General features: G+C 62.1%; 101 protein-coding genes, 1 tRNA gene, 5 pseudogenes and 1 riboswitch (1 of these 108 running past the window's edge). Of the genes and pseudogenes, 49 read left to right on the forward strand and 58 right to left on the reverse strand.

The window, feature by feature from the left end; translation table 11 throughout:
- Both EN807_RS00005 and fni read left to right on the forward strand, forming a co-directional pair.
- A partial coding sequence (locus EN807_RS00005) for a hypothetical protein (protein WP_135933419.1) occupies positions 1–779 on the forward strand: 779 nt, incomplete at its 5' end.
- Positions 780–864: 85 nt separating this feature from the next.
- Positions 865–1,995, forward strand: a complete 1,131-nt coding sequence (gene fni / locus EN807_RS00010) for a type 2 isopentenyl-diphosphate Delta-isomerase (protein ID WP_246683986.1) — start codon at positions 865–867, stop codon at positions 1,993–1,995.
- Between the two features lie 424 nt (positions 1,996–2,419).
- On the opposite strand, the gene EN807_RS00020 is transcribed toward fni, so the two are convergent.
- Together EN807_RS00020 and EN807_RS00025 are read right to left on the reverse strand one after the other, a co-directional pair.
- Positions 2,420–3,154: an RES family NAD+ phosphorylase gene (locus tag EN807_RS00020; protein WP_127211018.1), complete on the reverse strand. Its 735-nt coding sequence runs from the start codon at positions 3,152–3,154 to the stop codon at positions 2,420–2,422.
- Positions 3,135–3,521 (reverse strand): MbcA/ParS/Xre antitoxin family protein, encoded by a 387-nt coding sequence (locus EN807_RS00025; RefSeq protein ID WP_135933420.1) that lies wholly within the window; start codon positions 3,519–3,521, stop codon positions 3,135–3,137. The genes EN807_RS00020 and EN807_RS00025 overlap by 20 nt, the downstream gene beginning before the upstream one ends.
- A 148-nt stretch (positions 3,522–3,669) precedes the next feature.
- Here EN807_RS00025 and EN807_RS00030 point away from each other — a divergent pair, with 148 nt between their 5' ends.
- Genes EN807_RS00030 through EN807_RS00045 form a run of 4 tightly spaced genes read left to right on the forward strand, consistent with a single transcriptional unit; the run spans position 3,670 to position 6,641 of the window.
- Positions 3,670–4,386 carry a multiubiquitin domain-containing protein gene (locus tag EN807_RS00030; protein ID WP_127211020.1) on the forward strand — a complete coding sequence of 239 codons (717 nt, stop codon included), beginning with the start codon at positions 3,670–3,672 and terminating at the stop codon, positions 4,384–4,386.
- Positions 4,379–4,816, forward strand: coding sequence for a putative metal-binding protein (locus EN807_RS00035; protein WP_127211021.1), 438 nt, complete (start codon positions 4,379–4,381; stop codon positions 4,814–4,816). Before EN807_RS00030 ends, EN807_RS00035 begins: the two co-directional genes overlap by 8 nt.
- Positions 4,813–5,283 (forward strand): Mov34/MPN/PAD-1 family protein, encoded by a 471-nt coding sequence (locus EN807_RS00040; protein WP_135933421.1) that lies wholly within the window; start codon positions 4,813–4,815, stop codon positions 5,281–5,283. The genes EN807_RS00035 and EN807_RS00040 overlap by 4 nt, the downstream gene beginning before the upstream one ends.
- On the forward strand, positions 5,280–6,641 hold the full coding sequence (locus EN807_RS00045) for a ThiF family adenylyltransferase (protein WP_127211023.1): 1,362 nt from the start codon (positions 5,280–5,282) through the stop codon (positions 6,639–6,641). The genes EN807_RS00040 and EN807_RS00045 overlap by 4 nt, the downstream gene beginning before the upstream one ends.
- An 89-nt stretch (positions 6,642–6,730) precedes the next feature.
- Here EN807_RS00045 and EN807_RS00050 read toward each other — a convergent pair whose 3' ends face one another.
- On the reverse strand, positions 6,731–7,450 hold the full coding sequence (locus EN807_RS00050; RefSeq protein WP_127211024.1) for a hypothetical protein: 720 nt from the start codon (positions 7,448–7,450) through the stop codon (positions 6,731–6,733).
- Positions 7,451–7,960: 510 nt separating this feature from the next.
- Between EN807_RS00050 and EN807_RS00055 the strand changes: the two genes are divergently transcribed.
- Both EN807_RS00055 and EN807_RS00060 read left to right on the forward strand, forming a co-directional pair.
- Entirely contained in the window at positions 7,961–10,525 is a 2,565-nt protein-coding gene (locus tag EN807_RS00055) for a UvrD-helicase domain-containing protein (RefSeq protein WP_135933422.1), read from the forward strand.
- A gap of 1 nt (position 10,526) precedes the next feature.
- Positions 10,527–11,708 (forward strand): PD-(D/E)XK nuclease family protein, encoded by a 1,182-nt coding sequence (locus tag EN807_RS00060; protein WP_127209564.1) that lies wholly within the window; start codon positions 10,527–10,529, stop codon positions 11,706–11,708.
- 76 nt (positions 11,709–11,784) lie between these two features.
- On the opposite strand, the gene EN807_RS00065 is transcribed toward EN807_RS00060, so the two are convergent.
- The 9 genes from EN807_RS00065 to EN807_RS00105 form a co-directional block, all read right to left on the reverse strand.
- On the reverse strand, positions 11,785–12,585 hold the full coding sequence (locus EN807_RS00065; RefSeq protein WP_164759613.1) for an HAD family hydrolase: 801 nt from the start codon (positions 12,583–12,585) through the stop codon (positions 11,785–11,787).
- Positions 12,582–13,928, reverse strand: coding sequence for a VUT family protein (locus tag EN807_RS00070; RefSeq protein ID WP_246683987.1), 1,347 nt, complete (start codon positions 13,926–13,928; stop codon positions 12,582–12,584). Before EN807_RS00070 ends, EN807_RS00065 begins: the two co-directional genes overlap by 4 nt.
- A gap of 72 nt (positions 13,929–14,000) precedes the next feature.
- Positions 14,001–14,732, reverse strand: a complete 732-nt coding sequence (gene queC / locus EN807_RS00075) for a 7-cyano-7-deazaguanine synthase QueC (protein ID WP_127209561.1) — start codon at positions 14,730–14,732, stop codon at positions 14,001–14,003.
- Complete coding sequence (gene queD / locus EN807_RS00080) at positions 14,729–15,085, reverse strand: 6-carboxytetrahydropterin synthase QueD (protein ID WP_127209560.1); 357 nt, start codon at positions 15,083–15,085, stop codon at positions 14,729–14,731. Before queD ends, queC begins: the two co-directional genes overlap by 4 nt.
- 11 nt (positions 15,086–15,096) lie before the next feature.
- Positions 15,097–15,729, reverse strand: coding sequence for a 7-carboxy-7-deazaguanine synthase (queE, locus tag EN807_RS00085; RefSeq protein ID WP_127209559.1), 633 nt, complete (start codon positions 15,727–15,729; stop codon positions 15,097–15,099).
- A gap of 4 nt (positions 15,730–15,733) precedes the next feature.
- Positions 15,734–16,840: a DGQHR domain-containing protein DpdB gene (gene dbpB, locus EN807_RS00090; RefSeq protein WP_127209558.1), complete on the reverse strand. Its 1,107-nt coding sequence runs from the start codon at positions 16,838–16,840 to the stop codon at positions 15,734–15,736.
- Complete coding sequence (gene dpdA, locus EN807_RS00095; protein WP_127209557.1) at positions 16,837–18,126, reverse strand: tRNA-guanine transglycosylase DpdA; 1,290 nt, start codon at positions 18,124–18,126, stop codon at positions 16,837–16,839. The genes dbpB (EN807_RS00090) and dpdA overlap by 4 nt, the downstream gene beginning before the upstream one ends.
- A complete protein-coding gene (dbpB, locus tag EN807_RS00100; protein WP_206523286.1) occupies positions 18,123–19,250 on the reverse strand; it encodes a DGQHR domain-containing protein DpdB in 1,128 nt (375 codons plus the stop codon). Before dbpB (EN807_RS00100) ends, dpdA begins: the two co-directional genes overlap by 4 nt.
- Positions 19,247–20,029: a hypothetical protein gene (locus EN807_RS00105; protein WP_127209556.1), complete on the reverse strand. Its 783-nt coding sequence runs from the start codon at positions 20,027–20,029 to the stop codon at positions 19,247–19,249. Before EN807_RS00105 ends, dbpB (EN807_RS00100) begins: the two co-directional genes overlap by 4 nt.
- A 396-nt stretch (positions 20,030–20,425) precedes the next feature.
- On the opposite strand from EN807_RS00105, the gene EN807_RS00110 reads away from it, so the two are divergent.
- Both EN807_RS00110 and EN807_RS00115 read left to right on the forward strand, forming a co-directional pair.
- Positions 20,426–20,812 carry a hypothetical protein gene (locus tag EN807_RS00110; protein WP_127209555.1) on the forward strand — a complete coding sequence of 129 codons (387 nt, stop codon included), beginning with the start codon at positions 20,426–20,428 and terminating at the stop codon, positions 20,810–20,812.
- On the forward strand, positions 20,809–21,333 hold the full coding sequence (locus EN807_RS00115; RefSeq protein WP_135933424.1) for an RES domain-containing protein: 525 nt from the start codon (positions 20,809–20,811) through the stop codon (positions 21,331–21,333). The genes EN807_RS00110 and EN807_RS00115 overlap by 4 nt, the downstream gene beginning before the upstream one ends.
- A gap of 35 nt (positions 21,334–21,368) precedes the next feature.
- On the opposite strand, the pseudogene EN807_RS00120 reads toward EN807_RS00115, so the two are convergent.
- A pseudogene (locus EN807_RS00120) lies at positions 21,369–22,091 on the reverse strand (SMC-Scp complex subunit ScpB).
- A gap of 2 nt (positions 22,092–22,093) precedes the next feature.
- Positions 22,094–23,047: pseudogene (locus EN807_RS00125) on the reverse strand (DUF1403 family protein).
- A gap of 231 nt (positions 23,048–23,278) precedes the next feature.
- On the opposite strand from EN807_RS00125, the pseudogene EN807_RS00130 reads away from it, so the two are divergent.
- The 3 genes and pseudogenes from EN807_RS00130 to EN807_RS00140 form a co-directional block, all read left to right on the forward strand.
- A pseudogene (locus EN807_RS00130) lies at positions 23,279–23,743 on the forward strand (leucine zipper domain-containing protein); the annotation flags it as partial.
- Positions 23,744–24,061: 318 nt separating this feature from the next.
- Positions 24,062–24,646, forward strand: coding sequence for a class I SAM-dependent methyltransferase (locus EN807_RS00135; protein ID WP_135933425.1), 585 nt, complete (start codon positions 24,062–24,064; stop codon positions 24,644–24,646).
- A gap of 203 nt (positions 24,647–24,849) precedes the next feature.
- A complete protein-coding gene (locus tag EN807_RS00140; protein WP_127317571.1) occupies positions 24,850–25,290 on the forward strand; it encodes a hypothetical protein in 441 nt (146 codons plus the stop codon).
- Positions 25,291–25,669: 379 nt separating this feature from the next.
- Here the strand turns inward: EN807_RS00140 and EN807_RS00145 are convergent, their stop codons facing one another.
- Positions 25,670–25,987 (reverse strand): hypothetical protein, encoded by a 318-nt coding sequence (locus tag EN807_RS00145; RefSeq protein ID WP_135933426.1) that lies wholly within the window; start codon positions 25,985–25,987, stop codon positions 25,670–25,672.
- Between EN807_RS00145 and EN807_RS00150 the strand changes: the two genes are divergently transcribed.
- Positions 25,964–26,308: a hypothetical protein gene (locus tag EN807_RS00150; RefSeq protein ID WP_164783940.1), complete on the forward strand. Its 345-nt coding sequence runs from the start codon at positions 25,964–25,966 to the stop codon at positions 26,306–26,308. The genes EN807_RS00145 and EN807_RS00150 overlap by 24 nt on opposite strands.
- A 156-nt stretch (positions 26,309–26,464) precedes the next feature.
- On the opposite strand, the gene ggt is transcribed toward EN807_RS00150, so the two are convergent.
- From ggt to EN807_RS00165, 3 genes are all read right to left on the reverse strand, one after another.
- Complete coding sequence (gene ggt, locus EN807_RS00155; protein WP_135933427.1) at positions 26,465–28,198, reverse strand: gamma-glutamyltransferase; 1,734 nt, start codon at positions 28,196–28,198, stop codon at positions 26,465–26,467.
- Positions 28,199–28,599: 401 nt separating this feature from the next.
- Entirely contained in the window at positions 28,600–29,889 is a 1,290-nt protein-coding gene (gene rhaI, locus EN807_RS00160; RefSeq protein ID WP_135933428.1) for an L-rhamnose catabolism isomerase, read from the reverse strand.
- 12 nt (positions 29,890–29,901) lie between these two features.
- Positions 29,902–32,004, reverse strand: coding sequence for a bifunctional rhamnulose-1-phosphate aldolase/short-chain dehydrogenase (locus tag EN807_RS00165; RefSeq protein WP_135933429.1), 2,103 nt, complete (start codon positions 32,002–32,004; stop codon positions 29,902–29,904).
- Between the two features lie 213 nt (positions 32,005–32,217).
- On the opposite strand from EN807_RS00165, the gene EN807_RS00170 reads away from it, so the two are divergent.
- From EN807_RS00170 to EN807_RS00200, 7 genes are all read left to right on the forward strand, one after another.
- Entirely contained in the window at positions 32,218–33,027 is an 810-nt protein-coding gene (locus tag EN807_RS00170) for a DeoR/GlpR family DNA-binding transcription regulator (protein WP_127317576.1), read from the forward strand.
- Between the two features lie 45 nt (positions 33,028–33,072).
- The gene (gene rhaS, locus EN807_RS00175) at positions 33,073–34,068 is read left to right on the forward strand and encodes a rhamnose ABC transporter substrate-binding protein (RefSeq protein WP_127317577.1); all 996 of its coding nucleotides are present in this window, start codon (positions 33,073–33,075) and stop codon (positions 34,066–34,068) included.
- Positions 34,069–34,152: 84 nt separating this feature from the next.
- Positions 34,153–35,694 carry a sugar ABC transporter ATP-binding protein gene (locus EN807_RS00180; protein ID WP_135933430.1) on the forward strand — a complete coding sequence of 514 codons (1,542 nt, stop codon included), beginning with the start codon at positions 34,153–34,155 and terminating at the stop codon, positions 35,692–35,694.
- Positions 35,691–36,668 (forward strand): ABC transporter permease, encoded by a 978-nt coding sequence (locus EN807_RS00185; protein WP_135933431.1) that lies wholly within the window; start codon positions 35,691–35,693, stop codon positions 36,666–36,668. Before EN807_RS00180 ends, EN807_RS00185 begins: the two co-directional genes overlap by 4 nt.
- Positions 36,665–37,666 carry an ABC transporter permease gene (locus tag EN807_RS00190; protein WP_127317580.1) on the forward strand — a complete coding sequence of 334 codons (1,002 nt, stop codon included), beginning with the start codon at positions 36,665–36,667 and terminating at the stop codon, positions 37,664–37,666. The genes EN807_RS00185 and EN807_RS00190 overlap by 4 nt, the downstream gene beginning before the upstream one ends.
- The gene (gene rhaM / locus EN807_RS00195; protein ID WP_135933432.1) at positions 37,666–37,983 is read left to right on the forward strand and encodes an L-rhamnose mutarotase; all 318 of its coding nucleotides are present in this window, start codon (positions 37,666–37,668) and stop codon (positions 37,981–37,983) included. Before EN807_RS00190 ends, rhaM begins: the two co-directional genes overlap by 1 nt.
- Positions 37,980–39,350 (forward strand): FGGY-family carbohydrate kinase, encoded by a 1,371-nt coding sequence (locus EN807_RS00200; RefSeq protein ID WP_135933433.1) that lies wholly within the window; start codon positions 37,980–37,982, stop codon positions 39,348–39,350. Before rhaM ends, EN807_RS00200 begins: the two co-directional genes overlap by 4 nt.
- On the opposite strand, the gene EN807_RS00205 is transcribed toward EN807_RS00200, so the two are convergent.
- The 3 genes from EN807_RS00205 to galE form a co-directional block, all read right to left on the reverse strand.
- Entirely contained in the window at positions 39,351–41,177 is a 1,827-nt protein-coding gene (locus EN807_RS00205) for an alanine racemase (protein ID WP_135933434.1), read from the reverse strand.
- 3 nt (positions 41,178–41,180) lie between these two features.
- Positions 41,181–42,431 carry a D-amino acid dehydrogenase gene (locus EN807_RS00210; protein WP_135933435.1) on the reverse strand — a complete coding sequence of 417 codons (1,251 nt, stop codon included), beginning with the start codon at positions 42,429–42,431 and terminating at the stop codon, positions 41,181–41,183.
- 101 nt (positions 42,432–42,532) lie between these two features.
- Positions 42,533–43,528, reverse strand: coding sequence for a UDP-glucose 4-epimerase GalE (galE, locus tag EN807_RS00215; protein ID WP_135933436.1), 996 nt, complete (start codon positions 43,526–43,528; stop codon positions 42,533–42,535).
- A gap of 281 nt (positions 43,529–43,809) precedes the next feature.
- Here galE and hemA point away from each other — a divergent pair, with 281 nt between their 5' ends.
- A complete protein-coding gene (gene hemA, locus EN807_RS00220; protein ID WP_135933437.1) occupies positions 43,810–45,087 on the forward strand; it encodes a 5-aminolevulinate synthase in 1,278 nt (425 codons plus the stop codon).
- 33 nt (positions 45,088–45,120) lie between these two features.
- On the opposite strand, the gene EN807_RS00225 is transcribed toward hemA, so the two are convergent.
- Positions 45,121–46,287, reverse strand: coding sequence for a pyridoxal phosphate-dependent aminotransferase (locus tag EN807_RS00225; protein WP_135933438.1), 1,167 nt, complete (start codon positions 46,285–46,287; stop codon positions 45,121–45,123).
- A 111-nt stretch (positions 46,288–46,398) separates the two neighbouring features.
- A complete protein-coding gene (gene mscL, locus EN807_RS00230) occupies positions 46,399–46,821 on the reverse strand; it encodes a large conductance mechanosensitive channel protein MscL (protein WP_127317588.1) in 423 nt (140 codons plus the stop codon).
- Positions 46,822–47,057: 236 nt separating this feature from the next.
- Here mscL and EN807_RS00235 point away from each other — a divergent pair, with 236 nt between their 5' ends.
- A complete protein-coding gene (locus tag EN807_RS00235) occupies positions 47,058–50,546 on the forward strand; it encodes a PAS domain-containing hybrid sensor histidine kinase/response regulator (protein WP_135933439.1) in 3,489 nt (1,162 codons plus the stop codon).
- Between the two features lie 124 nt (positions 50,547–50,670).
- On the opposite strand, the gene EN807_RS00240 is transcribed toward EN807_RS00235, so the two are convergent.
- Together EN807_RS00240 and EN807_RS00245 are read right to left on the reverse strand one after the other, a co-directional pair.
- A complete protein-coding gene (locus EN807_RS00240; protein WP_135933440.1) occupies positions 50,671–51,330 on the reverse strand; it encodes a response regulator transcription factor in 660 nt (219 codons plus the stop codon).
- A 122-nt stretch (positions 51,331–51,452) separates the two neighbouring features.
- Positions 51,453–51,890, reverse strand: coding sequence for a hypothetical protein (locus EN807_RS00245; protein WP_065006116.1), 438 nt, complete (start codon positions 51,888–51,890; stop codon positions 51,453–51,455).
- Positions 51,891–52,057: 167 nt separating this feature from the next.
- Here EN807_RS00245 and EN807_RS00250 point away from each other — a divergent pair, with 167 nt between their 5' ends.
- Positions 52,058–52,408, forward strand: coding sequence for a DUF952 domain-containing protein (locus EN807_RS00250; RefSeq protein ID WP_065006117.1), 351 nt, complete (start codon positions 52,058–52,060; stop codon positions 52,406–52,408).
- Positions 52,405–53,481 (forward strand): quinone-dependent dihydroorotate dehydrogenase, encoded by a 1,077-nt coding sequence (locus EN807_RS00255; protein WP_135933441.1) that lies wholly within the window; start codon positions 52,405–52,407, stop codon positions 53,479–53,481. The genes EN807_RS00250 and EN807_RS00255 overlap by 4 nt, the downstream gene beginning before the upstream one ends.
- A gap of 13 nt (positions 53,482–53,494) precedes the next feature.
- Here the strand turns inward: EN807_RS00255 and EN807_RS00260 are convergent, their stop codons facing one another.
- Positions 53,495–54,847 carry an MATE family efflux transporter gene (locus EN807_RS00260; protein WP_189522310.1) on the reverse strand — a complete coding sequence of 451 codons (1,353 nt, stop codon included), beginning with the start codon at positions 54,845–54,847 and terminating at the stop codon, positions 53,495–53,497.
- 112 nt (positions 54,848–54,959) lie between these two features.
- Here EN807_RS00260 and EN807_RS00265 point away from each other — a divergent pair, with 112 nt between their 5' ends.
- On the forward strand, positions 54,960–55,862 hold the full coding sequence (locus tag EN807_RS00265; protein WP_135933442.1) for a histone deacetylase: 903 nt from the start codon (positions 54,960–54,962) through the stop codon (positions 55,860–55,862).
- A 92-nt stretch (positions 55,863–55,954) separates the two neighbouring features.
- Here EN807_RS00265 and EN807_RS00270 read toward each other — a convergent pair whose 3' ends face one another.
- A complete protein-coding gene (locus EN807_RS00270) occupies positions 55,955–56,218 on the reverse strand; it encodes a DUF6460 domain-containing protein (RefSeq protein ID WP_135933443.1) in 264 nt (87 codons plus the stop codon).
- 252 nt (positions 56,219–56,470) lie between these two features.
- Here EN807_RS00270 and EN807_RS00275 point away from each other — a divergent pair.
- The 6 genes from EN807_RS00275 to EN807_RS00300 all read left to right on the forward strand — a co-directional run bounded on the left by EN807_RS00275 (position 56,471) and on the right by EN807_RS00300 (position 60,117).
- Positions 56,471–56,544: transfer RNA gene (locus tag EN807_RS00275), tRNA-Gly, on the forward strand.
- A gap of 263 nt (positions 56,545–56,807) precedes the next feature.
- Positions 56,808–57,533 (forward strand): Crp/Fnr family transcriptional regulator, encoded by a 726-nt coding sequence (locus EN807_RS00280; protein ID WP_135933444.1) that lies wholly within the window; start codon positions 56,808–56,810, stop codon positions 57,531–57,533.
- 138 nt (positions 57,534–57,671) lie between these two features.
- Positions 57,672–57,875: a hypothetical protein gene (locus tag EN807_RS00285; RefSeq protein WP_135933445.1), complete on the forward strand. Its 204-nt coding sequence runs from the start codon at positions 57,672–57,674 to the stop codon at positions 57,873–57,875.
- A gap of 312 nt (positions 57,876–58,187) precedes the next feature.
- Complete coding sequence (locus tag EN807_RS00290; protein WP_135933446.1) at positions 58,188–58,856, forward strand: hypothetical protein; 669 nt, start codon at positions 58,188–58,190, stop codon at positions 58,854–58,856.
- Complete coding sequence (locus tag EN807_RS00295) at positions 58,853–59,248, forward strand: phage holin family protein (RefSeq protein WP_135933447.1); 396 nt, start codon at positions 58,853–58,855, stop codon at positions 59,246–59,248. The genes EN807_RS00290 and EN807_RS00295 overlap by 4 nt, the downstream gene beginning before the upstream one ends.
- Positions 59,245–60,117, forward strand: coding sequence for a hypothetical protein (locus EN807_RS00300; protein WP_135933448.1), 873 nt, complete (start codon positions 59,245–59,247; stop codon positions 60,115–60,117). Before EN807_RS00295 ends, EN807_RS00300 begins: the two co-directional genes overlap by 4 nt.
- A gap of 159 nt (positions 60,118–60,276) precedes the next feature.
- Here the strand turns inward: EN807_RS00300 and EN807_RS36300 are convergent, their stop codons facing one another.
- From EN807_RS36300 to EN807_RS00310, 3 genes and pseudogenes are all read right to left on the reverse strand, one after another.
- Positions 60,277–60,582 (reverse strand): L,D-transpeptidase, encoded by a 306-nt coding sequence (locus EN807_RS36300; protein ID WP_246683988.1) that lies wholly within the window; start codon positions 60,580–60,582, stop codon positions 60,277–60,279.
- 464 nt (positions 60,583–61,046) lie between these two features.
- Positions 61,047–61,280 (reverse strand): annotated as a pseudogene (locus tag EN807_RS36305) (hypothetical protein); the annotation flags it as partial.
- A 168-nt stretch (positions 61,281–61,448) separates the two neighbouring features.
- Positions 61,449–62,438, reverse strand: coding sequence for a LysR family transcriptional regulator (locus EN807_RS00310; RefSeq protein ID WP_127316418.1), 990 nt, complete (start codon positions 62,436–62,438; stop codon positions 61,449–61,451).
- A 315-nt stretch (positions 62,439–62,753) separates the two neighbouring features.
- Here EN807_RS00310 and chvE point away from each other — a divergent pair, with 315 nt between their 5' ends.
- From chvE to mmsB, 3 genes are all read left to right on the forward strand, one after another.
- Positions 62,754–63,818 carry a multiple monosaccharide ABC transporter substrate-binding protein gene (gene chvE / locus EN807_RS00315; protein ID WP_135933449.1) on the forward strand — a complete coding sequence of 355 codons (1,065 nt, stop codon included), beginning with the start codon at positions 62,754–62,756 and terminating at the stop codon, positions 63,816–63,818.
- A gap of 100 nt (positions 63,819–63,918) precedes the next feature.
- On the forward strand, positions 63,919–65,451 hold the full coding sequence (gene mmsA, locus EN807_RS00320; protein ID WP_135933450.1) for a multiple monosaccharide ABC transporter ATP-binding protein: 1,533 nt from the start codon (positions 63,919–63,921) through the stop codon (positions 65,449–65,451).
- Positions 65,448–66,740 (forward strand): multiple monosaccharide ABC transporter permease, encoded by a 1,293-nt coding sequence (mmsB, locus tag EN807_RS00325; protein ID WP_127316421.1) that lies wholly within the window; start codon positions 65,448–65,450, stop codon positions 66,738–66,740. The genes mmsA and mmsB overlap by 4 nt, the downstream gene beginning before the upstream one ends.
- Positions 66,741–66,860: 120 nt before the next feature.
- Here the strand turns inward: mmsB and EN807_RS35360 are convergent, their stop codons facing one another.
- Positions 66,861–67,031 carry a hypothetical protein gene (locus EN807_RS35360; protein WP_189522311.1) on the reverse strand — a complete coding sequence of 57 codons (171 nt, stop codon included), beginning with the start codon at positions 67,029–67,031 and terminating at the stop codon, positions 66,861–66,863.
- Between EN807_RS35360 and araD1 the strand changes: the two genes are divergently transcribed.
- Positions 67,030–68,022, forward strand: coding sequence for an AraD1 family protein (gene araD1 / locus EN807_RS00330; RefSeq protein ID WP_135933451.1), 993 nt, complete (start codon positions 67,030–67,032; stop codon positions 68,020–68,022). The two genes, EN807_RS35360 and araD1, sit on opposite strands and share 2 nt — an antisense overlap.
- Positions 68,023–68,192: 170 nt before the next feature.
- Here the strand turns inward: araD1 and EN807_RS00335 are convergent, their stop codons facing one another.
- Both EN807_RS00335 and EN807_RS00340 read right to left on the reverse strand, forming a co-directional pair.
- Positions 68,193–68,966, reverse strand: a complete 774-nt coding sequence (locus tag EN807_RS00335) for an ABC transporter substrate-binding protein (RefSeq protein WP_127316424.1) — start codon at positions 68,964–68,966, stop codon at positions 68,193–68,195.
- A 94-nt stretch (positions 68,967–69,060) separates the two neighbouring features.
- Positions 69,061–70,155 carry a 2'-deoxycytidine 5'-triphosphate deaminase gene (locus EN807_RS00340; protein ID WP_135933452.1) on the reverse strand — a complete coding sequence of 365 codons (1,095 nt, stop codon included), beginning with the start codon at positions 70,153–70,155 and terminating at the stop codon, positions 69,061–69,063.
- Positions 70,156–70,280: 125 nt separating this feature from the next.
- Positions 70,281–70,358: riboswitch (SAM riboswitch) on the forward strand.
- Between the two features lie 74 nt (positions 70,359–70,432).
- On the opposite strand from EN807_RS00340, the gene EN807_RS00345 reads away from it, so the two are divergent.
- Positions 70,433–71,623 carry an O-succinylhomoserine sulfhydrylase gene (locus EN807_RS00345; protein ID WP_135933453.1) on the forward strand — a complete coding sequence of 397 codons (1,191 nt, stop codon included), beginning with the start codon at positions 70,433–70,435 and terminating at the stop codon, positions 71,621–71,623.
- Positions 71,624–71,670: 47 nt separating this feature from the next.
- Here EN807_RS00345 and EN807_RS00350 read toward each other — a convergent pair whose 3' ends face one another.
- The gene (locus tag EN807_RS00350) at positions 71,671–72,825 is read right to left on the reverse strand and encodes a ceramide glucosyltransferase (RefSeq protein ID WP_135933454.1); all 1,155 of its coding nucleotides are present in this window, start codon (positions 72,823–72,825) and stop codon (positions 71,671–71,673) included.
- 226 nt (positions 72,826–73,051) lie between these two features.
- Here EN807_RS00350 and apaG point away from each other — a divergent pair, with 226 nt between their 5' ends.
- Complete coding sequence (gene apaG / locus EN807_RS00355; protein ID WP_065005838.1) at positions 73,052–73,444, forward strand: Co2+/Mg2+ efflux protein ApaG; 393 nt, start codon at positions 73,052–73,054, stop codon at positions 73,442–73,444.
- A 137-nt stretch (positions 73,445–73,581) separates the two neighbouring features.
- Here apaG and EN807_RS00360 read toward each other — a convergent pair whose 3' ends face one another.
- The 3 genes from EN807_RS00360 to EN807_RS00370 all read right to left on the reverse strand — a co-directional run bounded on the left by EN807_RS00360 (position 73,582) and on the right by EN807_RS00370 (position 76,838).
- Entirely contained in the window at positions 73,582–74,616 is a 1,035-nt protein-coding gene (locus EN807_RS00360; protein WP_135933455.1) for an Hsp33 family molecular chaperone, read from the reverse strand.
- A 93-nt stretch (positions 74,617–74,709) separates the two neighbouring features.
- Entirely contained in the window at positions 74,710–75,621 is a 912-nt protein-coding gene (argF, locus tag EN807_RS00365) for an ornithine carbamoyltransferase (protein ID WP_127316429.1), read from the reverse strand.
- Between the two features lie 17 nt (positions 75,622–75,638).
- Positions 75,639–76,838, reverse strand: coding sequence for an aspartate aminotransferase family protein (locus tag EN807_RS00370; protein ID WP_135933456.1), 1,200 nt, complete (start codon positions 76,836–76,838; stop codon positions 75,639–75,641).
- Between the two features lie 355 nt (positions 76,839–77,193).
- On the opposite strand from EN807_RS00370, the gene EN807_RS00375 reads away from it, so the two are divergent.
- The gene (locus EN807_RS00375) at positions 77,194–77,712 is read left to right on the forward strand and encodes a GcrA family cell cycle regulator (protein ID WP_127316431.1); all 519 of its coding nucleotides are present in this window, start codon (positions 77,194–77,196) and stop codon (positions 77,710–77,712) included.
- A 73-nt stretch (positions 77,713–77,785) separates the two neighbouring features.
- On the opposite strand, the gene EN807_RS00380 is transcribed toward EN807_RS00375, so the two are convergent.
- The 3 genes from EN807_RS00380 to EN807_RS00390 form a co-directional block, all read right to left on the reverse strand.
- Positions 77,786–78,793, reverse strand: a complete 1,008-nt coding sequence (locus tag EN807_RS00380) for a magnesium and cobalt transport protein CorA (protein WP_135933457.1) — start codon at positions 78,791–78,793, stop codon at positions 77,786–77,788.
- Positions 78,794–78,876: 83 nt separating this feature from the next.
- Entirely contained in the window at positions 78,877–79,599 is a 723-nt protein-coding gene (gene phoU, locus EN807_RS00385) for a phosphate signaling complex protein PhoU (RefSeq protein WP_127316433.1), read from the reverse strand.
- Between the two features lie 107 nt (positions 79,600–79,706).
- Complete coding sequence (locus EN807_RS00390; RefSeq protein ID WP_135933458.1) at positions 79,707–80,978, reverse strand: ATP-binding protein; 1,272 nt, start codon at positions 80,976–80,978, stop codon at positions 79,707–79,709.
- A gap of 234 nt (positions 80,979–81,212) precedes the next feature.
- Between EN807_RS00390 and ppk2 the strand changes: the two genes are divergently transcribed.
- A complete protein-coding gene (gene ppk2, locus EN807_RS00395) occupies positions 81,213–82,088 on the forward strand; it encodes a polyphosphate kinase 2 (RefSeq protein ID WP_135933459.1) in 876 nt (291 codons plus the stop codon).
- 70 nt (positions 82,089–82,158) lie between these two features.
- Here ppk2 and EN807_RS00400 read toward each other — a convergent pair whose 3' ends face one another.
- The 3 genes from EN807_RS00400 to EN807_RS00410 form a co-directional block, all read right to left on the reverse strand.
- Positions 82,159–82,905: an enoyl-CoA hydratase-related protein gene (locus EN807_RS00400; protein WP_127209413.1), complete on the reverse strand. Its 747-nt coding sequence runs from the start codon at positions 82,903–82,905 to the stop codon at positions 82,159–82,161.
- Between the two features lie 15 nt (positions 82,906–82,920).
- Positions 82,921–83,559 (reverse strand): acyl-homoserine-lactone synthase, encoded by a 639-nt coding sequence (locus tag EN807_RS00405; protein WP_077377404.1) that lies wholly within the window; start codon positions 83,557–83,559, stop codon positions 82,921–82,923.
- A gap of 97 nt (positions 83,560–83,656) precedes the next feature.
- Positions 83,657–84,388 carry a LuxR family transcriptional regulator gene (locus EN807_RS00410; RefSeq protein ID WP_095517049.1) on the reverse strand — a complete coding sequence of 244 codons (732 nt, stop codon included), beginning with the start codon at positions 84,386–84,388 and terminating at the stop codon, positions 83,657–83,659.
- A 289-nt stretch (positions 84,389–84,677) separates the two neighbouring features.
- Here EN807_RS00410 and EN807_RS00415 point away from each other — a divergent pair, with 289 nt between their 5' ends.
- Positions 84,678–85,496: a transporter substrate-binding domain-containing protein gene (locus EN807_RS00415; RefSeq protein ID WP_135935735.1), complete on the forward strand. Its 819-nt coding sequence runs from the start codon at positions 84,678–84,680 to the stop codon at positions 85,494–85,496.
- Between the two features lie 16 nt (positions 85,497–85,512).
- Here the strand turns inward: EN807_RS00415 and EN807_RS00420 are convergent, their stop codons facing one another.
- Entirely contained in the window at positions 85,513–85,923 is a 411-nt protein-coding gene (locus EN807_RS00420; protein WP_189522312.1) for a tellurite resistance TerB family protein, read from the reverse strand.
- A gap of 167 nt (positions 85,924–86,090) precedes the next feature.
- Here EN807_RS00420 and EN807_RS00425 point away from each other — a divergent pair, with 167 nt between their 5' ends.
- The gene (locus tag EN807_RS00425) at positions 86,091–87,740 is read left to right on the forward strand and encodes a lysine--tRNA ligase (RefSeq protein ID WP_135933460.1); all 1,650 of its coding nucleotides are present in this window, start codon (positions 86,091–86,093) and stop codon (positions 87,738–87,740) included.
- Here EN807_RS00425 and EN807_RS00430 read toward each other — a convergent pair.
- The 8 genes from EN807_RS00430 to EN807_RS00465 all read right to left on the reverse strand — a co-directional run bounded on the left by EN807_RS00430 (position 87,703) and on the right by EN807_RS00465 (position 97,014).
- A complete protein-coding gene (locus tag EN807_RS00430; RefSeq protein WP_135933461.1) occupies positions 87,703–88,551 on the reverse strand; it encodes a thermonuclease family protein in 849 nt (282 codons plus the stop codon). The two genes, EN807_RS00425 and EN807_RS00430, sit on opposite strands and share 38 nt — an antisense overlap.
- A gap of 9 nt (positions 88,552–88,560) precedes the next feature.
- A complete protein-coding gene (locus EN807_RS00435) occupies positions 88,561–89,211 on the reverse strand; it encodes a helix-turn-helix transcriptional regulator (protein ID WP_127209416.1) in 651 nt (216 codons plus the stop codon).
- 82 nt (positions 89,212–89,293) lie between these two features.
- Positions 89,294–91,513, reverse strand: a complete 2,220-nt coding sequence (locus EN807_RS00440; protein ID WP_135933462.1) for a 3-hydroxyacyl-CoA dehydrogenase NAD-binding domain-containing protein — start codon at positions 91,511–91,513, stop codon at positions 89,294–89,296.
- A 14-nt stretch (positions 91,514–91,527) separates the two neighbouring features.
- Positions 91,528–92,736 carry an acetyl-CoA C-acetyltransferase gene (locus tag EN807_RS00445; protein ID WP_135933463.1) on the reverse strand — a complete coding sequence of 403 codons (1,209 nt, stop codon included), beginning with the start codon at positions 92,734–92,736 and terminating at the stop codon, positions 91,528–91,530.
- 17 nt (positions 92,737–92,753) lie between these two features.
- Positions 92,754–93,209, reverse strand: a complete 456-nt coding sequence (locus EN807_RS00450; protein WP_135933464.1) for an OsmC family protein — start codon at positions 93,207–93,209, stop codon at positions 92,754–92,756.
- Between the two features lie 8 nt (positions 93,210–93,217).
- Complete coding sequence (locus EN807_RS00455) at positions 93,218–94,390, reverse strand: acyl-CoA dehydrogenase family protein (protein WP_135933465.1); 1,173 nt, start codon at positions 94,388–94,390, stop codon at positions 93,218–93,220.
- A gap of 54 nt (positions 94,391–94,444) precedes the next feature.
- Positions 94,445–96,241 (reverse strand): acyl-CoA dehydrogenase, encoded by a 1,797-nt coding sequence (locus EN807_RS00460; protein WP_135933466.1) that lies wholly within the window; start codon positions 96,239–96,241, stop codon positions 94,445–94,447.
- A 311-nt stretch (positions 96,242–96,552) separates the two neighbouring features.
- Entirely contained in the window at positions 96,553–97,014 is a 462-nt protein-coding gene (locus EN807_RS00465) for a MerR family DNA-binding transcriptional regulator (protein ID WP_127211562.1), read from the reverse strand.
- A gap of 472 nt (positions 97,015–97,486) precedes the next feature.
- On the opposite strand from EN807_RS00465, the gene EN807_RS00470 reads away from it, so the two are divergent.
- The 4 genes and pseudogenes from EN807_RS00470 (at position 97,487) to EN807_RS00485 (ending at position 104,682) form a co-directional block, all read left to right on the forward strand.
- Positions 97,487–101,410 (forward strand): SEL1-like repeat protein, encoded by a 3,924-nt coding sequence (locus EN807_RS00470; protein WP_135933467.1) that lies wholly within the window; start codon positions 97,487–97,489, stop codon positions 101,408–101,410.
- A gap of 192 nt (positions 101,411–101,602) precedes the next feature.
- Positions 101,603–102,526 (forward strand): sulfite exporter TauE/SafE family protein, encoded by a 924-nt coding sequence (locus EN807_RS00475; RefSeq protein WP_135933468.1) that lies wholly within the window; start codon positions 101,603–101,605, stop codon positions 102,524–102,526.
- A complete protein-coding gene (locus EN807_RS00480; protein WP_135933469.1) occupies positions 102,526–103,317 on the forward strand; it encodes a TIGR02186 family protein in 792 nt (263 codons plus the stop codon). Before EN807_RS00475 ends, EN807_RS00480 begins: the two co-directional genes overlap by 1 nt.
- A gap of 109 nt (positions 103,318–103,426) precedes the next feature.
- Positions 103,427–104,682, forward strand: a pseudogene (locus EN807_RS00485) (Hsp70 family protein).
- A gap of 6 nt (positions 104,683–104,688) precedes the next feature.
- Here EN807_RS00485 and EN807_RS00490 read toward each other — a convergent pair.
- Positions 104,689–105,591: a LysR substrate-binding domain-containing protein gene (locus EN807_RS00490; RefSeq protein WP_135933470.1), complete on the reverse strand. Its 903-nt coding sequence runs from the start codon at positions 105,589–105,591 to the stop codon at positions 104,689–104,691.
- 277 nt (positions 105,592–105,868) lie between these two features.
- Here EN807_RS00490 and EN807_RS00495 point away from each other — a divergent pair, with 277 nt between their 5' ends.
- From EN807_RS00495 to EN807_RS00505, 3 genes are read left to right on the forward strand one after another with little or no spacing between them, the layout of a single operon-like run.
- Positions 105,869–108,802 carry a molybdopterin oxidoreductase family protein gene (locus tag EN807_RS00495; RefSeq protein WP_135933471.1) on the forward strand — a complete coding sequence of 978 codons (2,934 nt, stop codon included), beginning with the start codon at positions 105,869–105,871 and terminating at the stop codon, positions 108,800–108,802.
- Positions 108,799–109,533, forward strand: a complete 735-nt coding sequence (locus EN807_RS00500; RefSeq protein ID WP_135933472.1) for a 4Fe-4S dicluster domain-containing protein — start codon at positions 108,799–108,801, stop codon at positions 109,531–109,533. Before EN807_RS00495 ends, EN807_RS00500 begins: the two co-directional genes overlap by 4 nt.
- A 15-nt stretch (positions 109,534–109,548) precedes the next feature.
- On the forward strand, positions 109,549–110,484 hold the full coding sequence (locus EN807_RS00505) for a DmsC/YnfH family molybdoenzyme membrane anchor subunit (RefSeq protein WP_135933473.1): 936 nt from the start codon (positions 109,549–109,551) through the stop codon (positions 110,482–110,484).
- Positions 110,485–110,490: 6 nt separating this feature from the next.
- Here EN807_RS00505 and pdeM read toward each other — a convergent pair whose 3' ends face one another.
- The 5 genes from pdeM to EN807_RS00530 form a co-directional block, all read right to left on the reverse strand.
- The gene (gene pdeM, locus EN807_RS00510; protein WP_135933474.1) at positions 110,491–111,207 is read right to left on the reverse strand and encodes a ligase-associated DNA damage response endonuclease PdeM; all 717 of its coding nucleotides are present in this window, start codon (positions 111,205–111,207) and stop codon (positions 110,491–110,493) included.
- Positions 111,204–113,726 carry a ligase-associated DNA damage response DEXH box helicase gene (locus EN807_RS00515; RefSeq protein WP_135933475.1) on the reverse strand — a complete coding sequence of 841 codons (2,523 nt, stop codon included), beginning with the start codon at positions 113,724–113,726 and terminating at the stop codon, positions 111,204–111,206. The genes pdeM and EN807_RS00515 overlap by 4 nt, the downstream gene beginning before the upstream one ends.
- Before the next feature lie 85 nt (positions 113,727–113,811).
- Entirely contained in the window at positions 113,812–114,672 is an 861-nt protein-coding gene (locus tag EN807_RS00520; RefSeq protein WP_135933476.1) for an NlpC/P60 family protein, read from the reverse strand.
- A 30-nt stretch (positions 114,673–114,702) separates the two neighbouring features.
- The gene (locus tag EN807_RS00525) at positions 114,703–115,053 is read right to left on the reverse strand and encodes a MarR family winged helix-turn-helix transcriptional regulator (protein ID WP_123146547.1); all 351 of its coding nucleotides are present in this window, start codon (positions 115,051–115,053) and stop codon (positions 114,703–114,705) included.
- A gap of 70 nt (positions 115,054–115,123) precedes the next feature.
- Positions 115,124–115,343, reverse strand: the 3' end of a protein-coding gene (locus EN807_RS00530; RefSeq protein WP_135933477.1) for a leucyl aminopeptidase family protein. It continues 1,145 nt past the right edge of the window; only the last 220 of its 1,365 coding nucleotides appear in the window; its start codon lies beyond the right edge, outside the window; its stop codon occupies positions 115,124–115,126.

The following is a 115,343-nucleotide window of genomic DNA, read 5'->3' on the forward strand; positions in this document are numbered from 1 at the left end:
CGAGCCTGCGCGACACCAGCGCCCGCACCGGCCGCGATCCGCAGGACGAAACGCTGATCGTGGCGTTCTATCGCGAACTGGCGCTGCTGTTCTGGCTCGACGATTGCAACGACCTTGGCCTGATCGCGCCGGAGCAGCTCGCCGCGGTGGAGCAGGCGCTGGGGAAGGGCGTGCCGTGCGCGCTCCCCGGATTCGAGGGCTGCGCTCAGCTGCGCGCTTCGCTGGCTGCGCTCGCCTACGATCGTCGCGACTATGCTCGGCTTCTCGAAGATACCCGGTGCTACTGCGCGGCGCTGCGCGCCGGACACGCGCAGGAGGCAGGGGCGGAACGCTGGTCCTACGCCGAGTACCTGCACAATGGCATCGATTCGATCGCTTACGCGAACGTGTTCTGTTGCCTGTCGTTGCTGTGGGGGCTGGACATGGCAACCTTGCGCGCGCGTCCGGCGTTTCGCCAAGTCCTGCGGCTCATCTCCGCGATAGGGCGCCTGCAGAACGATCTGCATGGACGCGACAAGGACAGGTCGGCCGGCGGGGCCGACAACGCGGCGATCCTGCTGCTGCAGCGCTATCCGGCTATGCCTGTGGTGGAGTTCCTCAACGACGAGCTGGCCGGCCATACGCGCATGCTGCACCGGGTGATGGCGCAAGAACGCTTTCCCGCGCCGTGGGGACCGTTGATCGAGGCCATGGCGGCCATCCGCGCGCAGTACTACCAGACCTCGACCAGCCGCTACCGCAGCGACGCTGCGGGGGGAGGCCAGCGTGCGCCGGCCTGAACGCGCGGGAGGCGGCGGCGTGCGCGCGCTGCCGTCGGTCCGATCCGACGCAACGCCGTCGCCCGATGCGACGGCTGGAGCGAGCATGAGCGACAGCGCCCTGAGCCGGCGCAAGAACGACCATCTGGACATCGTGCTGGATCGGCGAACGGCGCCGGCCACGGTCGCCGCCGGCTGGGAGTACATCCGTTTCGAACACTGCGCATTGCCCGAGTTGGACCTGACGCAGATCGACCTGCGCGCCTCGCTGCTGGGCAAGACCATGCGCGCGCCGCTGCTGATCAGCTCCATGACCGGCGGCATGCCACGCGCCGAGGCCATCAACCGGCATCTGAGCGAGGCAGCGCAAGCCTTGGGGATCGCCATGTGCGTCGGTTCGCAGCGCGTGAGCCTGCAATCCCGCAACTCCCAGGGGCTGACGCGCGCGCTGCGCCGCCTGGCCCCAGACATTCCCTTGCTGGCCAATATCGGCGCCGCGCAACTGCGCGAGGCCGACGGCCTGGACCTGGCGCGCCGGGCGGTGGATGCGCTGGAGGCCGATGGACTCATCGTCCATCTCAATCCGCTGCAGGAAGCGGTACAGCTGGAGGGCGACCGCGACTGGCGCGGCGTCCTGGCGCAGATCGCTCGCGCCGCGCGCAGCGTGGGCGTGCCGATAGTGGCCAAGGAGGTGGGGTCGGGCCTGTCCGCCACGGTGGCCTGTGCGCTCGTCGAGGCGGGCGTGGCGGTGATCGATGTCGCCGGCGCCGGCGGCACCAGTTGGGCCGCGGTGGAGGGCGAGCGCGCCCGCAATGCCGCCGACCGTGCAGTGGCGATGGCGTTCGCCGATTGGGGGATTCCGACCCCGGCCAGCGTGCAGGCGGTACGTCGGGCACTGCCCACGGTGAAGCTGATCGCGTCGGGCGGAATCCGCGACGGCGTCGACGTGGCCAAGGCCATCCGCCTGGGCGCGGACATCGCCGGGCAGGCGGCCAGCGTGCTGGGCGCGGCGACAGTGTCCACCGAGGCGGTTGTCGCGCATTTCGAGATCGTCATCCGCCAGTTGGCCGTCGCCTGCTTCTGCACCGGCTCGGCTGATCTGGCGGCGTTGCGTCAGGCGCGCTTGCTTGAGCCGGGCAAACCCTCAAGCACATTGGACCGCCTCCGCGCTCCGGACGCAGTTGACGTGGGCTCAGCCAGAGGCGTACCGGCATTCTGGAGGCCGAATAGGTCTTAGCGGAAACTCTGCTACGGTTCACGAATATGGAGCGTTTGGCAGAGCAGCGCAGCCAGCTAGCTCGGGTAGGAAGACGCCAGTGATATCATTCAAAGGCGCGATCAATGTTCTTCTCCGGATGCTCGGACTGTCGAAGTCCGAACCAGTGGAACCTCTGGGCGGGTGGCGGCCGGTCATCGGATTAGAGTGTTGGAAGAATGCTGGACGGCCGCCCCCTCTTATGTGGAAGGCATGTAACGCGCGGACGCGCGCCACCTTCAAAGCAGAGCTCACCTGTTCGAACGGTCATGGAGTGTCACTGCGTAGACACTCGATTGCTGCGGATGGAAGGGTGTTGCCGAGTGTCGTATGCCTGGCGCCTGGTTGCAGCTTCCACGATTTCGTACGGCTCAACGGCTGGTCGGCAGGCGCTCTGTGACTTTGCTTAGGCTGCGGCGAGAACGTCGTCTTCGCCTGCCAGCGCCGACGCCTCGATACGAACTCCCTCATTATCGAAGGCATAAAGGATCGAGATGCGCTTCCCGTCCCACACGTAGCGAAAGTGCACCGTCTGCCGAGATCGCTCCAAGACGTCTCCCGTCACTATGGCGAGGCAAATGCCGGCCGGCCGCTCGACGGGACGGAAGAGGATGCCCTGGGCGCCCTCCGGCATCTTGGCCCCGATCTCGCGCCGCCGCTTCTCGTCCAGCCCAGCAGGCAACCCTTCAATATCGCGAAGATCCCACAAGGTGCCGTTGACTGGGGTGCATAGCATCCGCATGTCAAGCCCGATTGACGCCTCCTCAGTCGCCTTTAGGAAGGTTTCCCGCTTTGCGACGGATACCGCCAAAGCCGTTTGCCGCTCAAATGCGATCTCAAGGCACGGCCGGTCCTCACCAAAGAACGTAGTGCCATCGGGGTTACCGTATGCGAACGGCGCAAGGTTCCAATTCTGGAGCCGCGGGTCCGCACTGGCGTCGCCCTGCGTCGCCTGTTTCAGCCGGTCGAGGGAGCGAAGTCTGGGGTTGGTGAGGTTCTCAAGAGAGACGATCTCGTCCTGCCGATCACTGTTGATCAACCCCTCATAGACGTTGACTGGAGGAAAGCGGGACGGGATGAGCCGGAACGCGTCTCCGGACCACTTCACCAAAGGAGCGTTCTCAAGCGCCACGCTGGGCATCGAGGTATCTCCTTACGCGAATGATGCCCGACATGCCCTCAAGCATAACGTCGAGAGCGCTAGCGCCGTCAAAGTACCGGTTCTTTGCACGCACCCAAGCCTCACCACGCTCGTCCTGCGTGAAAAGGATGCGCAAAGATTTCCAGATCCCGAGCATGTGGGAGACTCGCTCCCGGGTGTCGGGGGGCGGCGTTCCGCCCTCCTTCTTCCACTTGAAGAAGGTCGATCTCCCCGGGGATCCGAGTAAGGTGATCTGTTCTTCGGTCGAAAGGTGCCACTTCTCTGCGACGGCGAAAAACGCCTCTAGCTCGACCGGAATCGTAGGTTGCCCAGCGCCCTGCCGGGCGGCGGGTGCTTCAACATGCATCAAACTCCTCCTGTCTAAAAATGGACTTGACTGGCAGACCGGTCCCGATATAGACCAGTCCACATCGGGACTCGAATCAAAGAATAGTCCAAACAAGTCTGACGTCAAGAGTCTGGCTGCAAGAGCCCCGGCCATACGGAGAATAGCGATGAACAAAGTAGTGGAAATGGAAGGCCGCACTCGCGGCGTTAACTACCCGGTCAATGGAATCGACGTGGAGTTCTCGGACAACGTCATTACCGGCCGCGAAGCACTCACGCATTCGGGCAACGTGCCCGCGAGCGAGCACCAACTCATCTTGGTCCGCGATCGCCGAACCCATCTGATCGGCACCGACGACGACATTGACCTCAAGAAGGAAAGGGGCGGCATCCTGCGCGCCTTCCTATCGGACCGCACCTATGGCTTCACCGTCGATGAAGTTGGTCAGGTATGGGGCACCGACGATATCGAGGTTGATGAATTCCTGTCGATCTGGCCTCCCCTCGACGGGCACCATTGGGTTCTCGAGCGCGAGGAGGAGCCGGACACGGTGCTTCGCCACGGCGGGTTGCTGTCGTTCGGTGAAAACGGCGTCGAGGATGTCGTCTCCCGCAAAGACGCGCATCCCGACAAGGTGCTCGTAACGGTAGTTACCACGGCGGGCACCTTCCCCGCCGAGGGAGCTAAGCGCTACCCGGCCTCAACTCCGATCACTCAGGTGCTCGCCGATGCGGCGCGCAAACTCCATCTCACCGGCACTGAGGGTTGGGTCGTCACAGTCGCCGGTCACGACGTAAGCCCGACGCAGACCCTCGCCGAGGCTGGTTTGGTCGGGCAGGTCGCGCTTGAATGGGGTGCGCGCGAGGGAGGCGGCGGTGCTTGAAGCGCTTTCCCGTGCGGCGTTCGACCGCGACATAGGGCGCATCGATCCACGATCCGCCCAAATGTACCGCTGGTCGATTCTTGAGTCGAGCTTCCCAATCCTGGACGTTCTTTTTGACCATAACACGGCCGCGCCGCTGAGGCTCCGCCTGAACTGTACCGAATGGGACGAGCTTCCCCCCGCAATCGAGCTTCTCGACAGCAAGGGAAGGCACTTGGATACGGCACCGCCGAATGGTGGTGGCGTATTCAACGGAGGCCCACATCCGAATACCGGGCGGCCGTTTGTCTGCATGCGGGGTGCGCGCGAGTATCACGTGCACTCCAGCCACACGACCGACCTCTGGGACAACTACCGCGGTGTGTCCGGAATGGACCTCGGCGGCATCGTGCTCCAGCTCTGGCGGGCATGGAAGAGGAGCGTCGGATGAGCGCCGTAATATGCACGCGCGAGATGTTGCGTACGACCATCAACATTCTCAGGCGCGGCGGAGAATGCCGCCATGAGCGAGTTGTACTGTGGCTATCGACCGCTGCCGTGCGCACGCCGGCTTCTATCATCGAGGTATACGAACCTGAGCAGATTGCGGACATCGACTACTTCAAACTGCCGCCGGCCTCTATGCAGGCCCTCATGGATCATCTCAGGTCTACTCGGCGACGGATCGTAGCGCAGATCCACACCCATCCAGGTCGCGCCTACCATTCCGATGTCGACGCCAAGTGGGCGATCATCCGGCACGTGGGTGCGCTTTCGCTCGTCCTCCCCCACTTTGCCGCAACGACCACCCCGGAGAACTTCCTGACGGAGGTCATGACGTACGAGTACTCGCCGGCCGGAGGTTGGGACCACTGCTCGAACTCGGGCCTCGATGCTCGTCTGATGGTAACGGCATGAGCACCGCCGCTCAGCAGAACGCACTAATGCTGGCCGCCCACATAGGCGTCAACGAGGTCGAAGCCAGCGAGCGGCTGAAGCGTACTGTACTCGTAACCACCGAACCCGGGTGGAAGTCGGCTTGGGCTTATGAGGTCGGTCAGCTCCTTGGGCGCACGGTCGAGGCCAAGTTCGATCTCGATGACACGGCGCCCGATTTGGAGTTGATCATAGGCTCTAGCGCTCCTCGCACAGGAGCCAGGCGCCTTTACGCGGACCTTGGCGCAATCGATGCAGCCATCTCCCTTTTGCCCACGGAGCGGCATTTCGATAAGCCTCATGGTCTCCATGCCGCGGCTGCTGCCTGTGCGGCTGCTGCGGCTGCGGTGTATGTCGTTATCGACGATACCGCGCTACCCGCAGTACGGCTGCCTATGCGCCTCGATTATGCGCAACTTGGGATTCCAAAGGGGGCGCTGTCTGGGTCGATTGAGCTGCAGGACGCAGTCATGGCCGGCGCTGGCGCTGTAGCGCACGGGTTCCTTCGCGCCGCGCGGCATCTGAACGTCCGTGGCGATTTGGCAATCGTCGACCCCAAAGTGGTTCAGGCCGGCATTTTGAATCGCTGCATGTACCTTCGGGACGAGGACGTAGGGAGGGACAAGGCCGTGGCGCTCGCTGAGCGCGCCCAGTCCGAGTTTCCCAATCTGGCAATTCGGCCGTACGTAACCGATTTCAAGGCACTTGTCCGCGATCTTCGTCATCCCCCGCAAACGGCCTTCGTAACTGTCGACAGTCGGCTCGCGCGTCGGTCAATCCAACTTGAGGTGCCTCACCGCATTATCGACGCCTCTACCACCGATGTGCGTGGTGTGGTGGTCCACTCGAACGTCCTGCCAACAGATCACGCATGCCTGGCCTGCATCTACCGGCATGTCCCAGAGGAGTTTGCGCGCGAACGGTCAATCGCGGAGGGTCTTGGGGTCGATATCGCGGATGTGCGTGTCGGTCTGATTACCGAGGACATCGCGCATCGGATAGTGAGAACGCATCCCTCATTCACCGCGGCGGAGCTAATCGGCATCGCGTTCGACACCTTGTTTCGCCAGATCTGTGCCGAGCAGGCGCTGGCGACACCCGAAGGCCGGCAGGTGCTAGCACCGTTTGCGTTCGTCTCCGCCTGGGCCGGCGTACTGATGGCAGTTGAGATGCTCAGGTCGTTTGCGGGAGCAGCCACCACGAACTATTGGTCGATCGATCCATGGAACCTGCCAATCGCACGGGGACGAACGCTGCGCCCGCGGCACCCCGACTGCCAATTCTGTTCAAGGCCAGAGTACGAACCGGTCATTCGGAAGCTTTGGGGTGAGCTGGGCTGAAGTGCGTTGGTCGTTTGCCATTGTGGCTGCCTGCGCTTCGCACAACCTAAGGCCAATAGGCGAGCATTGGCGGGAAAAGATAATCGCACCTAGAAGGCCACCGTAATCCTGTGATCCGCGGCTTCTTGAAGGACTTGTTTGTTAACGAGGTCGCTAATCGCACGTTCGACCGATTCTTCTTGGTACTCTCCCTTCAGGCTTTCAACGATCATACGTCGGTCTGGAATAACGGGTCCTATGGCCTCTTCGTATCGGCCTTCCTCCAAAGCTACCGGGTCGTTGACCCTTGTCTTTGCAGCCAGGACGCAAACCTGTTGAAAAACAGCCTTTTCCACGGGGTCATGTATCTTAACGAAATGTGCCGATAGCCTCCGCACGAGTTCCGCAACTGAAATCGCTAGGCCTCCGCCCAGCAGCGCGGCAGATGGGGCGCTCGCAACCAAGACAGCAATGCCTGCAACACCAAACATGCTGTCTAAAATGGCAGGTGAGACGCGAAAAACTGCGTTATGACTAATCCGCACATGCATCAGCAGACGGCCGTTGAAGCGGGCGGGAGGTTCCTGGAGCGCCTTCGACTCGAAATTTTCTGTCAGTGTCTCATGGAAGCCGGCCATCGCTTCTAAAACTCGTGGCCCATGAGGAACCTGAGCCGTTGCGAAAGAGGGATCGGCCCGCACGAGCTTCGCGTGGGCTTCGCCAGGCAACCGGTGTAAATCGGTATCGAACTGCCAATTGTTGGTCGCGACCAACTGCAAGGCATCCGCGTAGGCGATAATTGGACGCCGATCAGTAAATTGGTTTTCCATATCCCGCCCCAGTTGAGATCTAGGATAATGCCATAGGCACCAATCCTCGCAAGGCTCGGGGATTCACCGGACGCAACTCTAATCCCCCAAATCGTCAGCAGATGTAGCCTGTTGAACCGGTCACCGAAGGGTTTTGGCAGCGCTTCCTCAACATGCAGCCACCAAATGAGTGTCAGGCACCAAGCAAGTGCTTGGAGATTAAGACTCGGGCTACCCTTATCTAAACGAATCAAGCACATAATGGTCACGGCAAGCTATGAAGTCGTTTGTCGCGATTTGGGTCGGTGATTGCTTGGGTTCAAAATCCGCCAGAAGTTCTGAAAGCGCTGAGAGAGACGCGATACTTTTTGGGGATTCTTGACGCATGCGCTTTGTGCATGCCCCAACTGGGCACTGAAAAGTCGACGTTTTTCTAGTTCATCGCGGGCAGGGGCGTGACTATGGGCAAATTTGCAACTGCAGTTATCGCAGCGTCTTGGGTCCGAGAACTAGTGGCTCCGGCCGAGGTCTATGACCTTGCCGCGCGCGGCGTTGCAAAAATTTCGCCTTCGAGCGCCCCATCAACGTTTGCAAGCCACGGTAAGGCTATGGTGTGCGATTTGCAGCAAGGCCTCGCGTACGTTTGGGTCGGAGGACACGGTTTTGCTTGAGTTCCGTACCGCACCCGCCCTTGAGGAGTTTGCTGCCGTTGTTTCGGCAGCGCTGTCCACCCACCAGCCGAATAGGAGGCAACGGGATGCGATTGAGGCTGGGCCCCGCGTGCCCCTGTTGGTCGTAGCAGGGCCAGGCACGGGAAAGACGACTACGCTCGTGCTGCGCGCCCTGCGGTTCACTTTCGTGGATGGCATCGCGCCCGAGGACATCTTGATCACGACTTTCACGGAGAAGGCCGGGCGAGAGATACGCTCCCGATTAATTGAATGGGGGACTAGTTTGCGCGCCTACCTGATCGCAAAGGCGCGAGACGCGGGCGACGAGGAGCATGTGCGCCACCTCACCAAGGTAGATGTGAACCGATACATAGCCGGCACGCTGGACAGCATCTGCGAGGATGCGGTGCGGGACATGCGCGAGCCAAACGAGGCCCCGCCTGTCATCCTCGAACCATCGGCCGCTCGAGCAGTCCTTTATCGCAGAGGCGAAGTTTGGTCGGAACTCCAGAAGCTAGGGGACCCCTTTAAGGCTTATCTCGGACGCTACGGGTTCTCCGGCGACCCCACGCGGAACAACGGCGAAGCGACTGAGATCGTCCGGACGATAATCGATCGCCTAGTGCAAGACCGAGTGAACCTGAGCAGCTATGCCGCTCCCCACACCGACAAAGTGTTCAGACAGGCCATTCTCCGAATTAAAGAGCGTTACGAATCACATCTATCGAGGACCAACCAAATGGACTTCGCGCTGCTCGAGCAGCGCTTCCTGGATCGTCTGGTCGCAGGCAGGCTTCCCCGCAGCATGCAGTCACTTCACATGCTTCTGGTCGACGAGTACCAAGATACCAACCCGTTACAAGAGGCGATTTATTTCGAGTTGGTGCTCCGCACAGGTTGCTCGATGACCGTTGTGGGTGATGACGACCAGTCGCTGTATCGCTTCCGAGGCGCCACTATCGAACTGTTCCGCGACTTTCGGGAGCGAGCCAGCGCCGAATTGGGATGCGGGGAACCGCAACTTGTGTGTTTGGAAGAGAACTATCGGTCGTCCGAGCAGATCGTGGAATTCTTCTCCCAGCATATCGGGAACGATCCGGACTTTGAGCCGGCACGGGTCATTCTTCCGTCCCCGCTTCAGCGGCGGGTAGTGTCAACTTCCGGCCATGCCGGTATTGGTGTGATTGGCATGTTTCGGGACGATCCGGCGACGCTGGCAGCGGATCTAGCCGACTTTTTGCACCGGGTCTTCCGACAGGGTGGTCGCATACCGCTCTCCAACGAAGACACGCTCCTTGAGCCCATCCTACCCGCAGATCCGGGTGGCGACCTGGGCGATGCTGTCTTGCTCGCCTCAACTGTGAATGAGCGGGGACGCCCCTTCCGAGGGCAGCCAGGGAAGGAACGCTTACCACTCCACCTTCGCCAAGAGCTTGAGACGCGCGGGCTGAAGGTCTTCAACCCTCGTGGGCTGGCCCTTCGCGATATTCCCATTGTGCAGCAATTCCTCGGCTTGGTGCTCGAATGCATAGATCCAGCCCCCAGCCCCGGATCCCGCGGCGTCGGGCAGCAGGCTGCGTTCCTCACCAATGACGCCCACGATTTTATGGACCAATGGCGCGTCGCCGCTCAGAGTATGCTGACCTTCAATTCGCGGGGTCCTCGTGGGGATTTGCTGTCAGACAAAGTTGATCGCTGGCGCCGCTTTGCAGTGCACGGTCGCGACAGTGAATCCGAATGGCCTGTGCTGGATATCTGCTACTCCTTCCTCCCCTGGTTCTCTCGTTTCCAAGACGACCCAGAAGCGCAGGTCTACTTGGAGGCGATCACTCGAACGGTGGCCGCAGCATCGACTTTCTCTGGTTACAAAGCGGCAATCCAGCGCGACGAGCCGCATCGCACTCGCTCAATAAACGGCGCGATACGCGACGTTCTCAACCCTATAGCCGAAAATCTCGTGGCGGTGGATGAGGAGATCATGCCGAGTGTGCCTCGAGACCGGCTCAACATCATGACCATCCATCAAGCGAAGGGGCTTGAGTTTCCCTTGGTGATCGTCGACGTATCGTCGGACTTCAAGACCAATCACCGTACGCAACGTTTTAAACGATTTCCCGATGAGGAAAGTTCTGTCGTTCTGTTGGAAGACGACCTCGCCGCCGTAACCCCGGTGGGGCCTGCTCGTCAACGCAGAAGCGGAATGCAACGAACCTTCGAGGACCTCATCCGGCTCTACTACGTAGCTTATAGTCGACCGCAGAGCCTCCTTATGTTGGTTGGTTGTCAGCAGGGCTTACAATTCCGAACCAGCATAAAAAATGTTGCCAAGTTCTGGCGGCGAGACGAAAGTTGGGCTTGGGTAAGCGACCCGCGGCTTCGACCGCCGCCCGTCGATGCCGATCTTCTTCCATTCATCAGGATTTGACATGCATCTCGCGCGCAAGCGTCCAGACCGGATCGTCCCGGAGTACTCACTGACGGGCGATCTCCTCTCGTTCCGTAGGTGTGCCCGGCAGTACCGGTATCAGAATGGGAGTGCGCTCCCACCCTCTCGGCCTGTGCAGCTCTGGTATGGCGAGTTCATGCACGGTCTATTGGAGAACGTGTACCGGCTTTGGGAGAGCCGGGGTGGCCTACCCTTCCCCATCCCCTACACCCAGCTGGCGCTGAGTGACCCCATCGAGCCGCCGAAGCCGGGCTTGCCCGATTTCGATTTGCGATACCTCGGTTGGCCGGTTGAGGAGTCGCTGTTCAATCAGAATAAGCGTGCCCGCAGTAGAAAAGCGCGGCTCGCCGCGTATCGGCGCGCCGAGGCTGCCGTCAACATGCTTGGACCCCACCTCTTTCCACTCATCGCCGAAGCTGAGGAGCGAGTCATTGGCACACGGGACATTCCCGGCTCACTCACCAGCCAACAGCGCGCCGAAAAATACGCTCTCACCGGCGTCATTGACGTGCTTACCGAGCTCGAACTCGGCACCGCAGACTCCGACAATTTGATACGTCGCGCGGTTCAAGCTGCATGCCCTGATCTGAACGGCGAGTTCGAGGTCATCGTCGACTACAAGGGCACTCGCAGGCCGGATACCGGAACGGCCGAATGGACCGACGGCGAGTGGCAGGTGCAGACCTATGCCTGGCTTCGCCACGAACAGCGGCGGAGCCGAAGAGTCGCAGCTGGTATTCTCGTCTACATCAACGAGCTTGCGCCGGGCGAAGGCGATATCCTGGCACTGCGGGCAGCCCTCCGTGCAAGTCGAACGGATGTCGCCGCAGTCCGCGATAGCGACAAGCGCATGCTGGAAAATTGGCGACCTGGCGCTCGAGCTGATTTCAGTCCCGAGTTCCTTTTCAGCCGCGCCGTCCGGGTAATTCCTATCAACGATGCGAGCATCACCGTCGCCACCGGGGCGTTCGACCAAACGGTCGCCAGCATTGAGACGTGCGTTCAACTGGAAGAGACGGCTGTCAGCATCCTCCAGACCTGGGTAGATGACTGCAAGGACGCAAAGACGTGTGCTGCATGTGACTTCCGTTATTTTTGCGAAGGCTATCAGCGCACAGGCAACAAGATCGGTGAAGAAGACACCGTGCAGGATGAGATTTGAGCGCAGGTCAGCGGTGGCCCGAGCTGTCACTCACGCAAAGCGTGCGTGAAGCTGCTCCTATGTAGGTGTCGATTTCCTATGGCCGGCCTAGGCTAGAGCCTGCTTGCTGATTGGTGGCCAGAATGATGTCTGCCCCTTGGTCAAACTGCTCGACGCGGTAGTCCGGTCCAACCGCGGCTTCATCAGGTTCCCATTGCGGTCGAAAACGGCTTGGAATGTAGATGGTGACAAGCCCCGCAGCCTTCGCGGGCGCGATGTCGCGCTGGAGTTGATCGCCGATCATGAACGCCGGCAATCGCACGCGCGCAAGTTTCTGGACACGTTGAAACAATCGTTCGGACTTAGGCGCCTCGACTACCCTATCGAAAAACTGGTTTAATCCGTGCTGATCTGCCGTCTGGATGACGCGATTCCTAGCACCTTCCGTTAGTACCAGGATCAGCACCCCCCCATCAAATAGACGCTGGAGACCGTTGCGTACCCCCGGAAGAAGGTCCGGGATTCGTCGGATGTACTGAACAAATTCTCGTTCAATCTGTTCAACCAAAGAGGGATCAATGCCGCTCGACGTCGACCGTTCTGCCCAAGCTCTCTTGGCCGCGGTGCCAGCTTCGTCGCCTCGAAGGGCAAAAGCGATCCCAATCGCTAACAGGCGGGGCGGATAGCGAAGGCCCAAATGATGTTGTTCCGCTAGTGCCTGATCGACTCCGCGCACAAACGAGAGGCGATCCGAGCGAGCCGTGGAGTGCCCAACAGCTCTCTCGACGCTTTCCAGCAAATTCAACTGCGCCACAGCAAATACGCCGTCGGTATCCCACAGCGTATTGTCTGCATCGACGAACGCGATACGTCGTCCGTCATGCTCCTCCTCGGTCACTGCGTTTGGCCCGATTTTTCCGGCGTCGGCGTCCGGATTGGAGTCGCTGTCTTATCCAACGGTGGCACCAGCGCAAAGGTGGTCGCGTACGCCAAGAGCCAGAACAAGAGCACCCGCGTTGCTATAGCCAGTATCGCCTGGGCGGGCACAAGGTATCGCACTTTGTCAGCGACTTTTGCGGCGATCAGGTAGCTCTCCACGACGTAATTCTGAAAGTAGCGAAGCTTGACATTGCCGGCTAACTTGGTCCGATCGTCGGTGGCGACGAACGAGCTTGCCCACTCATCCGGCAGAACCCCCAGTATTCCAGTGTAAAACAAGAACGACTTCGCGCGACCACCCTGTGATGTCTTGGGGTAGCGAAACCGGGCGCGGATGGCGTGAAATGTAACCATAGCTCCACAGATCGACGACAATGCGAAGGCGGCGAAGCCGAGATAGGCGACACAAACGAGCGCCAGGTGCCACCAAGGGACCTCAGGTTTCGCCAGTAACGACTGGAGCGGATACAGGTCGACCAACTTCCCGAAGAGAAGGCCGGACATTGCGCTCAGAAATGTAATAATGGTGAGCAAGCGTGTGGCTTTGCCGTCTTGGTAGTCGGTGAGCGCTTTGACTTCGTCAAGACTCTCACGCGCACGGCTGAGTAGGCCGTCCAAATCGTCACTGTTGGGCGCGAGATCCGTGAGCGCGGTCGTTGCCTTCTGGATCAACTCGGCGTCGCCAACTGTCGTCCACGAACCATCGGCTTGTTGTACGCGGGGAAAGTAGGCGATAGATCGTCTGGTGAGTGCATGCCAGATTGCACACCACGCACTGATTTCTGTTTCCTCGCCGGCCGTCGTCTCCCATGGAGGCTGGAGTCCCAGTTGCCGGTCACGAGCGCGTAAGCACGCGAGGACAGGTACTGAAATCAGCACCATCAACGTCTTGCCTACGATCTGTCCGGGCAGAAATTGAAGGGACCCGAACGCCAACGTAAGAAAAACAACGCTATCTACTACCAAGCCAACAACGCTACTGGCAACGACCGCCCGTATAAGGCCGCGACGCTGCAGCGGAGTGAACACCAGCAAATCAGCTGTTTCCGACAACAGAAAAGCGGCAACGGAAGCCACTACGAGGGCCGGTGGCGCGAAAGTCGTCGAAAGCGCCGCGCCGGCAACGATAGCCGCCACCGCCCACCACAATCCCAGACGCCTTTGAACCAAATCCCGGAGCACCAGAGCGAGCCCGACGAATAGAACGCCGCTCGGGGCAGTCAGGCCCGGCGCGACGGGTATGACGCACGGACCGCTTGGCAAGCACTCGGTACCAACATGGCCGATAAAGTAGTTGGCCAACGGGATGCAGGCCGCGAAACCAGCTAGGAAAAGTCCCCCCTCAACGTACCGTCTTTGATCTGAATTTGTCACTCAGGTATCCCCCTCCATATCAACTCGCTCAGCCTTAAACCGATCGAAGCCGCTTGCTCGTAACTCGCAAGCCGGACAACTTCCACAGCCATAGCCCCAGGGATGGCGATGATTGCGCGCTCCGAGGTAGCACGTGTGGCTCTCCTCGAGGATCAACTCGACTAGCTCGTTGCCGCCCAGTTCTGCTGACAACCGCCACGTCGCGGCTTTATCTATCCACATGAGTGGTGTCTCGAGAACGAAGCGCCGTTCCATACCAAGGTTGAGCGCAACTTGCACCGCCTTGATGGTGTCATCTCGACAGTCGGGATAACCCGAATAGTCTGTCTCACACATGCCGCCAACGATGTGCTTGAGGCCTCGCCGGTACGCCAATGCGGCCGCAAACGTAAGGAAAACGATATTCCGGCCTGGAACGAAGGTATTCGGCAAGCTCGAAGCTGAGACCTCGATCGACATCTCCCGAGTCAATGCCGTTTCGGAGACTTGGCCGAGCACAGACAGGTCGAGCGTGTGATCGTCGCCGAGCCGTTCTGCCCACACCGGCTTTAGCGCCTTAATGCCCCTGCGTAGCTGCACCCTCTGGTCCAGTTCGACACGGTGACGCTGGCCGTAGTCGAAGCCCAGCGTCTCGACACGCGCAAAGCGATCGAGCGCCCAAGCAAGGCAGGTAGTCGAATCCTGTCCACCGGAGAACAGAACAAGCGCGCCTTCGTCGGTTGATGACTTCATGATCCGTCGTACTCCGCCCAGCAAAATGGCGTCTCGAACACCTTAACTTGCGTGAGATTTCCCAAACTCGGTTTCAGTCTGTCCCAGATCCATATGGAGATCAGCTCCGCGGTCGGGTTTTCGAGATCTTTCACCTCGTTGAGCGTGTGGTGATCCAATTGCCGTAGTACGGGCTCAAAAGCCGCCTCGACATCGAAGAAATCGACGACGAACCCAGTCACAGGATCGACGGGTCCCTGCAGCGTCAACTCAACACGATACGAATGGCCATGCATGCGATGGCAGCGATGGGTTGACGGCACATTGGGCAGCCGGTGTGCAGCCTCGAAAGTGAAGCCCTGAACAATTTTCATGCGATCTCTCTTTACGGGATGCCGAGCAATTTGTGGGTCTGCAGGCTCAGGCGCCACTGGGGATTTGCGAGACAATAGGCGATCGCCGCCTGGACATTTGCATCTCTCTTTGCTCCGTCCATGGCCTGCAGAAAGAAATGACTGAATGCGAGCCCCGAGAAGACCTCGGGGTCAAGCCCGTCTTGGGGATAGACAAGCTTCAACTCGTCACCGCCGACGAGCGTGAGCGGCGCGCCGGCCTTCGGACTTACACAAACCCAGTCCAGCGACGAAGGCAGCTGCAACGTGCCATTGGTCTCGAGAGCTATCTCAAATCCCTGTCGGCGCACGGCTTCCACCAAGGATGCATCCAACTGCAGCAGCGGTTCGCCGCCCGTAAACACGACATACCGGTGACGCTCTCCGGACCCCCACGTATTCGCGATCGCACGTGCCAAATCTTCCGCATCGACGAACCGGCCGCCGCCAAGACCGTCCATGCCGACAAAATCGGTATCGCAAAACCGGCAGACCGCGGATGCTCGATCCCGCTCACGCCCCGACCAGAGATTGCATCCCGCGAATCTACAGAATACGGCTGCGCGCCCCGTTCTTGCCCCCTCCCCTTGGAGGGTCATGAATATCTCTTTGATAGCGTATGTCATGGTACTAACCGGTCGTCTCGATCAGACCGATGACGCCAGCTCGAGAGCTTCTGCGTATTTTTACGTCGGAACGAACAATGCCGATGAGGTACTGCGCGAGAGTAACGATGTCGCGGTTGACATTTTGAATTGCCTTCCAATGTCGTCGATCTCCGCCGCCGAAATCCCATTTGCCGGATGTCCAAGCGGTTTTCCCCACCAAGCATCGGAGACCCTTAGAGAAGTCTTCTCCAGTTCGTGCACCGTCTAAAAGCGCCAACACCTCCATTACATAGCCCATCGCCATAATGCCTGCGCCATGAACCAGGCGGGAGGATTTGGGTGCGTGCCCACGCCATTCGTCCCGGAACACGGTCTGCACGGCGCGGTAAAACTCGCTGATGAGATCGAAACACTGATCATGCCCGTTCCTTCGACGTAAAAGTTCGCGCATCACACCATCGCTGGCCGAATTGATGACCACTCGCTGGATTGCCGTATCGCGAATTATTCCGTCGGGATTCGTATGCTGATGTATCAACCCGCGCAGAGAGGATCGCTCGTCATAGTTCAACCGAGCAGCGAGGTCCGCGGCCAAAGAACGATCGCTAAGGCGACGCGGCAAACCCTCGACCGTCGGCAGCAGTTCATAAATCAGCGACTTCGGGAGCGGGCGAGTATTGTTGATAAGCACGAACTGCCGGCGGAGCTCCTCGTCGTCGGCGCAGACGACGGCCGAGACAAGGACCTGAAAGTCCTTACCTTCAACCTGGGACAACGCAGTCAGACGCTGTTGACCGTCCACGACCAGTCCGAGCGGGCCATGGTCAATGTCGATCTCAACGGTACAAGGTCCCTCTTTGAGAGGACCGTTGACGGTGATGCCGCTTGTGAAGGCAACGACTATTGGATTTGGGAGGATCGCGTCAGCCTTCTCCAAGTAGTCGCGGATTTCCCTAATATGACCTGCAATTTGCGGACGTTGGAACCCGCGCAACTGCCCAGTGGCGTCCCGCGCCACCCGGTCGATCGTTGCAAATTGCATTAGTTCGGACGCCCTCGCAGCGAAGGAAAGCACCGTGTGCGTTTCGCTCTGACGTGCTCTGATGGCCGGGTAGGTTAGGATGGTCATTGAATTCGCTCGTTGATGGGAAGGCGTGCAACCAACTGCTCGTAAACCCCGAGGTTGTGAATGCCGCGCCGCTTGTTTCGATTGCTGGCTCGAAAGATGATGACTTCAATGGACAGCGCCTGACAGATCGGACAGGCGCAACGCGTCCAGGGCCGATCAGTCAGGGTTCGGCGATATCGCGCTCGTAGTTGGTCAATGGACTGCACGCCCGGCAAATGCTCCAAAGGGGCACCCATTACGGCTGGCACCGCGTAGGCGAGTACAGCCTCCAGAACCTCGTCCAGCGCGGCCTCCTCCCGGTCGAAAGCCCGGAGTGCTGCGAGTGCAGTCCGCTCCATCGTGACGAGACGCTCCTGGTTCAGTGCCCCGCGCTTCGCCAATCGCTGGAGCTTGGGGTTCTCCACGGCCTGGGGGACGCGAATAGCAGTATAGTAGGTTAGCTTTCCGTCCGATCCGGGAAGGTAGTAATTCACCTTCGCGTCCTTAAATGCCCGGATCAGCGGCGACGTGGTATCGAAGCTGGTGACCCCGAACGGCACGAACGTTTCGATCTCATCGGCCTTGGCGAATCCTAGGATATGCAAGCGCACGGTAGCAGGGATTGCTTCTCGAATTTCGCGCAGGCATGCCTTGATCTGAGGTGACTTAAGAGGAACGGTTCCCCCCACCGCCAGATAGTCATAACCCATCGCCACGAGGCGACGGGCAGCATCTGCCATACTGCCGGGCGACCACCCTTGGATCACCCCGAGCGCGGTAAACCGATTGGACATCTGTCGCGTCGCTCGAAGAAAGGCTTCGGCATTCTCTAAGGTAATGTCGAGCCGCCTCCGCGCCTCCTCAGTCCCGCCGGACGTGCCGACAAGGTCCTGGTCGAAATCGAAGATGATGTGATCGACCGAGCAGCCATGCGTAAATCTTCCATCATCGTAAAATTCAGCAGTGTCCTCTGGCGTGTAAGGTGGCAACTCTTCCTTGTGATAGGTGAAGGCGCCGCAATCACCAAAAATCGGCAAATGAGCGAATTCAGGCGTGTCCAATCGAAGGAACGTTCGCGCGCCTACCCGACGGAAACGCATGGCCTGCGCCTCGGTGTATTTCCCGCCAACCGCAGCTCCACCGACGATGCCGCGTGAAACCAATACCCCGTCGTAAGGGGCATATCCCATGATCTCGTGCGGATAAACATCGTCCCAATACGGTGTGCGGCCTGCAGCATAGCGATCGCGGATGAAGTCATATCGCGGATCGACGTGGTCGAGGCTGTCTGCAAAGATGAATTTCATCGCGACGGCCGGGACAGCTCTCGATCCTTTCGGATCAGGTAATCCGCGAGCTTCGCGATGTGTTGCGGCGTGCCTTGCACCTCATTCCAGCGCCAACCAAGCTCTTCCCAAACCCCCTCTGTCCAGCAACAGTATGGCGCCAGCCGGCGCAGCGACTCGCGGACCTCCACCTCAGGCGTTGCCGAACTGTCGGCGCGCAACATGATGGGGTCCATTAAGGCCCCCATCACCCGTATGCCGGCAGAGTGCATAAGCCTGCTCTCAGTTGACGGTCGCCCCCAGGCTTCCGGGAAAATTTCGCGAACAGCCGTCCAATAGAGGACTAACGCGTTAAACATCGCATCCGGCTCGCTATCTTCGCCACCGCGTTTGTATGGGCTGAGTGCGCCCATGGGCGGCTTTAGGTTCTGCTTTATGGCGTCGACTATTGCTGTGTCAGTCACGACCGCGGCTGTGCCTTCAAGGTCCGAAGGGCGCTTGATCAGGCGAAGGAAAGGCGACTTCTGCTGCCTGTTCAATAGATTGCAAAGTTCACTCGGGAGCTTGTTAGCGGCGAGATCTCGAGGCAACAGCGTCCCAACTTCAGGGAGCAGTTCGTTAATTAGACGCGGATCGAGCGGTTTAACCTTGTTGACGAGAATGAATTGTTCGCGATGCAATTGAACGTCCCTCGATACAAATCCAACAACAGGCACGGGGATGCGGCTATTCTTAGCTTGCGCCAGCGCCAGTGAGCGTTGCTGCCCATCGACGATCCAAGCTGCACGATCGCCTTCCTCTCGAACCGGGATCGACAGGGTGCCGGTGTTGGCGAGTTCGATCAGACCCTTCGGCTTCGGTCCGCGAGACGGCTCGAATTCTACGTCAAGCGATAGTGCAAGAGTGATCGCGTTGGGAAACAAGACGGGGCCACCACTGTCGAGGAACTCGACAATCTCTTTGACGTGAGCGCGGATCTCTTTGCGTTGGAAGCCCTTCAACTCGTTCTCGTCGCGGCGGATGCGGCTAATGTCTGCCACGCGCGACAAATCTGATCCGTACAGGAAGAAGGCGTACACATCGATACCCTCGCCCTGCTGAGTCTTTACGGCGCGCACCACGAGCGACTCTACGCGGTCCATCATGGTGCCTCCTGCTCACTCTTAACCTCGGCGACCAATCGAGCGAACCGCCCCTGCTCGCAGGCGATACCGACTTCGTCGCGCAACAGTCGAAGCAGCCGCGTGGATTGTCCGCGAGTGCTGGCCCAGTGAAGACGTAGCAGCATCGCAATCTCTTTGTCCGACACTCGCGCTCGAAGTGGCCGCGGTCGCGGCAGACTTCCAGCGAGCCGCCGCTCTACATCCGCCTGGTGTTCGAATGCGGAACCATACGGTCGTGCCTTCAGCACCACCTCGATAAAGTGGCGCGCAGCCCGAGAGGCAAAGTCTGCGCGCGTTCCTGGGTTCGGACTGTTACGGCCATCGAACCGATCGTCATAGGGCATTTGGGCGGCAGCTATATCGTCAGAAACGCCGCTTACATCAGAACCGCTAATGATCCGGATCCGGGGCTTGAGCGCACTGGGGAGTGCGGTCAGATCATCCGCTATCATCGTCAGATATGCCCTGGGCAACGCTATCACGACCAGCCCTGTTTCGGCGCGAAGGCGGTCAAACAGCGAGCGTCGCCCCTCAACTAAATGCATCCACCAAGCTTTGGCGCTTGCGCGTGGATCCGACTTTGCAGTGACATCGTTAGGCGAACCCGCCGTGATGGTTAAGTTATAGGACGGCAGTAAGTCGTCGCCGTCGACGACGCCCAACCCGGCCGATACAATCACGGGCGCCGCCCCGATCACACGGGCTGCCTGCATGGCTTCCTGAAAGCCTCGTCCGCAATAGAGCCGCGAAGCAGGCGCCATTGGAGCGGCACTCCGGACACGCCGAAGCCACTCGTTGCTCACTTCCCTTATCCGTCCCGGCCCAAGGTCGCGCGCGCAAAGCTGAGCGAGCGGGGCAATCCGCTTCCGCAGCGTGCAGGCGGTCACAATAAGGGTCATTAGATTGCGGCACCAAGTTGCTGGATGACGTCTGACTCGCCTTATTGCGACCCCGCTCGCCGAGCCGCATTAATAACTGCGGAATCTACATCGACGCAAGTAGAGAAACTGCACCGGTTAAAAAAAGGCTTCCGCAGTATCTAGGCGCACGATCGCTGGCGGGCCAGGCAGTGCGCTGGAATGGCCCCTGGCTCTGTTCACTTGCTATGCCTAGAAATGTGCATATATTGTGCGTATGAGAGAGGTCGGAGATTTGTCATGACCCAGGCACAGCTCGCACATTCCACTGTGATCTCAGGCTTTGTCGACAGCCTGCAGGAGCCGCGCACACCTTATATCTCACCGAAGCGCCTGTCGCAGGCGCTTGGCGTGAAGGTGGCCAACCTGGCGCAATTGACTGGCGTCCACCGCAACACGCTCCGCAACCCGTCATCGGAGCGCCTGCAGGGCCGGCTGCGCGAGATGGTCAAGGTGATCTCGGCGGCGACGGAGCTCACCGGGGACGTCGACAAGGCAATCTACTGGTATCGCAATGAGCCGATCGCCGACTATGGCCATCGCACTGCGGCCGAACTCGTCGCCGACGGCCAAGTCGAAGCAGTCCTGGCCTTCATCCGGGATCTCGAGAACGGGGCGCGCGGGTGAAGGTCACCCGCGTCGGGCCGGACGAGATCTTCCTTCGCTATCTGACACCCAAATGGGCCTTCCTGCCCACCAGCGGTGCAGGCGCAGCGATCGACGGCCGTCGTTTCAACCGGCCAGGCGTCGAAGCGCTTTACTTATCCCTCGCCCCTCAGACAGCGTTGGAGGAATACAAGCAGGGCGCCAGCATCACCCCGCCGGCCACCCTTGCCGCCTACAAGATCACGCTTTCCGAGGTCGCCGATCTTTCGCAGGGGTTCGACCCAAATGCCTGGGATAGTGCCTGGAAGGAATGGGATTGTGCCTGGCGCCAGATCACTCGCATCGACAGGAAGATACCTTCATCGTGGAAGCTTGCGGACCTGGTCATCACGACCGGGCTTCGCGGTATCCTGTTTCCCTCGCTGCGCCACGCCGGCGGCACTAATCTGGTGATCTTTCCGGCCAACCTTGTCGAAGGCGATCACGTCGCGGTCCATGATCCAGATCGGCGGCTGCCGCACGACCAGTCACCCTGGCCGTAAACCTCCGACCGGAGCGTGGCAACGCGCCAATCCATTTAGGCCGTCTCGTCTCCAACGACATCGACCCTTTCTTCTTCCTCTTCGCCGTCCGCTTCCCTGCTTGCCAGCCCAACCGGAATATCGCCGGCCAGCAGCTTTCCTTCGACAGCAGCCCGGCGTCCTCGAGCGCCTCGAAATCCGGCAGCTGGCGTAGCGTATCGAGCCCGAACTGCGACAGAAAGTTTTTGGTCGTCACATAGGTATAGGGCGCCCCCGGCTGCGGGCTGCGGGGTCCCGACGCGATCAGCTCTTGCGCGCGCAGCACGCCGATCAGGTCGCGCGACACCTCCTTCGCGAAGAAGCTCGACAACTCGCCCCGGGTGATCGGTTGGAAATAGGCAATGCACATAAGGACAGGCGCCTCCGCCTGCGACAGCTCTTTTTCCCCTTTGCCGCCCTTGCTGGCCGAAGGCGGCGTGTATGACGTCGCCAAAAACCTTTTTGGTTCGGTGCTGCCAGCCGCCGGCGACCGAAACCAACTCGTAGGGCCGGCCGGCGAGCTCGGCGCGAATGTCGTCGATGATCAGCTCTAGATTGCAGTTCTTCCCCACCACCCGCGCGAGGACACTACGTGTCACCGGTTCGCTGGCGGCAAAGATCACCGCTTCGACGCGGCCCATCCATTCGCGCCAGCGGAGCTCGGCCGGAAGGTGCTCCAGCTCGGTATCCAGCAAGGCCGGCTGAGCGTTTGGCTTCCGGCGGGCAGACGCTTCGCTCATCCCTACAACCCAAACAGCCTAAAGGTGGTGCGGCCCGACAACTCGCGCACGGCATCGAGTTGCTGCAGGCGCTCGAACAGGCGCCGCGATGCAAAGCGCGACAGGTTCTTCGTCGCCAGCGATCCGGAGACGGCGTCTTCACTGAGCAGCAGAAAGATTACGTCGCCGGCGCCTTTGGCGCGCAGTTTTGGCGCCACCGCCAGGAGTTTTTCGGCCCGGCGCGACAGCTCGGCGGCCAACCGACAGGCGTCCGCGGCGGCCGCAACGAGCGCGACGCAAACCGCCCGCTCAAAGTTCTTGTCCCCGGGCCGGATGCGCCGGCCACCGCTGGCCTCGGTGCGGAAGGATGGTCCAAAAACCTGCGCCATCAGGAGCGGCAGGGGCCGCTGCCAGCCCAGGCGTTGCGCCAGTACCAGGTCGGCGAGCCACCAGGCAAAAAGCTCGGAGTCAGGGCGCATGGTGACGACGTGACCGGCGATCGCCGCGGCGTCGAACGGCGCCGGCCGCTGCGATCCCGCCAGATTTTCGATCTCCGTGGAAAGCGCGGCGAGCGCTGGACCATCCCAATGGAGCCCGAGCTGGTCGACGATCTTTTCGAACCGATCGGCGCTGGCGGCGGGCGGCTGCACGGCCAGCTGCCGCCAGGCGCCAAAGACAGCGCCGGCGGGACCGGGATCAGAACCTGAGGACGCAAATGCCAAGCATCGCGCAAGCCCGCCGCGTCCTCGGCGCGGCCGGCGAGCCGCATGCTGGCGGCGGCACAGCGGAGCGCCAGCCGCTGCCGCCAAGCCCCGGCCCAGAAAGGCTGAGCGCGCGAGCGTGTCGAGGGCACCCAGGGCGGCGCCGGCCCGGAAGGCGGCGTCGCCGTCGCTCGGCGCGCCGGCGGTTGTGATCGCCCAAGCCGGAACGGAGGGCGGTGCAGAGGAGCTAGCGGTCGCGGGATCGAGGCGAATCATGATTTGGAGCGTAAAGTGCCGGTGCGCTTTTTACTATGATTTTTGTGCCAAAACGCACAGCCTGTCGGCGCGATAAAACGAATGATAATGTTGCCTTATCAATCATTTGTCTTTTTTCAATATTTGCTTCGCTATTAAGTTAGCTAGCTGTGAGCTTTCAGGAGGTTGTCCATTCGGCCCTGACCGATAAAGCTGAGGTTGTCGAAGCTTCAGTGATTCTCGGAGGACCGAATGAACATCCACAAGAATGCCCGTCTGACGCCGCTGCGTCGAGAGGAGATGGCCCGCGACGTTGTTGAAGGCCGTCTTTCCAAAGCCGATGCGGCGCGGACATACGGAGTGACGGCGAAGGTGGTGGCGCGCTGGGTGGAGCGCTTTCGGGCCGAGGGAAGCGCCGGCATGATCGACCGTTCCTCGCGGCCGAAGACAAGCCCGAAGCAAACCGAAGCGGCGGTGGCGGACGCGATCGCAGCGCTGCGCCGGCAGCGCCTGACCGGCAAGCACATCGCCATGCAAACCGGCGTGTCCGAGGCGACGGTGAGCCGGGTGCTGGCACGCGCCGGCCTGTCGCGGCTGAAAGACCTGGAACCGGCCGAGCCGGTGCGCCGCTATGAGCGCGAGCATCCCGGTGAGCTCATCCATCTCGATATCAAGAAGCTGGGCCGGATCGGCTCTGTGGGGCACCGCATCACCGGGCGATATCCTGGCGCCGTCAACCGCCGCGATCAGATATCGGAAAATTGGAGGCAGCGGACCTGCGATTTGCTCAACGCTCCGCTTCTGAGATAAGGTTAAGTTGCAATGGCATTGAGCGAATAGCGCGATATCCGGGAACCGAACCAATCCACAGAAATATTTTGTTGGTATTTTTGTTGGCTATCCCTGCTCTTGCGTGGGTCCCAACTATTTGGAAACAAAGCCAGATTTCCTTCGCTTTGATTCCGCCTCTGGGCACCATTTTCCATGGCAATTGCATAACGGTCCGACAGACGTTTCGTTGGACTTTGCCGGAAAATGCACGAGAGAGCAGATAAAATTCGACTTGGTCCAGGACACGGAAGGATAGTCGTGCCTTTTTGGAAATCGCACAAGAAATATAGCGCAGGAACGTGGGACGATCGGCTCGATGGATTATTCTCATGCGGGGTAAACTACTCCGGTAAGACGATCCTAGACGTGGGCTGCAATATGGGCATCGTCGCTTATGAAATCGCCAAACGCAGACCGGCCTACATCCACGGCATTGACATTCTAAAGCCACACACCCGCGTGGCGCGTTCTATCTTTCTAGGATCGAACGTAGAAAGTCGATTTGACACCATGAGTCTTGGGAGTCGAAAGCTTCAATCTGTTCTAAATGACTGTTACGATATCGTTCTTCTTCTCGCTGTGTACCAGCATGTCCGCAGGGGGTTGGGTCAGGAGGAGGCCGATCGCATCTTCATCGACATCATCAACCGCGCACAGACCATTGTGGCGCGAGTTCCCGACGAAGACGACGTCCGTCTTCAGTCTCTAATCGAGGGTGCGGGGTTTACCTTATCTGATCGCCACAAGTCGCCACGCGGCAGTACAGTTCTGGCTTATCATCGTCACTAGACCGGGCGGATGGCGATTGCCTGCGCGACTCACGCACCAGACGAATTTCCCGCGCGTATCGGCAAAATCACGTGACCTGAGCACATCATGGCGGCTTCGGCCCGCGAAACGTCTTTGCGCGCGTTGGGCGGATGACGGATTTGATTTGCTTGGTGATCCTCCATCCTTAGGGCAAACTGCCTGCCGGGGCTCTAGGAGGCGAAATGAGAGCACGCGCAGCAACGGTTGGGGATCTGGAAGCTCTTTTCCGTGATCTGTCCCAGCGGATATCGGACGAATACGCCGCGGCCGGCAAGGACAGCAAGATCGCCTACGACAATCTGATGATGAACTTGAAAGAAGGTCGGGCTCACGCGCTTGTCCAGGGCGAAAAGACCGTGGCGATCATCGCGTGGCACGAGCATAGCGACGCTGCCGATACGCTGTTCGCCGCACAGGAGGATTTCTTCAGTGCCGCGACCGTTCGCTTCTGCAAGCGGCACATTCGCCATATCCAGGCGCTCGCCGGCAACCTCCCCATTCATTCGCGCAGCTGGCTCCAGAGACCGGACGTCGCAAAATGGTTTCGGATAATCGGCTATGTCGAGCGAGGCCAGGAGAATGGCGCCAACCTGTTCGAACTGCCGCCGGCTCCGGCCGCATAAGAAATCCAGGCTTGTTGCAAAACGCTTCCTTTGAGTTCCGGCGGTGCCGCGCTCACGACGGTGTGCCAAAAAGGCCCGCCGCTCCATTTGCGAAGCGGCGAGGCCCCATATTTGGGACAACTTCCAGGCTGTTGCCCGGCATTGCCTACCGTGCAATTCAGGTGCCAGACGACTGACCCATAATGGGTCACCACAGCGGGAAGCGCGAACCATCCTTCCGCGATCACACCACTGCCAATACCGCGCAATTCCTGTTATTTTTCCTTGCGGCGGACCTGATTTCCGCCTGGCCGGCGCCCATCAGGCAACCTACCCCAACGCCCCCCCAAAGTGGCGCCGGCCAACTTCGCCGCTGACCCAACCTTCGCCACCGACAACGTCAAGCACGCCGTTGCGAGGGCGAGGCCTGCGCGCGATCGTCGTCAGGCCCGATACTCAGGGGCAGCGTTTCGAAGCCGACTCCAGAGAGGCGGACTTTCAAGTCGGAACGCCCGGCTGCGATTCCAATCCGACAGATCGCCTGGAATGACAGGACGATCCGACATAAATCCAAAAAACCGGTAGCAAGCTGCGGCCAGAAAGTGTTGAAGACGGTGCCGATCGCATTGAACGCGGCGCGATCCAGTTGCGCTCGGCAAGGCTTGATGATTTGTTGCCGCTTCAAGGAGAATGAATGATGCGCGAGCCTGTCGGTCAAGACGAATATGGGTCGGCCAACCCCTTCGACCCGGACGACCTGACGACGTTGAACGTGATGGGTCCGGGTGTGGCCAGCAACGATTTCGAGAAATACGCGGTCGCCGTGATCATCGTGTTCGGCGCCCTCATCGTTGGCGGCTTGATGGCCGCATGCCTGGCCCTGGGGCATCGCAACGGCTTCCTGTACGCGCTTGGCGGCGCCACTGCGGCGTGGATAGCCGGAAATGCGCTTCTGCTCGATCGGCCGCGTATCTATGCCTTGTTCGTCGGCATCGCGGCGGTGATGCTGATTGCGTCCACCATAACGCTGGTCATCTGATGGTCTGCCGATATTCAGGTGATGCCGGCCTGCGAATGGCGGTCTCCTGCGCTTCCGGTACTCGCGTACCGAAAGTTCGCTCCGTTCCGGTTCTCGGAAACCGCTATTCTCGGCTCGGCCTGACCTGAATCTCAACAGACCCGACGCGCACGAAATTTAATATCCGATCGCCTCGCCGGATGCGGCGCGGCTGTCGATAGCGCCGTTGTAGCGGGCGCCGCCGCCCTTCTCGATCTCGGCCAGGCTCTTGCCGCCGACCAGGATGCCGGCCGCCTGGCCCCAGGTCGCCTCGGTGACATCGAGGTGGTAGCCCATGCCGGCAAGCAGCTTTTCGGTATCGGGCGACAGGCCGAACGGTTCGATATAGACCGTGTCTGGCAGCCACTGGTGGTGGATGCGCGGCGCGTCGATCGCCTCCTGGATGTTCATGCCGTGATCGACGACGTTGACGATCGCTTCCAGCGTGATGGTGATGATGCGCGAGCCGCCGGGGCTGCCGATGACCATGAACGGCTTGCCGTCTTTGGCGACGATGGTCGGGCTCATCGACGACAGCGGCGTCTTCCTCGGCTCGATCGCATTCGCCTCGCCCTGGACGAGGCCGTAGAGATTGGGCACGCCCGGTTTCTGGGTGAAATCGTCCATCTCGTTGTTGAGCAGGATGCCGGTGCCGTCTGCGACGACGCCGGCGCCGAACGAACCGTTCAGCGTATAGGTTACCGCGACGGCGTTGCCGTCATTGTCGACGATCGAATAATGTGTCGTCTCCTGGCTCTCGCCAAAACCCTTCGGCATCAAATCCTGCGACACGCCGGCCCGGAACGGATCGATCTTTTCGCGGATTTCTTTTGCATAGGCCTTGTCGAGCAGCTTTTCGACCGGATTGTCGACGAAGTCGGGATCGCCGAGCGCCGAATTGCGGTCGACATAGGCATGGCGCATTGCCTCGACCATGACTTTGACGGTTTCGGCAGAACCCGCGCCGAGATAGGACAGCGGGTAGAGTTCCAGCACGTTGAGGATCTCGCAGATGATGACACCGCCCGAGCTCGGCGGCGGCGACGAGGTGATCTCATAGCCGCGGTAGTTGCAGGTCACCGGCTCGAGCTCGCGGACCGCGTAGTTCTCGAAATCCGCCTTGGCCAGAATGCCGCCCTTCTCCCCGCTCGCCTTGACGATGCCGTCGGCGATCGGTCCTTTGTAGAAGGCATCGCGACCTTGCTCCGAAATGGCTGAGAGCGAGGCGGCGAGATCGGCCTGAACAAGGCGCTCTCCGATGGCATAAGGCCTGCCGTCCGGCTTCAGGAAGATGGCAGCCGCCGCTGGGTCCCTGGCCAGCCGCTCGGCGCCGCCTTCGAGCGAGGCGACGTCGCCCTGCTCCAGCACGAAGCCGTCCTTGGCATAGCCGATCGCCGGCGCCATCAGGTCCCGCCTCGTCAGCGTGCCGTATTTCTCCCGTGCGGTCTCGAAGCCGGCCACCGAGCCCGGCACGCCGACTGCAAGATAGCCGTCCAGGCTGGCGCCCTTCACCGGCTTGCCGTCCTTGTCGAGATACATGGTCTTCGTGGAGGCGAGCGGCGCCCGCTCGCGGAAATCGAGGAAGGTCGAGCGGCCGTCCTTGAAGCGAATGGTCATGAAGCCGCCACCGCCGATATTGCCGGCATTCGGATAGACCACAGCCAGCGCATAGCCGACGGCGACCGCCGCATCGACGGCATTGCCGCCCTTTTTCAGCATCTCGACGCCGACTCGCGATGCCAGATGCTGGGCGGTCACCACCATGCCATGCTCGCCCTTCGCCGGCTGCGGCGAGGCGGCGAATGCGGCCACCAGCGGCGCAAAGGTCAAGGTAAGGGAAAGACTGATTGCGATTAGGGTGCGGCGGTGCATGGCCGTTCTCCGAGGGGTGGGGTGCGCCTAGAACAGCCGCTTGGTGAAGTTGAGTCTACTGACAATAATGAAGATTCGGCGAAGCTTGCACCTTCCACGAACTCTCACGACCTGGGTTCCTCGCCCGCCGCGAAGCGGGGGAGAGGTGGCCGCGAAGTGGCCGGAGAGGGGGCTTCGTAGAGGGGTCCCCTCTCGGTCTCGGCTTCGCCGAGCCACCTCTCCCCACTTTCGTGGGGCGAGGAACCCAAGCTGAAATGAAGCCGCGATCCTTCGCGCCCTCCCTTCCTGCTTGGCACAGCCGTTTTGTTCTGCTTTGTGCCGGCGATTATGCTATTAATTTATTTATGGTGCTGATTTGCGCCGCGACCCGCCGCTGGCGGGTTTTTCGTTTCAGGCCGATATCAAACAATCCCGCCGCCGCCGCTCGCAACCGCCGGCCGTTCCGCCGCGACCTTCGCCCGATAGCCGGCCGCCCGGTAGGCGGCGACCGGATCGATGGCGCCGCCCGTGTTCAGCCGCGCCATGGCCAGGATCGGCTCGACATCGGTGCGATAGGCGGCTTTCAGCGTTTGCGTCGCCATCAGCGCGTCGTTGGCGTCCTGATAGCCTTCCAGCGCCTTGCGATCGACCAGCAGCGCCTGCGCATAGGCGCGCTGCACCTCGACCGCGGACAGCATCAGGCTTTCGATCGGATCGGTGACGTTGTGGCTCTGGTCGAGCATGTGAGCCGGATCAAAGCCTTCGGCACCGGAAAGCTCGGCATCGACCAGCTCGTTGAAGACGAGGAACAGCCGGTAAGGATCGATCGAGCCGGCGTCGAGATCGTCGTCGCCATATTTCGAATCGTTGAAATGGAAGCCGCCGAGTTTCTTGAACTGGATCAGCCGCGACACGATCATCTCGATGTTGACGTTGGGCGCATGATGGCCGAGGTCGACCAGGCAAAACGCCTTGTCGCCGAGTTCGGTGGCAATCATGTAGTTGGTGCCCCAATCCTGCACGACCGTCGAATAGAAGGCCGGCTCGTACATCTTGTGCTCGGTGAACAGCTTCCAGTCGTCCGGCAATCCCGTGTAGATCTCCTTCATCGCGTCGAGATAGCGTTCGAACGCCTTGGCGAAATTGACCTGGCCGGGAAAGTTCGAGCCGTCGCCGATCCATACGGTCAGTGCCTTCGATCCCAGCGTCTTGCCGATCTCGATGCATTCGAGATTGTGCTCGATCGCCTGCCGGCGCGTTGCGGCATCGGCATGCGACAGCGAGCCGAACTTGTAGGAAAGTCGTTGGTCCCTGGCGTCGGAGAACGTGTTCGAATTCATGGCGTCGAAGCCGAGGCCGAAGCGGGAGGCGGCCTGCTTCAGCCGGTTCGGATCCGCCTTGTCCCACGGAATGTGCAGCGAGACGGTCGGCGTCGCCTGCGTCAACTGCCGGATGACGGCGCAGTCCTCGATCTTGTCGAAGATATCGCGCGGCTCGCCGGCGCCGGGAAAGCGGGCAAAGCGGGTGCCGCCGGTGCCGACGCCCCAGGACGGGATTGCCACGGCGAATTTTTCGACCTTGTCGCGGATAGCGTCGATGGCGATGCCGCGGCGGTCGAGGCGCTCGCCGAGCGAATCGTAGTCGCGCTTGAGGTCGGCCTCGCGCGCGGCGTTGTCCTTGTCGACGATGTCGGCGGAGATGATCTGTTCCATCGCCGCCTCCGCTCAGCGCGTGAACGACTGGGCGTTGCCCGCGTCGACATTGACGATGTTGCCGGTCGACTTGGCCGACATGTCGGACGCGAAGAAATAGATCGCCTCGGCGATGTCTTCGGGGAACACCGAACGCTTCAGCATCGAGCGCGAACGGTAATGCTCCTCGAGGTCGTCGGCCGACATCTTGTAGGCGGCGGCGCGCTGTTCCTTCCACTCGCCGGTCCAGATCTTCGAGCCGCGCAGCACGGCGTCGGGATTAACGACATTGACCCTGATCTGGGCTTCCGCGCCTTCCAGCGCCAGACAGCGCGCCAGATGGATTTCGGCAGCCTTGGCCGTGCAATAGGCGGCGGCATTGGGCGATGCGGCAAGACCGTTCTTGGAGGCGACGAAGACGACGTTGCCGCCGATCTTCTGAGCCCGGAACAGCCGGAATGCTTCCCGCGAAACCAGGAAATAGCCGGTCGACAAGATGTCCATGTTCTTGTTCCACAGCGCCAGCGTCGTCTCCTCGATCGGCGACGAGGTTGCCAGGCCGGCATTCGACACCAGTATATCGATGCCGCCGAACTCGACCGCCGTCTCGGCGAAGCCGGAGATCACCTGGTCCTCTGACGTGACATTGATGACCAGCGGCCGCACGAAATCCTTGCCATAGGCTTTCGCCAGCTCGTCATTGGCACTGGCAAGGGCGGTCTCGTCGATGTCGGCCAGCACGACGCAGGCGCCTTCGCGCAGCAGCCGGTTGGCCGTCGCCCGGCCGATGCCGCCGGCGCCGCCGGTGACCAGCGCGATCTGGCCGGCTAGAGCCTTCGGCTTCGGCAGGCGCTGCAGCTTTGCCTCTTCGAGCAGCCAGTACTCGATGTCGAAGGCTTCCTGCTCGGGCAGCCCGACATAGGTCGACACCGTCGAGGCGCCGCGCATGACATTGATGGCGTTGACGTAGAATTCGCCCGATATGCGCGCCGTCGCCTTGTCGCCGGCGAAGGTGAACATGCCGACGCCGGGCATCAGATAGACCACGGCGTTCGGATCACGCACCGGTGGCGAATCCACGTGCTTGCAGCGGTCGTAATAAGCCTGATAGCCAACGCGATACTCCGCCACATCGTCGGCGAGACGGGCGATGACGGCATCGACGTCAGAATTCTTGGGATCGAATTCGATGACCAGCGGCCGGATCTTGGTGCGCAGGAAATGGTCCGGGCAGGATGTGCCGAGCGCTGCCAGTGGGCGCAAATCCCTGGAATTGACGAATTCGAGCACGGCGGGCGAATCGTCGAAATGGCCAAGCTTGTGACTTTTCTCCGAGATCAGGCCGCGAATTCTCGGCATCAGCTTTGCCGCCACGGCGCGACGCCTCGGCGCGTCGAGCGATTTGACGACTTCGCCACCGAAGATCGGCTTGCCTTCAGACTTGCGCTCGAACCAGTCGATCGCCTGGTTGATCACCGAGATCGTCGTCTCGTAGCATTCCCGAGGCGTCTCGCCCCAGGTGAACAGGCCATGGCTTGCCAGGACGACGCCCTTGGCCTCAGGGTTTTCAACGCAGAATTTTTCCAGCCACAGGCCGAGTTCGAAGCCCGGACGCTTCCATGGCAGCCAGCCGATCGCGTCGCCGAAGATCTCTTTGGTCAGCGCCTTCGAATCCTTGGCGGCGGCAATGGCGATAATGGCGTCGGGATGCATGTGGTCGACATGGGGCTTCGGCACGAAGGCGTGCAGCGGCGTATCGATCGAAGCCGCGCGCGGATTGAGGTTGAAGGTGCAATGAGGCAGATAGCCGACCATCTCGTCTTCGTGCTCGAGGCCGCGATAGTGGCCCTTCAATGCGCGTAGCTTGTCCATGTAGAGCGTAGCGAAACCGTCGAGCTTGATCGAGGCGCTGTCGCCGCCCGAGCCCTTCACCCACAGCACTTCCACGCTCTCGCCGGTGAGCGGATCCTTTTGCCAGATCTTGGAAGAGGTGTTGCCGCCGCCATAGTTGGTGACGCGCTTATCGGAGCCAAGAACATTCGAGCGATAGACGAGACGTTCCGGCTCGCTCATCGCTTGGGCTTTCGCCTCATCCCAAAGATTGGCGAGGCGCGTGCCGGAGCGCTTGTCGAGCATAGGTAATCCTCCCGTGACGTGAGACGCGCAAATGGTGCGGTCAATTGCGACCACATAGCGGGTCAGCTTTGGCCGAATTTCCACGGAAGAAGCGGCATTGTCAATCACAAATGATCAAGATTGATCATACTGCACTGCACAATGAAATTATGTGATCGGAAATGATTGACACTGCGCGTTTTGGGTGCCTAGATGCTCAGGCAGGGAGGAACCATGCACGAGAAAGAACGCCACAGGATCATTTTGTCCGCCGTCCAGGAAAAGCCTGTGGTGACGGTGCAGGAAATGGTCGACCTGACGGACTCGTCCGAGGCGACGATCCGGCGCGACATCGCCGCATTGCATGTGCAAAAGCGCCTGCGCCGCGTGCGCGGCGGCGCCGAAGCGATCACGCCACCGCAGTTCATCGGCCTTGCCGGCCGGCCTTTTTCCGTCAACGAGACGATCAACGCTTCGCAGAAACGGGCGATCGCGCGGGACGCCGTGGAACTATGCAAGGACGGCGAGCCGATCATCATCAATGGCGGCACCACCACTTTCCAGATGGTGCATTTCCTGAGCGGCCGCCGCATGCCGATCTTCACCAATTCCTTTCCGATCGCCGAGCACCTGCTCAAGCACTCCAAGAACACGGTGATGCTGTCGGGCGGCACCATCTACCGCGAGCAGAACATAATCCTGTCGCCCTTCGAGAATGACGTGACGCGCAATTTCTATGCGCGCCGCATGTTCATGGGCGCGCAAGGGCTCGGGCCACTCGGCTTGATGGAAGGCGATCCGCTGCTGATCCAGGCCGAGCAGAAACTGATCGATCAGGCCGACGAACTGGTGGTGCTGGTCGACTCGTCGAAGTTCCGCAAACGCTCGAGCCTGATCCTGTGCGGCCTGTCGCGCATCGCGACCGTCATCACCGACGACGGCATTGAAGATCGCGAGGCCAAGATGTTGGAGGCCGCCGGCGTGACGCTGGTCGTCGCTCGCACAACGCTGGGCAGTAAGGAAGAATCTTCGCTGCAGGCCTGAGGCTCGCAGCGGCGATGGAATGCAACGCTCAAGGGAGGATATTCGATGAGCTTTCTGAAGAAACTGATGGTTACGGCGGCGTTCTCCGCCGCCATGTTCGTGAATGCCGCCTATGCCGAGAACGTCAAGATCGCACTGGTGGTGAAGTCGCTCGGCAACGGCTTCTTCGATGCCGCCAACAAGGGCGCCGAAGAGGCGGCCAAGGAACTCGGTGACGTCGATATTATCTACACCGGCCCGACCAAGGCGACCGCCGAAGCGCAGATCGAGGTGATCAATTCGCTGATCGCCCAGAAGGTCAACGCCATCGCCATTTCGGCCAATGACGCCGACGCGCTGGTGCCGGCGCTGAAGAAGGCGATGGATCGCGGCATCACCGTCATCTCGTGGGATTCAGGCGTCGCTCCGGAAGGTCGCCAGCTCCACCTCAACCCCTCGGACACAAACCTGATCGGCGAGACCATCATCAAGCTTGCCGCCGACTACCTGCCGGAAGGCGGCGATGTCGCCATCTTGTCGGCTTCGTCGACGGCAACCAACCAGAACGCCTGGATCGACGCGGCCAAGAAGGTGCTGCCGGAGAAATTCCCCAAGATCAACCTTGTCGCCACCGTCTATGGCGACGACGACTCGGCCAAGAGCACGGACGAGGCCAAGGGCCTTTTGAAGTCCTATCCGGACCTCAAGGCGATCATCGCACCGACCACGGTCGGCGTCGTTGCCGCCGCTCAGGTGGTGACCGACCAAGGCCTGATCGGCAAGGTCAACGTCACCGGCCTGGCGTTGCCGTCGGAGTTCAAGAAGTTCATCGACAACGGTGCCAGCCAAGCGGTCGCGCTGTGGAACCCGATCGACCTCGGCTACTCGGCCGTCTACCTCGCCCATGATTTGGCGGTGAAGAAGGAAGAAGCCAAGCCGGGTGCGACGCTGTCGATCGGCCGCGTCGGCAAGGTCACGCTCGACGATACCAATTCGGCTGCGATGGCTCCGCCCTTCAAGTTCGACAAGTCGAACATCGAAGAATTCTCCAAGATCTATTGATCCGGGAGCCCCTCAAGCCGGCGCGGCGGGACCTTAGATCCCGCCGCGTCCTCAAACGGACCTGCTGCAGGGCTTGATACGACTATGGACACGACAGCCCAACTCAACCCGACGACCGAGCGGCCTCTGGCTCCGACCCCGCGGCTGACCCTGTCCGGAATCTCGAAGAGTTTTCCCGGCGTGCGCGCGCTGCATGATGTCAGCCTGTCGCTCTATCCCGGCCAAGTGACCGCGCTGATCGGCGAGAACGGCGCCGGCAAGTCGACGCTGGTCAAAATCATGACCGGCATCTACCAGCCCGACGCGGGCACCATCAGCATCGATGGCCAGGCCGTCACTTTGCCCAGCGCGCATGCCGCCTTCGGGCACGGCATCACTGCCATCCACCAGGAAACCGTGCTGTTCGACGACCTGACGGTGGCCGAGAACATCTTTCTCGGCCATGCGCCGCGGTCGCGCTTCGGCACCATCGACTGGCGTACCATGCGCAAGAATGCCCTTGAAGTGTTGAACACCATGGGTGCCGGCCACATCGACGCCGACGCGCGGCTGAAGGATCTCGGTATCGCCAACAAGCACCTCGTCGCAGTCGCCCGCGCCATGTCGATCGATGCCCAGATCGTCATCATGGACGAGCCGACCGCAGCGCTGTCGCTGAAGGAGATCGAGGAGCTCTTTTTGCTCATCGAATTCCTGAAGAGCGAAGGCAGGGCGATCCTGTTCATCAGCCACAAGTTCGACGAGATCTACCGCATTGCCGACCGCTATACGGTGTTCCGCGACGGCGAAATGGTCGGCGAAGGCCTGATCAGGGATGCCGGCCAGAGCCAGATCGTGCGCATGATGGTCGGCCGCGCCGTCGATCACATCTTCCCGCAGCGCAAGGCCGAGATCGGCGCGCCGGTGCTCACTGTCTCCGGCCTGTCGCACCCGACCGAGTTCGACGACATCGGTTTCGAGCTGCACAGAGGCGAAATCCTCGGCTTCTACGGCCTCGTCGGCGCCGGCCGCAGCGAGGTCATGCAGGCGATATCAGGCATCACCCGCACCAGCAGCGGCACAATCACGCTGGAAGGCAAACAGATCGTACCGAAATCGGCAGCGGATTCGATCGACGCCGGCATCGTCTATGTGCCGGAAGAGCGCGGCAAGCAAGGCGTGGTGATCGGCCTGCCGATCTTCCAGAATATCTCGCTGCCCTCGCTCAAGCGCACGTCCAAGTCAGGTATGTTGCAACTGGCGGAGGAGTTCGCGCTGGCCCGCTCCTACACCGAGCGGCTCGATTTGCGCGCCTCTTCGCTCAGCCAGGATGTCGGTACGCTGTCGGGCGGCAACCAGCAGAAGATCGTCATCGCCAAATGGCTGGCGACAGCCCCCAAGGTGATCATCCTCGACGAGCCGACCAAAGGCATTGACATCGGCTCCAAGGCCGCGGTGCACGGCTTCATGGCCGAGCTCGTCGCGCAAGGCCTGTCGGTTATCATGGTGTCGTCCGAACTGCCCGAAATACTCGGCATGTCCGACCGCGTCGTCGTCATGCGCGAGGGGCGCATTGCTTCGTTCTACGACAACAAGGAACTCGACGCCGAAACGCTGGTCAAGGCGGCAGCGGGGATCGCAGCATGAAAGCTCTTCTCAAATATCGCGAACTCTGGCTTCTCGCCGCCATCGTCGTGCTGATCGGGCTGATCTCGATGCGCTTTCCGGGCTTTGCCAATCCGGCCAATCTGCGCCAGGTGTTCAACGACACCTCGATCCTGATGATCCTGGCGCTGGGTCAGATGGTTGTCATCCTGACCCGCTCGATCGACCTGTCGATGGCGTCCAATCTCTGCTTCACCGGCATGGTGGTGGCGATGCTGAACGCCGCGCATCCGGCAATCCCGATCCCGCTGCTGATCGTCATCGCGCTTCTGGTCGGACTGGTGCTCGGCGCGATCAACGGCCTGCTGGTGTGGCGGCTGAACATTCCCTCGATCGTGGTGACGCTCGGCACGCTGACCATCTACCGCGGCGCCACCTTCGTCATTTCAGGCGGCGCCTGGGTCAATGCCGACCAGATGAGTCCTGATTTCATCGGCCTGCAGCGCGCGGCCTTCCTTGGCATCCCGGTCCTGTCGTGGATCGCCATACTGGTCATCGCCTTGTTCTTCCTCGTGATGACGCGCACCGCGCTCGGTCGCTCGATCTACGCCATCGGCGTCAATCCGACGGCGTCGGTCTATGCCGGCATCGATGTCGGCCGCACCAAGTTCACCGTCTTCTGCATCTCGGGGATGGCCGCCGGTCTCTGCGGTTATCTCTGGATTTCGCGCTACGTCATCGCCTCGGTCGAGGTCGCCAATGGCTACGAGCTCAACATCATCGCCGCCTGCGTCATCGGCGGCATCTCGATCGCCGGCGGCATCGGCTCGGTCGGCGGCGCAGTGCTCGGTGCGCTGTTCCTCGGCATCATCTCCAATGCGCTGCCGGTCATCAACATCTCGCCCTTCTGGCAGATGGCGATTTCGGGCAGCGCCATCATCCTGGCCGTGGTGCTCAATGCGCGCGGCGAACGCCGGCAAGGCCGCATCATCCTCAAAAAGGCGGAAGCGGCATGACCGACACCCCAGCCCCACGCCACATTCCCGACCGGCTCGACAAGCCGCTCAACGCGGCGATCTTCTCATGGGAGGCGCTGCTGGTCGCGGTGGCGGTCGCCATCTTTGCCGTCAACAGCTTCGCCTCGCCCTATTTCCTCGACGCGTGGTCGCTGTCTGACCTGACCTTCAACTTCACCGAGAAGGCGCTGATCGCGCTTGCCATGGCGCTGCTGATCATTTCCGGCGAGATCGACCTGTCGGTCGCCGCCATCATTGCGCTGGCCTCGACGATGATGGGCATGGCGGTGCAGGCCGGCGCTGGCACGCCGGTGCTGGTGGCGATCGGCATCGTGGTCGGGCTTGGCTGCGGCGCCTTTAACGGGCTGCTCGTCACCAGGCTGGGATTGCCGTCGATTGTCGTCACCATCGGCACGATGAGCCTGTTTCGCGGCATCGCCTTCATCGTCCTCGGCGACCAGGCCTACAAGGGCTATCCCCCGAGCTTCGCCTTCTTCGGCCAAGGCTATGTCTGGTGGGTGGTGTCGTTCGAACTGACGCTGCTCCTCGTCGCGGCGGTCGTCTACTGGTTCCTACTGCACCGGACGAGCTTCGGCCGCCGCGTCTTCGCCATCGGCAACAACCCGGTTGCGGCGCAGTTTTCCGGCGTGCGCGTCGGCCGCATCAAGTTCATCCTGTTCTGCCTGACCGGCTTGATGGCCGGCATCGCCTCGGTGCTGATCACCTCGCGGCTCGGCTCGACCCGGCCGTCGATCGCGCAAGGCTACGAATTGGAAGTCATCACCATGGTGGTGCTTGGTGGCGTCAGCATCCTGGGCGGCGCCGGCAGCATTCTGGGTGTCGTGCTCGCCGCCTTCATCATGGGGCTGGTGACTTTTGGCTTGGGGCTGCTCAACGTGCCCGGCATCGTCATGTCGATCTTCATCGGCCTGCTGCTGATCATCGTCATCGCGCTGCCGATCGTCTGGCGGCGGGTGCGGCGGGAACGCTTCACCTGATGGCCGAAAAATACGCGTTCAAGATGAAGCTCATTCCGGGCATGAAGGCCGAATACAAAAGGCGCCATGACGACATCTGGCCGTCGCTGGTGGCGCTGTTGAAGCAGGCCGGCGTTTTCGATTATTCGATCCATCTCGACGACGAGACCAACACCTTGTTCGGCGTGCTGTGGCGGCGTGACGACCACGGCATGGACGAATTGCCGAAGCACCCTGTGATGCAGCGCTGGTGGGCCGAGATGGCCGCCATCATGGAAACCAAGCCTGATAACGAGCCGGTGGCGGTGCCGCTGGAAACCATGTTCCATATGGAATGACCCACCACGTCGCCGTCATCGATATCGGCAAAACCAATGCCAAGGTAGCGCTGGTCGATCTCGACGACATGCGCGAATTCGCGCTGCGCCGCATGGCGAATGCGCCCGTTGCCGACGGTTCCTACCCGCACCACGATGTCGAGCTTCTGTGGTCGTTCATTCTCGACAGCCTCGCCGGGATCAAGCGAGAACAGCGCATCGACGCGATATCGATCACCACGCATGGCGCGACGGGCGTGCTGTTGGGCGCTGCCGGCGAGCTGGCGCTGCCGGTGCTCGACTATGAATTCACCGGGCCCGACGCCCTTGCCCAGGACTATGACGCGATCCGTCCGGCCTTCGCCGAGACGGGCACGCCGCGCCTGCCGGTAGGCCTCAATCTCGGCGCGCAGTTCTTCTGGCAGCAGAGGAACTTCCCGGCGGAGTTCGCCGAGGCCGCCGCCATTCTGATGTATCCGCAATACTGGGCTTTTCGCCTCACCGGCGTCGCCGCCAACGAGGTGACCTCGCTCGGCTGCCACACCGATCTGTGGAACCCATGGAAAGCGGATTTTTCGTCACTGGTCGACCGGATGCAATGGCGCGGCCTGATGGCGCCGGTGCGGCCGGCCAAGGACCGCCTTGGCCCAATCTTGCCCGCCCTTGTCAAGGTAACCGGGCTCGATCCGCAGACGCCGGTGTTTTGCGGCCTGCATGATTCCAATGCCTCGCTGCTGCCGCATCTCCTGTCCGACAGACCGCCCTTCTCGGTCGTCTCGACCGGCACCTGGGTGGTGTCGATGGCCGTCGGCGGCAACAAGATCGCGCTCGACCCGGCGCGCGACACGCTGGTCAACGTCAATGCGCTCGGTGATCCGGTGCCATCGGCGCGCTTCATGGGGGGTCGCGAATTTTCACAGCTGACGGAAGGCCAATCGGAAGGCTGGACCGAAGAGGATGTCGCCACAGTGCTCGCTGCGAAGACATCCCTGCTGCCTTCGACCCAACAAGGTTCGGGGCCGTTCCCGCATCACACCGCCGCATGGCTCGACGCCGACGGCATCAACAACGGTCAGCGCTTTGCCGCCATCTCTTTCTACCTGGCGCTGATGACCGCGACCTGCCTCGATCTGATCGGTGCCGACGGTCCGATCATCGTCGAGGGCCCGTTCGCCCGCAACCGGCTTTTCACGCAGATGCTGGCTGCAGCGACGGCGCGTGCCGTCATTGCGTCCGAGGTTGCGACCGGCACCAGCATCGGCGCTGCCTTGCTGACGTCGGACCACAGAACGGTCCAAGGCAAAGGCGAAAGGATGGAACCGCCGGCCGACCCAGCCTGGGCGATTTATGCGCGCTCATGGCGCGCGGCTGTCGACGCGCGGGGCTGATCACAAAATCCGCTTGCCGAAAGCCGACATGACGAAGTTGACGGTGTCTATCGCAATCCGCGGTTCCAAACCTGATGTCAGGCCGGAAACATCCATCGACAACAGCCCGCCGGACAGCGCGATGGCCTCCATCGCCTGATGCGTTTCGCGCACCGTGATGCCGCCGGAGCCAGCCGCCCAGCCGGCGAATTCGGTCACCTCAGGCGAATAGCTGACATGGAAGCCTTGCGTGCCGGAGGTGGCGATGCGGATCGCCTCATGCATCAGGTCGCGCATGCCCATGGCGTCGATGTCGGTCATGGTGAAGGCGGAGACGCGCGAATCCTTCAGTACCCGGGCTTCGGCCGGATCGGCATGGCGCAGCCCGACGATGACGACGTTTTCCGGCGACAGTTGCGGCTGCAGCGCGCCGGGCTTGTGATCGAGTCCGAGCGCGCGCGCCAGCACCGAACGTTCCGGCAGGTCGATGCCGTCTTCGTCCTCGGGCATCAGCGCGGCGATGGAATCGATCCAGATCAGGCCAAACGAGTGTGTCGCCCGCGCGGTCATCGTCAGCGCCTTATGGGCGATGCGCCGGTCACTCCCGGCGGTGAGCCGGACCAGGCCGGATGGGGGTCGCTCGATATCGGCCAGCTCGACGACATCGAAATTCATCGCCTCCAGCCGGGCGCCGGTCGCTTCCCTGGCGAGGATGCCGGCGGCCGCCGGTTCGGCTGATATCGACACCATCTTGCGGCCGGAGAAATCCTCGACATCGTGCATCGGGGCCTTTTCGACATATTCCGAGGTCATCGCCAACAGCATGGCGCCGTAGCTCATGCGGAAGGCTACACGGTCGCCGACGGCGGGTGGCGGGTCGGCGTCGGTTACATCGAGGAGCAGATGATCGCTGGAGGCGCCGAGCACCCGCACGCCCTTGGCAATCGGCGTCAAACCTTCGATCAAAACGTCCTCGCGGCCGATATTGGCGATGGCGCGCAACCTGTCGCCCTCGTCGGGAAACACCGGCTGGTTGCCGAAAGCGTCGTAGCCGGATTGGCCGATCGGCCGCGACGGCTTCAGCTTGACCTCGATGATGTCGCTTGTCAGGCGGCAGGCATCGGGTTCCAGTTCGGCCCACGGCGTCTCGCGGAAGGTTTCGACGCCACCCTGCAGGATTGCTTCGCCGACCCGCAGATTGTTGATGCCGGCGGGCAGCCTGCCTTCGAGCAGCAGCGTCAGCGACGATGACGCCCCGCCTGATATCCAGTCGAGCCTTGCGCCGGACAGACGCTCGGCCTTGTAGGCATGGGCGACAAGTTGCCCGAGATTTTCCTCCGTCGGCATGATGGCGCCGAAGCAGCCGAGATTGGTGCCGATGCCGGCGATGCGCACGCCCTTGAGTGCCAGTATCTGCTCGACAGTGGGCACGAGATCGTTCGGCCAGATGCCTTCCCTGAGGTCGCCAAGATCGATCATCAGCATGATGTCGTGGACGCGGCCCATGCGCTCGGCGATACGCGACAGCTCGCGGATGGTGGCGAGTTCGGATTGCAAGCTGATGTCGACGGTGCGGACCACCTCCTCGACACGCGCCATCGGCGGGCTGCGCAGCAGCATGATCGGCGCATTGATGCCGCTGTCGCGTAGCCGGCGGATGTTTTCGAAGCGCGATTCGGCGACGCCAGCGACGCCGCCGCGCAGCATGGCGCGCGCTACCTGCGGCATGCCGCAGGTTCCCTTGGTGACGCCGAATACCTTGATGCCGGACAGGGCGCAGCGGTCGACGATCGTGCGTGCATTGCGCTCTATGCGGCCAAGGTCGATGGCGACTTGCGGTCCGGACATGATCTAGCCCTTGTAGACCAGACCTTGCGGGTCGATCTCCGGCCTGCGACCGGCGACCACATCGGCAAGGAATTTTCCGGAACCGCAGGCCATTGTCCAGCCGACATGGCCGTGGCCGGTGTCGAGGTAGAGATTCTGGTAGCGCGCCCGGCCGATGACCGGCACCGAGTTTGGCATCATCGGCCGCAAGCCGGCCCAGAGCTCGGCCTTGTTCTCGTCGAAGGCACCCGGGAACAGATCGTTGCCAGTCCTGAACATGGCGGCGAAATCGCTCGGCTTGTGGGTGCGGTCGAAGCCGGTGAACTCGGCTGTCGAAGCGAGCCGCAGCCGGTTGCCGAGCCTGGAATAGCCGATGAGCTGATCCTCGTCGGCGCCGCCCATGGTCGGCCCCTTGCGCTCGTCCTCCAGCGGCACGGTCGCGGTGTAGCCCTTGACCGGATAGACCGGCAGATCGATGCCGTAGCGGCGACCGAGCAGGCCGCTTTCAGGTCCCATTGATATGACCACGGCGTCGCCAGCGACCGGGCCGGCCGAGGTCATCACGGCGCGCACCCGATCGCCTTCGATGTCGAGGCCCTCGACCGTCGTGCCATAGAGAAATTGGACGCCGAGTTTCTCGGCGGCATAGGCAGCGAGGTTCTGCGTGAATTGGCTGGAATCGCCGGTCTGGTCGATCGGCGAATAGACGCCGCCGGCTATCTTATCCTTGGCCCCGGCAAGCCCGGGCTCTAGCTCGACCAGCCGGTCGCGGCCGACGATCTCGATCGGCAGACCGTGCTCGGCGAGATAGCGGTAATTGTCGGTGCCGGTATCAAGACTCTGCTGCGAGCGGAAGAAATAGAGAATGCCCTTCTTGCGCTCGTCATAGTGAATGCCGGTGTCCGCGGAGATGGCATTGATGCAGTCGCGCGAATAGAGCGCCAGGCGCAGCTTGATATCGGTGTTGGCGCGCAGGCGCGCTCGCGTGCACTGGCGCAGGAAGCGCAGGCTCCAGGCGAAGAAATAAGGATCGAAGCGCAGCCGCACCTTGATGCCGAGATCGTGGTTGTAAAGCGCGCGCAGGAACGTCTTCAGCGCAGCGGGCGAGGCCCAGGCGGTGGCGTCGCCCGGCGACACCAGCCCGGCATTCGATTGGCTGGTGCCGCGCGCCGCCATCGGATGGCGCTCGATGACGGTCACCTCGTAGCCGTCGCTCGCCAGATAATAGGCGGCCGCCGTGCCGACCACACCGGCTCCGAGCACCAATATTCTCATGCCGCCCCCCAAAGTCACACGCGGCCAAATGCGCCTACGCTGCGCCGCACAGCTCCTTCAATAGCGCTTCTGCGTGAAGCTTTCGAGCTAAGAACTTGGTCTCAGCCCCGCGACGAATTCTTGCCGGTCAGAATGCGCTCCCAGGCCAGCGCGTGGGCGACGATCAGGTCGAGGTCGTCGCGCTGCGGCGTCCAGCCGAGTTCGCGGCGCGCCAGCTCCGAATTGGCGACTACCGCCGCGGCGTCGCCCGGACGGCGCTCGCCCATCCGCACCTCGAAATCATGACCAAAGACGCGCCGCACGCTGTCGATCACCTCGAGCACCGAATAGCCGTGGCTGTAGCCGCAATTGGCGACGAGACTTGTCCCGCCGGCGCGCAGCCGTTCCAGCGCCAGCCGATGCGCCACCGCCAGATCGCTGACATGGATATAGTCGCGCATGCAGGTGCCGTCTGGCGTCGGATAGTCGGTGCCGAACACCTGCATAAGGGGTCGCTTGCCGAGCGCCGTCTCGCAGGCGACCTTGATCAGATGCGTGGCGCCAGGCGTCGATTGGCCGGTGCGACCCTTCGGGTCGGCGCCGGCGACGTTGAAGTAGCGCAGGGCCGTATAGCGCAAACCATAGGCAATTGCGGCGTCGCGCAGCATCCATTCGCTCATCAGCTTGGACAGGCCGTAGGGCGATTCCGGTGCAAGGCGGGCATCTTCACGCACCGGCTCCAGCCCGGCGCCGCCATAGACGGCGGCGGTCGAGGAGAAGATGAAATTAGGCACGCCTTCTCGCACTGCGGTCTCGATCAGCGTGCGCGTCTTGCAGGTGTTGTTCTCGTAATAACCGAGCGGGTCGGCAACCGATTCGGGAACCACGATGGAGCCGGCAAAATGGATGATCGCGTCGACCTTGTTGTCGCGGATGATCGAGCCGACCAGCTCCTTGTCGGCGACATCGCCGACAACGAGCTTCGCCTCCGGCGCCACCGCCCACTCGAAACCGGTCGAAAGCCGGTCGAGGACGACAACGCTGTCGCCCGCGTCCAGCAGCTCCCAGACCATATGGCTGCCGATATAGCCGGCACCGCCTGTCACCAAAACCGTCATCCGCGTCCTCGCTGCTCAAGATTTATCGGAAACTGTCTCAACACCCGCCTTAATGGAAAGCCTGCCGCTAGGCCATTAGTACATGACCATCAGTATCTGAGGTAACCAGTCTCATCGACGCATGGCATCGTCCTGAAACAAAATTGATCCACATCAAGGGAATAGGCCATGATCCGTGGTCGTTAGGAACAGGCTTGGGGCGTGGCATTTTGACCAAAAAGGCCAAGTGGACGTCGAATGGGGCAATGATTATGATCCCACGCAAAAATTGGGAAGCCGAAATGAACTATCAGCGGTTCTTCGAAGACGCGATCGACCAGCTCCATGCAGAGCGTCGCTACCGCATCTTCGCCGACCTCGAGCGCATCGTAGGCAAATTCCCGCGCGCCATCTGGCGCGCCAACGGCCGCGCCCAGGAAATCACCGTCTGGTGCTCCAACGACTATCTCGGCATGGGCCAGCATCCAGACGTCATCGCTGCGCTGCAGAACGCCGCCGGCAAGATGGGATCTGGCGCCGGTGGCACCCGCAACATCTCCGGCACCAGCAATCCGCTGGTCGAGCTCGAACTGGAACTGGCCGACCTGCACGACAAGGAAGCTGCACTCGTCTTCACCTCGGGCTTTGTCTCCAACGAAGCCTCGATCTCGACCATTGCGCGGCTTCTGCCCAACTGCCTGATTGTCTCGGACGAGTTGAACCACGCCTCGATGATCGAGGGCGTGCGGCGTTCGGGCGCCGAGAAGAAGATCTTTCGCCACAACGACGTTGCGCATCTTGAAAGCCTGCTGCAGGCGGCTGGCCGCGAACGCGCCAAGCTGATCGTCTTCGAGAGCGTCTATTCGATGGATGGTGACATCGCGCCGATCAAGCAGGTCGTCGATCTTGCCGAGCGCTACAATGCTATGACCTATATCGACGAGGTCCATGCCGTCGGCATGTACGGATCGCGCGGCGGCGGCATCACCGAGCGCGAAGGGCTGGCAGACCGTATCGACATCATCGAAGGCACGCTGGCCAAGGCGTTCGGCACGCTCGGCGGCTATATCACCGGCACAAATGCGGTGATCGATGCCGTGCGCTCCTATGCGCCGGGCTTCATTTTCACCACGGCGCTGCCGCCGGCCATCGCCGCCGCGGCGACCACGTCGATCCGCCATCTGAAGCGCTCGCAGGCCGAACGCGACGCACAGCAGCGCCAGGCGACGCGGACCAAGCAGATTCTTACCGCCGCCGGCCTGCCGGTGATGGACTCCGCTACCCACATCGTGCCGCTGCTCGTCGGCGATCCCGAACTCTGCAAGATGGCCAGCGACCGCCTGCTCGGCGTCCACGGCATCTACATCCAGCCGATCAACTACCCGACCGTGCCGCGCGGCACCGAACGGCTGCGCATTACGCCGACGCCGTTCCATTCGGATCACCTGATCGCGGAACTTCAGGATGCGCTGGTCGAGACTTGGGATGCTTTGGGTATCTCTTACGGTTCTGCGGGCCGGCCTTCGGTGAGGGAAAGCGACCGCGTCATTCCGTTGCTGGTGCCGAAGTCCGGCGGCTGATCCCCGAGTTTCAACTCGGGGATCGAAGGCAACTCACATACTCGTCATCCATTTCGCCAGCCGGTGCGCCGCTTCATCGAGCTGGTCGAGGCGGCGGTGGAAGCACAGCCTGAGGAAGGCCTCGCCGCCGGGACCGAATGCGGTTCCGGGCGCCAGGCCGACATTGGCGCGGTCAACGATATCGAAGGCGGCGGCGCGTGAATCGGTGATGCCGTCGACTGTGAAGAACAGATAGAACGCTCCCTGCGGCACGGTGAAGCGTGCCCTGCCGGTCGCAGCCAGGATGCCGCAGACCAGGTCACGCGCCGCCCTCGCCCGCTCCACCTGCTCGACGATGAAGGCATCGCCTTCGTCGAGGGCGACGAGCGCGCCGCGCTGCATGAACTGGGCAACGCCGGAGGTCGAATACTGAACCAGGTTCTCGAACACCTGCTGCAGCGAGGGATGGGTCTTGATCCAGCCGACCCGCCAGCCGGTCATCGCCCAGTTCTTGGAAAAACTGTTGACGAACAGAATGCGATCTTCGTCGGCCATGATGTCGATGAAGGACGGCGCGCGACTATCGCCGTAGTGAAACAGCGAATAGATCTCGTCGGCGATAATCCACAGGCCCCTTTCGCGGGCGAGGTCGAGGATCGCCTGCAGCGTCTCCCTGTCGGCGGTCCAGCCGGTCGGATTGGACGGTGTGTTGACGAACAGCGCCTTTGTCCTTGGTGTGATCGCCGCCGCGATCTTGCCGACATCGCAGGACCAGCCATTGCCGGACTGGTCGAGCGTGACAGCGACCGGGACGGCGCCCGCCACGCCGGCGGCTGCGGCGAAATTCGGCCAGGCCGGCGATAGATAGACGAGTTCGTCCCCCTTCCCGGCGACTGCGTCGAGCGCCAGCTGGATGGCATGCATGCCCGAACCGGTGACGATGAATTCTTCCTCGGCGAAGCTCTTGCCGAAATGCCTGACGTAATAGCGGGCGAGCGCCTGCCGCAGCTCAGGGATGCCTTTCTGCCAGGTATAGAAGGTCTCGCCGCCCGCCAGCGCCCGGGCAGCGGCATCGGTGATGAAGGCGGGCGTCGGCAGGTCGCCCTCGCCGGCCCAGAGCGGGATCATGCCGTCGCGGTCGCGGCCGCGGTTCATGACGGCGACAATGCCGCTTTCCGGCGCGGCCCGGGCCTCGGCGCGCAAATTCTCGATCAAGGTCATGGATAGATCCGTTTTCGTCTTCTGGACTGCTAGCGTGTTTTAAGACAGGCGAAAACAGAAAACCCCGGCCGAAAACGACCGGGGTTTTGGTCCAGAGATCTTGCTCCTGCGCTATTTCCTGGCGAGGAGATCGCGAATTTCGGTGAGCAGCGCCACATCGGGCGGCGGCGGAGCGGCAGGCGCAGCTGGCTTCTCACGCTCCAGCCGCTTGCGCAGATTGTTCACGGCCTTGACCATCAGGAAGATAATGAAGGCGAGGATGATGAAATTCAACGCGACGGTGATGAAACTGCCATAGGCGAAGACTGCGCCTTGCTTCTTGGCGTCCGCCAGCGACGTGGCGTTGACGGCTGAGGACAACGGCAGGAAATAGTTGTTGAAATCGAGCCCGCCCAAAATAGCACCGATGATCGGCATGATGATGTCGTTGACCAGGGAATCGACGATTCTGCCGAAGGCGGCGCCGATGATGACGCCGACGGCCAGGTCCATGACATTGCCCCGCGAAATGAATTCCTGGAATTCTTTCAGCATGCGACCCTCCTTGTCCTGACGGGCCGTGCTGCCGCCTCTGCCCGCTTCGGTCGGCCCCACTGGCACAATAGCAAACACCTACGGTTGCAGCATTGGCAAAAGACCGATTTCCACCGGCCAAAATTTCCCGGAGCCGAGCCATCCTGCGCCGAAAGCCGCGATGGACTTGATCGCCAAGCTGTGATTGCGTCTCTTCAGGCCGAATGCAAAATCGGCAAAGGGAGGATTTTCAGGCCGTGCAGGGCTGGTTCATCGTCATCATCGCGATCGCCTATGTGACGTTGCTGTTCGTCATCGCCAGCCTCGGCGACCGGCGCTCAACGACATCCGGACCCGACCGGGCCCGGCCCTTCATCTATGCGCTCAGCCTGGCGATCTACTGCACCTCCTGGACCTTCTTCGGTTCGGTCGGCCTTTCCTCCGAGCGCGGCCTTGAATTCCTCGGAATTTATATTGGCCCGGTTCTGGTGTTCGTATTCGGCTTTCCGCTGCTTCGGCGCATCGTCAGGCTGGCCAAGACAGAGAAGATCACTTCGATCGCCGACTTCCTCGGCGCCCGCTACGGCAAGAGTTTTGCCGTAGCAGCGATCGCCACGCTGATCGCGACGATCGGCGCGGTGCCTTACATAGCGCTGCAGTTGAAGGCGATTTCCGGCTCGGTCAGCCTGATGGTCGAGCATTATACCGGCTCGCCGCCTTCCTTCGATCCTTTCGTCAGCGACATCTCGCTGGTCGTCGCCATGCTGCTTGCGCTGTTTGCGGTGCTGTTCGGCACGCGCCATGCCGACGCCACCGAACACCAGGATGGACTGGTGCTGGCGGTAGCGGTCGAAAGCGTGGTCAAGCTCGCCGCCTTCCTGGCGATCGGCCTGATGGTGACCTTCCTGATCTTCGGCGGCCCAGGCGATATGGTCGACAAGCTCGCCCAGAATGCGCAAGTGCGGCAAGCGATGGGCTATAGCACGTCGCTCGCCACCTGGCTGGTCCTGACATGTTTGAGCGGTTTCGCCATCATCATGCTGCCGCGCCAGTTCTACGTCACCATCGTCGAGAACCGCAGCGAGGCCGAACTGCGCACCGCGACGTGGGTGTTTCCGCTCTATCTGGTGGCGATCAACCTTTTCGTGCTGCCGATCGCGCTCGCCGGCCTGGCGCTGGTCGGCACCAGAACCAGCAGCGACCTCTATGTCCTGTCGCTGCCGCTGCTCAGCGGTCACGACGTGTTGGCCATGGCGGCGTTCATCGGCGGCCTGTCGGCGGCGACCGCGATGGTGATCGTCGAAAGCGTCGCGCTGTCGATCATGATCTCCAACGACCTCGTCATTCCGCTGTTTGTGCGTCGCCTGCTCAAGACCACGACGTCCGAGAACGAGGACTGGTCAGCGCTCATCCTCAACGTGCGACGGGCGGCGATCTTCATCATGCTGTTCATCGCCTTCCTCTACTATCGCGAGAGCACCGACAGCGCACGGCTCTCCTCTATCGGCCTGATGTCCTTCGCCGCGATCGCGCAGTTCACGCCAGCCTTGATCGGCGGACTGATCTGGCGGGGCGCCAATGCCAGGGGGGCGGCACTCGGCATGGTCGCCGGCATCGTCGTCTGGAGCTATACGCTGCTGCTTCCTTCGCTCGCCGCGTCCGATACCGGCATCGTCGTCCACGGCCTGTTCGGTTTCGAAGCGCTGCGGCCGCAAGCGCTGTTCGGCACTGTCGCCGAGCCGCTGAACCATGGTGTCCTGTGGAGCCTGTCGGTCAACTCGCTGTTCTTCGTCTTCGGCTCACTGTCCCGCGCGTCGGTGCCGCTGGAGCGCATCCAGGCGTCGATCTTCGTGCCGCGCGAGGCGAGCCCGATGCCGAGCCTGCGCCGCTTCCGCACCACCGTCACCGTCAACGACCTCAAGGATACCATCGCGCGCTACCTCGGCGTCGAACGCACGGAACGGTCCTTTCAGTCGTTCGAAATGAGTAACGGCGCTTCGCTGCACGGCAACGAGCAGGCCAGCATGGACGTCATCCGCTTCTCCGAGCAGCTTCTGGCAAGTGCCGTCGGCTCCTCCTCGGCGCGGCTGATCCTGTCGCTGCTGCTACGCCGCAACGATCGCGAATCCAAGGACGCCTTCCGCCTGCTCGACGACGCCACCGAGGCGCTGCAGCACAACCGCGACCTGCTGCAGATCGCGCTCGACCAGATGGAACAGGGCATCACCGTCTTCGACAGGGATTTCCGGCTGATCTGCTGGAACCGCCAATATCGGGCGCTGTTCGACCTGCCCGACGATATGGGCCAGGTCGGCGTCTCGCTCGACCGCATCCTGCGTCACCTGGCCGAGCGCGGCGACATTCCGGCCGACCAGCGGGTGGCGATGCTAAACCGCCTAACCAGTTTCGTCAGCCCGTGGCAGATGGAGCTGAAGACCAGCGGCCGTATCCTGGAATTGCGCTCCAACCCGATGCCAGACGGCGGCATCGTCGCCACCTATGCCGACATTTCCGGACGCGTCGAGCAGGATCTGGCGCTGAAGCGCGCCAATGAAACGCTCGAACAGCGCGTCAAGAATCGCACCGTCGAACTGACCCGCGTCAACGAGGAGCTGGCCCAGGCGCAGATGCTGGCGGAGGAGGCCAATCTCGGCAAGACGCGCTTCCTCGCGGCCGCCGGCCATGACATCCTGCAACCGCTGAACGCTGCTCGTCTTTATTGCTCGTCGCTGATCGAAAAGGCCAGCAAGGGACCTGCGGGCAAGGCTGCGATCAACATCGAATCCTCGCTGGAATCGGTCGAGACTATTCTCGGTGCGGTGCTCGACATTTCCCGTCTTGATGCCGGCGCGATGAAACCGGACGATACGGCCTTCAGTCTGGACGAACTGCTGCGCCAGATCGGCAACGACTTTCAGCCGCTTGCCGCCGAGAAGAAACTCAGCCTGAGGATCATGCCATCGTCGCTCAGCGTGACGACCGACCGCAATCTGTTGCGCCGCCTGATCCAAAATCTCGTATCCAATGCCATCAAATACACCCGCCATGGCCGCATCCTGGTCGGCGTGCGGCGTCGCGGCGAACTGGCCGAGATCCAGGTGATCGATACCGGCATCGGCATTGCCACCGACAAGCTGAACACGGTCTTTCACGAATTTACCCGGCTCGACGAGGGTGCACGCGAAGCCGACGGCCTCGGGCTCGGCCTTTCCATCGTCGACCGCATCGCTCGCGTCTTGCGCCTCGAACTCCGGATCTTTTCAAGCCCGGGCAAGGGCACGCGCTTTTCCGTCATCCTGCCGGTCGCGGCAGTGCAGCAGCCGCGGCGCGAGGTCGAGGCGAAGGCGCCGGTCCGCACTGCTGCATCGCTTGCCGGACTCCGAGTGCTCTGTATCGACAACGACGCCCGCATCCTCGACGGCATGCGGCTGCTGCTCGAAGGCTGGGGCTGCAGCGTCGACACGTTTGCCGGCTCGGGGGATCTCGAGGGGTCCGTCATGCATCGCCCCGACATCGTGCTTGCCGACTACCATCTCGACGGCGAGACCGGCCTTGACGCGATCGTCAAACTGCGTGCGATCCACGGCCAGGACATGCCGGCCGTGCTGGTCACCGCCGACCGCTCGAGCGAGGTGCGCGCCACCGCCGGCAGGCTCGACGTACCGGTGATCAATAAGCCGCTCAAACCAGCGGTGCTGCGCTCGATGATGGCGAGGGTCAGGCCGCTGGCGTCCGCGGCCGAGTAACGGTCATAATCTTTCTGTTGACCAGGAAGCTAGAGCGGGATGCGTTCAATTGAACGGGCATCCCGCTCTTTAGCCGCATTTCTGCAACGCCGAGTGATTCCACTTGGCTGCAAAATGCTCTAGCTCAGCTGGCTGCCTGCAGCGGGTCGCTGCCGATCTTGGAGAGCAGGATCACCGCCTGGGTGCGGCTGTCGACGCCAAGCTTCTGCAAAATGGCCGAGACATGCGCCTTGATCGTCGCTTCGGAGACACCGAGTTCGTAGGCGATCTGCTTGTTGAGCAGCCCTTCGCCCAGCATGCCGAGCACGCGCGTCTGCTGCGGCGTCAGCGTCTGCAGCCGCTTGATCAGATCGGAGATCTCGGGATCGCGCTCGACGCCGAGATCGATGCCCGTGGGCGCAGCGATGTCGCCTGCAAGCACCGACTGCACGGCGCTGCGGATTTCCTCCATGCTGGCCGATTTGGAGATGAAACCCGAAGCGCCGAGATCAAGCGCGCGCCGGATGGTCACCGGATCGTCATGCGCCGACACCACCACCAGCGGCACCGTCGGGTGGATGCCGCGCAGCGAGATCAGACCGGAAAGGCCGCTCGCGCCCGGCATGGACAGGTCGAGCAGCACCAGATCGACGTCTTCATTGGCCACGACCAGCGCCTTGGCGCTTTCGAAATCGCCGGCCTCGTAAATGCCGGCGACATCGCCGATGCCGGCAAGCGCCTCTCTCAGCGCGCCGCGAAAAAGCGGATGATCGTCAGCGATGACGAAAGTGTAGCCTGACGGCACATGACCCTCCCCGAATCCCACTGATTGTCTGCTTCTTACGGGATCAGTCGAACGATTATGCGACGATATCAGCCGTTTTCAAGCGGCAAGCCTATGCGCCGGGTTCGCACGGTGAATGGTGCTCAGGTTTTTTGCGAATTGGGCTTGGCGCTATCCTCGCCGCTGTCCTTTTCCATGTCCTTGACGATACCCATGAAGCTGCGCAGGAAGCGCTCCATGTAGCTCATCGTCTTGTTGAAATCCTCCTCGCTGGGCAATGTCGACTCAAAGCGGGCCGCAAGCGAGTTCTCGAGCTTGACGACGCGCTGGTCGAGCGCCTTCACCGAATTCTGCAGCCGGTCGATCTCGTCCTGGAAGGCGGCGCGTTCATCGGCCGCCATCTTGCAGACGAGCTGGCCGGAACGCTCCTCGCAGATCGACATCGCACCGGTCTGCGTGTCCATGCGGACATAGCCGGTGGCCGACTTTTCCAGCCGGTAGCGGTCGGTCTCCTCGGAAAAGGCTGATGCCGCGACGAATGAGACGAGTGCTGCGGGAATCAAGACGTGCTGCGGACGCATATTGTCCTCCATAGGCCAGTAAGCGCAATTTATCGCATGTTTGCGCCGGAAATGGGGAAGAACCCTGGCCTTTACCTTACGCAGATTCTTGTCGGAAAACCGTGTGACACTTTTCCGGAACCTGCTTGCCTCTTCCCCGTATGGTTGGTTCGGACTATAGCGCAACCATGTCTCAGATTATCTACAAGATAGTACCTGAACCGTTGTGGCGCGAGGCCGAAAGAAATGGCCGCTTCACCGGCGCGCCGATCGATGTCGCCGATGGCTTCATTCATTTTTCCACCGCCGGCCAGGCCAGGGAAACGGCGGCAAAACATTTTGCCGGCCAGACCGGGCTGCTGCTGGTCGCCATCGATGGCGCCAAACTGGGTGATTTGCTGAAATACGAGGTCTCGCGCGGCGGCGCGCTGTTCCCGCATCTTTACGGCCCGCTCGACCTCAAGGCCGTCGTCTGGGTGCAACCGTTGCCGCTCGGCACCGGCGGCCTGCACCAGTTCCCAACGCTGGAGGCCGAATGAGCGTGCTCGACCGGCTCGGCCAGAGGTTCCTGTTCGCATTCGATCCGGAAGCCGCGCACGGCCTGTCGATCGCCGCGCTGAAATGCGGGCTGCCGGTCGCCCGGCGCCCCGTGCGCGACGACAGGCTGAAAGTCAGCGTCTTCGGCATCGATTTCCCCAATCCGCTCGGCATGGCTGCCGGCTACGACAAGAACGCCGAGGTTCCCGATGCGCTGCTTGGCCTCGGCTTTGGCTTTGCCGAGATCGGCACGATCACACCGCTGCCGCAGGCCGGCAACCCGAAGCCGCGCATTTTCCGGCTGACATCGGACGAAGCGGTGATCAACCGGCTGGGCTTCAACAATGAGGGTCACCAGGCTGCCGAAGAACGGCTTGCTGCCCGTAAGGGCCGCGCCGGCATCGTCGGCATCAATATCGGTGCCAACAAAGACAGCACCGACCGCGTCAGTGACTATGAACGCGGCATTGTCAGGTTTGCGCCATACGCCAGCTACCTGACGGTCAACATCTCCTCGCCGAACACGCCGGGTCTGCGCAACATGCAGGCCCGTGAACAGCTTGGCGAGCTCCTGTCGCGCGTAATGGCCGCACGTACGGCAGCTGCAGCGCAGCCGCCCATCTTTCTCAAGATCGCGCCGGACCTCGTTGAGGCCGAGCTGGAGGATATCGCCGCCGAGGTCACCGAGAAGGCAATAGACGGCGTCATCGTTTCCAACACCACGATTGCGCGGCCGCGGCTGCGCAGCGCCGGTTTCGCCGGCGAGACCGGTGGGCTTTCGGGAAAACCGTTGTTCGAGCGCTCGACCATCGTGCTGGCAAAGATGCGCAAACTGCTTGGCCCGGACCGCGCCATGATCGGCGTCGGCGGCGTCGATTCCATTGAGACGGCGCTGGAGAAGATCCGCGCCGGCGCCGATCTCGTCCAGCTCTACACCGGCATGATCTATGCCGGGCCTACGCTGCCGGGCCGCATTCTTTCTGGAATGGTCCGGTTCGCGGACATGCAACGGCTCAAGTCGCTGCGCGAGTTGCGCGATACCAGCCTCGATCAATGGGCGTCCAAGCCGCTCTAACCCGAAGTACGCTCTAAAAGGCTGCCCGCATCCGCACGCGCAAAATGGCAAGCAGGCTGAAGCCGCGCACCAGCAGGAAGACGTGCAGCGCCGCCCACAGGCCGTGATTGCCGAAGGCCGGCGCCAGGATGAGCAAGGCGGCGCTGAAGACGAGGAACGAAAAGAGCATCATGTTGCGCATGTCGCGCGACCAGGTCGCGCCGATGAAGACGCCATCCATCTGAAACGCCAGCACGCCGCTGAGCGCGGTGAACGCCGCCCAGGCCACATAGTTGTCGGCAACGGCGCGAACGTCTTGTGACGTCGTGATCAGGGCGACCAGATCAGTACCGCCCAGCAAAAGGACTAGCGTCGCCGTGGCCGCCAGCCCGAAGCCCCAGAACACGGTCAGCCGCACCGCATGCCGGAATTGCATCGTGGCACGCGCGCCCACGGCACGCCCGGCGAGCTGTTCGGCCGCCGTGGCGAAACCGTCGAGGAAATAGCCGGCGATGAGGAAGAAGTTCATCAGCACCGCGTTGGCGGCCAACGTCACCGTGCCGAATTGTGCGCCCTGGCGGGTGAACAGCGCGAAAGCGGCGAGCAGCGAGAATGAGCGGATCATGATGTCACGGTTGAGCGACATCATGCGCAGGAATGCCGACAGGTCGAGGATACGATGGCGCGGCAGCCGGGGCGCTGCCCAGAAACGCCGGCCGATGATCGCCAGGCCAAGCAGCATGGCGACGAATTCACCGGTGACGGTCGCCCAGGCGACGCCGGCGACGCCCCAGCCGAGCTCCAGCCCCAGCAGGATGCAGAGCGCAATGTTGATGCCGTTCAGCACCAATTGCAGCATCAGTCCCAGCCCGCCCTCGCCGCGCCCGAGCACATAGCCGAGGATGGCGTAGTTGATCAGCGAGAACGGTGCGGCGAGCAATCTGATGCGGATATAGACGGCCATCGCCTCGCTGACGCGCGCCTCGGCGCTTATGAACCATTGTCCGGCGATGGCGACCTGTGGCGCAAGGGCGGCAAGCACAATTCCGGCGACGACCGCGATCAGCACGGCGCGCCAGAACACCGCCTGTTCCTCCAGTTCGTCGCCGCGTCCGAGCGCCTGGGCGACGAGGCCTGTGGTGCCGGAACGCAGGAAATTGAAGGAGGTGAAGACGACGTCGAAGACCAGGGCGCCCGCCGCCAGACCACCGAGAAGGGCAGCGTCGCCCAACTGCCCGACCACGGCCGTGTCGACGACGCCGAGCAGCGGCGTCGTCAGATAGGCAAGCGTCATCGGCACTGCGATGGCGAGCACCGAGCGATTTGTGACGACGAAAGACCGGCCGTTGGCCGCTGCTGACACCTGATCCAGTACCCGCTTCTCCATCGTGGCTTGATCGAACAGCCGATGTGGCCCAGTTTCCGGACGCCGCGCAACCACTCATCCCGCCACGGCCAACCGAAACCCGCCTCTGGCGCACCCGCCGTAAACCACCCAAATGCCCCTGCAGATCGTTCATCATCCCGACTACGACGCCGGCTTCGCAGTCAACCATCGCTTCCCCATGAGCAAATACAAGCTGCTGATGGAAGCCTTGGGCGCGCGCGGACTGACCGGCCCCGCCGCTCTCAACGTGCCCGAACCGGCGCCGGCATCATGGCTGAAGCTTGCCCATGCCGCCGGTTATGTCGACCAGGTGCTGGCCTGCGAAGTGCCTGAAAAAATCGAGCGCGAGATCGGCTTTCCGGTGGGCCCGCGCGTCTCGCTCAGGGCGCAACTCGCGACGGGCGGCACCGTGCTGGCAGCGCGGCTGGCGTTGCTGAACGGCATCGCCTGCAATACCGCCGGCGGCAGCCATCATGCGCGGCGCGCGCAAGGCGCCGGCTTCTGCACCTTCAACGATGTTGCCGTGGCTTCACTGGTGCTGCTTGCCGAAGCTGCCGCCGGCAACATCCTTATCGTCGATCTCGACGTGCATCAGGGCGACGGCACGGCGGACATTGTTGGCGAGGAGCGGCGCGTGTTCACCTTCTCGATGCATGGCGACCGCAACTATCCGACGCGAAAGATCGCTTCCGACCTCGACATCGCTCTGCCCGATGGCGCCGGCGATGCGGCCTATCTCGAAAGGTTGGGCGGCGTCCTGCCGGAACTCACCGCCAAGGCGCGCTGGGACATCGTTTTCTACAATGCCGGGGTCGACGTTCATGCCGAGGACCGGCTTGGCAGGTTGTCGCTGTCGAACGAGGGGCTGCGCGCCCGCGACGACATGGTGATCCGCCATTTCCGCGCGCTCGGCATCCCGGTCTGCGGCGTTATCGGCGGCGGCTATTCGACTGATGTGGCGGCCCTCGCCGCGCGCCATTCCATCCTGTTCGAAGTGGCGTCAGGCTTCGCCTGACGGCCTTCTAGGATTTCCCTGCCGAACCACAGGTCAGCGGAGCAAAAGCCGGTCCACTTTTGCTACACTGACCTTCGGCTCGGGGTCATGCTCTACTTCCGATAGTTGGCGATCCTGAGCAGGATGAAGGCCGGAATGACGATCGCCGCGCCCAGCAGGATATAGCCAAGGAAACGGTCAATGGCGCGGAAGCCCAGATTCCAGAGATCGACGAAGAAATTCCGGATACCGTAGAGCACATCCATCGGCGACCAGCCGAATGCGTTCATGACTAGGCCGACGAGGAACGATACCACCAGCAGCTTCAGGAACACCCGGAGCGGCGAATCGCCGAGAAAGCGCGTCAGTGCGGACAAAGCGTGTCTCCAGATTCGGTTGCCCCGGTTCGGGTACAGGTCCAGAAATACGCACTTGCCGCGCTGGCATCAAGGCGGGTCGCTGACTCCCAGTTGCTCCGCATGGCGGGTTGGCCGGATTGTCTGCTCGCCAACTTATGTTGCAACGCCGGCGCCCTTGCCACGACGGAGTAACAGTCGGATGGCTGGAAGGCACGAGTGCACGCTTAGCGATTGCCCGAACGCCGGCTTGCGTGGTAACGAGGCTGCTGCGCGGGTATGATGTAATGGTAGCTTGTCAGCTTCCCAAGCTGAACGCGCGGGTTCGATTCCCGCTACCCGCTCCACCTTGCCCTGTAAGGAATTGAGATTGCTGATGATCTGCGAGCGGTAGACGTCGAACTTGGCCTCGTAAATCCAGTCGTCACCTGGGGCGCCTTGGCTACCAAGGTAGGCATCATAGGCGGGAATGAAGTCGAGCCGGTCGGCGCCGGCACTCACAGGCCACATGATCGGTTCTAGGTCGGCGGTATAATAGAACATAACGTGATTCTAATAAGAGGCGGCAACAAAAGATGCTGATCCGCGTTGCTGGTCAAAAGGCACCGCGATGATCGGCAAAAACCTCTTGATTCGCATGCTCGACCGCCGCGACACCCTGCCGCCAGACGAGATCGCGATTATTGAGGCTCTTCCGGTCCGGCCGGTAACTTTCGGACCGGATGAGGAGATCGTCAGGGAGGGTTCCCGCCCCACCGAAAGCTGTCTTGTCGCGAATGGTTTCGCAGTTCGAAACCAGGCTATTCGGGAAGGAAGGCGTCAAATAACGGCAATTCACGTGCCGGGAGACTTTGTCGATCTGCATAGTTTACTGCTAAAAGTGATGGATCACAGCGTGAGCGCCCTGGGTTCGTGCGATGTAGTTTTCATCCGACACAAAGACCTGCTCACAGCAATGGGTGGAAGTCCACATCTCGCCCGGATGCTCTGGCTTTCGACGACTATCGATGGCTCAATCCAAAGGACTTGGATAACCTGCCTCGGGCGTCGCTCCGCCAAACAGCATCTCGCACATATAATCTGCGAGTTGTATGTCCGGTTAGAGATAGTTGGTTTGGCCTCTGACCAGACGTTCGCGATTCCACTGACGCAAGCGGAATTGGGCGACGTGCTTGGTCTATCTGTAGTTCACGTGAACCGGACGCTACAGGAACTTCGAGCGAAGGACCTGGTTAGCTGGAAAGACAGGAGGATTGTTATCCTGGATTTCCAGCGATTGGCCTTACTGGCCGACTTTGATGCGACCTACCTAAATCTCTTCCATGAACCGCGGTGACTGCCTCGGCCAGGACGCGTCAACGCGCTAATGCGGCATCAAGACTTCTCGTCAACTAAACAATGTGAATGAGCCCTCGCTCCGGATCGATTACAGCTGGGTTCAATTGACACGGTTGACGTCAAAGAAGGATTGCACATGCGTGAACTCGAAAATCTCATCGAACATTACGTAGATATTCGCAGGCGGCGCCATAGTTTCATATCGACGGGCCTTGCCGTTAAGGCGCTCAAACAGATTGTTCCGGCATGTTCTGTCTCTGATTCCGACCTAGCGAACATGATTGCCAATCGTGCAATAGACTACAACCTTCCTGTGAGCTTTGACCTTAATGAGAGCTAGACGTGGTGCTTTATTATACTAGCCTAACCTGATCTCTTGAAATTCGATGCGCAGAGGCGGGCCAATCTCCGCACGGCCGGATAGGTCCGCGTCTCGGCACACGGCGCGTGGGAATTTCCAAGTGACTCGACGGGCTCGCCGGTTGCTCCGTTCTCGCTAATTTAGTTGGAAGTGATGGAACCTGTTTGCCCCCGGCAAGTTCGGTAGGCAATGGAGGAGATTGCCACCATGAACAATGTCATTTATCTCATCGGCCTTGTCGTCGTCGTGCTTGCGATCCTCTCCTTCCTCGGATTCCATTAGGAGAATACCATGCAGCGCGAAGACGATCAGGGCCGCAAGCCGGCCGATTTCGAAGCAGCCAAAAGCGAACTGTCCGAGCGGTTCCAGCAGGAAACGCAGTCCGCCACAGAGGCGCTACAGGACGCTCGCGACGAACTCACCAGGAAGGCGGGCGACTATGCTGCTGAAGCCAAGCAGGCGTTGTTCGACAAGGCCGAGGGTACACAGCGCGATATCAGCTCCAACCTAAGGGCCTTTAGCGGAGCATTGCGAGCAGCAAGCGAGCATCTGGCCAATAATGATCAACGGACCGCTTCGAAGTTCACCCTCGATGCCGCCGGCTCACTTGAGCGCCTTTCATCTTCGTTGAAGGACAAACCATTCGAAGATGTTCTTGGCGAGATGCGGTCGTTCGGCCGTGAAAATTCAGGCGCGCTGATCGCCGGTTCAGTATTGGCAGGCCTGGCGCTGGGGCGGTTTATCAAGAGCTCGCCACCATCTGCCCGGACCGAGACACCGAGTCGATCGCAAACAGACGGGGGTTCACAGACGGTTTCGAACTCGGATGAGTCCGCTATGCGTTCGGCTGAGGCAGCTGACCCGACGCCGCCCCGCTTCAACCAGCCCAGAAACGACAGGGCCGGCGATGACTTGGCTGGTGACGACTGGGCCGGCGCAAGCCTGGAGCAGAACCCATGACCAACAATCAGGAAAGTCGCGGCCTCGCAACCCTCGTCACCGATCTGGCACAGCAGGTCACAACCCTGCTTCAAACCGAAAGTAGGCTGTTGCGGGCCGAAATGTCGGAAAAAATCAGCAAGGCCGGCGCAGGCGCCGCCGAGGTTCTGGCCGGCGCCATATGCCTTCTCGCAGCCTTGATGGTGCTCTTGCAAGCACTCGTAATCGCCCTGGCGAGCGCCGGCCTGGGAGCGGGATGGTCCTCGCTGCTGGTCGGGATCGTCGTAGCGATACTGGGAATCATTCTCTTGCGATCTGGGACGAAAAGCATGGCTCCTTCCGAGCTGACGCCCGATCGCACACAAGACCAACTCAAGCGCGACGCGCGCGTGATCAAGGATCAAATAAAATGAGCGACAAATCCGCAGCCGAGCTCGAGCGCGATGCCGACATCGCCCGAGCCAAAGTAGCAGACACCGCCGATTCGATCCGCAGCAAGATGACACCGGGTCAATTGATTGACGAATTTACGGGAATGTTCGCCGGCGGCGAGGGATCGGCCATGCTTGGCAACCTCAAGTCGCAGGTCAGGGACAACCCGTTGCCGCTGACATTGATTGGAGCCGGCCTGGCCTGGCTGATGCTCGGCAACGGCCCGTCGGCAACCAACTCAGCTGCCGCTGGTTATCGGAGAGGCACGGCTTCTGACGCTTTCTCCGACCTGCGCGGCGATGATTTCAGCGAGGGTAGCGAAGGGTCCGGAATCGGGGCGATGCTCTCCGATACCGCCGGTTCGGTTACATCAGCAGCAAGTAGCGCCGCCGAAGCTGCGGCAAACGCAGCAACGGGCGCCAAGGAGAGGATGACAAACACCGCCGGCCAGCTCGGCTCAAGCGCCAGCCAGATAGCGGCTCGGACGCGCCAATCGGCACAAGACCTCTTCGAGCGCGAGCCGTTGGCTATCGCTGTAGTCGGCCTTGCGCTGGGCACTGCCATCGGGGTGATGCTGCCCCACACAGCCACAGAGGACGAGCAACTTGGCGCCTACCGCGACAAAATTCGCGACAGCGCAGCGGAGGTTTTCGAAACGGGCCTGGAGCAAGCAAAGCAAGTTGCCGCCGAGGCTTACGAAACGGTCAAGGAAGAGGCCGACCGGCAAGTTGGAGATACCGACACGTTAGCAGGCAAGGTCGGCAAAGTTGTGGAATCGACCGCAAAGCGAACCGAGGAAGCCGTTCGCGATCGTTTGCCGGGCTCGTCGGACGGGTCTTCTACCGCCTGATGGCATCGCCACCGGCCTGAATTGACGGGCCTGGTCCAAAGAACTCTGATGTTCAATGGATCTGGACCCAATCCCTTTTGCCTTGGGATCTCGGGGGGTCCGAATTCTCTGCGACTCTCCACAGGAATGGCCGGCGGAGCAGGTCTGCTGGCCATTTTGCTACGGAGCAAACTCGTCGACGGTGTGGGCGGTCTCGTTCTTGAACTCGACTTTCGTGCCCGGCTGCACCATGGAGCCGAGATCTTCGGCATCCCAATTCGTCAGTCGGATGCAGCCATGTGAGAAGGTCGTGCCGATCTTGCCCGGTACGGGCGTGCCGTGGATGCCGTAGCTTTCGATGGAGAGATCGATCCAGACCGATCCCACCGGATTGTTCGGCCCGGCAGCGATGGTGAAGGGCCGCTTGGTCTTGACTCCCTTGAAAGCGAAATCCGGATCGTAGTGATAGGTTGGGTTGCGCACCACGCGCTTGACCTCCGCCGTGCCGCTTGGCGCCGGGTTTCATCGCTGCCAATAGAGGCCGGGTAGACTGCGAGCCATTTGCCGGAAGGGTCGAGCACGCGCACCAGGCGAGCGCCCTTGTCGACCTCAATGCGGGCAACGCCAGCGGGAGGATCGCCCCGGCCAATATCAGGCACCACCAAGGTCGTGCCGGCCTTCCTGAAGCCGATGCCCGGATTGAGCATCCTGAGCAACTGTTCGCTGATATGGAAGCGCTCCGCCAGCCTCTCCGCCGCGGTGCGATAGCCGAGCCGCCGCAGACGGGCCATCCTATCCATGCGAGCCGGAATACGCCTGGTGAAGGGTCCGCGCACATCCTTGCGCGTTACCTCATAGGTGACCAGCACCGGGTCGGTGGAGGTCGCCATGAGCTTGCTCCAGGTCTCCGGGGTGAGCTTGCCATCGGGAGGGAGTCCGTTCGCCGCCTGAAAGGCGCCGACTGCCTTGGCGAAGTTCGCTGAAAGGTTACCGTCAATCAGCCCAGGCGAGAAGCGGGCGCGATCCAAGAGAATCTGCGCCTTCAGCACGGTCGGATCGACACCCTTCGGTTCGCCGGCGGCGAACTGGGCCTGATTGACGGTGGCTAGGTCCAGCTTGGCCGCCCCCGTCCCGCCGCATGCCAGGGCAAGCGTCGCGGCGAAGACGAGGAGAAACCTTATCATCGATAGCCTCGCTGGGACTGCAACAAGAGCCCGCCTCTATGACGCGGCACGGCCCTGTGTGGTTCCTTCGCTCCAGCGATATTCTGAATTGAAGCGACATGACCGAAGAGCCGTGTAGCTGCGATAGCTGTCCAACGGATTGGCGATGGATTGCTTGATTTAACGCCGTCAGCCTACCTCTCTCAAAATAAAGTCGTGCAGCATCTTGGCCGCCGGCGACAGCACGCGATTTTTTACGGTGATCAGACTGTAAGGCCTGACCTCGATGTCGAATTCGGTCTGGACGACGTCGATGGCGCCGGCCAGCCCCTCGGGGTTCTGGATGAATTTCGCCACCTGGATCGACACCGGCGCGATGGCGTCCGACTGCGCGACCATGACCAGGGTCAGCAGCAGCGAACTGGTGTTGAGGATGCGGTCCGGCAGCGCGATGTTGCGGTTCAGGAAATTGCTTTCCATCGCCTGGCGCAACGGCGAGCCGCCCGACTGGAAAACCCAGTCGTAGGCGGCGGTCTCCTCCAGCCGCACCGCCTTGCCCTTAGCAAGCGGGTGGCCGCGGCGCACGATCAGGCAGGCTTTTTCGACACCGATGACGCGAGCCTCGAACAGCCGTGGATTGAGATCGTCGGGGATGCGCGCGATGATGAAATCGTGACGCGTGGCGATCAGCTCGCGCGCCAGCACATTGGAGGTCTCGACCTGCATGGTGATCTCGATGCGCGGATAGATGCGCCGGATTTCGCGGATCGCCGGCACGGCGAGCTCGATCGCAGGGGCCGTCACCGCGCCGAGGAATACCGAGCCGCCCTTGCCCGCCTTGAGCTCGGATATCTCGCGGTCGACTTCACGCATCTCAAGCAGGATCGAACGTGCGCGCCTCGCCAATGCCTTGCCATAAGGCGTCAGCGTGATGCCGCGCGGCAGCCTTTCGCACAGCTTGACATCGAGCACCGCCTCCATCTCGGCGATCATCCGCGAGGCGGCGGGCTGCGAAATGTTCATGACCTGGGCTGCCGCGCTGACCCGGCCATGGTCATCGAGGGCTGCGATCATACGCATGTGGCGCAGGCTGAGGCCGCTGCGCAGCAGGGTTTCTCCGTCGCCGGGGGGTTCTTCGTAACTGGCTGAAAGTCCACCAGGATTCCGCAGCGCTGCCATGATCTTTGTTTGCTCCCCACTCATCGCCGGTCGGCAATCCGGCCAAGTCTTCGTCGGCTTTCAATATACCAGTTTCGGTATAGCAACCATCAAAGATCGCATTTGACAGTTATGGCAAAGAGCCACACCCTTTGCGCGTCCTGAAGCTTGACCGTCGCCAGCGAGAAAAATCGCATCGACTGGAACCAGAGTCTCAGGGCCGATTGGGAGGATACCGGAGATCGATATGGCGGCAGCGGCGCGTTTTGGCGCTCCTGCACGATCGCGCGGCCCACGAAACCCAGGGTGCGCGTCCATCAACCAGGGAGAGTTAATGTGAAGATCATCAAGACACTGGCCGCCGTCGCGGCCCTTAGCATCGCGGCCATGACGGTCCCGGCGCAGGCAGGCGAAGGCCTCATCGGCGTGCTGATGCCCACCAAGACCTCGCAGCGCTGGATCAACGACGGCGACGCCGTCAAGTCCCAGCTCGAGGCTCTGGGCTACACTGTCGATCTGCAGTATGCGCAGGACGACATCCCCAATCAGCTCAGCCAGCTGGAAAACGAAATCACCAAGGGCCCGAAGGCACTGATCATCGCCTCGATCGACGGCACCACGATGTCGGACGCGCTGCAGAAGGCGGCTGACGCCGGCGTCGTCGTCGTCGCCTATGACCGGCTGATCAAGAAGACCCCGAATGTCGACTACTACACCACGTTCGACAATTTCGGCGTCGGCGTCATCCAGGCCAAATCGCTGCTCAAGGGCCTCGGCTATCCCGAGAACAAGGGTCCGTTCAACGTCGAGCTGTTCGGCGGTTCGCCGGACGACAACAACGCCTTCTTCTTCTACGACGGCGCGATGTCCGTTCTGCAGCCGCTGATCGACGACAAGACCCTCGTGGTGAAGTCCGGCCAGATGGGCATGGACAAGGTCGGCACGCTCCGCTGGCTGGCAGCGACCGCCCAGGCCCGCATGGACAATCTGCTGTCCGCCAACTACTCGGATGGCAGCCGCGTCGATGGCGTGCTCTCGCCGTATGACGGTCTGTCGCGCGGCATCATCGCCTCGTTGCGCGCAGTCGGTTACGGCACGGCCGATCAGCCCTGGCCAATCGTCACCGGCCAGGATGCCGAAACCGCTTCGGTCAAGGCGATCATCGCCGGCGAGCAGTACTCGACGGTGTTCAAGGACACCCGCGAACTCGCCAAGGCGACGGTCGAGCTCGTCGACAAGGTGCTCTCAGGCGGCAAGCCGGAAGGCCTCGACACCACGACCTACAACAACGACGTCAAGGTCGTCCCCTCGATCCTGCTGACGCCGCATGAAGTCGACAAGTCGAACTACCAGGCGCTGGTGGTCGATTCCGGCTACATCAAGGCCGAAGAGCTGAAGTAACCGCAGTTTTAAAACCCGGGGTCCTGCGTAGCGCAGGACCCCTTTTCGATAGCGAGTGACCCCGGTACTGTTACCGGACCTCGGAGGAGTGGTATTCCTGATGGCCTCGACGATTTTGGAGATGCGTGACATCACCAAGACGTTTCCCGGCGTCAAGGCGCTGTCGAATGTCAACCTCAGCGTCGAGGAAGGCGAGATCCACGCCGTTGTCGGCGAGAACGGCGCCGGCAAATCGACGCTGATGAAAGTGCTGTCGGGCGTGTATCCATCCGGCACTTATGAAGGCGAAATCATCTATCGCGGCGATGAGTGCCATTTCAAAGGCATCCACGACAGCGAGCGCCGCGGCATCGTCATCATCCACCAGGAACTCGCGCTGGTTCCGATGCTGTCGATCGCCGAAAACATCTTTCTCGGCAACGAGCACGCCAGATACGGTGTCATCGACTGGAACGCCAACGGGACGCGCACCAGCGCTCTGCTCAAGAAGGTGGGCCTTAAGGAAGACCCCAAGACGCTGATTACCAATATCGGCGTCGGCAAGCAGCAATTGGTCGAGATCGCCAAGGCGCTCAGCAAGGAAGTGCAGCTGCTGATCCTCGACGAACCGACGGCGAGCCTGTCCGAAAAGGACAGCCAGGCGCTGCTCGACTTGCTGCTCGAATTCAAGCGGCAGGGCATCACCTCGATCCTGATCTCGCACAAGCTCAACGAAATCAACCGGGTCGCCGACAAGGTCACGATCATCCGCGACGGGCGGACCATCGAGACGCTGCCTAAGAAAGACATTTCGGAAGACCGCATCATCACCTCGATGGTCGGCCGCTCGCTGGACGACCGTTATCCGTCGCGCGAGCCCGAGATCGGTGAGATCGTGCTCCAGGTGAGGAACTGGTCGGTCTATCACCCGATCCATGCCGAGCGGCAAGTGATCAAGGGCATCGACATCGACGTCCGCAAGGGCGAGGTGGTGGGTATCGCCGGGCTGATGGGCGCCGGACGCACCGAATTCGCGATGAGCCTGTTCGGCCGCTCCTATGGCCGCCGCATCACGGGCGAGGTGCTGCTCAAGGGCAAGCCCATCGATGTCTCCTCCGTCAGCAAGGCAGTGGAACACGGCATCGCTTACGTCACCGAGGACCGCAAGACCTACGGTCTCAACCTGATCGATCATATCAAGCACAACATCACGCTGGCCAATCTTCCCGGCGTATCGCGCCATAGCGTGATCGACGACATGCGCGAGCTCGCCGTCGCCAACGACTACAAGGCCAAAACCAACATCCGCTCGTCCAGCGTTTATCAGATGACCGGCAACCTATCGGGCGGCAATCAGCAGAAGGTGGTGCTGTCGAAGTGGCTGTTCGCCAATCCGGAGGTGCTGATCCTCGACGAGCCGACGCGCGGCATCGACGTCGGCGCCAAGTATGAAATCTACACGATCATCGCGCGTCTCGCCTCGGAGGGTAAGGCGATCATCGTCATCTCGTCGGAGATGCCCGAACTGCTCGGCATCACCGACCGCATCTATGTCATGAACGAAGGACGTATCGTCGGCGAAATGGTGGCGAGCGATGCCAGCCAGGAAAAGATTATGCGCGCCATCGTTCGCGGAGAAGGAAAAGCATCATGAGCACCGAAAGCGCTCCCGTCCCGAAAAGCGGCGTCGCCGAAGATGTGCAGCAGGGCCCGCGCGTTGCCGTCTCGGCGCTGGTCACCAACCTGCGCGAATACGGCCTGATCCTGGCGCTTATCGCCATCATGGTATTCTTCCAGTACACGACGTCCGGAACGCTGTTCAAGCCGGTGAACTTGAGTAACCTGGTGCAGCAGAACAGCTTCATCATCGTGATGGCGCTGGGCATGCTGCTGGTGATCGTCTCCGGCCATATCGATCTCAGCGTCGGGTCCGTCGCCGGTTTCATCGGTGCGCTGGCGGCGATGATGATGGTCATCTGGCCTCTCGGCCCTTTCAGCAATCCGCTGGTGGTGTCGATCATCTGCCTGATCATCGGCGGCGCGATCGGCGCGGGACAAGGCTACTGGATCGCTTATCACCGAATACCGAGCTTCATCGTCACGCTTGCGGGGATGCTGATCTTCCGCGGCATCTGCCAAGCGCTGCTGGGTGGCGGGTCTTCCGTGGGGCCGCTTCCAGCCGGCTTCAAGGCGCTCAGTTCCGGCTTCATTCCAGACGTGATCGGCTCGTTGACGCTGATCCCGCCGGTCGTGAACGCCGCCGGCAAGACCATCGTCGGCAGCGGGCTGACGCTGCACATGACGACGATCGTGATCGGCCTCGTTGCCGTGCTCGCCTATGCCTATTTCGGGCTCAGGGCACGGCGCAGCCGCGAGCGGCATGGCTACGAAGCCGAACCCTTCACGCTGTTCGTCGTCAAGACCCTGGTGACCAGCGCTCTGGCGCTTTTTCTGGTCTACCAATTCGCCACCTACAGAGGTCTGCCAATCGTTCTCGTAGTGATGGGCGTGCTGATCTCGCTGTTCGTCTTCGTTACCAAACGCATGACGGTCGGCCGCCGTATCTACGCAATGGGCGGCAATGCCAAGGCGGCTCAGCTATCGGGTATCAAGACCGAGCGGCTGACCCTGATGGTGTTCATCAATATGGGCGTGCTCTCGGCGCTCGGCGGGCTGATCATTGCGGCGCGCCTTGGCCAGGCGGTGCCGGCGGCCGGCCTCGGCAGCGAACTCGACGTCATCGCCGCTGTGTTCATCGGCGGCGCTTCGGCGATGGGCGGCGTCGGTCAAGTTATAGGCGCGGTGGTGGGCGGTTTCATCATGGGCGTCATGAACAACGGCATGTCGATCATGGGCGTCAATGTCGATTGGCAACAGGTGGTCAAAGGCCTGGTGCTGCTCGGCGCCGTGGTCTTCGACGTCTACAACAAGAACAAGGCTTGAGGGCGAGGGGACTCATGCATGTCGCCAAACGTGTGCAGCGTGTTGGGACAACGGCATGCATAAAAACAAGGATTAAAGCGGGCCTCTTTTCAAACGCGGCGCGCTTGTAGGAGGCACGGGTCACATCGCGGCGCTGCCGGGCGGCGCAAAGAAGTCCCCCAAGGGGACCGGGCCCGCGAGCGCAATCCGGACGAAGAGTTCACCAGTGGCGCGGATACCATCCGAGCCGCGCTGGTCAAGGTTTGCCAACCCGGCAGCCAGGCCAAAGGCAATTGAGAGAGGGTACATCATGCTGATCTCCCAGATCCTCGACGACGCAGAGACCATTCGCGTCGTTGCCCGCAACGGCGGCAAGACTCGGATCATCAACGGCGCCCGCAGCGTCTATTCGCTGGCGATGGAGGCCGCGCGCACCGGCACCGGACTTGTCGCCCTGATTGAGCGCAAGGGCTTCGGTGAAGCGCTCGACCTCGATGCCGCCTACAAGAAGGGGCGGCTGTTGTCGCCAATCAACCATCCCGACCCGGCGCATCTCCATCTCACCGGCACAGGGCTGACGCATCTCGGCTCCGCGGCGACCCGCGATTCCATGCACAAGAAGCTCAGCACCGACGGCGAAGAGCAGCTCACCGATTCCATGAAGATGTTCCGCATGGGCCTGGAGGGTGGCAAGCCCGCCAAGGGCCAGACGGGCGTGCAGCCGGAATGGTTCTACAAGGGCAACGGCACCATGGCGGTGGCGCCCGGTGCGGCACTTTTATCGCCCGCTTTCGCCCAGGATGCAGGCGAGGAGCCGGAAGTCGCCGGCATCTATGTAATCGGCGACGACGGCGTCCCGTTCCGCGTCGGCTTCACACTGTCAAACGAGTTTTCCGACCACGTCACCGAGCGCGTGAACTATCTTTTCCTCGCCCATTCCAAGCTGCGCAACGCTTCGTTCGGGCCGGAGATCCTGATCGGCGACCTGCCCTCCGACGTCAGGGGTAACTCGCGCATCCTTCGCGACGGCAAGCTGTTGTGGGAAAAGCCGTTCCTGTCGGGCGAGGCGAACATGTCGCACACCATCGCCAATCTCGAACATCACCACTTCAAGTATTCGGCCTTCCGCCAGCCGGGAGACGTTCATGTGCACATGTTCGGCACGGCAACACTGTCCTTCGCCGACGGCATCAGGACCGAAGCCGGCGACGTCTTCGAGATCGAGGCCAAGGATTTCGGCCTGCCGCTGCGCAACCCGCTTGAGATCGAGCAACCGGTGAAGGTCGCCGTGAAGGCGCTTTGATTGTGTGATCTCCCCCTTGAGGGGGACATGTCGCCGAAGGCGACAGAGGGGGTCGTCTCACATAAATCGCCAACGCCGTCTCTCGTGGCGGAACGGCGTTGGCGCTTTACGCGCAGCGACCCTCTCTGGCCTGCTGGCCATCTCCCCCTCAAGGGGGGAGATTGGCAGCCTCAATAAATATCGAAATCGAAATATTTGGCCTGGATCTTCTTGTAGGTGCCATCTGCGACGATCGCATCGATCGCGGCGTTGAGTTTCTCGCGCAGCGCATTGTCTTCCTTGCGCACGGCGATACCGGCTTCGGTCTCGGTGCCCTTGACGTCGCCGACCATCTTGCAGCAGCCGTCGCTCGACTTCTTCATCCAGTCCATCAGCACGAATTTGTCCGAAAGGACGGCATCGAGACGGCCGTTCATCAGGTCGGCGACCGCCTCCTCCTGGGTCGGATAGAGCTTCGCCTCGGCGCCGGCCTTGCTATAGACATCCTGGGCATAGTCGGCCTGGGTGGTCGAAGCCTGGGCGCCGACTGTCTTGCCGGCGAGTGCGGCGGGTTCGGTCGAGGCAATATCGCTGTCCTTCAAGGCCACCAGCGAAAGCGGCGTGGTATAGTATTTGTTGGTGAAGGAGACCTGCTTCTTGCGCTCCTCGGTAATGCTCATGGACGCGATGATGGCGTCGAACTTTCTGGCCTGGAGCGCCGGGATCATGCCCTCCCAGTCCTGCGTGACAAGTTCGCATTCGACCTTCATCTGAGCGCAAAGCGCATTGGCGATGTCGATGTCGAAGCCGGTGAGCTTGCCATCCGCGGTGATGGTGTTGAACGGCGGATAGGCGCCTTCGGTAGCGATCTTCAATTTTTCCTGTGCTTGCGCCGATAAGGACCCGGCGGCCATCACCAGCATGGCAGCTGTTGCTGCCGATGCGATCCATCTTGAAATCTGCATTTCTTTGTTCCCTTGGTTTCAACTACCTTGACGGTTGGGCACAGCCAAGCACGGCCCGCAAGGTCAGGCAAGCACAGTCTGATTGATCGGGATATCAGCGCGCGGCGCGGAAATGTTTGGACAGTTTCAGGCCCTGTGCCTGATAGTTCGAGCCGAGATCTGTGCCGTAGAGCGCTTGCGGCCGCTTCAGCATATGCTCGTAGACCAGCCGTCCGACGATCTGGCCGTGGTCGAGGATGAACGGCACTTCGTGGCTGCGCACTTCGAGCACAGCCCTGCTGCCGGTGCCGCCGGCCGCCGAATGGCCGAAGCCCGGATCAAAGAAACCGGCATAGTGGACACGGAATTCGCCAACCAGCGGATCGAAGGGCGTCATTTCGGCGGCATAGAGCGGCGGCACATGCACCGCCTCCTGGCTGACGAGGATATAGAATTCATCGGGATCGAGCACCAGTTCGCCGGCACCGCTCTTGTAGAGCGGCTCCCAGAAATCGACAACATCCTGTGCGGCGCGCTTGTCGACATCGACGAGGCCGGTGTGGTGCTTGCCGCGGTAGCCGACCAGCCCGTCCTTGTCGCCATCGAGGTCGATCGACAGTGCGATGCCGCCGCCGGAAATGTTCGGCGGCTCGGTCGCGACGAGCGTCTCGGCACGATGCAATTCGTGCAGCTCGCTTTCCGACAAAAGCGCATTGCCGGTGCGGAACCTGATCTGCGACAGCCGCGAGCCGGCACGGACGACGATCGGAAAGGTGCGCGGGCTGACTTCCAGATAGAGCGGGCCGTTGTAGCCGGCAGCGATCTTGTCGAACTCGTGGCCGCGATCGGTCATCACGCGGGTGAAGATGTCGAGCCGTCCGGTCGAGCTCTTCGGGTTGGCCGAGGCCGAAACGTTTGCCGGAAGCGCCAGGCTCTCAAGCAGCGGCACGATATAGACGCAGCCCGTCTCCAGCACCGCGCCATCAGCGAGATCGATTTCGTGCAGCTTCAGGCGGTCGAGTTTTTCAGCAACCCTGTGGTTCGGGCCGGGGAGGAAGGAGGCGCGCACCCGCCAGGCCTTGTCACCAAGCCTGAGGTCGAGGCTGGCCGGCTGGACCTGGTCGGCATCGAGCCCGCGCGGCGACTTCAGCGCGCCCGACTGGAACAGCGCGGAAATGTCCTGATCGGGAAGAATGCCTGTCTGCCGCAAAGTCTGGCTCCGCTCGAAGGCCGGGCGTGGTCTCGTTTTGTCGCAGGTTCCTGCCGCGGAACCCGCTGGTACAAACCTCTTAATCATGCCGGCAATTGACGCAAGCGCGGTGCGGGTCTAAAGGGTCGTTATCCCGTGGTGATTTGGCCGGTCGGCTTGCAGCCACGTTAAACAAGTCGCTAAAGGACCGTCGGGCCGAAAGGCCGTATGGACCGGTTGCGACTTTCGCGGCCGGTTTTTTTGTATGTGGGCCATTTTTGGTGTTTGGAACAAGGTGATGACGAGCAACAAGCGCAACTGGAAGCCTCAGACCGCACTCGTGCATGCGGGAACGCTGCGTTCCGGCTTCGGCGAGACCTCCGAGGCGATGTATCTCACGCAAGGCTATGTCTACGATACGGCGCAGGCGGCGGAAGCCCGCTTCAAGGGCGAGGAACCGGGCTTCATCTATTCGCGCTATGCCAATCCGACGGTCGACATGTTCGAGAAGCGCATGTGTGCGCTGGAAGGTGCCGAAGATGCCCGCGCCACAGCATCCGGCATGGCGGCGGTTACAGCGGCGTTGCTGTGCAGCGCCAAGGCCGGCGACCACATCGTGGCGGCGCGCGCGCTGTTCGGCTCCTGCCGCTGGGTGGTCGAGACGCTGGCGCCGAAATACGGCATCGAGGCGACGCTGGTCGATGGCACGGAAATCGCCAATTGGGGAAAGGCGGTCAGGCCCAACACCAAGCTGTTCTTCCTTGAAAGCCCGACCAATCCGACGCTGGAAGTCGTCGACATCGCAGCCGTCGCCTCGCTTGCCGATTCGATCGGCGCGCGGCTGATCGTCGACAATGTCTTTGCCACGCCCTTGCAGCAGAAGCCGTTGCAGCTCGGCGCTCATATCGTCGTCTATTCGGCGACCAAGCACATCGACGGCCAGGGGCGCTGCCTCGGCGGCATCATCCTGTCGGACAAGAAGTGGATCGACGAGAATTTGCACGACTACTTCCGCCACACCGGCCCCAGCCTGTCGCCCTTCAACGCCTGGACGCTGCTGAAGGGCCTGGAGACGCTGCCGCTGCGCGTGCGCCAGCAGACGGAAAGTGCCGGCCGGATCGCTGACTTCCTCGCCGAGCGATCGGAAATTGTCCGCGTCATCTACCCCGGCCGCGCCGATCACCCGCAGGCGGCTGTGGTCAAGAAGCAGATGTCGGGCGGCTCGACGCTGATCTGCCTCGACGTCAAGGGCGGCAAGCAGGCGGCCTTCGCCTTCCAGAACGCGCTCGATATCGTGCTGATCTCTAACAATCTGGGTGACGCCAAGAGCCTGATCACCCATCCCGCGACGACGACACACAAGAATCTGAGCGACGAGGCGCGCGCCGAACTCGGCATCGGGCCAGGCACGCTCAGGCTGTCCGTCGGCCTGGAGGACACCGACGACCTGCTCGAAGACATCGAGCAGGCCCTGAAAGCCGCCAGATAGGTATATGCACTGGGCGGTGTCGCTCGAATCGTCAAAATCAGGCGCGGTCAGGCGCCCGACGGGGTCTCTTCCAATTCCGCAACGGCGCTGGTGTGGATGGTCATCGTGTTGCCGCGCCAGTCGACGGCACCGCTGAGCCAGCCACGCGCCCAGACAATCGGCAGGATGCAATCGCGCACCATCATCGCCGGGATCATGCGCAGCGACAGGTGCCAGCCCTTGGCCGAGGCGAGAGCGCATTCCGGGAGATAGGCGACTACCAGCACAGCGAGGGCGGTTGCCGACAGGCTGAAACCGGCGCCTGCTGCCGCAACCAACGCAAGCACCAGCGGCGGGGCCGCTCCGATCAGGAGCTCGGGCGCGAAGAACAGTGGGAAGGTGACGCGACGCAGGCGTGCCCAGCGGGCCTGGCGCGACCAGATTTCGCCAAGCCTGCGCAAACCGAGCGGCTGCTCGAAGGGCGAGCCGACGAGATTGACGCGCAGTCCGAGCCCGTTGACCAGCTTGGTCGCGGCGGCATCCTCGGCAATCTCGGCTGCAAGCGCACGGATGCCGCCATTGGCGTCGAGCATCGGCTTGTTCCACAACATGCTCTTGCCTTGGGCAAAACCGAGGCCGAGCGCCTCTCCGGTATATTGCCAGCGCGCCTGCAGCGTGTTGAGGAAGGCGCATTCGACCTCCGCCCAGAACCCGTCCGGCCGCGAGCCGATCGGCGTCGAGCAAACAAGACCGGTTTCCGGCCGCCATGCCGCCATCAGATGCTGGACATAGTCCCTCGGCATCAGGACGTTGGAATCGGCAAGGATGACCCAGCGGTGGCGCGCGGCCTCCCAGCCCTTCACGCAATTGTTGAGTTTCGGATTGCCGCTGATGCGGTCGTCGCCGACGAGCAGCCGGGCCGGCACGGCTGGAAAAAGGGCAATCGCATCGGTGATCGGCCCGACCACCGGGTCGTCGGCATGGGCGACGCAGAAGATGAGCTCATAGCGCGGCCAGTCGAGCGAGAAGGCGCGCTCGAGCGTTTCCTCGGCAAACGGCTCGACGCCGCGCGACGGCACGACGATCGACACCGGCGGCGCCTTGCCGGCTGGCGGCGCGATCCTGCCAGGCCGCTTCAGCTTGAACGAAGCGAGCAGGATGCTGGCGACATTGACGAGAAGCAGAGCTGTGGAAAGCAAGGCGGCTGTGACTGTCAATTCCATCGATATCTGGTCGCTCCAGAAAAAACCGGCCGCATGGAAGCCGTTTTCAACAGTTCGACAGAATGCTGAGTCGCCGGCCCTGCACACCATCATTGTCATGTGTCACTTAAATGACATTGTTCTTCGGCACCTGCGCGCAAAGGAGTCGGGCAACGACGGGAAGCCTCCCCGTTGACCAAACTGCGGAGAGCGTCGAATGTTCCGTCTGCATATTGTGGAGTAGTCTATGTACAGCGCCGTTACGCGCAACATCGAAGTACAGGTCAGGCCGTTCTATCTGGAAGATCGCTCCGACCCGTCGGAGAACCGCTATGTCTGGGGCTACCAGGTGACCATCGACAACCAGTCGGATGAATTCGTACAACTCCTGTCACGCTATTGGCATATCACCGACGGCACTGGCCGGGTCGAGGAAGTGCGCGGCGCCGGCGTTGTCGGCGACCAGCCCGAACTCAACCCCGGCGACAGTTATCAATATACGTCTGGCTGCCCGCTCTCGACACCGTCCGGCATCATGGTCGGCCACTATACGATGCGCAACAAGCGAGGCGAGACGTTCGACGTCGCCATCCCCGCCTTTTCGCTCGACCTGCCGGGCACGCGGCGCACCGTCAACTGACCAGCTAGACCTGATCCATCCCGATAGAATCGGGATGGGCTCCAACTCTTAGACCAGGACCTTTCCCGAACCGAAGGTCAGCGAAGCAAAAAACGCTTTCCACTTTTCGATGCGCGGACTTTGGTCGGGATCATGGTCTACTGCGCCGCAGAAAACTCCGTCGGATCGAAGTCATATTGCTTCGAGCAGAATTCGCAGGCGACATGAATGCCGCCATCCTCGCTGCTGTCCCTGATCTCGTCGGCTGAGAAACCTTCGAGTATGCCGCGGATCTTCTCCCTGGAGCATGAGCACTCGTCGGCTACCGGTACGCCGCCGAAGACGCGGACGCCGTGCTCGTGGAACAGCCGGTAAAGCAACCGCTCGGCGCCGATCGTCGGGTCGATCAGTTCCGTCGGCTCGATGGTGCCAAGCAATGCCAGCAGTTCCTGCCAGGAATTGTCGGCCGGATCATGGATCTCATCGCGCGGATCGCCGTCGCCGCCCGGAAGATCGGGCACGCGCATGCGTTCCGCCGATTGCGGCAGGAATTGCGCAAGGATGCCACCGGCACGCCATTGCTCGCGGGCACCGCCGACACCGGGCGTCAACAGCTTGGCCACCGAGAGTCTGAGGTCGGTCGGGATCTGTTCCGACTGGCGAAAATAGGTGCGCGCGGCCTCCTCCAGTGTCTCGCCGTCGAGCTGGACGATGCCCTGATAGCGCTGCGTGTGGGCGCCCTGGTCGATGGTCAGCGCCAGGACACCGCTGCCGAGCAGCGTCTGCTGCGAGGTCTCGCCGGCAGATGTCAGTGCCTCCAGCCGGTCGGCATCGAAGCGCGCATAGGCGCGCAGCGCCTGCGGCGTGGAAAAATCCGCAACCAGCATATCGACCGGCCCGTCCGTGCGGGTCTGCAGGATGAACTTGCCTTCGAACTTGAGCGAGGTGCCGAGCAGCACTGTCAGCACGCAAGCTTCCGCCAGCAAGCGCGCGACCGGCTGGGGGTAGTCATGACGGCTGAGGATCGCGTCGAGCATCGGCCCGAGCTGGACGGTGCGCCCGCGCACGTCGAGCGGGCCGACCTCGAAGGGCACGACATGATCGTCGCCGGCGTAGCCGAATTCGCCGAGTTTGGGTTGATGTTCAGCCAATTGATGAGTTTCCAACATGACAAAGCTCCGGGGCGCGGCCATGCCGCCCTCCGGGGCGCATGCGTCGAAACGCGCTCGATTTGCGTGATGCGGCTGAGATAGGCATCACGTACTCCCGGATCAAGGCGGTCCGGATCAAGCGCCCAGACACCAGGCCAAAACCGCCTTCTGGGCGTGGAGCCGGTTCTCGGCCTCGTCGAACACCACCGAATGTGGCCCGTCGATGACCTCGTCGGTGACCTCCTCACCGCGATGCGCCGGCAGGCAGTGCATGAATAACGCGTCGGCTTTTGCCTTCGCCATCAGCGCCGCATTGACCTGGTAGGGTGAGAAGACATTGTGGCCGCGAGCACGGTGCTCCTGGCCCATCGACACCCAGCAGTCGGTGACGACGCAGTCGGCCTGGTGGACCGCCTCCTCAGGCGAGCGGGTGAAATTCAACTTGCCGCCATGCGCCGTCGACCAATCGACATGCTTCTGCGCCGGCTCGCTGCCTTCCGGCACGGCAACGTTCAGGTTGAAGCGGAACCGCGCCGAGGCCTCCAGCAGCGAATGCAGCACGTTGTTGCCGTCGCCGGTCCAGGCGATCGTCTTGCCGGCGACCGGACCGCGATGCTCCTCGAAAGTCATGATGTCGGCCATCAGCTGGCACGGATGGGTATCGTCGGTCAGCCCGTTGATGACGGGAACGGTGGCGTTCTCGGTCAGCTCCAGCAGCCGGTCATGCGATGTGGTTCGGATCATGATCGCATCGACATAGCGCGACAGCACCTTGGCCGTGTCGGCGATGGTTTCGGAGCGGCCGAGCTGCATCTCGGTGCCGGTCAGCATGATGGTCTCGCCGCCGAGTTGGCGCATGCCGACGTCGAAGGATACGCGCGTGCGCGTCGACGGCTTGTCGAAGATCATCGCCAGCACCTTGCCTTCGAGCGGTTTTGTCCGCTCGCCAGCCTTGAGCCTTGCCTTTCGCACGACGGCATCGTCCAGCATGAAGCGCAGATCGCCCTCGGAAACGGCGGAAAGATCGGTGAAATGGCGAAGGCTCATTTGGGGTCTTTCGACTGTTACTTCGCGGCAGCCGCGGCTATGGCATCGGCCAGGCCCCTGGCGCCGGCGCGGATGCGGTCGAGCGCTTCATGGATCTCGGCCTCGGTGACGGTGAGTGGCGGCAGCAGGCGAAGGACGTTGTCACCAGCCGGAACCGCCAGCAGATGCTGGTCGCGCAACGCCATATTTACCTTGGTGTTAAGTGCGGCGCATTTCAGGCCGAGCATCAGGCCGGTGCCCCTGATGTCTTCGATGATATCAGGAAATTCGTCGGCGACACCCGCCAGCCCCTGCTTCAGCAGCAACGCCTTGCGCTGGACATCCTCCAGGAAACCGTCCTCCAGCACCACGTCGAGCACGGCGTTGCCGACCGCCATCGCCAGCGGATTGCCGCCGAAAGTGGTGCCGTGCACGCCGGCAGTCATGCCGACGGCCGCCTCGTCGGTGGCGAGGCAGGCGCCCACCGGAAAGCCGCCGCCGATGCCCTTGGCAACCGCCATGATGTCGGGCGTGACGCCAGCCCATTCATGCGCGAACAGCTTTCCGGTGCGGCCGATGCCGCACTGGACCTCGTCGAAGATCAGGAGCAGGCCATGCTGTTCGCAGAGCTGCCTCAGCCGCTTCAGCGACTGCGTCGGCACCGGGCGGATGCCACCCTCGCCCTGCACTGGCTCGATCAGTATCGCGGCGGTCTCGGGGGTGATCGCCTTTTCGGCGGCGTCGATGTCGCCGAAGCCGACCTGGTCGAAACCTTCGACCTTGGGTCCGAAGCCTTCCAGGTATTTATACTGGCCGCCGGCGGCGATGGTCGCCAGCGTGCGGCCATGGAAGGCGCCTTCGAAGGTGACGATGCGAAAGCGCTCGGGATGGCCCTTGACGAAGTGGTAGCGCCGCGCCGTCTTGATGGCGCATTCCAGCGCCTCGGCGCCGGAATTGGTGAAGAACACCTTGTCGGCGAAGGTGGCGTCGGCCAGCCGCTCGCCCAGGCGGCTCTGCCCCGGAATCTCGTAGAGGTTGGAGACATGCCAGAGCTTGGCCGCCTGCTCGGTGAGTGCCGAGACCAGATGCGGATGGCTGTGGCCCAGCGAATTCACGGCGACGCCGCCGCCAAAATCGAGATATCGCTCGCCCTTGTCGGTGACCAGCCAAGTGCCTTCCCCATGGTCGAAGGCCAGGGGTGCGCGGGTAAAGGTCTCGAAAAGCGCCGAACCGCTCATTATATGCGTCTCCGGAACCGGAAAATCAAAAAGCCGCCAAAGCGGCGGCCTTTGTGGGCTTATCGTGTTTTTCGGCCATGAAGTCAACGAAAACGTCGCGCAAGGACGGGCGGCAAGCTCTCCAGCGAGACGCCGGCTCATCAGCGACCGGGCAAGTTGGGGAAAACCGAAAAAACCGATTCGTGTTGGCCCTCGGACTCTTGTCACCGAGTCAGCGCATAAGGTAATTGTAGTCGAGAAATAACTAGATTTCGTGCGGCGGACCTAATCACCCGATATATGTGGTGTCTGCCCGGCGGAAGCCGGATCGTGGAAGGATTCCGATCGCCGCACATTTCAGCAGGAGCGCGGTCTCATGAATTGGACTGACGAGCGGGTCGAACTTCTTAGAAAATTGTGGTCGGAGGGACTGAGCGCCAGCCAGATCGCCGCACAGCTTGGGGGTGTCAGCCGCAATGCGGTCATCGGCAAGGTGCATCGGTTGAAACTGTCGGGCCGCGGACGCTCGACCGCCACGCCGGCACGCCAGAAGAAGAGCGTACAGGGATCGAGCGTCCAGAAATCGGTGTCGCGGGCGGCAACCACTGCGCGGCATATCACCACGTCGATCGGCGCGACCGCGCTGCAGGCGCAATTCGACGCTGTACCGGTGGCGCGTCACTACGTCCGTCCGGTCGAGAACGTCGTCGTGCCGATCTCGCGGCATCTGCAACTCGTCGAGTTGACCGAGCGGACATGCAAATGGCCGAATGGCGATCCGCTTTCGGAAGAGTTCCATTTCTGTGGCAACGACGCGGCCGAAACCGGACCCTATTGCAAGTACCACGCCCGCATTGCGTTCCAGCCTGCTTCGGAGCGGCGGCGCAGCCGGTAGGGGAATAGGGCAGTACAGAGTGAAGTGCAGAGAACCGCGCTCGTGAAGCGCTATCCCGCTCTACTGCCTCTCTTCACAGCCAGCCGCTCTTGCGGAAGCGCCAGTAGAGAAGCGTGCAGACCAAAATAATCGCCGCCAGCACGATCGGATAGCCATATTCCATCCTCAGTTCCGGCATGTCGTTGAAATTCATACCGTAGATGCCGGCGAGCGCCGTCGGCACCGCCAAGATGGCAGCCCATGAGGCAAGCTTCTTGGTGATCGCCGTTTCCTGGCTCTGGCCCACCAGAAGGCTCGCCTCGAAGGCAAAGGCGAGAACCTCCCGCAAGCTGTCAATCTTCTCCTGGACGGTGCGGATGTGGTCGGTGACGTCGCGGAACAGCGGATGCATGGCCTCATGGATCTGCGGCAGGTCGGCGCTTGTCAGCCGGCGGCAGACTTCCACCAGCGGCAGTGCTGCATTGCGCAGGCGCAACAGGTCGCGGCGCAGCATGTAAAGCCGTTCTATATCGGAGCCGGTCATTGGCTTTAACAGAACCTTGTCCTCGATCGCCTCGACCTCATCCTCGATTTGCTCGAGCACCGGCATGTAATTGTCGACGATGAAATCGAGGATAGCATAGAGGACGAAATCCTCTCCCTTGGCCAGCGAATGCGGGCAGCTTTCCCAGTGCTGGCGAACGGCGGCATAAGAAGTCGATGGACCGTGCCTGACGCTGACGATGTAGCCGGCGCCGACGAACAGATGCGTCTCGCCGAAGGTGACGCGGCCGTCGATCAGCTGGGCCGTACGGGCAACGATGAACAACGCATCGCCATATTGCTCGATCTTGGGCCGCTGGTGCGGATGCTCGGCATCCTCGATCGCCAGTTCATGCAGATGGAATTGAGCCTGGACGCGCAGCAACAGGTTGCGGTCGGGCTCCAGCAGGCCGATCCAGACGACATGGCCTGGCTTCCTAGCCCATTCGCCAGCTTCCTCGATGGGAATGTCGGCAATACGCCGGCCGGCCGTGTAGACGCTGGACGCGATGATGCCGGATGTCGGTGGGGCCGGGGCCAGGTTTCGAACGTTTTCCATCGCAACCTCCGAATGCATGGCTTCGGACCAGGAAGGGAGGGAAAGCTTAGCCTATATTAGCAGAACGTTCGAGAGGTGGCCGCTCACTTCGCCGGTGGCGTTCCAAGAACAATCTTGTCTGTCTTGTCGCCCTTCGGCCGCTCGGCCGGCATCTGGTCGCCGGTGACGATGTAGTAGATCGTCTCGGCGATATTGGTGGCGTGATCGCCGATCCGCTCGATGTTCTTGGCGCAAAACAGCAGGTGCGTGCAAGGCGTGATGTTGCGCGGATCTTCCATCATGTAGGTCAGCAACTCGCGAAACAGCGAGGTGTACACGGCATCGATCTGATCATCGCGATCACGCACGAAGCCGATTTTTTCCACCGAGCGCGACGCGTAGAGGTCGAGCACTTCCTTGAGCTGCGTCAACGCCAGGTCGGCCAAGGCCTCGATGCCGCGGAACAGGCTGGTCGGCTGGCGTCCTTCTATGACGGCAACCACGCGCTTGGCGACGTTCTTGCCGAGGTCGCCAACCCGTTCGAGGTCCGCCGAGATGCGGATTGCGCCGACGATCTCGCGCAAATCGGTCGCCATTGGCTGGCGCTTGGCGATGATGACGATCGCCTTGTCGTCGATGTCGCGCTGACCTTCGTCCAGAACGAGATCGTCACGGATGACCTTCTGGGCAAGGCCGGGGTCGGCGTTGACCAGGGCCGCTATCGCCTGTTCGACCATGCGTTCGGCATGCCCGCCCATCGCGGCGATGCGCTTCGACAGATATTTCAGTTCCTCGTCATAGGCGCTGACGATGTGCACGGACTGCATGGAAATGCCTTCCCGGGATCTGTGGCCGAGTCGTTCCTCGAATCCTCCGCTGATACGCTAGCCGGATGACAGAAAAAAGAAACGGCTTGTTAGCAGATAGTGCGGCGTCAGTGCGCCGGCAAATGAACCGAGAAGGCTGCGCCTTTGCCGACCTCCGACTTGATCGAGAGCCTGGCGTTGTGGCGCGTCAGGATATGCTTGACGATGGACAGGCCAAGGCCGGTGCCTTTCTGGGTCCGGCTGTTTTCGACATCAATGCGGTAGAAGCGTTCGGTGATGCGCGGGATGTGCTCCTCGGGAATGCCGGGACCGAAGTCCCGGATGGTGACGTCGATGCCCGGTTCTGGACCGTCATTGCTGTGAGCAATCGTCACCACGACGCGTCCACCCGACTGTCCGTATTTGCAGGCGTTTTCGAGCAAGTTTTCGAAAACCTGGAAAAGTTCATCGCGATCCCCGGGCACATCAAGCGGCCCTTCTGCGAAATCCCGCTCGATGACAACGCCGTTTTCCCTGGCAAGCGGCCCAAGCGAATCGATGACGCTGTCGAGGGTCTGGCGGAGATCGACCTCGGTTCCCGGCTTCAGATAGGGTTTCATCTCCAGCCGCGACAGCGACAGCAGGTCGTCGATCAGGCGCGCCATGCGGCCGGTCTGGTTCTGCATGATCTGCAGGAACTGCTCGCGCGCCGCCGAGTCGTTGCGGGCCGGGCCGCGCAGCGTCTCGATGAAGCCGGAGATCGAGGCGAGCGGGGTGCGCAGTTCGTGGCTGGCATTGGCGATGAAGTCGGCGCGCATCCGGTCGATCCGGCGCGCCTCGCTCTGGTCCTTGAAGACCAGCACATAGAGGTCGGTGCCGTGGCCGACAGACGACGCACTCACCCGATAGGCCCGTTCGACCGGCAGCTTTTCGGTATAGTCAACGACATCCGAAGCGGCGGCGCCCGATAAAATACTGTCCAGCAAAGCCTGCATCTCGGGCGCCCGGAATTTCAGCGACAGCGACATGCCCGGTGCGATGCCGCCGAAGGCGGCGAAGGCGGCGGCGTTGGCATGGACGATCGTGGCGGTGCGATCGAAGATGATCAGCGGATCGGCAACGGCGGCCGCCAGATATTCTCCCGACAGCTGTTGTAGCCCGCCCGCCTCGATCGCCGCGGCATCCTCCGCGGACTGGCGCGCAACGCTGGCCGGCAGCATCGCGGCGGCAAGCAGCAGTACGGCACATGCCAGCAGCACCACATAGCCGGACGTGTCTGCGAAACCATAGACGGTCAGGACCGCGACAATGCCGGCGGCCAGCAGCCAGCGGCTGTTCCACAACCGGGTAGCGACCAGTTGCGCCGTGCTTCGCTGTTCTGCGCCGCCCATGTCAGCCATTGTCAGCCATTGTCAGCCATTCGCGCGCACTGCGCCTCCGCCCCCACCCGGCCGGTCGGGTGGAACTTCCCGCTGGACCGGCGCTAGAGCGCCGTGCGTCCAATTGGACGCACAAAGGACGCTCTACCACTCTCAATCTGCTGCATCGTTCTTTCCGAAATCGATTCCGATTTTCGGGCCGATGCAGTAAGGCTCCCAATAGCATGAGTCCGGAAACTGGAAAGGTTCGTCTCGATGAAAAACTCCAAGGAAGATGCCGCCGCGCCCGTTCTGCTCGAGTTCGACATCGAGGATCCCAAGCTTCCGGACTGGGTCGAACACAACAAGCTGACCGCGGGCGGCTACCCCTACGACAAGAAAATGAAAAGCGACGAGTATGACGAGACGCTCGAGCGGCTGCAGATCGAGCTGGTCAAGGCACAGGCATGGCTGCAATCGACGGGCGGGCGCGTGATGTCGCTGTTCGAAGGACGCGATGCCGCAGGCAAGGGCGGCACGATCTTCGCGCTGCGCCAATACATGAACCCCAGGACAGCGCGCAACGTTGCGCTGACCAAGCCGACCCCGACCGAACTCGGGCAATGGTATTACCAGCGCTATGTCGCGCACTTTCCGACATCCGGCGAGTTCGTCACCTTCGACCGCTCCTGGTATAATCGCGCCGGCGTCGAGCCGGTCATGGGCTTCTGCACGCCGGAGCAGCATGAGAAATTCCTGGACGAGACGCCGTATTTTGAACGGATGATCTGCAACGAGGGCATCCATTTCTTCAAATTCTGGTTGAACATCGGTCGGGAAACACAGCTTGAGCGGTTTCACGATCGCCGCTGGAGTCCTTTGAAGAGCTGGAAATTCTCGCCGATCGACATTGCCGGCATCACCAAATGGGACGACTACACCAAAGCGCGCGACCTCATGCTCGAACGCACGCACGAGGAATTCGCGCCTTGGATCATCGTGCGGGCCAATGACAAGCGGCGCGCGCGACTTGCCATCATCCGACGCATCCTGTTGTCGCTTCCCTATGACGGCCGCGATCTCGACGCCATCGGCAAGGAAGACAAGAAAATTATCGGGGAAGGGCCTTCGTTCCTGGGACCACAGGCCTGAAGCACTGCCGCGCGCCCCAACGACGCGCGGCACGATTCCGGATATTCCTGTCATTCTGCCGAATGACTTCTCATGCCGCCAGCCGGGCAATCCGCTGCAGCCGCTTCAGCGTGGTATCGTCCTGCAAAGCCTGCTGAAACAGCGAAATCTCCTGGTCGATGCGATCGCAGAGCGCGCCTGTGTCGCCCTTGAGCAGGTCGCGCGTCTGCAGCAGTGCGGCGACCGGCTTCTTGGCGAGTTGCCTGGCTCTGCCAAGTGCGGCTTCCTCGACATCGCCCACCACTATCTCCGTGACCAGGCCAAGCATCCTGGCGTCCTCGGCACTGAGCGTGTCGCCCAGGCAGAAGAAGCGAAAGGCGCCGGCATAACCGAGTTTCTGCGGCGCCAGGATGCTGGTCGCCGCGTCCGGCACGAGGCCGAAATCGACGAACGGCACCCGGAACGTGCTTTCATCAGATGCGATCACCATGTCGCAATGGAACAGGATGGTGCAGCCGACGCCGACGGCGTCGCCGTCGACACAGGCAAGGACCGGTTTGGGGAACGTCGCCAATGTGCGGAACATATCGGTGACGGCGGCGATCAATCGTTGATGCTTGGTGGCGTCGAGGAATTCTGAAAAATCGCCGCCGAGGCAGAAGCAGCCGGCAAGGCCGCGCAGCACCACGACGCGCACATCATCGTCGATTGCGGCTTCGTGGAAGATCTTGGCCAGGCTTTCATAGGCTCGCCCGTCCAGCACCGGCCGGCCGTCATCCGACGATACCGTGACGATCAGCGTATGATTGCGGAACTCTGTTTGCGGTTGGATGTTCATGGCTGTCTCCAATTCTCACGAGGCCTGCCTCATTCCGAGCCTGTCGGGATAACCCCTGGCCAGCACCGGCGCGAAATGACTGCGACGCGAGCGCACCACCTCAAGCGTATGCTCGTTGAAGGTGAGCAGCGTCGCGACGACCTGCTGGTTGCCATAGGTGCGCTGGTAGCCAAGCGGCTTCGCCAGGAAGTGCAACTGCAGCGCCCGCAGAACCCACATCGGCTCGAACTCGATGATCACCTGGTTGACGTTCCGCTTCAGCCCCCACTCGACGAAGCCGGCAATGAGCTCGGTGCCGACCGTCGAGACGCCGCGCTTGCCGTCACGAAAGCCCGGCGCCACCGCATAGCGGGTCAGTTCCCACACGTTCGGCCCGGATGGCGGCGTCCCTTCATAGAGGTCCGCCAGCACCTCGGTCAGAAGATGCGCCCGCGTTGTCGGCAACATCCGCTGATAACCGGCGAGTTCGCCATTGCGGATGACGAGCTGATGCACCGCCTCATCATGGTCGAACTGATCGATCTCAAGGCCATCGGGGCGCTGCAGATCTGTCCACCCCATCTCCTCGACGAAAATCTTGTAGCGTAAACGATGAACGGCCTCCCAAAGGTCGGGACGTTCCATAAGTTCCTGTGTGGTAAGGGAAAAAAGCATCTGCCGTCTCCTAGGTTCAATAGGAAGATACGGCCGGGCTGTCCCGAGAAAATTACGCGATCACGTATGCAAGAATTTCTAGGCCGGCACGGCCGAGCTAGCTAATATAGCCGCGCCTTATCGCTTCCGCGACCGCCTGTACCCGGTTGACGGCACCGAGTTTGCTTTTGGCGTTAAGAAGGTGTTTCTCTGACGTGTGTTCCGAAATGCCGAGAATCTGTGAGATCTCCCATTCGGACTTGCCGACGGCGGCCCATTGCATGCATTCGCGCTCACGCGGCGTCAGTTCGACGTGGTCGATGGTCTTGGCCGCCATCGTGTGGATCTGCATGGCGCGGCCAATCGCATAGGTCGCCACCAGCGACACCAGCCCAAACTCGGCGCCCGACAATTCGACGGCCTCGCCGCCCAGCGACACCATGACGATCTGGCCATCGAGCGTGATCAGCGGGAAGGCCAATCCGTCGCGCAGCTTGAATTCGCCGGCGTCGCCCATCACTTCGCCGCTGCTCTTGTCGATGCGGATGCCCTGAGACGCCTCCCGCCACTGGAACGGCGCCTGAAGCTGCTTCATGTGGCTGACGACGGGGTCGTGGTCGACATAGTTGCGCGCCACATAGCGCTCCAGCCATTCTCCCGGCCACTCGCAAAGCAGCACATGGTCCTTTTGCTGGCCTCTTGGCGTGCCCGGTTGCGGAACCGTCCCGGCCATAAGTGCCGTCAGACCGAACTCCGAGGTTATGCCAAGCAGTTTTTCGCAGACCGCAGCCGCCGTATTGGCGTGCTGCAGCTGATCTATGAATTCCAGTGTGCGATCGAAGTGGCCCATTGCAACATCTACCCCATGTTGCCTTCCGCGTTGAGATCAACGGTCTAGTGCTTGACCCGCACTTTGCCATCGACCCCGGATTACAAACCTGCTCCTCTCTGTTTGCAGCGCCTTGCGGCTACCCTCCAGCCGACGCCCCACATGTTTGCAAGCTCGCTGAAGCATAACCCTAAATCGGCGTGATGAAATCAAAAACCGTTGTGCCTGTGGCATTTTCGTACCAAAAGCCACATTGGACAGGACAGGGCGGAGCTCGATCGTGGCAATTCGGTGGACAACCATCGTCTTGATGCTGGCAATGACGGGACCACAGTGGCTCGCGGGAGCGCGAGCCGCGGAGCCGCAAGTGCCGGTGCTGTGGGATGCCAAGGAGCGGCTGCCGAAGCCTGACCTTTCCGCGCTGCCGCGTCTGAGATTCCTGACCACCACCGATTTCCCGCCGTTCAACTTCCTCGACGGAGCGGGTCGCTTGTCCGGCTTCCACGTCGATCTGGCGCGCGCCATCTGCGCCGAACTCGGCATCGCGGAAAAATGCCAGATCCAGGCGCTGCCTTGGGCCGAGCTCGAAGGAGCGCTGCAGAAGGGCGAAGGTGAAGCGATCATTGCCGGCATCGCCGCCACACCGGAGTCGCGGTCGAAATATGCCTTCTCACGTTCCTACCTGCAGTTTCCGGCGCGCTTCATCATGCCGAAGACAAAGGCGCTCACGGAACCGATCTTCGACAGACTGCGCGGCAAGCGCGTCGGCGTGGTCGCCGGGTCCGCGCATGAGCGGATGCTGCGCGATTATTTCGGCACCGTTCAGGTCGTCCCCTTCGACCGGCCGGAAGAGCTCTACGATGACCTCAAGGCTGGCAAGGTCGACGCCGCCTTCGGCGACGGCATGCGCTTCGCCTTCTGGCTGGGGGGGTCGGATGCGGCAGCTTGCTGCCGCTTTGCCGGCGGCCCGTATCTGGCGCCAGAATATCTGGGCTCGGGCATGGCCATCGCCACCAGGGCCAACGATCCGGCGCTGGCCGCTGCGTTCGACTACGCGCTGCAGGAGATTTCGGTGAAAGGGACCTTCGCCGAATTCTACCTGCGCTATTTTCCGGTCAGCTTCTTCTGATCCCTCAGGGCCTGGATCAGTTCAGCGTACGCAGGCGGGCCTTGGCGGCACGGGCGATGGCGGCGACGGTGAGCGTGTCGAGATCGAGTTGGCGACGGATAAGCTGCAGCACCCTCACCTCCTCCAAACGCATTTCGAGGTCGACGGCCGCAACCTCGAAGGCTGCGGCATAGGCGGTATCAAGCAGGCGTTCGGGCAGTGCTTCAGCGACCCGCGCCAAAACGCCTTCCAGCCCGTCCTTTTCGTGCAGCATCTTTTGGCAGTCCTGGGCGACGCCGACCAGCCGGTCGTGGTCGAAATCCTCGAACACCGGCCATGAGCGGACGACGTCGCCGATCCGCGCCAGTTCGACATCGGTCATGTCGCGATCGGACGCGGAGGTGATGACCATCAGATAGATCAGGGCTTCATGCGGCGGCAAAGACATTTAAAAACTCCTCAAACGGGCTCCGAAGTTAGGAACGCGGCACCGACGCCGCAAGGAAAAAGAGCCGCGATCGTTGACGCCCACGGCAGGCACGCCTAGAGACCGGTTGAAAACCTCTTCCGGCCCCTTTTGCGGTGATGCCGGCGAACGATTTGGAAAACAGTGACATGGCGGGATCAAATATCGTCGATCTCAATCCCGAGGTGCTTGCGGCAGCGGCTGAAAGCAAGGCGTGGCCGTTCGAAGAAGCCAGAAAGATCGTCGAGCGCTACAAAGACACTGATTTTCCCGAGACCGTTCTGTTTGAGACCGGCTACGGTCCGTCGGGGCTGCCGCACATCGGTACTTTCGGCGAGGTCGCACGCACCTCGATGGTGCGCCATGCCTTCCGCGTCCTCACCCGGGACGCGATCAAGACCAAAATATTGTGCTTTTCCGACGACATGGACGGCATGCGGAAGATTCCGGACAACGTCCCTGATCGCGCCGCACTCGAGCCGCACCTGCACAAGCCGCTCTCGTCCGTCCCCAACCCTTTCGGCGGCGACTATGCGAGCTTCGCAGACCACAACAACGCAATGCTTTGCCGTTTCCTGGACACGTTCGGCTTCGACTACGAGTTCGCCAGCGCGACGGAATACTACAAGGCTGGCCGTTTCGACGACGTTCTGCTGCGCGCTGCCGAACGTTTCGATAAGATTATGGACGTGATGCTGCCGACGCTCGGAGTGGAGCGTCAGGCGACCTACAGTCCGTTTTTGCCGATTTCCCCCAAAAGTGGCCGCGTGCTTTACGTCCCCATGAAGCGTATCGACGCCAAGGCCGGCACTATCACCTTCGATGATGACGGCACCGAAACCACGCTGCCCATAACCCGCGGCAGGGTGAAGCTGCAATGGAAGCCGGATTTCGGCATGCGCTGGGCGGCGCTCGGCGTCGATTTCGAAATGTTCGGCAAAGACCACCAGACGAATGCGGTGATCTACGACCGTATCTGCAATATCCTGGGCGGGCGCGCGCCGGAGCATTTCGTCTACGAGCTGTTCCTGGACGAGAACGGCCAGAAGATTTCGAAGTCGAAGGGCAACGGACTGACCATAGACGAGTGGCTGACCTACGCGCCGACCGAAAGCCTCGAACTCTACATGTACCAGCGGCCGCGGCAGGCAAAGAAGCTCTATTTCGACGTCATTCCGAAGGCGGTGGACGAGTATTACGCCTTTTTGTCCGCCTATCGCCGGCAGGAGTGGAAGGAGCGGCTGGGAAATCCCGTCTGGCACATGCATGACGGTAACCCGCCTGTCGTCGACCTGCCGGTGTCGTTCGCGCTGATGCTCAATCTGGTCAGCGCCTCGAACGCCCAGAACAAGGACGTGCTGTGGGGGTTCATTTCGCGCCACACATCGGGCGTGACGCCGAGGACCCATCCCGAGCTCGACCGGCTGGCCGAATATGCGATCCGCTATTTCGACGATTTCGTGAAGCCGGCCAAGGTGTACCGGGCCGCCGACGCGGTCGAGCGCGAGGCGCTGACGAAACTGTCCGAGGCGCTCGCCGCGTTGCCGCCAGATGCCAATGGCGAGGTGATCCAGAATGTAGCCCTAAACGTCGCGCGCAAGATTGAACGCTATCAGGACCATTCGAAGCAGAGCCCGGAGGGCGGGCCGGGCGTCTCTGTCGCCTTTTTCCAGATGATCTACCAGGTGCTGATCGGACAGGAGCGCGGCCCACGCTTCGGTTCCTTCGCCGCGCTCTACGGCATCGCAGAAACCCGCGCGCTCATTCAGAAGGCGCTGGCTGGTCAGCTGGCGGCGTAGCCGTCGTCTCGGTTGGCGGCGTAGCCGTCGCCGACGGATCGAGAATCAGCTGCGTCGGCTGCGCTGCCGCGACAGGTGCTGGTGCCGGAGGCAGGCCGGCGAGACTGGGCGCCGGCCCGAAAATGCCCTTCATCGCCGTACGCGCCTTCTCGCCGGCCTCGACGTAAGGGCCACCCTCGGCTGCGCGCGCCCAGCCGTTTTCGATCAACCACTGACCGACATCCTGGTTGCCAACGCGGCATTCGGCGGCGATCAGGTCGCGGCCGCCTTCGGGCGGCACCGCGCAAACCACCGCCCGGCCGCGTAGGAAAGCACGGAACGCCGTTCGCGCCCGGCTGCCGCACGTCCAGGACTTGCCGCCATCGGCGCAAGTCTCGTCCTGCCTGACGATGTCGATACCCGAAATCGCGACCGAGTAGCCCTTGGCCTCGATCATACCGGCGGCCGGCGCAACCGGCTGGAACAGTTTTGTCCCGTTCCAGTCGTCGGGCATTTTCAATTTGGGCGGTTTGGCCAGCGCTAGGTCACTCAGCGGCGCGCGCGGCTCGACCCGTTCAAGCTCTTCGGGCTGAAGCGGCGGCGGCGCGACGACCTCGGGATCGATGGCCCTGGAATGCGCCTCCGGCCTCGCCGCTTTGGGGCGCGGGATCGCGGCGGTGGCAGGCGCGTCGGATTGCGCCGCCATGCCGGCCTGCGCTCGAGCCGCGACACGGCCGTTTTCGTCATGCAGCACGGCGCGGCCGCCGGCGCCGATCGCGGCCCCCATTACCAAGATCGTCAACACCGCAGCAGCTGCATGAAGCGGACGCACTGGCGGCCCCTACTGGCTTGCCCAGACAATCCGCGCCACCCATTCGACATCGCGCATAGGGATGTCGCGGTCCGGGTGATCGGGATTGAGCGAGACCAGCATGATCGACTTCGACGACTGACGGTCCAGCACCTTGGCCATGACCTCGCCGGCATTGGTCTTGACGACGACCCGGTCGCCCTTGCGGGTGGCAGCGCCCGGCTCGACGATCAGCACATCGCCATTGCGGTAGAGCGGCAGCATGGAATCGCCCTGGACCTGCAGCGCATAGGAGGTTTCGGTCGCCTGTGCCGGAAGCTCGATCAGGTCCCAGCCCTGCCCCGCCGGAAAACCGGCATCATCGAAGAAGCCGCCGGCACCGGCCTGGGCGAAGCCGAGCAGCGGCACCGAAGACCTCTGTGGGGGCAAAGATCCGGGAACGGGCTTGCCGCGGCCTTCGACCAGTCCCGTGAATTCGTCGAGCGAGGCGCCCGTCGCCTCGATGATCTTGGCCAGCGATTCGGTCGACGGCCAGCGCGGCCGCCCGTCCGAGGACAGCCGCTTCGACTTGTTGAAGGCAGTCGAATCAAGGCCCGCTCGCTTCGCCAGCCCGGAGGCCGAGAGCGAATAGCGCTCGGCGAGAGCATCGATGGCGGCCCATACGCGGTCATGCGAGAGCACTTTTGCTCTCCTTCAGAACAGGAAAAAATACCTTCTCCGTTCTAACCGGTGGCCGTGATTTTGTCCACCACCGAAGGCGGCGTCACGCCGCCTTCTTGGCTTCGCTCCTGGCATAGGGATCGAAGCGTTCGTAGAAAGTCTCGCCCTTCTCCGCCATGTTGAGCAGGAGCTTCGGCGCCTTGAACTCGGCGCCGTACTTCTTTTGCAGGCCCTTGGCGATCTTGACGAATTTCTTTGAGCCGATGCCGTCGATGTAGGACAGCACGCCGCCGGTAAAGGGCGCGAAGCCGAAGGCGAGGATCGAGCCGACATCGGCTTCGCGCGGATCGGTGACGATGCCCTCCTCCATCACCCGCGCCGCCTCTAGCGCGATGGTGACCAGGAGCCGCTGCTTCAGTTCCTCATAGTCGACCTTTTCCGGCGCCAACTGCGGATAGAGATCCTTCAGGCCCGGCCACAACTTCTTCTTGGCAGGCTTTTGCGGATAGTCGTAAAAACCCTTGCCGTTCTTGCGGCCAAAGCGACCATGCGTATCGACCAGCGTGTTGATCAGCGCCATCTGCTTCGGGTCGACCGCGTTTTCGCCGAGATCGCGCATGGTCTGCTTCATGATCTTCTGCGCGAGGTCGATCGCCGTTTCGTCCGTGAGCGCCAAAGGACCGACCGGCATGCCGGCGGCCTTCGCCGCATTCTCGATGATCGGCGCCGGAACGCCCTCGATCAGCATCTTGTAGGCTTCCGACATGTAGCGCAGCACGCAGCGGTTGACGTAGAAGCCGCGCGTGTCGTTGACGACGATCGGCGTCTTCTTGATGGCGCGGACGAAGTCGATCGCGGCGGCCAGCGCCTTGTCGCCCGTCTTCTTGCCCAAAATGATCTCGACCAGCATCATCTTGTCGACCGGCGAGAAGAAATGGATGCCGATGAAATTCTTCGGCCGCGCCGAATTCTTCGCCAGCGACGTGATCGGGATGGTGGACGTGTTCGACGCGAAGACCGCCGACGGCTTCAGCATGGCCTCCGCCTTTTCGGTGGCGTCCTTCTTGACGCCCGAATCCTCGAACACCGCCTCGACCACCAGGTCGCAGCCTGCGAGGTCGGCATAGTCTGCCGTCGGCGTGATCAGCGACAGCAGCCTGTCCTTGTCCTCTGGCTTGGCGCGGCCCTTCCTGACCTGATCCGAGATCAGGCCGTCCGAATGCGCCTTGCCCTTGGCGGCAGCTTCCATGTCGCGGTCGAGCAGCACCACCGGAATGCCGGCCTTGGCCGTAACATAGGCGATGCCGGCGCCCATGAAGCCGGCGCCGAGCACGCCGATCTTCTTGAACTTGGTTTCCGGCACGCCGGCCGGGCGGCGTGCACCCTTGTTCAGTTCCTGCAGCGAGACGAACAGCGAGCGGATCATCGCCGCTGCTTCCCTGGTCTGCATGATCTCGGTGAAATAACGCTGCTCGATGCGCAAGGCGATGTCGAACGGCACCAGCAGGCCTTCATAGACGCATTTCAAGATGGCGGCGGCGGCAGGGTAGTTGCCATGGGTCTCGCGACGCAGGATGGCGATTGCCGGAGGCCACAGATTGGCGCCGGCCACCGAATAGACCGGGCCGCCGGGTAGCTTGAAGCCCTTCTCGTCCCACGGCGCCACCGGTTTCAGGCCATTTCTGATCATGGCCTTGGCGGTCTCGACCAGCTTCTGCGGCTCGGCGATCTCGTGGATCAGGCCCATCGACTTGGCCTTCTGCGGCGACAGCGTCTGGCCGGAGGTCAGCATCTGCAGCGCCTGCTGCTGGTCGGTCAGCCGCGGCACGCGCTGGGTGCCGCCGGCGCCCGGGAAGATGCCGATCTTCACTTCGGGGAGCGCCATCTTGACCTTGTCGGAATCGGCCGCGACACGGCCATGGCAAGCGAGCGACAACTCGAATGCGCCGCCCATGCAGGTTCCGTTGATCGCCGACACCCACGGCTTGCCAGAGGTTTCCAGTTTGCGGAACAGGCCGGTCATATAGCCGGCATTCTCGAACAGCGCCTTGGTCGCCTTGTCCAGGTCCTTGGCTTTGTCGGCGGCGAAGGTCGCCAACATCTTCTGCAGCATGGTGATGTCGGCGCCGCCAGAGAAACTATCCTTGCCGGAGGTGATCACCGCCCCCTTTATCGCCGCGTCGCTCGCCACCTTGTCGACGATGGCGTTCAGTTCCAGCATCGCTTCTTCGGTGAAGACGTTCATCGAGCGGCCAGGCATATCCCAGGTGACCAGCGCGATGCCGTCAGCGTCGATGTCGAGGGTGAAGTTGGTGTAGCTCATCGTCTTTCTCCCGGTCAGACGCGTTCGATGATCGTTGCGGTGCCCATGCCGGCGCCGATGCAGAGCGTCACCAGCGCGGTGTTCAGGTCGCGGCGCTCCAGTTCGTCCAGCACCGTTCCGAAGATCATCGCACCTGTGGCGCCGAGCGGATGGCCCATGGCGATGGCGCCGCCATTGACGTTGATCCTATCGTGCGAAATGTCGAAAGCCTGCATGTAGCGCAGCACCACCGAGGCGAACGCCTCGTTGAGCTCGAATAGGTCGATGTCCGACAGCTTCATCCTGGCGCGCTTCAGCAGCTTCTCGGTCACGTCGACTGGACCGGTCAGCATCAGCACCGGTTCCGAGCCGATATTGGCGAATGCTCGGATGCGCGCGCGCGGCTTCAGGCCGAGCGACTTTCCAGCCTTCTTGGAGCCGAGCAGAACGGCCGCCGCGCCATCGACGATGCCGGACGAATTGCCGGCGTGGTGGACGTGATTGACCTCCTCCACCTCGGGATGCTTCTGCACCGCGACGGCATCGAAGCCGCCCATTTCGCCGGGCATGACGAAGGACGGGTTGAGTGCGGCCAGCGACTGCATATCGGTCGAAGGCCGCATGTGCTCGTCGTGGTCGAGGATGGTCAGGCCGTTCTGATCCTTGATCGAGATCACCGAATTCTTGAAGCGGCGTTCGCCCCAGGCTTTGGCGGCGCGCTTCTGGCTCTCGACCGCATAGGCGTCGACGTCGTCGCGCGAAAAGCCGTATTTCGTGGCGATCAGATCGGCCGAGATGCCTTGCGGCACAAACCAGGCCGGCAGGCCGACCGAAGGATCCATGAACCAGGCGCCGCCGGATGCGCCCATGCCGACGCGCGACATCGATTCGACGCCGCCGGCGATGACGATCTCGTCGGCGCCTTGCGCGATCTTGGCCGCGCCGAAATTGATGGCGTCCAGGCCAGAGGCGCAGAAACGCGAGATCTGCATGCCGGGCGCTTTCGTGTCGTAACCTGCCTCGAAGGCGGCGGCACGCGGAATGACAGAACCCGCCTCGCCGACCGGGTCGACGCAACCGAAGATAATGTCGTCGACGGTGCCGGTATCCAGCCCATTGCGGTCGCGGATCGCCTCAAGCACCTTGGCGCCGAGCCGCACCGCCGGCACCTCGTGCAGCGAGCCATCCTTCTTGCCCCTGCCGCGCGGCGTTCGCACTGCGTCATAGACATAAGCTTCGGCCATTGGTGATCTCCTGTGATCTAGAATCGGGGTTCGACCACCACTTCGGTCCGCACCGAATTGGCGATGAAACAGGCGTCATGCGCCTTGTGGTGAATGCTCTCGATTGTAGCTACGTCCGCGTCGCATTCGACGAGCGGACGAAGGGTTACATGTGTGATGGCCGTGCGCCCTTCAGCATTCTTGGCCATCAGGCCTTCGGCTTCATCGTGATAAGATCGGACACTGACCTTAGCGCGTTTTGCGAGGTCCAGGAACCAGAGCATGTGGCAAGAAGAAAGCGAAGCGACGAACAGTTCTTCCGGATCAACGCTTTTTGCATCGCTGAAAGGTGCCGCCACGATCGTCGGCGATGCGGAAGCGGAGACGGCCGCGCCGCCATCAAAATGAAGTTCATGGACGCGGGAATACCGGCCGGAGAGGAAATCCTCCCCTGCTCCCGGCTTCCAGCGAAGCTCAGCAAAATGCTTCGACATGCGACCTCCTAAAGGCTCCGCCCGATCAGCAATTTCATGATCTCGTTGGTGCCGCCGTAGATGCGCTGGACGCGGGCGTCGCGGAACATGCGGGCGATCGGATACTCATTCATGTAGCCATAGCCGCCATGCAATTGAAGGCACTCGTCGACGACTTTTCCCTGCAGGTCGGACAGCCAGTATTTGGCCATCGAGGCCGTCACCGGGTCGAGGCCACCATTGACATGGCGGGCGACGCAGTCGTTGTAGAAGACCCGGCCGATGGTTGCTTCGGTCTTCAGTTCGGCGAGCTTGAACTGGGTATTCTGGAATTCGATAATCGCCTTGCCGAAGGCTTTGCGCTCCTTGACGTAGTCGATGGTCAACGCCAGCGCCCGCTCGATCATGGCGATGGCGCCGGTGCCGATCTGCAGCCGCTCCTGCGGCAATTGCTGCATCAGCTGGACGAAGCCCTGGCCTTCCTCGTGGCCGAGCAGATTGGAGGTCGGCACGCGCATATCGTTGAAGAACAGTTCCGACGTGTCGTTGGCCTTGAGCCCGATCTTGTCGAGGTTGCGGCCGCGCTCGAACCCTTCCACCTCGTCGGTCTCGACGACGATCAGCGAAGTGCCCTTGGCGCCCTTCTCCGGATCGGTCTTGGTGACGACTATGATGAAATTGGCGAGCTGGCCGTTGGTGATGAAGGTCTTCGAGCCGTTGACCTTGTACTGGTTGCCGTCCTTCTCGGCTCGCGTCTTGACGCCCTGCAGGTCGGAGCCGGCGCCGGGCTCGGTCATGGCGATGGCGCCGATCAGCTCGCCGGTCGCCAGTTTCGGCAGCCATCTCTTCTTCTGCTCCTCCGAGCCATAATGGAGGATATAAGGGGCGACAATCGAATTGTGCAGGCCGATGCCGAAACCGTCGACGCCGACGTGGCCGATCGCCTCGATGATGGCGCTCTCATGCGCGAATGTCCCGCCCGAGCCGCCATATTCCTCCGGCATCGAGGCACAGAGCAGACCGGCCGCCCCCGCCTTTAGCCAGCACTCGCGGTCGACCATCTCGTTCATCTCGAACTGGTCATAGCGCGGCGCGATCTCTTCCGACATGAAGCGGTGCGCCATGTCGTAGAGCATGCCGACCTCATCCGCCGCCCAGGCGGGTTTGGGCAAAGCAAGCACTTCGGCAGGATTTATCGCCACGATTTTCCTCCGTGTATCGACAGGTTAAGGCCGGCTGTACCGACGCTGTCGAGCTTAGAACGCTTCCGCTGGCAGTGCCATCAATGTCTCGGCGCCGCTGGAGATGCGGGCGAGGTGTGCCGACGTTTCCGGCATGATCCGCTCCATGAAGAAGCGCGCCGTCACAAGCTTGCTGTCGTAGAAGGTCGAAGGCCCATTGGCGCCACTCGCCAATTTCGCCCCGGCTGCCTTGGCCATCTGCGCCCACATGTAGCCCAGCGCCACAAGGCCGAAGAGATGCATGTAGTCGGTTGAGGCGGCGCCGGCGTTGTCGGGCTTGGCCATGCTGTTCTGCATCAGCCACATCGTCGCCGCCTGCAGATCGTTGAGGCCCTTCTTCAGCGCCTTGGTGAAAGGCGCCATCTTCTCGTCGGTGCGGTTCTCCTCGCAGAATTCGCCGACCTCCTTGAAGAAGGCCTGCACGGCGCGGCCGCCATTCAAGGCCAGCTTGCGGCCGACGAGGTCGAGTGCCTGGATGCCGTTGGCGCCTTCGTAGATCATGGCGATGCGAGCATCGCGCACGAACTGGCTCATGCCGTGCTCTTCGATGTAGCCGTGGCCGCCGAACACTTGCTGCGCCATCACCGCGTGGTCGAAACCCTTGTCGGTGAGCACGCCCTTGACCACCGGTGTCATCAGGCCGGTGTAGTCGTCGGCAGCCTGGCGGTCCTTGTCGTCACTGGCACGGTGAGCGATGTCCGACTTGATCGCCGTCCACAGCGCCAGCGCGCGGCCGGCCTCGTTGAAGGCCTTCATGGTCATCAGGCTGCGGCGGATGTCGGGATGGACGATGATCGGATCGGCTTTCTTGTCCGGCGCCTTCGGCCCGGACAACGAGCGACCCTGCAGGCGATCCTTGGCATAGGACACAGCGTTCTGGTAGGCGACCTCCGACAGAGACAGCCCTTGCAGGCCGACGCCGAGCCGGGCTTCGTTCATCATCGTGAACATGGCCTTCAGCCCGCCATTGGCCTCGCCGAGCAGCGTGCCTTGCGCCTCGTCATAGTTCATGACGCAGGTCGAATTGCCATGGATGCCCATCTTCTCCTCGATCGAGCCGCAGGACACGGTATTCTTCTCGCTAGGATTGCCTGATGCATCGAGCTTGAGCTTCGGCACGATGAACAGCGAAATGCCCTTCACGCCTTCCGGTGCGCCCTCGATGCGGGCCAGCACGAGGTGGACGATGTTGTCCGACATGTCGTGCTCGCCGGCCGATATGAATATCTTCTGGCCTGAGATCCTGTAGGTGCCGTCGCCATTGGGAACCGCCTTAGTGCGCAGCAGGCCGAGATCGGTGCCGCAATGCGGCTCGGTCAGGTTCATGGTGCCTGTCCAGGCGCCCTCGACCAGCTTCGGCAGCCAGATCGCCTTCTGCTCGTCGGTGCCGTGAGTAATAATCGCCGCGATCGCGCCCTGCGTCAGGCCGGGATACATCATCAGCGACATGTTGGCCGAAACCATGTATTCGGAAACAGCGGTATGCACCGCGTAAGGCAGACCCTGGCCGCCAAATTCGACGGGTGCGGCCAGTCCCATCCAGCCGCCATCGCGATACTGGTCGAAGGCCTCCTTGAAGCCTTTCGGCGTCCTCACTGAGCCATCGTCATGGCGCGCGCAACCTTCCATGTCACCGACGCGGTTCAGCGGCTGCATGACGTTTTCGGCGAGCTTGGCGCCCTCGGCGAGGATGGCCTCGACCACATCCGACGTCGCGTCGGAAAATCCGGGAAGGTTCGAATAGCGTTGGTAGCCCAGTACCTCGTTCAGCACAAACAGTGTGTCCTGGACCGGCGCCCTGTAGATCGGCATGCGTTTTCCTCCACCATGCGGCCTTGGCCCCGAAATCAAGCCCCAAGATGAAGTCAGGGACAGCATGCGGACCAATGTTCAGGTCGGGGATAGCAAAAGTTGACGTTTGCGTAAACGTCAATTTTTTGATGCGACAAATTTTCCCGAAGCCTCACCCGTGAGCGTAGCGGCGCTACACCGTTGAAGCCAGTGCGGAACAAATTGAAATGCAGTCATCCCGACGCAGCCGGAAGACAGAAAGAGCCGCGCGGCCAAGGCCACACGGCTCTCATTCGTCAGAAGCCCGGTCACCGGAAGCCGGCGAGATCGAATTATCCGGCGACGCTGGCCTGCGGCGCCGCACGTTCGCTTAGCATCTGACGGACCGCCGCCATCGAGTTGCTCAACTCGTTGATGGCGTCGTCGATCAGCGCCCGCTGCTTCTGCAGACGGGCAAGCTGCTTCTCCGACTTGTCGAGCGCCAGTCGCAACTGCTTGGTGTTGGAGCCTGTCGGGTCATACAGATCCATCATCTGCTTGACGTCACGCAGCGAAAATCCGACCTTGCGGCCGAGCAGGATCAGTTTCAGCCGGGCCTTGTCGCGGCGCGTGTAGAGACGGGTCGAGCCGTCGCGCTGCGGATTGAGAAGGCCCTTGTCCTCGTAGAAACGCAGCGTGCGCAGCGTAACTCCGTATTTCTTGGCCATTTCGCCGATGCGGACAAGATCCTCGCCGGCTTTATCAGACATGTTATTGGTATTGGCCGCGGCTTCGCCGGGCGAAACAAGTTTCATGGTCACTGGCTTCCCCATCTGGTGGCGTCGCGGTCCCGCACCTTGCGTCGCCTGAGTGGAAGCGGGGGCGTGCTTCCACTCGTGGTTTCAACAAACAAATCGCAAACGGCGCAGTCTGCACCTTTACGTTTACGTCAATTCTATACCGATAGCCGCCTCACGAAGCAAGGGCGTTGTGGGGAGGAACTTTTGCCGCATCCGGCACCGCATGGCCCGGCGGCGCTTAGGCGGCCCGCCAACACGTTGTAACTTCTTAAGCTTAGTTAACGCGTTGTTTACCACGTTGGGCGAAATGTGCGCATGTCGGTTACCCGTGTTTATTCTGTAGCGAATTTTTCACGGTTTTTCGGAGCGCGGGTGAAACCCGGGAAGTTGGTCTTCCGCCGTAGCTAAGCCGCGCGGCCGCCTTCGTTTCCGGCAGGACTTTGGGAAACTGGTCATAAGCCAGCAGTAATTCTGAACGGGCGCATCGATGAACAGCAAGCGGTCCTATCTCGATACACTCAACGCCGGCAGGCTGCGCAGGCCGCACACCACGCTTGAACAGCTCAACCGTTCCCTGGAAACGCTGGAGCAGCGGCTGGAGCGGACGCGCGAGGACATGAGCGAGCGTCCCGATCCGCGCCGGCCGAGCGCGGAGCCGCGCTATGCCAGCGCCCGACCCTATGAGGATCCGCGCCTCGCACAGCCGCCGAAAAGCCCGGCGCCGGCTACCTTCGACCAGAGTTACCAGGCGATCGCCCGCGACATCGACCGCGTCCGCGGCCAAGAAGACGGCGTCGCTGTGGTCGGCAAGATCGCCGGCGAATTGCGCGGTCTGCGCGAGGAACTGCGCCACCAGATGACCGCCGGCCTGCAGCGCGAATTCGAAGCGCTGCGCAAGGACATCGAGCGGGCTTTCCAGGCAAGCGCCCAGCCGGGTGACCAATCGGGGGGCGGCAAAGGCAGCGCCGAACTTGGCGTCGAGTTCGAGCGGCTTTCCGGCGCCATCCAGACCCTTGCTGAAAAGAGCGACGACAGAAGCGTCAACATGCTCCGGCTCGAGCTGGAGCAGGTCAAGGCCGCGCTCGACACGTTGGCGCGCGAGGAGAGCGTGCAGGCGGTCGGCCGCCGCTGGGACGATTTCGACCGCCGCTGGACCGCGTTCGAGGACCGTGTCGATGCCGATCAGCGCAAGCGGTCCGACGCACCCGGTCTTTCGATGCTGACCGACCGGCTCGAACAGATCAGCAATGCCGTCAACAATTTGCCGGAATCACTGTCGCTGCGGTCGCTCGAAGAAAAGGTCCGCACGCTTGCCGGTGCCGTCGATCATTTCGCCAGGCAGCAGGACAATCGCGGCAGCGGAACATTCGGTATGATCGACGAGCGGCTGGACGAGATTTCCCGCGCTATCGTCGCATCCACCGTCGCCGCGCAGGCCAATTCAATCGACCCCGAACCCCTCGAACGAATCGAGAAGCGAATCGCCTCGCTGGCCCAGCAGATCGAGGAAGTCACGCAAGTTCACCCGAGCGGCGAGATTATTGACCGCCTCAACATGCTGTCGAGCCGGGTCGACGATCTTGCCGGCCGGGCCAATTTGCCGGAGCAGGCGATGGAGCGTCTCGACAAGCAGATCGCGCTCATTGCCGACAAGATCGACAGGGCGCCTGCCATGCCGGATGCCGACTACATCTTCCAGGGGCTGGAGCAACGTTTCGACGTGCTGTCCGGCATGATAGAGCGCCGCCAAGGCGACGCGATCGAACAAGGCAACATGCTGTTTCGTGATCTCGAGCGCCGGCTGGACGAAGTCGTCGACAGGCTGGACCAACGTGTGCCGCAGATCGACGGGCCCGGCATCATGGACGCCATCGACGCCCGCTTCAGCGCGCTGGCCCAGCGCATGGAAACGCGCGTTCCCGATTCCGCAAGCGAAGCGGCGATCCGTGGCCTGGAAGGCCGCCTCGAAGATATTTCAAGCCGGCTGGATTCATCCGCGGCACAAGTCGCCGGCATCGACCCGGCCCTGATCCGCAGCTTGGAGGCGCAAGTCGCCGGTCTGTCGGCGCATCTTTCGAAGCCCGGCACGCCACTGCCGGAATTCGAGGACATCAGCCCCCGTCTCAACGAAATCGAGAAGTCGCTGGCTGGCACCCGCGATTCCATCCTCAGCGCGGCGCGCGAGGCAGCCGAGAGCGCCGTCCGTTCGCTGGCCGGCTCCAGTGCCAACACGGCGGCCGTCTCTGGCCTCGCCCAGGATCTGAAGACGCTCGAAGCACTGACGCGCCGTTCCGACGAGCGCAATTCGAGGACCTTCGAGGCCATTCACGACACGCTGCTCAAGATCGTCGACCGACTGGGCTCGCTGGAAACCGGCGAGGCGACCGAAGCCGCGAGCGAGTTCACGCAACCAGCTGCGCCGGTGCGCGCGCGGGCGGCACGAGCCTCCAAGATCACGGTCCAGGACGCGCCGTCCATGGATATCGACCAGCCATTACCGCTGACTGGAGACATGGCCGACCTTGACAGCCATGCCACGGCCATCATGCGCAATGAGCCAGACCCGCGCACGCCGGCCGAAGCCGCTGCGGCCGCGGCCATGGCGGCGCTTGGTTCGGATACGGTGACGGAGAAAAGTGAGCAGCCCGGCGGCCGGAAGTCGATTCTCGGCGGACTGGCGCGCGCCTTCAAGGGTAAGAAGGAGGCAGACGTTCCACCGCTTGCCGGCTCGGCGCCTGATGTCGAGATACCGAGCGCCGATCTCGACGAGCCGCTGGATCCGAAGGTTGCCAACCGGCCGCTGGAGCCCGGCTCCGGCCCCCCCGACCTCAACGCCATCATGAAACGCGTGCGCGACGAACGCGGACCGCCGGTCAGGGCCGGCAATCCCGATGCATCGAAATCCGACTTCATCGCCGCAGCCAGACGCGCGGCGCAAGCGGCCGCTGCCGAGGCCGACGCTCTCAAGCGGCAATCGACGATGAGCGGCCCGGTTAAGGCGCTGAGGATCGGCGACCTGCTCAAGGCGCGGCGCAAGCCGATCCTGATGGCGGCCGCCGCAGTCATGCTGGCGCTCGCCGGCTTACAATTGGGCAAGGCCTTTTTCTCGGACCCCGTTGAAATAGCCAGCAATGATGCGGCGCCGATCGCGGCCGCGCAGCCGGCGGAAACCACGTCGGCCGGCACCGCCAGCGAGCCGAAGAAGGACGCGCAAACTGCAGGACAGGAAAGCGCGCCGGCCCGCGCCGTCCGGCAGGCAGAGCCGTCCGAATCGATAGCCGAGGACGACATGCCGGCACAGGCCGCCGGCGCCGCGCTGTCGGACGCCGGAACGCCGATCGGCACCGCACCCGAGGTTGAACCCGTGCCTGCGCCCATGACTCCAACGGCGCCGCCCGATCCGGCGGCGGCGAATGTGACAGCCTCTGCACCTGCGGGCCCGACGGCTGCGGACACCGAGCCAATGGCCACAGCGAGGGCCGCCACGACGGCCACCCAAGAGATGACCGGCACGGTCACACCTGCGGATGCTTCGACGGCGGCGGCCACTGCCAACATCGACATCCCAGCCGATGCCGGCCCAACTGCCTTGCGTGACGCTGCGGCCGGCGGCGACGCCAAGGCGTTGTTCGAGATCGGCTCGCGCTATGCCGAATCGCGCGGCGTCAAGCAAGACATGGCAGCGGCCGCCAAATGGTACGAGAAATCAGCCGAACTCGGCTTCGCACCGGCGGAATACCGGATCGGCAACTTCTATGAGAAGGGCACTGGGGTCGCGCGCGACGTCAAGAAGGCGAAGACCTGGTACCAGCTCGCCGCGGCGCAGGGCAACGCCAGCGCCATGCACAATCTCGCCGTGCTCTTTGCCATGGCTGCGGACGGCGTGACCGACAATGAATCGGCCGCGCACTGGTTCCAGGCCGCCGCCGAGCTCGGCGTCAAGGACAGCCAGTTCAATCTCGGCATCCTGGCGGCGAAGGGCGTCGCCATGAAGCAGAATCTCGAAGAATCCTACAAATGGTTTGCACTTGTCGCCAAGACCGGCGACAAGGATGCGGCGGCAAAGCGCGACGAGATCGCCAAGGCGCTCAGGCCCGAGCAGCTCGAACGCGCACGCGCCGCCGCCGAACTGTGGAAGGCAGAGCCGATCGATCCTGCGGCCAATTCGGCCGACATTCCCGAATCATGGCAGGACGGCACGCCGCAGACGACCGCCAGCGTCGACATGAAGAAGGTCGTTCAGAATATCCAGCGCATTCTCAACAAGAACGGCTATGAGGCCGGCAATGCCGACGGCGTGATGGGCCAGAAAACCAAGGATGCCATCATGGCTTTCCAGACCGACAACGACCTGCAGGCGACGGGCGCGGTCGACGAAAAACTGGTCAAGGCGCTGCTTGCGCGCAAATAACGTCAGATGCGTCGTTTCCGCGACGCCGTTGCCACACATTTGCCTGTTAACTGATTGAGTTGTTTTTTGTTTCGGCGGCGTGGCGAGGTTTGACTTCGCCGCCCGGCCGGCGCAAGAACGAGATAGGCTTTTTGGCGCGAAATGCCCGCAACGGTTGCATTCGCCGAGAGGCAAACTGATCGAGACTGACGGGTGGGCATCTATCTCCCGATCGCGGAAATTTCCGTCAACATTTTCGTGCTGCTGGCCATGGGCGCGGCAGTAGGCTTCCTGTCGGGCATGTTCGGAGTGGGCGGCGGCTTCCTGATCACGCCGCTGCTGATCTTCTACAACATACCGCCGGCGATCGCGGTCGCCACCGGCGCCAACCAAGTCATCGCCTCCTCCTTCTCCGGCGCATTGTCGCATGTGAAGCGCGGCACGCTCGACTTCAAGCTCGGCGGTGTGCTTTTGGCAGGCGGCATCGTCGGCTCAACCTGCGGCATCTTTGTCTTTGGTTTCTTGCGCCGGCTCGGCCAGCTCGACCTGTTCATCTCGCTGCTCTATGTCGTGCTGCTTGGCACCGTCGGCGGGCTGATGCTGGTCGAGAGCGTCAATGCGCTGCGCGCCACCCGCAGCGGCGCGGCACCGGTGCTGAAGAAATCCGGCCAGCACAACTGGATCCACCGCTTGCCGCTGAAAATGCGGTTCAGGGCCTCGAAGCTTTTCGTCAGTGTCATCCCGGTGCTCGGCCTCGGCGCCGGCATCGGCTTCCTGTCGTCGATCATGGGCGTCGGTGGCGGTTTTATCATGGTACCGGCGCTGATCTATCTCTTGAAAGTGCCGACCAATGTCGTCATCGGCACCTCGCTGTTCCAGATCATCTTCACCTCGGCGTATACCACGCTGGTCCACGCCACAACTAACCAGACGGTCGACGTCATGCTCGCCTTCCTGTTGATGGCGGGCGGCGTCGCCGGCGCGCAATACGGCGCCAAGGCCGGCCAAAGGCTGCGTGGCGAGCAGCTCAGGGCGCTGCTCGCATTGCTGGTGCTGGCGGTCGCAATCCGGCTCGCCATCGATCTGTTCGTGACGCCGCCCAACCTCTATTCTCTTTCGGGCGTGGATCCGACCTGATGGCGGGCTTAAGGGCGTTCTTGGCCGTTGCCTCGCTGTCGCTGTTGGCAGTCGCGCCACCGGGAAAAGCGCAGACGCCAGCTACCGAAAATATCCAGATCGGCCTGTCCACCGACCATGTCTCAATCACCGCCGGCTTTTCCGGCGCCGATCTCACCATCTTCGGCTCATTGGAAAATGCCGACCCGCTTGTCGCGCGCCAAGGGCGCTACGACATCATCGTCGTGCTTGAAGGGCCGGCCCGGCCGGTCGTCGTGCGCCGCAAGGACCGGGTGCTCGGCATCTGGATCAATCTGGAGTCCGAAACCTTCGAGAATGTGCCGGTGTCCTATTCGGTGGCGACGACGCGCCCACTTCAGGACGTCACCGACCCCAACAGCTACAAGCAACTGTCACTCGGCGCCGCCAACATCTACATGCAGCCGGCCGACGATGGCGAGAGTCCGGCGACAATCCAGGAATTCACCGCGGCGCTGCGCGAGCGCAAAACGGCGACCGGCCTCTACAGCGAGAATGTTGGCGGCGTGCAGTTCCTGTCGCAGAACCTGTTCCGCGCCACCGTTAGGCTCGCCCCCAACGTTCCAGTCGGCACCCACAAGGCCCGTGCGTTTCTGTTCAAGAGCGGCCTGTTCATCAAGGAAAGCTCCGCCCAGCTCGAAATCCGCAAGTCCGGTTTCGAACAGTCGATCTTCCGCGTCGCCCACGATTATTCCTTCCTCTACGGCGTCTTCGCCGTATTGCTAGCCATGCTGACCGGCTGGCTAGGAAGACTGGTCTTCCGAAAGGACTAGACCCCTCCCGAAAGGTGGTTCCCCTTTTGGGATTCATGGGTTAGACCGCGACCCCGGCCCGACCGGAAACGAGCTGTCGCTCCCCCACAATCAGAATACAGGACTTACGATGCGACCAGCATTCGGCGGTATCGATTTCGGCACTTCGAATTCCACCGTGGGCGTGGTCAGGAACGGGCAGCCGCGGCTGGTGGCGCTGGAAGACGGCGAAGTGACGCTGCCGAGCGCCGTTTTCTTCAACTTCGAGGACAACCGCACTTATTTTGGGCGCCGCGCCATCGCCAACTATACCGACAGCATCGAAGGTCGCCTGATGCACTCGCTGAAGAGCGTGCTCGGCAGTTCGCTTGTCCATGAAAAGACGCGCATCAAGGCGCGGTCGATCGCCTTCACCGAGATCATCGGGCTGTTCGTAGGCCATCTCAAGAGGAGGCTAGAAGGCAATGCCGGCGACGTGGTTGAGAGCGTGGTGCTCGGTCGTCCGGTGCAGTTCGTCGACGACGATGCCGAGGCCGACGCCAAGGCTGAAGGTGAACTCGAAAACGCGGCACGCGCCCAGGGCTTCAAGCACATAGCCTTCCAGTTCGAGCCGATCGCGGCGGCGCTCGACTACGAGCAGAAGGTCACGCGGGAAGAACTGGCACTGATCGTCGACATGGGCGGCGGCACATCCGACTTCTCGATCGTGCGGGTGTCGCCGCAGCGCGCCCGCTCCCTCGATCGCAAAGACGACATTCTGGCGAGCCGAGGCATCCACATCGGCGGCAACGACTTCGACCGGCTGTTGAGCATCGCCCATGTAATGCCGCAGCTCGGCTATCTCTCGCCGACCAAGGACGGCAAGCGCAATTTGCCGGCCAGCTACTTCATCGACCTGGCGACATGGCACGCATCAATCTGGTCTACACCGCCCGGGCGATGACGCATCTGCGCCAGATCCGCTACGAAGCGGAGCGCGCCGACCTGATCGACCGATTCATCCACATCGTCGAGCATCGTTACGGGCACGCGCTGGCTGCTTTGGTTGAAAAGGCCAAGATCGCGCTGACGGAGCGATTGTCCGCCGATGTCGTGGTCGCGCTGACGGGGGTGGAATTCGCGGCAGAAATTTCGCGCGTCGGGCTCGAAGCCACGATCGCCAGGGACATCGAACGGGTGGCCGCGACGGTTGGTAAGATCATCCGGGACTCGCAGGTGAAACCATCCGACATCACCGCAGTGTTCCTGACCGGCGGATCGACCGCCATCCCGCTGGCAAGGCAGCAAATACTAGCCTTGGTGCCGCAGGCATCCGTTATCGAAGGCGACATGTTCGGCTCGGTCGGGCTCGGGCTGGCACTCGACGCGCAACGGAAATTCGGCTGATCCGGCTTACCCCCGGACGGTCTCGCCGGCCCTCGCGCCCAGATGCGCCTTGAGTGCCACCTGGGCCAGGCTTGCCTGCCGGTCACGATGTGTGATCATGGCGAAATCGCGCTTCGGCAGTTCGATTGGCACGGACCGCAAGCTGCCTTCGGCAACGGCTCGTTCGACGACGAGCCTCGAAATGATGGTGGCGCCGGCGCCGGCCTCGACCGCCTGACGAACCGCCTCGTTGCTCGGCAGTACCAGGAATATCCTGAGGTCCGCGAACGAGATCCCTTCGCGGCGGGCAAGATCTTCCAGCACCTCGCGCGTGCCTGATCCGCCTTCCCTGATGATCCAGCGGAACTCCCGGATATCCGGATGCCCGCGCGAGACTTCAACCATCTCGGGATGCGAATGCGCCACGACCAGCATCATGCGATCCACATCGACCTTGGCGCGCCGCAATATGTCGGATTCAGTGCGCCCCTCGACCAAGCCAAAATCCGCCGTACCGTCCAGGACATTGGTCTCGACCTGCCTGGTGTTGCCGATCGTCACGCTCAGCCTGACGGCGGGATAGGCCTCGTGGAAGGAGGCCAGGCGGCGCGGCAGCCAGTAGCTGGCGATAGTTTGGCTGGCGGCGATCGAAAGGCTGCCGGTGATCGTCTGGGAAACGTGCTCCAGCACATTGTGAGCGGCAGCCGCCCGTTCGAGCACGGCCTTGGCCTCAGGCAGGAACCGGTGTCCGGTCTGCGCGAGCTCGATGTTGCGGCCGACCCGGTTGAACAGCTGGACGCCGTGCTGCTGTTCGAGCGCGCGGATGGCGGCCGACGCCGCCGACTGGGAAATGCCCAGCAGCTCGGCCGCCTTGGTCATATGCCCTCGCTCGGCGACAGCAACGAAGATCCGCAACTGGTCTAGGGTCATGAAAGAATTAAGAAACAAATTCGATTGGAATTACAAGAGCAATTTGTTAGACGGATCGATTACTTTGTTCTAGGTTTCTGAAAGAAATTGGAAAAATATCGCGGCCAGGCCGCAAAGGGTAGAATGTGATCGGGCGGATAAAATCCCTGTTTGCCCATTGGACCCGCAGCCTAGGGCGCCGGCTTGCCGGCGATCGCTATCATCCGGAAGAGCATTACATGCGCGGCCCCGGGCCGAAGACGAGAGCCAAATTCACGGCTTACAAAAGCACCGGATCATGAACCACCGAACGCTGCGCGGCGCCAATTCCGCACCGTCCCAACGGCCGCTTGCCGACACGCGCTCGCCCGACGAGGGCGATGGCGTCGATACTTCGCCCCATGTCTCCGACAGCATTGCCAAGACCACCTGCTACATGTGCGCCTGCCGCTGCGGCATCGACGTCCACATCAAGGACGGCAAGGTCCGCTACATCAACGGCAACAAGGACCATCCGGTCAATCGCGGCGTGCTGTGCGGCAAAGGCAGTGCCGGCATCATGCAGCACTACAGTCCAGCCCGGTTGAAGAAACCATTGCTGCGTACAGGTCCGCGCGGCTCGGGAGAGTTTCGCGAGATCGAATGGGAGGAAGCATTTTCCATCGCGACGGAACGGCTTTCAAGGATACGCCAGACCGATCCGAAGAAACTCGCCTTCTTCACCGGGCGCGATCAGTCGCAATCCTTGACCGGCTGGTGGGCGAGCCAGTTCGGCACGCCGAATTTCGCAGCCCATGGCGGGTTCTGTTCGGTCAATATGGCGGCCGGCGGCCTCTATACGATCGGCGGTTCGTTCTGGGAGTTCGGCGAACCGGACTGGGACAACACCAAATACTTCATGCTGTTCGGCGTTGCCGAAGACCATGATTCCAATCCGATCAAGATTGGTCTCGGCAAGCTGAAGGCGCGCGGCGCCAAAGTGATTTCGATCAATCCGTGCCGCACCGGCTACAACGCCATTGCCGATGACTGGATCGGCATCCGGCCCGGCACCGACGGCCTGTTCGTGTTTGCCCTCATCCATGAACTACTGAAAGCCGGCCGCGTCGATCTCGATTATTTGCTGCGCTACACCAACGCCCATGCCCTCATCATCCAGGAGCCGAATGCTGCCGATGACGGGCTGTTCGCGCGCGACATTGGCGGCAATCCGCTGGCTTGGGACAGAGTGGCGAAAGTGCCCGTCAGCGCCACCGATACCGACGCAAAGCCGGCGCTGACCGGCAACTTCCAGGTCGACGGCCGCCGCTGCGTGCCGGTCTTCCAGCTCATCGCCGACCGCTATCTGCACGAGAGCTATTCTCCAGACGCGGTTGCCGAACGCTGCGGCGTTCCCGCCGACACCATCCGCCGGATCGCCGCCGAACTGGCGCATGTCGCCTTCGATCAGGCGATCGAACTGCCGGTGGCGTGGACGGACTGGGCCGGTCGCCGGCACGAGACGATAAAGGGCCGGCCAGTGTCGATGCACGCGATGCGCGGCATCTCGGCCCATTCGAACGGCTTTCACTCTTGCCGCGCCATTCATCTGCTTCAGGTGCTTCTCGGCACTGTGGACGTGCCGGGCGGCTTTCGCTTCAAGCCGCCCTATCCGCGGTCGGCGCCGCCGGGTCCGAAGCCCGCAGGCAAGGACGTCAGGCCGAGGACGCCGCTGGATGGCATGCCGCTCGGTTTCGTCTGCGGACCAGATGATCTGCTGGTCGATGACATCGGCACGCCGATCCGTATCGACAAGGCCTATTCCTGGGATGCGCCGCTGGCCGCACACGGGCTCATGCACACGGTCATCCGTAACGCCTGGGCCGGCGATCCCTACAAGATCGATACGCTGTTCATGTACATGTCCAACATGGCCTGGAACTCGTCGATGAACACCATTGAGACGATGGCGATGCTGACCGATATGGATGCGTCAGGCGAGTACAAGATCCCGTTCATCATCTACTCCGACGCCTATTATTCCGAGACCGTGCCGTTCGCTGACCTCGTGCTTCCCGACACCACCTATCTCGAAAGACATGACTGCATCAGCCTGCTCGATCGGCCGATCAGCCATGCCGACGGCCCGGGCGACGCCATCCGCTATCCCGTTGTCGAGCCGGACCGCGACGTACGGCCGTTCCAGACAGTGCTGATCGAGCTCGGCGCGCGGCTCGGCCTGCCCGGCTTCGTCGACGACGACGGCTCGGCCAAATACCGCGACTATGCCGATTACATCGTCAATCATGAGCGCACGCCGGGCGTCGGCCCGCTCGCCGGCTGGCGCGGCAAGGACGGAACTTCGATCGGCAAGGGCGAGGCCAATCCCGACCAGCTTCAGCGCTACATCGACAATGGCGGCTTCTGGCACCATGATTTTGCGGACGACCAGCGCTATTACAAGATGGCCAACCGCTCCTATCTCGATTTCGCCGAGAATATGGGCTTTATCCCGAAGGCCGAGCCGATCGTCTTCCAGCTCTATTCCGAGCCGATGCAGCGCTTTCGCCTCGCCGCACGCGGCCACGGGAGGGTGCGGCCGCCGGAGGCAGAGCGCAGCCGCATCGAGACCTATATGGATCCGCTGCCATTCTGGTATGCGCCCTTCGAGGAGGCCGCTGTCGACCTCGAGAAATACCCGCTGCACGCGCTGACACAGCGGCCGATGCATATGTACCACTCCTGGGGTTCGCAGAACGCGTGGCTGCGGCAGATCACCAGCCAGAACCGGCTGTTCATGCACAACCGGACCGCGGCCGGCCTCGGCCTTGTCGATGACGACTGGGTATGGATCGAGAGCATCAACGGCAGGGTCAAGGGGCAGATAAAGCTGGTCGACGGCGTCAACCCGGATACGGTGTGGACCTGGAACGCGATCGGCAAACGGCGCGGCAGCTGGGGGCTGAAGGACGACGCCGCCGAATCGAATCGCGGCTTCCTGCTCAACCATATCATCGGCGACCAGACCTCCGCCGATGCGAACGGCAAGCGCTATTCGAATTCCGATCCGGTGACCGGCCAGGCGGCATGGTTCGACCTGCGCGTCCGCATCGTCAAATGCGCGGCTGAAGAAGCCGGCTTCACCGAGCCGCAGTTCGAGCGCTTCCGGCAGCCGCCGCATTTCGAACCCTCGCCTGACAAACTCAGTTTCGGGGCCGAGTTCCGCCGGGAAAGAGAGGCTGCCAGACCATGACCTGCCTTCCCGCCCATACCGACAAGAAGCTCGGCCTGGTCATCGATCTCGACACCTGCGTCGGTTGCCAGGCCTGCGTCACCGCCTGCAAGGAATGGAACACCGGCGGTCACATGGCGCCGCTGACCGACATCGATCCCTATGGCGGCGATGTCGACGGGGTCTGGTTCAACCGCGTGCACAGCTATGAGCACATAACGGAGATGGGTGGGCGCACGGTCAACTTCCCACGCTCCTGCCTGCATTGCGAGACACCGGCCTGCGTCACCGTCTGCCCGACCGGCGCCTCCTACAAACGGGCCTCGGACGGCATCGTGCTGGTCGACGAGGACAAGTGCATCGGCTGCAAATTATGCAGCTGGGCCTGCCCCTATGGCGCGCGCGAATTCGACACCGATGTCGGCGTGATGAAGAAATGTACGTTGTGCGTCGACCGCATCTATAACGACAATCTGGCCGAAGAAGACCGCATGCCGGCCTGCGTCGCCGCCTGTCCGACCAGCGCGCGGCATTTCGGCGATCTTGGCGACCCGGCGTCGGCGATCTCGCAACTGGTGGCCGAGCGCGGCGGCGTCGACCTGATGCCCGAACTCGGCTATCATCCGACCAACAAATATTTGCCGCCACGCGCCCACACGCAGCGTGCGGCATCGGTGGCGGCGCCGGTGCTCGAACCGGTGCGGGCCGAAGGCGGTTTCCTCGGCTGGGTCGACCGCATGCTTTCGCACTGACCAGCAACCAGCCTCATGCATCCAGCCCTCTCCGTCGTCTTTTTCACCACCGCCACCGGCGCCGGTTACGGCCTGCTTGCGCTGCTTGGCGTGCTGGCCGGACAAGGATTTGTCCCACCCGATTTCTGGCTCGGCCTCGTCGGCATGGGCCTGGCGCTCGGCCTGATCTCGGCCGGCCTGTTGTCGTCGGCCGGCCATCTCGGCCGGCCCGAACGCGCCTGGCGAGCCTTCTCGCAATGGCGCAGTTCGTGGCTGTCACGCGAAGGCGTCGCGTCGGTCGCGACCTTCGTGCCGGCGGGGCTGTTCGCCATAGGCTGGGTGGTCCTCGGCCGCACGAACGGCTGGGTGACCGTAGCCGGGTTGGTGGCTGCGGTCGGCGCGGTCGCCACCGTCTGCACCACCGGCATGATCTACGCCTCGCTAAAGCCGATCGCCCAATGGCACAGCCGCTTCACTCTACCCGGTTATCTCATTTTTTCGGCGATGAGCGGCAGCATACTGCTCAACGCGCTGCTGCAGTGTTTCGGCATGGGCTCGACTATACTTCTGGCAGCTTGCACGCTGCTGACCTTGCTCGGCTGGGGCTGGAAGCTGGCGACCTGGCGATACAATGACCGGCTCGAAATCCCGACCACCGCCAACACCGCGACGGGCTTGGCCGGCGGTACGGTGCGGTCGCTGGAATGGCCGCACACCGAGGAAAACTACCTGCTCAAGGAGATGGGCTTTCGCATCGCACGCAAGCACAAGGCGCGGCTGCGCCAGATCACGCAAGTGCTGGCCTTCGCTCTGCCCGTCTTGCTGCTGGTTGCCGTGTTCGCCTTGCCATGGCCCTATGCGGCGGTGCTGTCGACACTCGCCGCAATCGTCCAGTTCGCCGGCATGCTGGTCGAGCGCTGGCTGTTCTTCGCCGAAGCCAAGCACACAGTCACCCTCTACTATGGCAGGTAGAGCAGCTCAGCCCGGCCTGAGCATCGCGTGGGAAATGGCGAAGATGCGCTCAGCGCCGAGCATATAGGCCATCAGCGTTTCGCGGCGGAACAGCCCGGCATAGGCGCGATCGAGCACATTGAGCGAGCCGGTATAGGCGCCGAAGGCCGGCATGATCATGCGGCCGCCATCGCCGGCAAAGCAGCGGCGCCGCACCGAGCGGCCTTGCTGCACGATGCGGGCGCAAGGGTGCAGATGGCCGGCGACCTCGCCTTCCACTCTCACTGCCGAAGGTTCATGCCGGAATACGAGAGAGCCTATGGCCAGTTCGCGCACCGTCTCGCCGGGCAGGTCGGCGGGCGCGTCCGGGTCATGGTTGCCGGCGACCCAGAACCAGTCGCGGCCGGCCATCAGTCCTTCCAGGCGTTCGCGGAAGCTTGAATGCATGCGTGCGGCGCCGCCGCCGTCATGAAAGCTGTCGCCGAGGCTGATGACGATCGCCGGCTGATAATCGGCAATCACCGCCTGCAATCGGAGCAATGTCGCGCCGGTATCGTAAGGCGGGATCAACGTACCGCGCCGTGCCAGCGACGATCCCTTTTCCAGATGCAAGTCGGACACGGCCAGAAGCCGAAGCTCGGGAAAATAAAGCACGCCGCGCCGATCGCAGATTGCGCGCTCGCCGGCGATGCCGATACGATCGGCATCCGCCAGGGGCGCAGTCATGGCGAGCGCAAATGTCATTTCGTCCCCATGGCCTCCTCGACCAGCGTTGCCGCATCCATCAGCAGCGTATCATCGGCCTCGCCATGCACCGGCATCTTGCCGATCTCGAGCATGATCGGCACGGCGAGCGGCGAAATCTGCTCAAGGTTCTTATGCACGATTCGTCCCTGGATACGCGAGAGCATCTCGGCAAGTCTGCTGACATCCAGCAGACCCGTGGCCGCATCGGCACGCGTCGCCTGCAACAGGATATGGTCGGGCTCATGGCTGCGCAGAACGTCGTAGATGAGATCGGTCGACACGGTGACCTGACGGCCGCTCTTCTCCTGGCCCGGATGACGTTTTTCGATCAGCCCCGAGATCAGCGCGCAATTGCGGAAGGTGCGCTTCAAGAGCCAGCTGCCGGCCAGCCAGGCTTCGAGGTCATCGCCCAGCATGTCCTGGTCGAAAAGTTCGCCGAGCGAAGGTTTCTTCGCCCTGAACATCCTGCCCATGTCGGCCAGCGACCATATGGCAAGTGCATAGTCGGTGGCGACGAAGCCGAGCGGCCTGGCTGCCGCCCTGTCGAGCCTGCGGGTGAGCAGCATGCCGAGCGTCTGGTGCGCCAGCCTGCCCTCGAACGGATAGGCCACCAGATAGTGCCGGTTGCCGCGCGGAAAGGTCTCGATCAGCAGGTCGTCGCGTTTCGGCAGCACCGATTTGTCGGCCTGGAAGCGTAGCCAGTCGGCGACCTGTTCCGGCAACTTTTTCCATCGCTGCGGGTCGTCCAGCATGATTCGGACCTGTTCGGCGAGGTAGGTCGAAAGCGGAAATTTGCCGCCGCCATAATAGGGCACCTTGGCATCGCTGCCGGGCGCATTGGACACGAAGCACTCATTCTCGCGGATGCCCTCGAAGCGCAGCACCTTGCCGGCAAACATGAAGGTATCGCCATGCGTCAGCGTTTCGAGGAAGGCCTCCTCGATTTTGCCGAGAACGCGGCCGCCGCGCGACGCAGACCCCTTGCTGCCGGCCTGGACGTAACGCACGTTGAGCGCCGGCACCTCGATGATGGTGCCGACATTCAACCGGTACTGTTGAGCAACCCGAGGATTGGAAACGCGCCACAGCCCGTCCTTGTTCAAACGGATGCGGGCATAGCGCTCATAGTTCTTCAGCGCATAGCCGCCGGTGGCGACGAAATCGACGACACGGTCGAATGTCGGCCGATCGAGACTGGCATAAGGTGCAGCCGTTCGTACCTCCTCGAACAGCGTGTCTGCAAGGAATGGCGCGCCGCAAGCGCAACCCAGCACATGCTGCGCCAGCACGTCGAGCCCGCCATTGACCAGCGGCGGCGTATCCTGGGCGCCGAGATAGTTGGCGTCGAGTGCCGCCCGGCATTCCAGCACCTCGAAGCGGTTGGCCGGGATCAGAATGGCCTTCGAAGGCTCATCCATGCGGTGGTTGGCGCGGCCGATGCGCTGCGCCAGGCGGCTCGCGCCTTTCGGCGCGCCGACATGTACGACCAGGTCGACGTCGCCCCAGTCGATGCCGAGGTCGAGCGTCGAAGTGGCGACGATGGCGCGCAAGGCATTCTCGCCCATGGCTTTCTCGACGCGCCGGCGCTGGGCGACATCGAGCGAGCCGTGATGCAGCGCGATCGGCAAAGTGTCTTCATTGACCCGCCACAATTCCTGGAACAGCAGTTCAGCCTGGCTGCGTGTGTTGACGAACAGCAGGGTCGTCTTGTGTCGCTTGATCTCGCTGTAGATCTCCGGTGTCGCGTAGCGGGCCGAATGTCCAGCCCACGGCACGCGCTCCTCCGAATCGAGAATGGAGATCTCCGGCTTGGCGCCGCCGGTGACGACAATAAGTTCGGCCAGGCCGCCCGGTGGATTCTGGCTGACCAGCCAGCGCCGCAGTTCGTCCGGCTCGGCGACCGTCGCCGAAAGGCCGATCGTCTGCAAGCCGGGAACAAAGGATCGCAGCCGGGCCAGCCCGAGCGACAGGAGATGCCCGCGCTTCGACGTCACCAAAGAATGCAATTCGTCGAGCACGACGTAGTGCAGATCCTCGAAGAAGCGCCTGGCGTCGGGCGCGGCAATCAGCAGCGCCAGTTGCTCGGGCGTGGCCAGGAGAATGTCGGGCGGCGCCAGCTTCTGCCGCTGGCGCTTATGCGCGGGCGTGTCGCCGGTGCGCGTCTCGATGGTGACAGGCAGCCCGATCTCTTCGACCGGCTTGCCGAGATTGCGCTCGATGTCGACGGCCAGGGCCTTCAGCGGCGAGATGTAGAGCGTGTGGATGCCGCGACGCGCCTGCCCCGGCTTTCTCTTTTGCCGCTTGGCCAGCTCGGTTAGTGAAGGCAGAAACCCGGCCAGCGTCTTGCCGGCGCCGGTCGGTGCGATCAGCAGCACCGACTGCCCGGCTTGGGCGGTCGCCAGCAAGCCGATCTGATGGGGGCGCGGCGACCAGCCTTTTTGCGCGAACCATTTGAGGAATGGCTCGGGCAAGTGCACGGCGACATTCTGTTCGGCGAGGCGCGGCTGCTCTGTCACGCGCCAGAGGTAACGCGGCGGCGCGCAATCGCCAAGAAGAATCGGAACAAAAGGTGATCGAGCGGCTCCCTTCTCCGCTCTGGCGCTACGGCCGCCGAAACCCTGTCGGCCCGCCATAGAGATAGCCGATGCGGGCGACGGCTTCCTTGAACCCTTCACGCGAGACCAGCATGGTGTGGCCGTTGGCGTGGATCATCGTTTCCGGGTCCGTCATAATCGCGACATGGCCTTTCCAGAACACCAGGTCGCCGCGCCGTAGCCCGGCAAAATTTGGTCCGGGCTCGAGCGGCTCACCGATGGTCGCCGCCTGCATGTCGGAATCGCGCAGCACTTGCCTGCCTGCCATGTGCATCGCCAATTGCACGAGACCGGAACAATCGATGCCGAAGCCGGAGGCGCCGCCCCACAGATAGGGCGTGCCGAGAAAGGTTTCCGCGACCGCGACGTAATCGGCAGCTGGTCTGTCCAAGATTCTCAAATGGCCCGATATGACCGCCTCGCCGGACGGCAGCAGTGCATAGTGCGTGCCGCGCGTTTCGGCCGCGCCCACCACCCTCACCGCCGATCCCATCGACAACTGCCCGCTCAGCGGAATCCGCAAATCCGGTCCGGGATAGAGGAAGGTGCGCGGCACGGAGACGACATGGGTGGGCGCATGGTCCCGCCCGCCCAGCGCGGTGTCGGCGACATAGCCGACATAGCCGTCGCGCTCGGCCTGGATCCAGGCCCAGCCTTCGGCATCCTCGAAGACAAGGACGTCGTCGCCGAACAGAAGCTGGGTGTTGACGCCGGCATCCGGCCGCGGCTCGTTGCGGATATCGGCCACTGCGGCTGAAATCCGAGCTGGCCTCCCGGCGACGAAGCGATCGGCGGCGACCTCGCCTTTCAGCCTGGCATCGGCGAGATCGGAACGGAAGGCGTGAAGGCGGGCATCCCTGGCGGTCAAATCGGCAACTCGTTCAGAAGGACAGTTCGGTCAAATGGGCAATTCCTGGGCCCTGGCGATGATAACATCGCCGAAGCGCTCGACAAAGAGAGCACCTTCTACAGTTCGCTTGACCAGCACGTTGCGCTTGTCGAGCTCGTCGCGATGGCGCGACACCAGCTTCAGCGCGCCCATCGTGTCGAGCGCGCGGGTGATGACCGGCTTGGTGACGTTGAGCCGGGCGGCGAGCCCGCGCACCGTATGCGGCGGCGGATCGAGATAGATGGTGAACAGGATCGCCGTCTGGCGCATGGTGAGATCGGGCGCGTCGTCGCGCACCTGAGACAGCATCACCTGCTGCCACAGTCGCAAGGCCTGGCTCGGGCGCATGGAAATCGACATCCGGCCAGCATGACGGCAAATTGTTTCGGTTCCGTTTCAGTCTTGAGATCTTCCTGTAGGACAGGAACCGTCAGGCGTGGCGTTTCGAGATAACCATTTCCAGTGCTCGGATGCCTTGCGCCTCGCCGCCGGCGAGACCATACGGACGATCGGATGGGTTCCAGGCGAAGATGTCGAAATGCGCCCAGGCGGCGGTCTTCTCGACGAAGCGCTTGAGGAACAGCGCTGCGGTGATCGAGCCGGCGAAACCGTCTGACGTGACGTTGTTGATGTCGGCGATCTTCGACGAC

The organism is Mesorhizobium sp. M5C.F.Ca.ET.164.01.1.1, from assembly GCF_004792125.1.
In the GTDB taxonomy this organism is placed as follows: domain Bacteria; phylum Pseudomonadota; class Alphaproteobacteria; order Rhizobiales; family Rhizobiaceae; genus Mesorhizobium; species Mesorhizobium wenxiniae.

Bases quoted from the DNA above. Each gene is read 5' to 3' on its own strand.
- EN807_RS00050 (WP_127211024.1), bottom strand. From the start codon at position 7,450: ATGGAAAACCAATTTACTGATCGGCGTCCAATTATCGCCTACGCGGAT.
- EN807_RS00040 (WP_135933421.1), top strand. From the start codon at position 4,813: ATGAGCGCCGTAATATGCACGCGCGAGATGTTGCGTACGACCATCAAC.
- EN807_RS00055 (WP_135933422.1), top strand. From the start codon at position 7,961: ATGACCTTGCCGCGCGCGGCGTTGCAAAAATTTCGCCTTCGAGCGCCC.
- EN807_RS00350 (WP_135933454.1), bottom strand. From the start codon at position 72,825: ATGGAATTGACAGTCACAGCCGCCTTGCTTTCCACAGCTCTGCTTCTC.
- ppk2 (WP_135933459.1), top strand. From the start codon at position 81,213: ATGAAAAACTCCAAGGAAGATGCCGCCGCGCCCGTTCTGCTCGAGTTC.
- queE (WP_127209559.1), bottom strand. From the start codon at position 15,729: ATGACATACGCTATCAAAGAGATATTCATGACCCTCCAAGGGGAGGGG.
- hemA (WP_135933437.1), top strand. From the start codon at position 43,810: ATGAACTATCAGCGGTTCTTCGAAGACGCGATCGACCAGCTCCATGCA.
- EN807_RS00105 (WP_127209556.1), bottom strand. From the start codon at position 20,029: ATGGCGCCTGCTTCGCGGCTCTATTGCGGACGAGGCTTTCAGGAAGCC.
- EN807_RS00470 (WP_135933467.1), top strand. From the start codon at position 97,487: ATGAACAGCAAGCGGTCCTATCTCGATACACTCAACGCCGGCAGGCTG.
- EN807_RS00250 (WP_065006117.1), top strand. From the start codon at position 52,058: ATGTCTCAGATTATCTACAAGATAGTACCTGAACCGTTGTGGCGCGAG.
- fni (WP_246683986.1), top strand. From the start codon at position 865: ATGAGCGACAGCGCCCTGAGCCGGCGCAAGAACGACCATCTGGACATC.
- EN807_RS00045 (WP_127211023.1), top strand. From the start codon at position 5,280: ATGAGCACCGCCGCTCAGCAGAACGCACTAATGCTGGCCGCCCACATA.
- EN807_RS00060 (WP_127209564.1), top strand. From the start codon at position 10,527: ATGCATCTCGCGCGCAAGCGTCCAGACCGGATCGTCCCGGAGTACTCA.
- EN807_RS00345 (WP_135933453.1), top strand. From the start codon at position 70,433: ATGACGAGCAACAAGCGCAACTGGAAGCCTCAGACCGCACTCGTGCAT.
- EN807_RS00290 (WP_135933446.1), top strand. From the start codon at position 58,188: ATGCAGCGCGAAGACGATCAGGGCCGCAAGCCGGCCGATTTCGAAGCA.
- rhaI (WP_135933428.1), bottom strand. From the start codon at position 29,889: ATGGAACAGATCATCTCCGCCGACATCGTCGACAAGGACAACGCCGCG.
- EN807_RS00180 (WP_135933430.1), top strand. From the start codon at position 34,153: ATGGACACGACAGCCCAACTCAACCCGACGACCGAGCGGCCTCTGGCT.
- EN807_RS00380 (WP_135933457.1), bottom strand. From the start codon at position 78,793: ATGGAAAACGTTCGAAACCTGGCCCCGGCCCCACCGACATCCGGCATC.
- EN807_RS00140 (WP_127317571.1), top strand. From the start codon at position 24,850: ATGAGAGCACGCGCAGCAACGGTTGGGGATCTGGAAGCTCTTTTCCGT.
- EN807_RS00495 (WP_135933471.1), top strand. From the start codon at position 105,869: ATGAACCACCGAACGCTGCGCGGCGCCAATTCCGCACCGTCCCAACGG.
- dbpB (WP_127209558.1), bottom strand. From the start codon at position 16,840: ATGACCATCCTAACCTACCCGGCCATCAGAGCACGTCAGAGCGAAACG.
- EN807_RS00170 (WP_127317576.1), top strand. From the start codon at position 32,218: ATGCACGAGAAAGAACGCCACAGGATCATTTTGTCCGCCGTCCAGGAA.
- pdeM (WP_135933474.1), bottom strand. From the start codon at position 111,207: ATGACATTTGCGCTCGCCATGACTGCGCCCCTGGCGGATGCCGATCGT.
- EN807_RS00030 (WP_127211020.1), top strand. From the start codon at position 3,670: ATGAACAAAGTAGTGGAAATGGAAGGCCGCACTCGCGGCGTTAACTAC.
- EN807_RS00410 (WP_095517049.1), bottom strand. From the start codon at position 84,388: ATGGGCCACTTCGATCGCACACTGGAATTCATAGATCAGCTGCAGCAC.
- EN807_RS00165 (WP_135933429.1), bottom strand. From the start codon at position 32,004: ATGCTCGACAAGCGCTCCGGCACGCGCCTCGCCAATCTTTGGGATGAG.
- EN807_RS00490 (WP_135933470.1), bottom strand. From the start codon at position 105,591: ATGACCCTAGACCAGTTGCGGATCTTCGTTGCTGTCGCCGAGCGAGGG.
- EN807_RS00415 (WP_135935735.1), top strand. From the start codon at position 84,678: ATGCTGGCAATGACGGGACCACAGTGGCTCGCGGGAGCGCGAGCCGCG.
- mscL (WP_127317588.1), bottom strand. From the start codon at position 46,821: ATGCTGAAAGAATTCCAGGAATTCATTTCGCGGGGCAATGTCATGGAC.
- rhaS (WP_127317577.1), top strand. From the start codon at position 33,073: ATGAGCTTTCTGAAGAAACTGATGGTTACGGCGGCGTTCTCCGCCGCC.
- EN807_RS00525 (WP_123146547.1), bottom strand. From the start codon at position 115,053: ATGTCGATTTCCATGCGCCCGAGCCAGGCCTTGCGACTGTGGCAGCAG.
- EN807_RS00360 (WP_135933455.1), bottom strand. From the start codon at position 74,616: ATGGCCGCGCCCCGGAGCTTTGTCATGTTGGAAACTCATCAATTGGCT.
- EN807_RS00400 (WP_127209413.1), bottom strand. From the start codon at position 82,905: ATGAACATCCAACCGCAAACAGAGTTCCGCAATCATACGCTGATCGTC.
- queD (WP_127209560.1), bottom strand. From the start codon at position 15,085: ATGAAAATTGTTCAGGGCTTCACTTTCGAGGCTGCACACCGGCTGCCC.
- EN807_RS00225 (WP_135933438.1), bottom strand. From the start codon at position 46,287: ATGACCTTGATCGAGAATTTGCGCGCCGAGGCCCGGGCCGCGCCGGAA.
- EN807_RS00025 (WP_135933420.1), bottom strand. From the start codon at position 3,521: ATGCATGTTGAAGCACCCGCCGCCCGGCAGGGCGCTGGGCAACCTACG.
- EN807_RS00200 (WP_135933433.1), top strand. From the start codon at position 37,980: ATGACCCACCACGTCGCCGTCATCGATATCGGCAAAACCAATGCCAAG.
- EN807_RS00425 (WP_135933460.1), top strand. From the start codon at position 86,091: ATGGCGGGATCAAATATCGTCGATCTCAATCCCGAGGTGCTTGCGGCA.
- EN807_RS00245 (WP_065006116.1), bottom strand. From the start codon at position 51,890: ATGCGTCCGCAGCACGTCTTGATTCCCGCAGCACTCGTCTCATTCGTC.
- EN807_RS00405 (WP_077377404.1), bottom strand. From the start codon at position 83,559: ATGCTTTTTTCCCTTACCACACAGGAACTTATGGAACGTCCCGACCTT.
- mmsA (WP_135933450.1), top strand. From the start codon at position 63,919: ATGGCCTCGACGATTTTGGAGATGCGTGACATCACCAAGACGTTTCCC.
- rhaM (WP_135933432.1), top strand. From the start codon at position 37,666: ATGGCCGAAAAATACGCGTTCAAGATGAAGCTCATTCCGGGCATGAAG.
- EN807_RS00465 (WP_127211562.1), bottom strand. From the start codon at position 97,014: ATGAAACTTGTTTCGCCCGGCGAAGCCGCGGCCAATACCAATAACATG.
- EN807_RS00505 (WP_135933473.1), top strand. From the start codon at position 109,549: ATGCATCCAGCCCTCTCCGTCGTCTTTTTCACCACCGCCACCGGCGCC.
- EN807_RS00370 (WP_135933456.1), bottom strand. From the start codon at position 76,838: ATGAGCGGTTCGGCGCTTTTCGAGACCTTTACCCGCGCACCCCTGGCC.
- EN807_RS00150 (WP_164783940.1), top strand. From the start codon at position 25,964: ATGATGCGCGAGCCTGTCGGTCAAGACGAATATGGGTCGGCCAACCCC.
- EN807_RS00445 (WP_135933463.1), bottom strand. From the start codon at position 92,736: ATGGCCGAAGCTTATGTCTATGACGCAGTGCGAACGCCGCGCGGCAGG.
- EN807_RS00185 (WP_135933431.1), top strand. From the start codon at position 35,691: ATGAAAGCTCTTCTCAAATATCGCGAACTCTGGCTTCTCGCCGCCATC.
- dbpB (WP_206523286.1), bottom strand. From the start codon at position 19,250: ATGATGGACCGCGTAGAGTCGCTCGTGGTGCGCGCCGTAAAGACTCAG.
- apaG (WP_065005838.1), top strand. From the start codon at position 73,052: ATGTACAGCGCCGTTACGCGCAACATCGAAGTACAGGTCAGGCCGTTC.
- phoU (WP_127316433.1), bottom strand. From the start codon at position 79,599: ATGCAGTCCGTGCACATCGTCAGCGCCTATGACGAGGAACTGAAATAT.
- EN807_RS00295 (WP_135933447.1), top strand. From the start codon at position 58,853: ATGACCAACAATCAGGAAAGTCGCGGCCTCGCAACCCTCGTCACCGAT.
- EN807_RS00135 (WP_135933425.1), top strand. From the start codon at position 24,062: ATGCACGAGAGAGCAGATAAAATTCGACTTGGTCCAGGACACGGAAGG.
- EN807_RS00280 (WP_135933444.1), top strand. From the start codon at position 56,808: ATGATCGGCAAAAACCTCTTGATTCGCATGCTCGACCGCCGCGACACC.
- EN807_RS00480 (WP_135933469.1), top strand. From the start codon at position 102,526: ATGGCGGGCTTAAGGGCGTTCTTGGCCGTTGCCTCGCTGTCGCTGTTG.
- mmsB (WP_127316421.1), top strand. From the start codon at position 65,448: ATGAGCACCGAAAGCGCTCCCGTCCCGAAAAGCGGCGTCGCCGAAGAT.
- EN807_RS00390 (WP_135933458.1), bottom strand. From the start codon at position 80,978: ATGGCTGACATGGGCGGCGCAGAACAGCGAAGCACGGCGCAACTGGTC.
- galE (WP_135933436.1), bottom strand. From the start codon at position 43,528: ATGACGGTTTTGGTGACAGGCGGTGCCGGCTATATCGGCAGCCATATG.
- EN807_RS00285 (WP_135933445.1), top strand. From the start codon at position 57,672: ATGCGTGAACTCGAAAATCTCATCGAACATTACGTAGATATTCGCAGG.
- EN807_RS00265 (WP_135933442.1), top strand. From the start codon at position 54,960: ATGCCCCTGCAGATCGTTCATCATCCCGACTACGACGCCGGCTTCGCA.
- EN807_RS00375 (WP_127316431.1), top strand. From the start codon at position 77,194: ATGAATTGGACTGACGAGCGGGTCGAACTTCTTAGAAAATTGTGGTCG.
- EN807_RS00300 (WP_135933448.1), top strand. From the start codon at position 59,245: ATGAGCGACAAATCCGCAGCCGAGCTCGAGCGCGATGCCGACATCGCC.
- EN807_RS00460 (WP_135933466.1), bottom strand. From the start codon at position 96,241: ATGCCGATCTACAGGGCGCCGGTCCAGGACACACTGTTTGTGCTGAAC.
- EN807_RS00190 (WP_127317580.1), top strand. From the start codon at position 36,665: ATGACCGACACCCCAGCCCCACGCCACATTCCCGACCGGCTCGACAAG.
- argF (WP_127316429.1), bottom strand. From the start codon at position 75,621: ATGAGCCTTCGCCATTTCACCGATCTTTCCGCCGTTTCCGAGGGCGAT.
- EN807_RS00255 (WP_135933441.1), top strand. From the start codon at position 52,405: ATGAGCGTGCTCGACCGGCTCGGCCAGAGGTTCCTGTTCGCATTCGAT.
- ggt (WP_135933427.1), bottom strand. From the start codon at position 28,198: ATGCACCGCCGCACCCTAATCGCAATCAGTCTTTCCCTTACCTTGACC.
- EN807_RS00335 (WP_127316424.1), bottom strand. From the start codon at position 68,966: ATGCAGATTTCAAGATGGATCGCATCGGCAGCAACAGCTGCCATGCTG.
- EN807_RS00420 (WP_189522312.1), bottom strand. From the start codon at position 85,923: ATGTCTTTGCCGCCGCATGAAGCCCTGATCTATCTGATGGTCATCACC.
- queC (WP_127209561.1), bottom strand. From the start codon at position 14,732: ATGAAGTCATCAACCGACGAAGGCGCGCTTGTTCTGTTCTCCGGTGGA.
- EN807_RS00310 (WP_127316418.1), bottom strand. From the start codon at position 62,438: ATGGCAGCGCTGCGGAATCCTGGTGGACTTTCAGCCAGTTACGAAGAA.
- dpdA (WP_127209557.1), bottom strand. From the start codon at position 18,126: ATGAAATTCATCTTTGCAGACAGCCTCGACCACGTCGATCCGCGATAT.
- EN807_RS00020 (WP_127211018.1), bottom strand. From the start codon at position 3,154: ATGCCCAGCGTGGCGCTTGAGAACGCTCCTTTGGTGAAGTGGTCCGGA.
- EN807_RS00500 (WP_135933472.1), top strand. From the start codon at position 108,799: ATGACCTGCCTTCCCGCCCATACCGACAAGAAGCTCGGCCTGGTCATC.
- EN807_RS00450 (WP_135933464.1), bottom strand. From the start codon at position 93,209: ATGTCGAAGCATTTTGCTGAGCTTCGCTGGAAGCCGGGAGCAGGGGAG.
- EN807_RS00110 (WP_127209555.1), top strand. From the start codon at position 20,426: ATGACCCAGGCACAGCTCGCACATTCCACTGTGATCTCAGGCTTTGTC.
- EN807_RS00205 (WP_135933434.1), bottom strand. From the start codon at position 41,177: ATGTCCGGACCGCAAGTCGCCATCGACCTTGGCCGCATAGAGCGCAAT.
- EN807_RS00210 (WP_135933435.1), bottom strand. From the start codon at position 42,431: ATGAGAATATTGGTGCTCGGAGCCGGTGTGGTCGGCACGGCGGCCGCC.
- araD1 (WP_135933451.1), top strand. From the start codon at position 67,030: ATGCTGATCTCCCAGATCCTCGACGACGCAGAGACCATTCGCGTCGTT.
- EN807_RS00440 (WP_135933462.1), bottom strand. From the start codon at position 91,513: ATGAGCTACACCAACTTCACCCTCGACATCGACGCTGACGGCATCGCG.
- EN807_RS00260 (WP_189522310.1), bottom strand. From the start codon at position 54,847: ATGGAGAAGCGGGTACTGGATCAGGTGTCAGCAGCGGCCAACGGCCGG.
- EN807_RS35360 (WP_189522311.1), bottom strand. From the start codon at position 67,031: ATGATGTACCCTCTCTCAATTGCCTTTGGCCTGGCTGCCGGGTTGGCA.